A 115343-nucleotide genomic window follows, 5' to 3' on the forward strand; every position below is an offset into this window, starting at 1 on the left:
GACAGCCCTCAGTCATTTAGAAAGCAACTTTATTGCTTCTGCATAAAAAAATTACTGGGATCCCTCTCCCGGTGGGAGAGGGTTAGGGTGAGGGCATCAGGCCGCAGAGCCTGATTGTCGGGTGGCGGCTTCGCCTTACCCGACCTACAAAACCTACTTCCGGTGAATGAATTCGACCGCTTTATCCGGGAAATCCGTAAACAATCCGTCCACATCCGCCTGGTTATACAGCACGTCGTAAAGCTGATTCACGTCCGTCGCATACTCCGGCAGCTGGTCTGCACGCACGGTATACGGATGCACCTGCATCTTGCTCGCATGCGCCTCTTTCACCATCGCCGTCAGCTTCACGTGGCCCGGCGTTGAGCCTTCCGCCACCAGCATGTGGTAATCCGGCCCGATGCCGTCGGCGTACTGCGCAATCTGCTTCATCGCGCCCGGCTTAAACATCCAGTCGTAGCTGTAGTTCACCCACTTCCCGTCCGGCTGTTTTTCCTGAGTTTCATTCCAGTCGGTATAGGCAATCAGCTGCACCAGATTGAGATCCATCCCCATCTTCGGCTCCAGCTCAGTTTTGATGCGCTTCAGTTCCGCGGCATCGAAACATTGCAGGAAAACCTTATCCTGCTTGCTGGTGTAGCCGTACTTTTTCAGTACCTCCAGCGTCTTCGCGGCAATGTCTTTTCCTTCCTGATGGTGGAACCACGGCGCTTTGATTTCCGGGTAGATACCGATATTTTTGCCCGTCGAGTGGTTCAGCCCCTGAACAAACTCGATCTCCTCTTCGAAGGTGTGAATACGGAAGTCAGACTTGCCCATCGGGAAACGCCCCGGATAGACCTGCACCTTCTTACCGTTCTCAATCTCGAAGCCCTCGGTAAACTTCAGCGAGCGGATCTCCGCCAGCGTGAAGTCGATGGCGTAGTAGCGGCCATCTTTACGGGCGCGGTTCGGGAAACGCTCCGCCACGTCCGTCACGCGGTCAAGATAGTGGTCATGCAGAACGACTAGCTGGTCGTCCTTCGTCATCACCAGATCCTGCTCCAGATAATCTGCGCCTTGGGCATAGGCCATCGCTTTTGCCGGCAGCGTATGCTCCGGCAGATAACCGCTGGCGCCACGGTGGGCGATCACGATTTTATCCGCCGCCAGCGCGGAGCCTGTCATCAGGCCCGCCAGCAGCAGGCCTGTCGCTAACTGAGTTAATTTCATCGCAATGCTCCTTACTGACGACGCGCCAGCACCTCGGCATGGTGACGTTTTTCACCAATCATCACGACGATCAACAGCAGAACCGCCAGCACGCTGCCGCCAATCATCACCATAAAGCCACCGTCCCAGCCGAAGAAATCGACGGTGTAACCGACGATGGCACTTGCCGCCACTGAACCGCCGAGGTAGCCAAACAGACCGGTAAAGCCTGCCGCCGTGCCTGCCGCTTTCTTCGGCGCCAGCTCCAGCGCGTGCAGGCCGATCAGCATAACCGGACCATAAATCAGGAAGCCGATTACGATCATACAGGCCATATCCACACCCGGATTACCCGGCGGGTTAAGCCAGTAAACGACCGTCGCGATGGTCACCAGCGTCATAAAGAACACGCCTGTCGCCCCACGGTTGCCCTTAAACACTTTGTCCGACATCCAGCCGCAGATCAGCGTGCCGGGAATGCCCGCGTATTCATACAGGAAATAGGCCCAGGAGGATTTATCCAGCGCGAAGTGCTTCACCTCTTTCAGGTAAGTCGGGGACCAGTCGAGGATGCCGTAGCGCAGCAGGTAGACAAACACGTTCGCCACCGCGATGTACCACAGCAGCTTGTTTGGCAGCACATACTTCATGAAGATCTGTTTCGCGGTCAGCTCTTCTTCGTGCTTCTCGCTGTAATCATCCGGGTAGTCGTTTTTGTACTCTTCAATCGGCGGCAGGCCGCAGGACTGCGGCGTGTCGCGCATCAGGGCGAAGGCGATAATCGCCACCAGAATGGCGCCAAAGGCAGGCATATAGAGCGCCGCGTGCCAGTCGTTGAACCAGGCCATCCCCAGCAGGAACAGCAGCGGCGGAAGCCCGCCCCCGACGTTATGCGCGCAGTTCCAGACCGATACAATCCCACCGCGCTCTTTCTGTGACCACCAGTGCACCATGGTACGTCCGCATGGCGGCCACCCCATCCCCTGGAACCAGCCGCAGAGGAACAGCAGTACGAACATGACGGCAATGCTGGAGGTCGCCCATGGCACAAAGCCCATGAACAGCATCACCGCTGCCGCGAGGATCAGACCGGCGGGCAGGAACACGCGCGGATTCGAGCGATCCGACACCGACCCCATAATGAACTTCGAAAAACCGTACGCGATGGAGATCCCTGACAGCGCAAAGCCCAGATCGCCGCGGGAGAAGCCTTGTTCCACCAGGTACGGCATGGCGAGCGCAAAGTTTTTACGTACCAGATAGTACGCCGCATACCCGAAGAAGATCCCGAGGAAGATTTGCCAACGCAGACGGCGGTAGAGAGGATCAATCTCTGCCTCTGGCAGTCGCGCCCGGTGTGGCGCAGGTTTAAAGATACTGAGCATAACAGCCTCCGTGGCCTTTCAAAAATGACCGGGCATCTCGCGCCCGGCTACAGAGGCGGCGATGTTAAGAAATCACGGTGAATGTTACTGTGAATCAACGCACAGATTGTTACAGAAATATGACAGAATGCGCAAAAAAGCGCATGAAATCACGTTTCACTTTCGAATTTCGCGCGTTTATGTTCGAAATCAAACAAACCACACGATCAATGTGGCTAAATGCTAAAAAACGAACATAGAGGAAAGGCAATGACAATTCACGGTCCACGCTTCAGCGATGTGATTATCATTGGCGGTGGCGCGACGGGTGCCGGCATCGCACGCGACTGCGCCTTGCGGGGATTGAGCGTCACGCTTCTGGAGCGCCACGACATCGCCACCGGCGCAACGGGGCGTAACCACGGTCTGTTGCACAGCGGCGCCCGCTATGCGGTCACTGACGCTGAGTCCGCGCGCGAGTGTATTGCTGAAAACCAGATCCTCAGGCGCATCGCCCGCCACTGCGTTGAACCGACCAACGGCCTTTTTATCACCCTTCCCGAGGATGACCTCGGCTTTCAGCAAACCTTTATTACCGCCTGCACGGCGGCAGGCATTCAGGCCGAGGCGCTCGATCCTGCGCAGGCGCGCCGTCTGGAACCCTCGGTAAACCCGGCGTTACTGGGCGCGGTAAAAGTGCCTGACGGAACCATTGATCCTTTCCGCCTGACCGCCGCCAATATGCTCGACGCGCGGGAACACGGTGCACAGATCCTGACCGGGCATCACGTCACCGGGCTTATTCGTGAAGGTAATACCGTACGCGGGGTGCGCGTGTGTGATACGCAGTACAATGAACACCGCGAGCTGTATGCCACCGTCGTGGTCAACGCGGCGGGGATCTGGGGCCAGCGCATCGCGGAATACGCCGATTTATCCGTCCGCATGTTCCCGGCCAAAGGCTCGCTGCTGATCCTCGACCATCGCATCAATAACCATGTCATCAACCGCTGCCGTAAACCGTCTGACGCCGACATCCTCGTGCCGGGGGACACCATTTCGTTGATCGGCACGACCTCAATGCATGTGGACTACAGCGAAATTGATTACAACCGCGTTACCGCCGAAGAGGTGGATATTCTGCTGCGCGAAGGGGAAAAGCTGGCCCCGGTGATGGCGCAGACGCGTATTCTGCGTGCCTACGCGGGCGTGCGTCCCCTCGTCGCCAGCGACAACGATCCGAGCGGGCGTAACGTCAGCCGCGGCATCGTGCTGCTCGATCACGCCGAACGTGACGGCATGGACGGGTTTATCACCATTACCGGCGGCAAGCTGATGACCTACCGGCTGATGGCGGAGTGGGCCACCGATGCCGTCTGCCGTAAGCTCGGTAACACCGCGCCGTGCGTGACGGCGGAGCGGGCCCTGCCCGGCTCGCAGCAATCGACAGAAAAAACGCTGCACAAAATCATTTCACTTCCTGCCCCGCTTCGCGGTTCGGCGATTTACCGCCACGGCGACCGCACCCCGACCTGGCTTGGTGAAGGGCGACTCAGCCGCAGCCTGGTGTGCGAATGCGAAGCCGTGACCGCAGGCGAGGTGCAATATGCCGTGGAAAACCTGACGGTGAACAACCTGCTTGATTTACGCCGCCGCACGCGAGTCGGGATGGGCACCTGTCAGGGGGAGCTGTGCGCCTGCCGTGCCGCCGGGCTGCTGCAACGTTTTCATGCCACCACCTCAACCCAGTCGCTCGCCCAGCTCAGCGATTTTTTAAATGAGCGCTGGAAAGGCATTCAGCCCGTCGCCTGGGGCGATGCCCTGCGCGAAAGTGAGTTTACCCGCTGGGTCTATCAGGGACTTTGCGGTCTGGAGAAGGAGCACAACCATGAAATTTGATACCGTGATTGTGGGTGGAGGGCTGGCGGGCCTGCTTTGCGGTCTCAAACTGACGCAGCGGGGTCTGCGCTGCGCCATTGTCACTCGCGGTCAAAGTGCCCTGCACTTCTCTTCCGGCTCGCTGGATTTACTGGGCGCGCTATCGTTCGCCGATCTGCCGCCTGAACATCCCTACCGCCTGACGGGCGCAGAGAATATGGCCCGCTTTGCCTGCGAAACCGAACACCTGCTGACCGCCTGCGGCGCACGCATGCAGGGTGACGCCGAGCAAAATCATCAGCGCGTCACGCCGCTCGGCACTCTGCGCGCCGCCTGGCTTAGCCCGGAAGAGGTGCCTGTCGCCCCCATCGCTGCCGGGCGCGTGCGGGTGGTGGGGATCAGCGGTTTCCTTGATTTCCAGCCGCATCTTGCCGCCGCGTCTCTCAGACAGCAAGGGATTCAGGTGGATACGGCGGAGATTGATCTCCCCGAGCTCGACGTGCTGCGCGAAAACCCCAGCGAGTTTCGTGCGGTGAACATTGCCCGCCTGCTGGATAATGAACGCTACTGGCCGCAGCTGTACGCGGCGCTTCAGCCGCTCGGCGAGAGCTGCGACGCCCTGTTTATGCCCGCCTGTTTTGGCTTAACGGACAACCGGCTCTGGCGCTGGCTCTCGGCGCGCCTGCCCTGTACGCTCGGTTTACTGCCGACGCTCCCCCCTTCCGTGCCCGGCATTCGTCTGCATACCCAGCTTCAACGTCAGTTTGTCGCCCAGGGTGGCGTCTGGATGGCAGGCGACGAGGTGAAAAAAATCACCCTGGCAGAGGGCGCGGTAAGCGAAATCTGGACCCGCAACCACGGCGACATCCCGCTTCGTGCACGCTATACGGTGCTGGCAAGCGGCAGCTTCTTCAGTAACGGTCTGCTGAGCAGCCGGGATGGCGTGCGTGAGGCAATTCTCGGGCTGGATGTCCGGCAAAGCGCTTCCCGCGCGGACTGGTATCAAAGCGATTTCTTCACCCCGCAGCCCTGGCAGCAGTTCGGCGTGATCGTCGATACCCAGCTGCGCCCGCAGCTGGGCGGGGAACCGGTTGAAAATCTTTACGCCATCGGCTCGGTTCTGGGCGGGTACGATCCCGTGGCACAGGGCTGCGGTGGCGGCGTCTGCGCCGTCACCGCGCTGCATGTCGCGGAGCAGATTATCCAGCGCAGGGAGGGAGCACAATGAACGACACCCGATTTGAAAGCTGTATCAAATGCACGGTCTGCACCACGGTTTGCCCGGTCAGCGGCGTCGATCCGCGCTATCCCGGCCCGAAACAGGCCGGCCCCGACGGGGAGCGTCTGCGCCTGAAGGACGGCGCGCTCTACGACGAGGCGCTGAAATACTGCATAAACTGCAAACGCTGCGAAGTTGCCTGCCCGTCGGACGTGAAAATAGGCGATATCATCCAGCGCGCCCGCGCCCGCTACAGTACGCAAAAACCGACGCTGCGCGACACGATACTGAGCCACACCGATCTGATGGGCAGCCTCTCGACGCCTTTCGCGCCGGTCGTCAATGCCGCCACCGCCCTGAAGCCGGTGCGCAGGCTTCTGGATGCGACGCTCAAAATCGACCATCACCGCAGTCTGCCGAAATATTCTCACGGCACCTTCCGCCGCTGGTATAAATCCGTGGCGGCAGAACAGGCGCAGTTCGCTGAGCAGGTTGCCTTCTTCCACGGCTGCTACGTGAACTACAACCATCCGCAGCTGGGAAAAGACCTGCTGAAAGTGCTGAACACCATGGGGACGGGCGTTCAGCTGCTGAGCAAAGAGAAGTGCTGCGGCGTTCCGCTGATTGCCAACGGTTTTACCGACAAAGCGCGCAGGCAGGCAAAAAGCAACGTCACCTCTTTACGTGAGGCGATCGTCGACAAAGGGATACCGGTACTGGCGACGTCGTCAACCTGTACCTTCACGCTGCGCGATGAATATCCGCATCTGCTGGATGTGGATAACACCGGCCTGCGCGAGCACATTGAGCTGGCGACCCGTTTTCTCTGGCGCAAACTTGACAGTGGGCAGACGTTACCGCTGGGCAAATTGCCGCTGAAGGTGGTGTATCACACGCCATGTCATATGGAGAAGATGGGCTGGTCGATCTATACGCTGGAGCTGCTGCGGCTGATCCCGGGGCTGGAGCTGACGGTGCTGGACTCACGCTGCTGCGGCATCGCTGGCACCTACGGATTCAAGCGTGAAAACTACCCAACGTCACAGGCCATTGGCGCGCCGCTGTTCCGGCAGATTGAAGAGAGCGGCGCAGATATCGTGGTGACGGATTGTGAAACCTGCAAGTGGCAGATCGAGATGTCCACCAGCAAACGCTGTGAACATCCCATTACCTTGCTGGCAAAAGCGCTGGCGTAACCGTTGCCGGGGACACTGCCCCGGCACATCCTCACTCTACGAACAGCGATTCCACGACGTTGATCCAGCCGTGCTCGCTGGCGACCTCTTTCCCGTTCAGCCAGCGGCGCAGCATGTTCAGCGCCATCATCGCGCACACCTCCTGACGCACGGCCAGGCTGTGGCGGGTAATACTCATCTTCACCCGCAGGGCGTGGGTCCCTTCCGGCGTTGCCAGGGCAAAGTTGAGATGCTCCTCATCCAGCCCGCCCACAAACAGCGCCAGTCCGGCGAAATGCTTCACTCTGCGCTCGGATGCCCAGCGCGCCGTCTGCGCCAGCGTCTCCTGCTGGAACGGCACCACTTCACTGGCCAGCAGCGGCGCACCCGCCCGGGTAAGCTGAAGCGCCAGAAGCCCACCGGTAAACTGCTCGCTTAACGTCACGCTCAGCTGGCGGGACTGCAAATGCGCTGCGATCTGCGCCGGCAGCCCTTCCGTTCCTTCGAAAATCAGGCTTTCCCCGGCGACGCGCTGCACTTCCGGCCACAGCGCCAGCATAGCGGCTTTCTCTGACGCCGGTCCGGTCAGCTTCAGTTCAATAATCGGCATGGAGGAGCGATAGCCCATCGACACGCCGGGAGGCAGTTGCAGGTGATCGAGGCTCTGAGCCAGATCGCTTTCCGAGCGGCCAAAGGTGGTCAGACGCAGGCACAGCGGCGGTTCAGGCAGTGTGAAGCGCGCGCGCAGGCGCGGCAGGATCTGCTGCTCGACCATCACTTTAAATTCCGACGGCACGCCCGGGGTGAAGAACATCAGGCAGCGGTTCAGCTGAACGGCAAACCCGCAGGCGGTGCCGACCGGGTTATCAATCAGTTCCGCGCTGGCGGGAATTTCAGCCTGCTTGCGGTTGCTGGGGGCCATCACGCGGCCACGCTCGGAGAAAAATCGCTCCATCTGTGCCAGCCACGCCTCGTGCAGGACCAGGCCTTCACCTCTGGCCGTGGCGGCGGCCAGCGCGCTGAGATCGTCGCTGGTGGGCCCAAGCCCGCCGTTCACAATCAGCACGTCGCAGCGTTCGCTGCGCTCGCGCAGAACGTTGACCAGCGACTCAAGATTGTCACCCACGGTGTTGCGGCGCGTTAACGGTAATCCTTGCTCAAAGAAGAGATCGGCGAGCCAGGCGGCATTGGTATCAATGATTTGCCCATGCAGCACTTCGTCGCCAGTGGATAACATTTCCACGTTTATCATTGTGTTCTCCCATTTCAATGGTCAAAACACTATAGCGCAATCGAAGACCGGGGGAAGAGAGAAACTGGCGCGACTGAACGCCGCGCCGAAAGGATTAGAAACCTGCGCTCACACCGATGTAGGGACCATCTGCCAGCGCGTTGTCGCGGTGGCCGTCTTTACCCGCCAGGTTCAGATAACGATAACCCGCTTCGATGGTGACAGGACGGATGATGGTCCAGCGTCCACCCACGTTGGCTTCCTCATAGCTATCGATACCGCTGGAGAGGGAATCCGGAGAGTAGTAGTACTCACCGAACAGGCCAAAGCTGTCGCCGATTTTCCATTGCAAACCGCCGCCCACTGCCGCCGCGTAACCTTCGTCACCGTCGTTCGGGTTGGTGTAAATCCCTTTACCGCCGACTGTCGCCAGGAAAGGACCCAAAGGTACGTTGAAGCCCAGCCCCAGGCTTGCCGCATCCCCATCGTCGTCGTTATGCGTCCAGCCGCCGGTCATCGCCAGGCCTGCGCTATCCGTGCCAAGACCAAAGCCCAGGTGGGTATAATCTTCGCCCGCCGAGCCGTTGAAGGAAATAGCGTTGGCTGCTGCCGATACAAACATCAGGCCTAAGCCCATTAATGCCACTTTTTTCATTGTCGTGATCCCGCACAATATATTCAGAGATGTCCAAAAACCGCGAGATTTTAACCTGACTGTCTGTGGGATCAATGCGCTCAGTAGACATCGGGCAATTAGTTTGTAACGATTTGATAATATCGGTATTTATATCATCAATAAAAAACGCATTTTTACGCACAGGCCGCCCAGATTTTCACTGGGCATCAGCTGAAGATGGCTGCGGTGCAGGCGGGCAATATCGTTGGCCAGCGCCAGGCCAATGCCGGACCCGGCGGCATCGCCCACGTTATCCAGCCGATGAAACGGCAGCATGGCCTGGGAGATCTGGTCTTCGGCAATACCCGGTCCGCTGTCCTCCACGCTCAGCTCAACGGCATCGTTATCCATGCGCAGGTACACCGTCACGATGCCCTGCTCCGGCGTGTATTTGATCGCGTTCTCCAGCAGGTTAGCGCAGAGTTCGCCCAGCAAAACGTCATCCCCCTCAATCATTACCGGCTGCTGTACGCCGTCATAACCGAGATCGATACCCTTGCTGCGCGCCTGTGCCAGCCGCGAAAAGCAGCAGTTTTGCACCACCTGTACCAGATCGACAGGGGCAAACTGTCGCTCCCCCTGCTCTTTCCGCTTCACCGCCGAAAGCTGTAAAAGCCTTTCCGTCAGCACGATGGTGTTATCCAGCGTAACGTTCATTGCCCGTAAGCTCTCCTGCCACAGCGCCGGATCGTTACGCGTCAGAGCAACGGATACCTGCGTTTTTAGCACCGCCAGCGGCGTTTTGAGCTGGTGTGAGGCATCGGCATTGAAGCGCTCCTGCCGCGAAAGTACGCCGCGCAACCGGTCGATATAACGGTTAAACGCCACAATCAGCAGCCGCGTTTCCGACCAGGGCAGCAGCTCCGGCAGCGGGGCCAGCAGCCCGGGCTCACGGCGCACCATCAGCGAAGAGAGTTGCCGCATTGGGCGCAGCACGCGGCGCAGCAGCCAGGCGGTCAGGACCAGCGTCAGCAGCACCAGCAGCCCCTGCGACACGAGTGAGGAAAACAGCAGCTGTGTGGCCAGATAGCGCCGCGACTGCAACGTTTCTGCGACATAAATTTCCGCCATCCCGAACACATTATCTTCGTTAACCGGCTGGAGCAGCTTCGCCACGCGGATCGCCTGCCCGCGATACTCGGTATGATAAAACCACGCCAGCGCCGGATAGTGAGTGGTGCGCGACGTGGAGGGAGGCATATTTGGCAGATCGTCATACCCAGAGATCGTCCGCCCGTCAGGGTCAACCACCTTGTAGTAGAGGCGATCGTTCATGTTCAGCTCAAAGCTGTCGAGCACGACCCAGGGCACGTTCACCAGCAGCTTGCCCTTGTGCACCACCAGCCGCTCAGACACGGTGCGCGCCGAGGATAACAGCGTACGGTCATAGGCCTGCGTCGCCGCCTGTAGCGCGCTAACGTAGCTGTTAAAGGCTGACAGCCCCCATAACAGCAGCAGCGGCAAACCCAGAAAGAGCAAAAGTTGCAGGTAAAGCGACTGCGGCTTAACCCACTTCATCGCCGCACTCCAGCACGTAGCCCAGTCCCCGGAGGGTGGTGATCCGCACGCCGCTGCCGGTCAGCTTCTTACGCAGGCGGTGAATATAGAGATCGATACTCTCGGGGCTGACGTCGTCGTTCAGGCTGAACACCTGGTCGAAGAGCTGTTGCCGGGAGACGGGACGGGTCCGGCGGTGCATCAGCACCTTCAGCAAAGAGAGTTCGCGTGGCGTGAGGGAAAGGGGTTCATCGCGCAGCAGAAAAAAACCTTCATCATCGTACTCCAGCTCTCCCAGCCGCTGGCGCTCCTGGGTTCGCCCTTCGCTGCGGCGCAGCAGCGCACGCAGGCGGGCATCAAGCTCCTCCAGCTCGAACGGCTTCGGCAGATAGTCATCCGCCCCGGCATTCAGCCCTTTCACCCTGTCTGCCACGTTGCTGCGGGCGGTGAGAAATAGCACCGGCAGCGTCTGCCCGCGCTTTCTCAGACGATGCACCACTTCCAGCCCGTCGAAGCCGGGCATGCCGATATCAAGGATCGCGACGGCATAGTTTTCCCCCTGCAAAAGGTGATCGGCCGCCCGTCCATCGTTGACGCAATCCACGGCAAATCCGCTTTGTACCAGCGCTTTCTCCAGCCAGTGAGCCAGCTCACGATTATCTTCCGCGAGTAAGAGACGCATATCACATCCTGTAAAGTTGGTGTCGCAGTGAAAGGGAAATGAAAGGTTATTGTTTTAACAATCACGCAACGGAACCGCTACAAGGTGGTTCACATAATCAAAAAAAAGACACCCGTACTCGTACTCCCGGTTCTCCGGCGTGAGGATAAACGATGAAAAAACAATTACTTTCTACCCTTGCTGCAAGCGCATTGCTGTTGAGTGCCTCTGTCGTCCAGGCGCAGGACACCCCGTCCCGCACCGAGTGTATCGCACCGGCCAAACCCGGCGGCGGCTTTGACCTGACCTGTAAGCTGATTCAGGTCAGCCTGCTGGAGACGAAGGCCATTGAGAAACCGATGCGCGTCACCTACATGCCCGGCGGCGTGGGCGCGGTAGCCTATAACGCCATCGTCGCCCAGCGCCCTGCTGAACCCGGCACCGTGGTGGCCTTCTCCGGCGGCTCGCTGCTGAACCTGTCGCAGGGGAAATTTGGTCGTTATGACGTGAATGACGTGCGCTGGCTCGCCACCGTGGGCACCGATTACGGCATGATCGCCGTTCGCGCCGACTCCCCGTGGAAATCCCTGAAAGATCTGCTGACCGCCATGGAAAAAGATCCGAACAGCGTGGTGATTGGCGCAGGCGCCTCTATCGGCAGCCAGGACTGGATGAAAGCCGCGCTGCTGGCGCAGCAGGCCAAAGTGGATCCGCACAAAATGCGTTACGTGGCCTTTGAAGGCGGCGGTGAGCCGGTGACGGCGCTGATGGGCAATCACGTGCAGGCAGTATCGGGCGATCTCAGCGAAATGGTGCCCTACCTGAGCGGGGATAAGATCCGCGTGCTGGCGGTCTTCTCAGAAAATCGTCTGCCGGGCCAGCTGGCAGACGTCCCAACCGCCAAAGAGCAGGGTTATAACCTGGTCTGGCCGATCATCCGTGGCTTCTTCGTCGGGCCAAAAGTGACCGACGCCGAGTACCAGTGGTGGGTGGATACCTTCGCAAAACTTCAGCAAACCGAGGAGTTCAAAAAACAGCGCGATCTGCGCGGGCTGTTTGAGTTCAACCTGAACGGCAAGCAGCTGGACGAGTACGTGAAAAAACAGGTGAATGACTACCGCGAACAGGCGAAAGCCTTTGGTCTGGCGAAATAACCGGAGGCGCTATGAGCGATCGCATTTTTGCCGGGATATGGCTGCTGCTCTGCATTGGCGGCCTGTTCGTCGCCTGGCAGATCCACAGCGAATACAGCTATGAACCCGTGGGGCCACGCCCCTTTCCCGTCGGCATTGTTGGCCTGATGCTGCTCTGTTCGGTGGCCCTGCTGCTGCGCCATCCGGACACCGTGGAGTGGCCGCCACGCCGCACGCTGCAACGTCTGCTGGTAATGGTGATTGTTCTGCTGATGTACGCGTGGGGCTTTGAGTGGCTCGGCTTCCCGATCGCCACCGCCCTGCTGACGATGGTGATTGGCATACTGTTTAACGCCTCGCTGCCTGCGGCGGGGATCTCCGGGGTCGTACTGGGCATTTTACTCTGGTACGCCTTCGACCGCCTGCTGGACGTGACCCTGCCGCTCGGCGCATGGTTTAACTAACGGAGCACGCTATGGATACCTGGATCTATCTCTCTCAGGGGTTCGCGGTAGCGATGACCCCGGAAAACCTGGTGATCGCCCTGATCGGCTGTTTCGTCGGGACGATCGTTGGCCTGCTGCCGGGCCTTGGGCCTATCAACGGCGTGGCGATTTTACTGCCGCTGGCCTTTGCGCTGCACCTGCCTGCGGAATCGGCGTTGATCCTGCTGGCGACGGTTTATATCGGCTGCGAATACGGGGGGCGTATTTCCTCGATACTGCTTAACGTGCCCGGAGATGCCGCTGCCATTATGACCGCGCTGGATGGTTATCCGATGGCGCAGCAGGGACGCGGCGGCGTAGCGCTCTCTATTTCCGCCGTCAGCTCGTTCTTTGGCTCCCTGATCGCCATTGGCGGCATCATCCTCTTCGCCCCGGCGCTGGCCCAGTGGTCGCTGGCGTTTGGTCCGGCCGAGTATTTTGCCCTGATGGTATTTGCCATCGCTTGTCTCGGCAGCATGATGGCGCAGAATCCGCTGAAGTCGTTTTTGTCTGCGTTGATTGGCCTCAGTCTGGCCACCGTCGGCGTGGATGCCAACACCGGGGTTTATCGCTTTACCTTCGACAGCGTTCATCTCTCCGACGGCGTGCAGTTTATCGTCGTGGTGATTGGTCTGTTCTCTGTCTCAGAAATCTTACTGATGCTGGAACATACCAGCAGCGGGCAGACGCTGGTGCGCAAAACCGGCCGCATGCTCTTTAATGCCAAAGAGGGGGCACAGTGTGTGGGTGCTACCCTGCGTTCGTCGGTGATTGGTTTCTTTGTCGGCATCCTGCCCGGCGCGGGGGCGACTATCGCCAGCGCCATCACCTACATGACCGAGAAAAAGCTGAGCGGTAACAGCGACAGCTTCGGCAAAGGCGATATCCGCGGCGTGGCGGCGCCGGAGGCGGCGAATAACGCCTCGGCCTGCGGCTCGTTTATCCCGATGCTGACCCTCGGCGTGCCGGGCTCCGGCACCACGGCGGTGATGATGGGCGCGCTGACGCTCTATAACATCACTCCCGGTCCGGCGATGTTTACCGAGCAGCCCGATATCGTCTGGGGCTTGATTGCGGCGCTGCTGATCGCCAACGTGATGCTGCTGGTGATGAACATCCCGCTGATCGGGCTGTTCACCCGCATGCTGACCATTCCCCTGTGGTTCCTGGTCCCGGCCATCGCCGCCGTCTCTGCGGTTGGGGTGTACGCGGTGCACAGCACCACCTTCGACCTGGTGTTAATGGTGCTGCTCGGCGTGCTGGGCTACATTCTGCGCAAGATGCACTTCCCGATGTCGCCGCTGATTTTAGGGTTTGTATTGGGGGAAATGCTGGAGCAGAACCTGCGCCGCGCCCTCTCCATCAGCAATGGCAACATGGCGATCCTGTGGGAGAGCAGCGTGACGAAGATCCTGCTGGCGATGGCGATCATGGTGATTGTCGTGCCGCCGGTGCTGCGCTGGATGCGTCGACGCCAGCAGAAACCGCAGCCGGATATCGGCTGATTAGCCCCTCAACAGGGCATTGACCCATTGCCTTAACGCCTGGCGGGAGATCTTTATCCCGCCATTTTTCAGTTCTGACGGCAGCGCCAGCCAGTGTACCGGCTGCTCAAAGCGCGCCAGCCTGCCCTGAACCCACTCCGGCAACAGCGTGATATCCGTGCCCGGCTCACATTCCACTACCGCCACCGGGCGTTGCCCGTATTCGGCGTCATCCAGCGGGACGATAAACACCTGGCTAACCTGCGGATGTGTGACGATAACGCGCTCCAGCGCTTCCGGCTGGATCCCTTCTCCGCCGCTGAAAAAGAGATTGTCCATTCGGCCCAGAATGGTCAGGCGTCCGTCATGCCACTCGCCGCGATCGCGGGTGGCGAACCAGCCCTGCTCGTTGACCAGCGGCAGTAAGGCGCCGTCTCGCCAGTAGCCCGCCGCCATGCTTTCCGCCCGGATCCAGACTTCACCGTTCACCACCTGAAGGTCTCTGCCCGGCAGCGCGCTGCCCACGTCCGGCGCGCCGTCGGCCTCTTTGGCGCAGACGGTGGAGGCGAACTCGGTCAGACCGTAGCCGCAGAACGTGCGGATCCCCTGCTTGCGCGCCTGTTCGGTCAGCTCAACGGGGATTTCCGCCCCGCCGAGCAGCACGGCTTTCAGCGCAACGGGATGGTGTGAATTGAGCAGCCGCCACAGCTGCGTCGGCACCAGCGAGGCGTGGGTACAGCCCTGCAGGGCCTGCTCCAGCGGCTGTTTTTCACGCACGGTGAGACGGCCTCCGCCCTGCAACCAGCGCCACAAAATCCCCTGACCGGAGACGTGAAACAGCGGCAAGGACAGCAGCCAGTCGTCATCACCGCCATAAGGCATCAGCGACAACACGCCTTTTGCGCTGGCAAGGTGGGCGGCACAGGTGTGCACCGCCGCTTTTGGCAAGCCGGTGGAGCCGGAGGTGAGCGTCATCGAGGCCAGCCGTTCTGCCTGCCACGTCACGCCGCCCTGCCCCTCACCCTCTCTTAATGCCAGCGCGGGCAGACCGTCATACTCACCGTTAAGCACCAGCGCAAAGCGCAGGGTCATCTGCGGCAGGAGGACGTCCAGCAGCGGACGGGGAAGCTGAGGGTTCACCGGCAAAATGCGGGCGCCGCACTGAAGCAACGCCAGCCAGGCCAGCAGGGTCTGCGGATGGTTGTGGGCGAGCAGCATGACGCCGTCACCGTCCCTGACACCCTGAGACTGAAAACCGGCTGCCAGACGATCGATACGCTCGCCCAGCTGTGACCAGTTGAGCGTTATATCGTCTAAACGCAGCGCGGGTGTATCGGCACTCCTGGAGCGCCAGTGCCGCCACGGCCAGTCGGTAAAAGTCATTGCAGCGGCTCCAGCGTCCCGACATCGAGGCACGGCAAGGTGCTGTCCGGCCACTGGCGAATCAGCTGGGCCTGCATCAGGTTTAGCGTATCAAGACCGGGAACGGTGTCCGGCGTTAACCATGCAGCGATGCGCGCCAGTTGCGTCAGCCCGAGGCTGGATTCGATGGATGAACTGATCACCGCCGTCAGCCCTGCGGCATGGGCCGCCGCAACCTGCTCGCGCACCTTGTCGAGGCTGCCGGTCAGCGTTGGCTTAATGACCACGGCACCGACGCCCGGCTCGGCGGCAAACGTAAAACCGGCTTCGCGCAGGCTCTCATCCCAGGCAATGGCAATGCCGGTTTCCCGGGCGAAGGCGCGAGAGTCGTCGCGCGTTTTGCACGGCTCTTCGAGAAACGCGATGCGGTTGCGGTACGCCGGGTTGACGTACTTCGCAAACTGCTGCGCCCTGAGCGGCGTCCAGGCGCGGTTGGCGTCCAGGCGCAGGTGCAGATCGGGAATGGCTTCCAGTAACAGGTTAACCACCATTCCGTCGCGCACCGCTTCGTACAGGCCGACCTTAATTTTCGCCACCTTCTCGCCAGGCATCCCGGAGAGCAGCGCGAAAAGTTCATCCGGATCGCCGGAACAGAGTGGCGCGGCGCGATAATTCGCCGCATCCGGCAAACGGCCGTCCAGCTCTGCCAGCGCGCAGCTGATGCCGAACGCGACGGAAGGAACGTCCGGCAGCGACGGATCTGCCCCCTCACGCCATTCGTGTGTCCAGGCCATCAGCGCCGCCTGCGCCTCATCCAGCGTTTCCAGGCTAAAGCCCGGAAGCGGGGCGATTTCGCCCCACCCTTCCCGCTCGCCCTGCCGGAGATGCACGAAAAAGCCATCACGGGTTTTTAACCGCCTTTCACGCAGTACCACGCCCGCGTCCATCGGTATCTGCCAGCGGTAAACCTGCGCGCGACGCATCACGGGTTCCGTTTGTATTTGCTGAAGTCTGGCTGGCGTTTTTCGTTGAACGCGTTGCGCCCTTCCTGACCCTCTTCGGTCATATAGAACAGCATGGTGGCGTTACCCGCCAGCTCCTGAAGTCCCGCCTGACCGTCACAGTCGGCATTGAGGGCCGCTTTCAGGCAGCGCAGCGCCATTGGGCTGTTTTGCAGCATTTCGCGACACCAGCGCACGGTCTCTTTTTCCAGATCGGCGATCGGCACCACGGTGTTAACCAGCCCCATGTCCAGCGCTTCCTGGGCGTTGTACTGACGGCACAGGAACCAGATTTCGCGGGCTTTTTTCTGGCCGACGATGCGCGCCATGTAGGATGCCCCCCAGCCGCCGTCGAAGGAGCCAACTTTCGGGCCAGTCTGGCCGAAAATGGCATTTTCCGCCGCGATAGTCAGGTCACACATCATGTGCAGCACATGACCGCCGCCGATGGAATAACCTGCCACCATCGCAACCACCGGTTTTGGACAGGTGCGGATCTGGCGCTGGAAATCCAGCACGTTCAGGTGGTGCGTGCCGGCATCATCCTGGTATCCGCCGTAGTCGCCGCGGACTTTCTGATCGCCGCCCGAGCAAAAGGCTTTCTCCCCTTCCCCGGTGAGGACGATGACGCCGATGTTGTCGTCGTAGCGGGCATCCGCCAGCGCCTGGATCATCTCTTTTACGGTCAGCGGACGAAACGCGTTGCGTACCTGTGGACGATTGATGGTGATTTTGGCGATACCATCGGTGGATTTGTGGTAGCGAATGTCGGTGTAGCCTTCGGAGCAGTCCTGCCATTCAACCGGCGCGTAAAGCATGTTTTCATCAGGATAGATCATAGCGTGTCCTTTGTTCGATAACGCAGTATCTGAGCCAGACTCGCGGCAACCGCTTCCGGGTTGTCCCGGTGGGCGTTGTGTCCGGCATGAGGGATAGCATGACGCATGGCGTTAAGTTCAGCAGCGATGGCTGCAAACTTCCCGTCACGTTCGCCATAGAGATAGTCGAAAGAAAAATCACGCGCGGTGAGCGCGGGACGTAAATCAGGCTGAACGGCAAGCGAGGTGGCTTCCAGCATCTCAGCCAGCCTCGGGCCGTTGTTCCGGCTACGCAGCGCGATCAGCGCGTTGCGCTGTTCATCCGTAAGGGAGGCAAAGACCGGCTGTTGATACCAGTCGGCAAAGACGGCCTCAAGCGGCTCACTGCGAAACCGTGACGCCCAGCGGCGGTCAGCGATCAGCCGCGCCTGTCGCGCATCGGCGTCTTGCAGGCCCGGGTGCCCACCTTCCACAATCACCCCGTCTAACCCCGCAGGATGCTGGCAGGCATGGAACATCGCAATGCGGCCACCGAGAGAGTACCCTACCAGCCAGTAATTTAGTATGTTGTAACTAATTAAGGTATGCGTGAGCAATTCACTTACCTCTGCAAAACCCGTCACGCCCGTATCCGCTGAACCACCGTGCCCGGGCAGGTCAAGGTAGAGTCTGGGGTAGTCATGCAGCGACGCCCCAACGGTCTGCCACTCACGACAGTCACCGGAAAAACCGTGCAAGAAAACCAGCCAGGGGTAGCCTGATTTTCCGGGCTGAGTGACGCCAGCGAGGATCACAGGTGACTCACCTGCGCCAGCAGATGTTGCAGCTTCTGCGCGCCATCAGAATCGTTTACCACCAGCTCAATCAGCGTCGCGCCAGGCTGCCGCCAGGCGGTGTTCAGCGCCGTCTCCAGCGCGTCCCAGTTTTCCGGGCGATGGTACTTCAGGCTGAACATGGCGGCGGCGTGTTCGAACTGCACGTTTTGCGGCATCAGATAGAAGCGCTCACGTTCGCTTTGCGGCGTCGGCAGCAGGGAGAAAATCTGTCCGCCGTTATTGTTAACAACAATCAGCACGAACGGAGCCGACGCCTGACGCAGGAGCGCCAGCGCGTTGAGATCGTAGAGGGCTGAGAGATCCCCCACAATCGCCAGCGTGGATTTTGCGCTGGCCCGCTGTACGCCAGCGGCGGTGGAGATCAGCCCGTCAATGCCGCTCGCGCCCCGGTTGCTGTATACCGGATAACCCGCGGGCAGCTGCGAAAAGGCGTCAATCAGGCGCACCACCAGGCTGTTACCGACAAAAAGTTGCCCCTGCTCGGGAAGATATTTGCGGATACGGTGCGCCAGCCCGGCTTCACTGAACTCCTCGCACTGCGCTTTGGTGAGTTCCCACGCCTGACGCGACAGCGCCGGGATCTCCACCGCCCAGGGTTTGCGTTTTTCCGCCGGATGCAATTCCAGCCAGCTGTCAATATCGCTCACCAGGCGGCGACCGCGATGGTGCGCCGGGTCAAGGCGTCCTTCGAGCGGATCCACCAGCCAGTACTCTTCTGGCGTACAGGTGGCCTGCCACTGGAGCAGTCGCTTGCCCGTCAGGCTCGAGCCCAGCTGGACGACAATTTGCGCCTGCGCCAGCTCGGTGACCGCTTTCGCGTTCCCCAGCCAGAGGTCAGCGCAGGGCAGCGGCTGGCCCGTCTGGGAAAGCACGTCACCAATCAGCGGCCAGCCAAGCGTTTGTGCCCACTCCGCCGCCAGCTTGCCTTCCGCCGCACTCATCCGCCCGGCAATCACCACCCCGCGCTTCTGGCGCCAGAAGAACCAGTCGCGCTGCTTAGCGCTTTCCAGATGCGTCTGCTCACGCAGCCAGGGCTTTTCGCTCTCCCACCATTCTCCCAGCTGCTGTTGCCAGGCTAGGCCGGTCTCGTTCATTTCGCCGTACAGCGGTTCGGCAAACGGGCAGTTAATGTGCAGCCCGCCGCTGCGCAGTGCGTTCATGGCGTGGTCGAGAGTTGAGACCAGCCAGCTGGCGGGAATATCCTGGGTGGGGCGCGGCAACGAGACCGTCTGTGAAGGATGCGAGGCAAAAATGCCAGGCTGACGAATCGCCTGGTTCGCGCCGCAGTCAATAAGTTCCGGAGGACGATCGGCGGTGAGTAAAATCAGCTTTTCGCCGGTTAACCCCGCTTCAATCAGCGCCGGATAGAGGTTTGCCACCGCCGTGCCGGAAGTCACTATCACCGCCACGGGCGCGTTGCTGACTTTCGCCAGCCCGAGCGCCAGGTGGCCGAGACCACGCTCGTCAAAATGGGTGTGATGAATAAAAGCCCTGTTTTCCGCCGCAGCAAGGGTGAGCGGCGTGGAGCGAGAGCCCGGAGCAATACACACATGCCTGACACCATGGCGGGTCAGGGCTTCAAGGATCACCGTCGCCCAGCGTCGGTTAAAAGAACTTACTGACATGAGATTGTCCAGTATCAAGAATGCGACACAGTATAAATAATAGAAAAAGTCAGAATTTTGATATGAATCGGGATTGCACGAATCAGTATTAATCCCTCAGGAGGAGGGAACGCAGCCCGGCGGCCTTATTTTCGATCTCCTGCCACTCCTGCTCTGGATCGGAGCCGCTGACGATGCCCGCCCCCGCATAAAGACGCAGCGCGGCGTCATGAACGCGGGCGGAGCGTAATGCCACGCAGAACTCGCTTTGATCGCGCGATAAATAGCCCGCCGATCCGGCGTACCACTCCCGGTCAAACGGCTCCACTTTCGCAATAAATTCTCGCGCTGCCTGACGCGGCAGCCCGGCCACCGCCGCCGTCGGTTGCAGAATATGCAGACACTGCTCGTCATCAGACTGTTTGAGTTCGGTCCAGATACAGCGGCGTAAATGCTGCACCTTGCGCAGACGCAGCACCTGCGCTGGGAGGATCTCCAGCGTCCGGGTATGGTGCTGAAGACGCTGGCAGATATCTTCCACCACCAGCATATTTTCCCGCTGATTTTTGTCGTCGTTCATCAGCCAGTCGCCCAGACGCTGGGCCTGCTTATCGTCAGAATGGCTGGCGACGGTGCCTGCCAGCGCTTCAGTGCGCAGCAGCATGCCGCGTCGCCGCCACAGTCGCTCGGGCGTCGAGCCGAGGAACGCGTTGCTGGCGTCAAAGACCATACAAAAATGATAGCAGTTGAGGTTTAGCGCGCGGCTGGCGGCCATTAGCGCGATGGCGTTCACGGGCTGCTGGCACTGCACGTCTGTAGCACGTGCGAGCACCACTTTCTCAAAATCGCCGCGAGCAAGGGTATCCGTCGCCTGACGAATCAACGCCAACCATTCCGGTTTTTCCGGATGATGGGTTTCCTGCACAATCTGCACGGACAACGGGCGGATCGGCGCGGCGTCGCGCAGGTTATCAATAAACTTCAGTGCGTCACCGGCATCGTCACACAGCGACGTTTCGCTCCACAGTTGCAGGCGCAGCGTGGCGACCCCGCCAGACCGTCGCCAGAGAAGGCGCGGTAAAAACAGCTTTCCCTGTGCCGGGTTGAAGGCGTTCAGGCCGCAGATACGGGTATCATTGGCTACGTCATGGGTGTGCAAAAACCGGGAGGCCGAGGCCAGAGAGTCAAAATGGGCGAGGCTTCCGAGCGCGGCAAGTTCTTCATCACCGCTCCGCTGTTGCCAGTAAAACTGGGGATAGCATCGCTGCACACCCAGCCAGGCCAGCGGATCGAAGGCGTCGTTTAACGGGAAAGAGACATCGAAATGGCGTAAACCGGGTGTAGCGGGTAACGCTTGCGCAAGCTGAGTGCGCAGGCGTTCCAGCGCGATGGAAATCGAATGCACGCGAACCTCTCCCTGTTAAAACCTTACATTATACGGGGTACTGATGATAAATAGCAGTACCCACGTGTAGGGAGGGGTTTACCGGCTTAACGACGGGCTAACAGCAGGCCCAGCACCAGCCCTACGGCCGCACCGACCCCAATGCCCTGCCACGGCTTTTCGTGCACATAATCGTCGGCACGATAAACCGCCTGTTTGGCGCGGTAGTAGTAATTGTCGGATGCGTTGCTGACGCGGTTTTTCACGTCATGCAGCGCCTGCTCGGCGCGGGCTTTGAGCTCAATGTACTTCTGATCGGCAGGATCGCCTGAAGAGCGCAGTACTTCTTCCAGCGTTTCGCTTAACAGCGTTAGATCGTCGTCTGCTCGGGTATCCCAGGATTGAAATGACATATTTTTCTCCATGTTAGTACACCAGTCCGATAACTATAGACAACGTCTCGCTATTGCGCCTGTTTCGCTTCGCGCGCCATACCAATATGTGGGATGCCATCTTCATCGTAAATGTCCGTGACTGGGGTAAAACCAAAATGGCCATAGAATGATTGCAAATGCGCCTGCGCGCCCAGGTATAACGCCTTGTCTGGCCACCGTTTCTGGCATGCGTCCAGCGTTTTTTCCATCAGCTGATAGCCCAGCTTTTCACCGCGCGCGCTTCCGCTGATAATGACGCGGCCAATGACGACAGGGTCAAAATCCTCTTCGCTTTTCAGAATCCTCGCATACGCCACCAGCTCGTTATCGCGCCAGCCGAGGATGTGCCGGTTCTCGCCGACCAGGTCATCGCCGTCGATATCCTGATACGGGCAGGTTTGTTCAACCACAAAAACTTCGCAGCGCAGTTTGAGCAGGGCGTAGAGTGACTGAATAGTCAGTTCGCTGTGGTGTAGATCTTGCCACTGGATCATGTGTTTCTCCTTCCTGGGGTTCATCACGTTATACTAAACCCCTTCCCATTCGGCAAAGGGCTGATTGCGTTATGGAACTGATTTTTCTGGGTACGTCCGCGGGCGTGCCAACCCGCTCACGAAACGTGACGGCTATTCTGCTGGATCTTAAGCATCCTACCCGCGGCGGGCTGTGGCTGTTTGACTGCGGCGAAGGTACGCAGCATCAGTTGCTGCATACCTCATACCACCCGGGGAAAGTGGATAAAATATTTATCACCCATCTGCACGGCGACCATCTGTTTGGCCTGCCGGGCCTGCTGTGTAGCCGTTCGATGGCCGGTAACGCTAACCCGCTGACCATTTATGGCCCTGCGGGTATTCAGGCATTCGTTGAGACCACGCTGCGCCTGAGCGGCTCGTGGACCGACTATCCGCTGGAGGTGGTTGAGATCGGCGAAGGTCTGGTGTTCGACGACGGAGATTACCAGGTGCGCGCTTACCCGCTTAACCATCCGGTGGAATGCTACGGCTATCGCGTTGAGGAGCATGACAAGCCCGGCGCGCTGAACGCCGCCGCGTTGCAGGCCGATGGGGTGAAACCTGGCCCGCTGTTCCAGCGTCTGAAGCACGGCGAGACCGTCACGCTGGAAGACGGGCGCGTCATCAACGGTCAGGATTACCTTGCGCCGCCGCAGCCGGGCAAAAAACTGGCTATTTTTGGGGATACCGCCCCCTGCCCTTCGGCGCTCCGGCTTGCCGGGGGTGTGGATGTGATGGTGCATGAGGCAACGCTGGAAGCGGCGATGGAAGAAAAAGCCAACAGCCGGGGGCACAGCTCAACGCGTCAGGCTGCGCAGCTGGCGCGCGAGGCTGGCGTCCGGAAACTGATTGTCACTCACGTCAGCTCACGCTATGACGTCCGCGGCTGTGAAAGCCTGCTGGCAGAGTGTCGGGAGGTGTTCCCGGCATGCGAGCTGGCGGAAGATTTTGCTCAGGTCAGCGTTTAGTCCTTCATTTTTCCCTCAGGGTGCCGATAACGATTAAAAGGCCAGCATTTCTCTTGAGGGTAGAATGGATAATTTCCAGAAAGATATTGATGACAGGGCGAACCTGACCCAGTCCAACCGTTTTGAACTGTTGCTGTTCCGTCTTGGCACCTCTCTGAACGAAAATAAATCCGAGCTGTTCGGCATCAACGTGTTCAAACTGCGCGAAATTGTGCCGATGCCGACCTTCACCAAACCAGCGGGAATGAAGTCTCCGCTGATGGGGATGGTAAATATTCGCGACCAGGTGATCCCGGTGATCGATCTGGCCGCCGTCGCCGGCTGCAAGCCAGCCACCGGGCTAAACATTTTGCTGATCACCGAATATGCCCGCAGCGTGCAGGCGTTTGCCGTGGAATCGGTGGAGAACATCATGCGTCTCGACTGGAAGCAGGTGCACGCCGCGGAAACCGCCGTCAGCGGTCGCTACATCACCAGCATTGCCTGTCTGGACGATAAGACCGATACCAACGATCTGGCAATGGTGCTCGACGTGGAGCAGATCCTGTATGACATCACCCCGGCGAACCACGATCTGCACGCCACCCATCTGGAAACCACCAAATTCAACATCAAGCCTGGCTCTGTCGCGATTGTTGCTGAAGACTCGAAAGTAGCGCGCTCAATGCTGGAGAAGGGATTGCAGGCAATGGAGATCCCGGCTCAGCTGCATATCACCGGCAAAGACGCATGGGAGAAAATCACTCAGCTGGCCGCGCAGGCTCAGGCTGAGGGCGTCCCCGTTACCGATAAGATTGCCCTGGTATTAACCGACCTCGAAATGCCGGAGATGGACGGCTTTACGCTGACGCGCAAAATCAAAACTGACCCGGTACTGAAAGATATTCCGGTGGTGATCCACTCGTCTCTTTCCGGCAACGCGAACGAAGATCATATACGCAAAGTGAAGGCTGACGGCTATGTGGCGAAGTTTGAGCTGAATGAGCTGTCGTCGGTGATTGAAGAGGTGCTGGACCGCTCGATGAAGAAGATTGACGGGCCGCTTATAAGCAGGAAGCAGTTAGCTTAGTCGGGTGGCGCTTCGCTTACCCGACCTACAAGACCTGTAGGCCCTGCAAGCGTAGCGCCGCTGGGCAATAAAAAACCCGCCGAGGCGGGTTTTTTGCTTTTACATCAGCGGCATCGCGCGCTGCACAATCTCAATCAGCGGCTGCGGATAGATACCGAAGATTAGCACCAGAAGCGCGGAGATCAGCACCACGATCCCCCCGGCGCTGTACTGCCAGTTGGACGGTGCATCACGGTTGAGCTGCTGAGGCGCGCTCAGGTACAGGCTCACAGCCACACGCAGGTAGTAGTAAAGACCAATCGCGGAGCCGATAACGACACCGGCAGTCAGCCACCACAGACCCGCCTGCACACCGACGGCCAGCACGTAGAACTTACCGATAAAGCCCAGCGTCATCGGGATACCCGCCAGAGAGAGCATCATCACGGTCATTACCGCAGACAGAATCGGACGGTGCCAGAACAGACCACGGTAGGAGAACAGGGAATCTGCATCCGGGCCACGGTACGGGCTGGACATCAGGCTCACCACGCCGAACGCGCCGAGGCTGCTGAACAGGTAACCGGCCAGATACACACCCACGGTTTCCATCGACATCTCACCGCTTTGCAGCGCAATCAGCGCCACCAGCAGGTAGCCCAGATGGGAGATTGAGGAGTAGCCCAGCAGACGCTTAATGTTGGTCTGGCTCAGCGCCATCAGGTTACCGAAGATGATGGAGACGAACGCGATAATGCCCAGCACCACGCGAACCGCTTCGCTGTCACCCACCGGGGCGTACAGGAACAGACGCATGACCACGCCAAAGATAGCGATTTTACTCGCCGTCGCCAGGAAGGTAGAGACCGGCGCTGGCGCACCCTGATAAACGTCTGGCGTCCACAGGTGGAACGGAACCAGAGAGAGTTTAAAGCCAAGGCCTACAATCATCATGCCCAGACCCGCCAGCAGCAGCGGCTCGTGCATCATACCGTCGCCGAGGCTCTTACCGAGCGCCAGGAAGGAGAGGTTACCCGTCTGTGCATACAGCAGCGCGATACCGAACAGCAGGAACGACGACGCAGCAGCGGACAAGATGGTGTACTTGATCGCCGCTTCCAGAGAGCGCTTCTGACGGAAAGCGTAACCAATCAGGCCGAACAGCGGCAGTGAGATCAGCTCAATACCGAGGAACAGCGCGGCCATGTGGTTCGCGTTCGCCAGCAGAATGCCGCCGAGCGCGGCAATCAGTACCAGCAGGTAAAACTCTTCTTTGTTGTCGTTGTACCCTTCGAGCCACGGGTACGCAAAGGTACAGGTTGCCAGGCTCGCCAGCAGCACCAGACCGGTGTAGAGCATGGCGTAGCCGTCAACGCGCATCAGCGGCGTGACGTCCATTGCGCCCGCCTGGCCAACAAACCAGAGGGAGACTAACGCAGCGTTCAGACCCAGAACGGACAGGGTCGCATTCAGGAAGTGATTGCGTCGCCACGCAATGGAGAGCATCACAACCACCACCGTCAATCCGACGATCAGCAGCGGTAGCAGCGCGATCAGTTGTTGTGGAGTTATTGTCATGGCGAATTACGGCCTTGTAGTAGAAGCAGAATTAACAAACCACTGCTGGATGTTACCCATCGCGGAGTGCGAGGTATCCAGAATCGGCTGCGGATAGAAGCCCAGCAGCACCAGCAGTACGACCAGCAGCAGGATGATGGACAGCTCACGCAGCGACATCCCCGGCAGTTCTTTAGCAGCAATTTCGCTCTTCGCTTTACCGAAGTAGGCGCGGTGCAGCATCGCCAGCGAGTACACGGAGGCGAACACCAGACCAAAGGTGGAGATGACGGTAATCATCGGAACCACTTTGAAGCTGCCGAACAGAATCATAAATTCGCCAACGAAGTTACCGGTACCTGGCATACCCAGGGTGGCAACCGCGAAGAACATGGAGAGTGCAGGCAGCCATTTCATTTTGCCCCACAGGCCGCCCATCATACGCATGTCGCGGGTATGCAGACGTTCGTACAGCTGACCGCACAGGATGAAGAGACCGGCAGCGGACAGGCCGTGCGCAATCATCTGGATCACCGCGCCCTGGTACGCCAGCTGGCTGCCAGTGTAGATGGCAATCAGTACGAAGCCCATGTGGGAAACGGAGGTGTAAGCAATCAGACGTTTGATGTCGTACTGCGTGAAGGCCATCCATGCACCGTAGAAGATACCGATCACGCCAAGCCACATGGCAATCGGCGCAAACTCTGCGGAGGCGTTCGGGAACAGCGGCAGGGAGAAACGCAGCAGACCGTAGGCCGCCGTTTTCAACAAGATACCCGCCAGGTCAACGGAACCCGCCGTTGGCGCCTGAGAGTGCGCGTCCGGCAGCCAGCCGTGCAGCGGAACCACCGGCATTTTCACCGCGAAGGCGATGAAGAAGCCGAGCATCAGCAGGTATTCCACGCCGTGGGACATTGGGGTCTTCAGCAGATCTTCATAGTTGAAGGTCCAGACGCCGGTGGCGTTGTAATGCACAAACACCAGCGCCAGGATGGCAATCAACATCACCAGACCGCTCGCCTGGGTGTAGATGAAGAACTTGGTGGCCGCCGTGATACGCGTTTTACCGTCGGATGCCTTGTGGCCCCACAGCGCGATCAGGAAGTACATCGGCACCAGCATCATCTCCCAGAAGAAGAAGAACAGGAACATGTCGATGGCCAGGAACACGCCGATAACGCCGCCCAGGATCCACATCAGGTTCAGGTGGAAGAAGCCCTGGTATTTTTCGATTTCTCGCCAGGAGCAGAGTACCGCCAGAACGCCGAGCAGACCGGTCAGCACGACCATCAGCAGCGACAGACCGTCAATCGCAAGGTGGATCGTGATACCGAAACGTGGGATCCACGGCAGAATGAACTCAGATTGCCACTGCGGAAGGCCCGCAGACTGGGTCAATGAGTAGCCACCCTGCAACCACAGTTGCAGGCCAAGCGCGAGCGTCAATCCCATGGTGATCAGCGCGATCCAGCGCGGCATCTTCACGCCAAAGCGTTCAGTCTGCCAGCACAGGAAGCCGCCGATGAAGGGAATTAATATTAGCCAGGGTAATAACATGGCGATTTTTATTCCTTGTTAAAGTCCCTCAGGGACCGATTTTCAACGAATTCGACAAAATTCACGTGTTAGTGCGGTTTGTGGTGTCGGGTGACGCTCACGCTTACCCGACCTACGGTCTCGTAGGCCCGGTAAGCGCAGCGCCACCGGGCAAAAACCACTATCGCAACACCATCAGCAGCGCCAGCACGACAACCGCACCGATGCTCATGGATGCCACATACCAGCGCAGATAGCCGTTCTCGCTGTACAGCAGGCCTTTACCTGCAAAGCGAGAGAGGATCGCCGGGATATTCATCAGGCTGTTCAGCGGATCGCGCTTCAACAGCCACGCAATGCCCAGGAACGGCTTCACGAAGATCATGTCGTACAGCCAGTCGAAGCCCCATGCGTTGTACCACCAGGTGCCCAGCAGACGGCCCGGCGCGCTGTTGGCAACGGCAGTCACCAGCGTGCGTTTGCCCAGCCACAGCCATGCGGCAATCAGGATGCCCGCGATAGCCACAACGCCCGAGGTGATTTCAAGCGTCAGAACGCGACCGTGCTCAAGCTCGGTTGTTGCCGGCAGTACGCCCTGCAACGGTGGCACAATCATCGCGCCAACGAAGGTGGAGAGTACCAGCAGCACAATCAGCGGCAGGTGGTGGGTAATCCCCTTCCCTGCGTGAGCGTGAATTTGTTCTTTACCGTGGAAGACGATGAAAATCATACGGAAGGTGTACAGGGAGGTCATAAACGCACCGACCAGACCCGCAACCATCAGATTGATATGACCATTCGCCATGGCGCCCGCCAGGATTTCATCCTTACTGAAGAAGCCTGCGGTAATCAGCGGCAGTGCCGCCAGCGCCGCGCCGCCTACCAGGAAGCAGACATAGACGAGCGGGATGGACTTACGCAGTCCGCCCATTTTGAAGATATTCTGCTCGTGGTGGCAGGCCAGGATCACCGAACCGGATGAGAGGAACAGCAGCGCTTTAAAGAACGCGTGCGTCATCAGGTGGAAAATGGCTGCGTCCCACGCCTGAACGCCCAGCGCCAGGAACATGTAACCAATCTGGCTCATGGTGGAGTACGCGAGAACGCGTTTGATGTCGGTCTGCACCAGTGCGGCAAAGCCTGCCAGCACCAGCGTAACCGCACCGACGATACCCACCAGATGCAGAATTTCCGGGGTCATCAGGAACAGGCCATGGGTACGCGCAATCAGGTAGACACCGGCGGTGACCATGGTCGCGGCGTGGATCAGCGCGGAGACAGGGGTTGGACCCGCCATCGCGTCGGCAAGCCATGTCTGCAACGGCAGCTGTGCGGATTTACCCACAGCACCACCCAGCAGCATCAGCGTTGCCCACCACAGCATGTTGTTGCCTGCTTCGAAGTGCGCTGGCGCCAGTTCCACCATTTCGCGGAAGTTCAGCGTGCCCAGTTCGTTGTAGAGAATGAACAGCGCGAAAGCGAGGAAGACGTCACCCACGCGGGTCACGACGAACGCTTTCATGGCCGCTGCGCCATTCTTCGGATCGGTGTAGTAGAAACCGATCAGCAGGTAAGAGCACAGACCCACGCCTTCCCAGCCCAGATACATCAGCAGCAGGTTATCGGCCAGCACCAGTACCACCATGCTGGCGATAAACAGGTTGGTGTAGGCGAAGAAGCGGGAGTATCCCTCTTCACCGCGCATGTACCAGGAGGCGAACATGTGGATCAGGAAGCCGACGCCGGTGACCACGGAGAGCATGGTCAGAGACAGACCATCCAGCACCAGGTTGAAACCGATGTTGAAGTTACCGACCGACATCCAGTTCCACAGCGGCACGCTGTAGGCCTGACGTCCATTGTTAAAGAAATCGATACCCGCATACGCTGTCACCAGCGCAGCCAGACCGATTGAGCCAATGCCCACGGTGGCAGACAGATTCTCAGACCAGCGGCCGCGAGAAAATGCCAGCAGCACGAAGCCAATCAGCGGAAAAATAATGGTTAAGGCAAGCATGTTCATCCACGCAACTCACTTACTGAATCGATGTTCAGGTTCTGGCGGCGACGATGGAGCTGCAGCAACAGCGCCAGGCCAATACTCGCTTCGGCAGCCGCGAGGCTGATGGCGAGAATGTACATCACCTGACCGTCGGCCTGGCCCCAGTAGCTGCCGGCGACCACAAAGGCCAGCGCGGAAGCGTTGATCATGATTTCCAGACCGATCAGCATAAACAGCAGATTGCGGCGGATAACCAGACCGGTTAAGCCCAGAACGAACAAAATCGCAGCGAGGATCAGTCCATGTGTTAAGGGGATCATGCGCGCTCCTCCGTTTTTCTTTTCGCACGGTCATCAGTGCGGTTGCTCAGCACCTCACCAACACGTTCTTCGCGACCGACGTGGAAGGCAACAACCAGGCCCGCCAGCAGCAGCATAGAGGCCAGTTCAACCGCCAGAACGTACGGACCAAACAGCGCAATACCAACAGCCTTGGCGCTGATTGGCGTGCCGTCAATGCCCTGGTCGTTAACGCCCAGAATAGCGTAAACAATCACCACCAGCATGATGGCCGACAAAATTGCCGGACCAATCCACACCTGCGGTTTTAACCATTGACGTTCCTGTTCAATTTCAGAGCCGCCCAGGTTGAGCATCATCACCACGAACACGAACAGCACCATAATGGCACCCGCGTAGACGATAATTTCCAGCGCACCGGCGAAGTGCGCGCCCAGCGCAAAGAACACCCCGGAAATAGCCAGCAGCGAAATGATTAAATACAGCAACGCATGCACCGGATTGGTGTGCGTGATCACTCGCAGCGTAGCCAGGATGGCGATAAGGCCACAGATATAAAAAGCGAATTCCATTGCCCTCTCCTTACGGTAACAGGCTCTTGACGTCGATAGGCTTAGCTTCGTTCTCTGCTTCGCCCTTATCTTTGCCGTCGATTGCCATACCCGCCATCCGGTAGAAGTTATATTCCGGGTATTTGCCCGGACCGGAAATCAGCAGATCCTCTTTCTCGTACACCAGGTCCTGACGCTTGTACTCACCCAGCTCGAAGTCTGGAGTCAGCTGAATCGCCGTGGTTGGGCACGCTTCTTCACACAGACCGCAGAAAATGCAGCGTGAGAAGTTGATGCGGAAGAACTCAGGGTACCAGCGGCCGTCTACCGTCTCGGCTTTCTGCAGAGAGATACAGCCTACCGGACACGCTACCGCACACAGGTTACAGGCTACGCAGCGCTCGGAACCGTCCGGGTCGCGCGTCAGCACGATACGGCCACGGTAGCGCGGCGGCAGATATACCGGCTCTTCCGGATACATCCGGGTTTCGCGTTTGGCAAACGCGTGCAGGCCGATCATCCAGATACTGCGTACCTGGGTGCCAAAGCCTACGAGTAATTCTTTTAAGGTCATGATCTCAAAGCCCCTTATGGCTGCTGCCAGAGAATGACAGCCGCCGTTACCAACAAGTTGACGAGCGTCAGCGGCAGGCACACTTTCCAGCCGAAGGACATTACCTGGTCATAACGCGGACGCGGTAAGGACGCACGAATCAAAATGAACATCATCATGAAGAACGCGGTTTTCAGCGCGAACCAGATGAACGGCGGTAAGAACGGGCCATGCCAGCCACCAAAGAACAGCGTTACCATCAACGCGGAAATGGTGACGATACCGATGTACTCGCCCACGAAGAACAGACCGAATTTCATACCGGAATATTCAATGTGGTAACCGTCGGCCAGTTCCTGTTCGGCTTCTGGCTGGTCAAACGGGTGACGGTGACACACCGCCACGCCCGCGATAGCAAAGGTCACAAAACCAAAGAACTGCGGGATAACGTTCCAGATGTCGGCCTGGTTGTTGACGATGTCGGTCATGTTGAATGAACCGGCCTGCGCCACCACGCCCATCAGGGAGAGCCCCAGGAACACTTCGTAGCTCAGCGTCTGCGCGGAAGCACGCATCGCACCCAGCAGCGAGTATTTGTTGTTACTGGACCAGCCTGCGAACAGCACCGCGTACACCGCGAGGCCTGCCATCATCAGGAAGAACAGAATGCCGATGTTCAGGTCAGCCACCACCCAGGTCGGGCTGACGGGAACGATAGCAAACGCCAGCAGCAGCGAGGTAAAGGCGATCATCGGCGCCAGCGTAAAGATCACGCGGTCCGAGAAGCGCGGAACCCAGTCCTCTTTAAAGAACATCTTGATCATGTCCGCCACCAGCTGGAGTGAACCACCCCAGCCCACGCGGTTCGGTCCGTAACGGTTCTGGAACAGACCGAGCAGACGACGTTCACCAAAGCTCATGAACGCGCCGCAGGTGACGACCACCAGCAGAATGACGACCGCTTTCAGAATGCTCAGCAGGATGTCGATAAGATCCGGCGTTAACCAACTCATGCTTTTGCCTCCTGAAGGTTATCAAGATGCGCACCCGCCAGGACCGGCGCGATGCCAGGCATACCCATCGGCAGACCCACCTGCCCTGCTGACAGGCTTTCCGAAATAATCAGCGGCAGGCTGATTGTCTGGCCGTCGTAGCTAAAGGCAATGTTCGCACCCGCGTTAACGCCAAGCTTCGCGGCATCCGCCGGGTTGAGCTTGATGTACGGCTGCGGCATACGCTGCTGGAATACCGGAGAACGCTGGGACATTTCGTCGCTACCGAACAGATGGTAGTACGGCGCAATACGCCAGTGGCCTTCCTGTGCCTGGAAACGTTCCGGAACGGTAGAGAAGAAGTCCAGACCGGTTTCGGTGGCTTCAATCAGACGCACGCCCGGATCGCCGTGGCGCAGATGACCACCCACTTCAGCCTGGAATTTGTTCCATGCCTGCGGGGAGTTCCAGCCCGGTGCCCATGCAAACGGGATTTGCGAACGCGGCGCAGACGGCTGGTTGTTCCCTTCCATCGAGAAGGCGAACATGGTGTCTTTATCCTGCGGCTGACGCGGTTCGTGCACGCTGATGTTGGCACGCATCGCAGTACGACCGCTGTAGCGGTGCGGCTCACGCGCCAGTTTCTGGCCGCGAATACGGAAGCTTGCGTCAGGCGCGGCGTCTTTAATGCCCGCCAGCTGAGGCAGTTTCTCAACAACCGCGTCGATAACGTGGTCGAGCTGCGTCCAGTCCACTTCACGGCTCTGCACGGTGCTGTGCAGAGAGTGCAGCCAGCGCCAGCTTTCCAGCATCACGGTGTTGCTGTCGTAGTAGGCCGGGTCATAAACCTGGAAGAAGCGCTGTGCGCGGCCTTCGTTGTTGATCACCGTCCCGTCGCTTTCTGCGAAGCTTGCAGCAGAGAGCACCAGGTGTGCTTTGTCCATGATCGCGGTGCGCTGATGGTCGATAACCATCACCAGCGGTGCTTTGGAGAGCGCGGCGTCAACGCGAGCGGCGGAAGCGTGGCGATGCAGGTCATTTTCCAGCACTACCACCGCATCAGCAGAACCGGATTCCAGTTCGCTTAACGCTTCTTCCAGCGAGCCGCCGCCAATCATGCCCAGTCCGATGCTGTTCACCGCACGGGCAATCATGGTCACACCGACGTCAGCGCCACGGCCCTTCAGGGCTTTGGCAACGTTCGCTGCGGCCTGAATGATTTCAGCGCTACCGGCGTTGGTACCGGAAATGATCAGTGGTTTTTTCGCCCCCGCCAGCGCCTGAACAATCACGTCGACCTTGTTCTGCAGGTCGCGATCCAGTTCAACGGCCGGCGAGTTGCTGTCCAGCGCGTGGGCAATGGCAAAGCCGAGGCGCGCCTGATCTTCAACCGGTGCGCAGTAGGTCCACGCGGCGATATCGTCCAGACGGGTGTTGTCGACGTTAGTCACAAACAGAGGATGCTTCGCGCGCTGGCCGATGTTGAGGATCGCCGCAATCTGCCAGTCAGCCACTTTCTGCGCCGCTGCCATTTCACGTGCTTTACCCTTCACCGCCTGACGAACCGCCAGAGCCGCGCGTGCGCCGGTCTGCGTCAGGTCTTCCCCGAGCACCAGAACCGCATCATAGGATTCGATTTCGCGCAGCGCAGGCGTGTGTACACCGCCCTCACGCAGCACTTTCAGCACCAGTTGCAGACGTTCCTGCTCGCCATGGGCGATACCGGTATAGAAGTTTTCCGCCCCAACCAGCTCGCGCAGCGCGAAGTTGCTTTCGATGCTGGCGCGCGGGGAGCCGATGCCGATCACTTTCTTCGACTGGCGCAGAATATCTGCCGCGCCCTGCATCGCCTGTTCAGCGTTGAGGGTAATGATGTCGTCGCCACGGCGCTGAACCGGCTGACGCGGACGGTCTTTCAGGTTCACATAGCCATAGCCAAAACGACCGCGATCGCAGAGGAAGTAGTGATTAACGGTACCGTTGTAACGGTTTTCGATACGACGCAGTTCACCGTAACGTTCACCCGGGCTGGTGTTACAGCCGAGGGAGCACTGCTGGCAGATGCTTGGCGCAAACTGCATGTCCCATTTACGGTTGTAACGCTCGGAGTGGGTTTTATCCGTGAACACGCCGGTCGGGCAGATTTCTACCAGGTTACCGGAGAATTCGCTTTCAAGCGTACCGTCTTCCGGACGACCGAAGTAAACGTTGTCATGCGCGCCATACACGCCCAGATCCTGACCGTCTGCATAATCTTTGTAGTAACGCACGCAGCGGTAGCAGGCGATGCAGCGGTTCATTTCGTGAGAGATGAACGGCCCCAGATCCTGATTTCGGTGGGTACGCTTGGTAAAGCGATAGCGACGGAAGCTGTGACCGGTCATGACGGTCATATCCTGAAGGTGGCAGTTACCACCCTCCTCACACACCGGACAGTCGTGTGGGTGGTTGGTCATCAACCACTCCACTACGCTTTCGCGGAACTGTTTGGCTTCTTCGTCATCAATCGAAATAAAAGTGCCTTCGGTGGCTGGCGTCATACAGGACATCACCAGTCGACCACGCGTGTCTTCCGCGTTTTGATATTGCTTCACCGCACACTGGCGGCAAGCACCGACGCTGCCCAGCGCCGGATGCCAGCAAAAGTACGGAATATCGAGGCCAAGAGACAGACAAGCTTCCAGCAGGTTGTCCGCCCCGTTGACTTCGTATTCTTTGCCGTCTACATGAATCGTAGCCATTAGCATGCTTCCAGTTGGCTCGGCCGAAACCGAGCGTTAATCAAAATTCTGTTTTTACCAGCGTGCTTTCAGCAGGTTCGGCTGAATACCATTGATAGAATGGGTATTGCTGAACGGCTGCTTGATGCCTGCTTCGAATTCGTCGCGGAAATATTTAATCGCGCTCTGCAGCGGCTCGACGGCACCCGGTGCGTGGGCACAGAAGGTTTTACCTGGCCCTAAGAATCGACACAGTTGCTCAAGTGTCTCGATATCGCCAGGCTGGCCTTCGCCACGTTCGATAGCGCGCAGGATCTTCACGCTCCACGGCAGACCGTCACGGCATGGTGTACACCAGCCGCAGGACTCGCGGGCGAAGAACTCTTCCAGGTTACGCACCAGGGATACCATGCCGATCTCGTGGTCGACGGCCATCGCCAGCGCGGTACCCAGACGGCTGCCTGCTTTACCAATGCTTTCGAACTCCATTGGCAGGTCAAGGTGGGCTTCGGTTAAGAAGTCTGTCCCTGCCCCACCCGGCTGCCAGGCTTTGAATTTCAGGCCATCGCGCATGCCGCCGGCGTAGTCTTCAAGAATTTCACGTGCGGTGGTGCCGAACGGCAGCTCCCAGACGCCAGGATTCTTCACGCGACCGGAGAAGCCCATCAGCTTGGTACCGGCATCTTTACTTGATGAGATGCCCTGATACCACTCCACGCCGTTCGCAAGGATAGCCGGAACGTTACACAGGGTTTCGACGTTGTTTACACAGGTCGGTTTACCCCATACGCCGGAGCTTGCCGGGAACGGTGGCTTGGAGCGCGGGTTCGCGCGGCGGCCTTCCAGGGAATTAATCAGCGCGGTTTCTTCACCACAGATATAACGCCCGGCACCGGTGTGCACGAACAGCTCGAAGTCAAACCCGGTGCCCAGGATGTTTTTACCCAGCAGTCCGGCTTCAGTGGCTTCGGCAATCGCGCGACGCAGGTTTTCAGCCGCTTCGATGTATTCACCGCGCAGGAAGATGTAGCCACGGTACGCTTTCAGCGCGAACGCGGAGATCAGCATGCCTTCCACCAGCAGGTGCGGCAGCTGTTCCATCAGCAGGCGGTCTTTATAGGTACCCGGCTCCATTTCATCGGCGTTACACAGCAGGTAACGGATGTTCATGGATTCATCTTTCGGCATCAGGCTCCACTTCAGACCGGTGGAGAAGCCCGCACCGCCGCGCCCTTTCAGGCCAGACTCTTTCACCGCATTAACGATGTCGTCTGGCGCCATGCCGCCGAGGGCTTTACGCGCACCGGCATAGCCGTTTTTGCTCTGATATTCGTCGAGCCAGACCGGCTGTTTGTCATCGCGCAGACGCCAGGTCAGCGGATGCGTCTCAGCAGTACGAATTACAGTTTTCATTTGTACTGCTCCAGCAGGTCAGGAATCGCTTCCGGCGTCAGATGGCTGTGAGTGTCCTCATCAATCATCATGGTCGGTCCCTTGTCGCAGTTACCCAGGCAGCAGGTTGGCAGCAGGGTAAAGCGTCCGTCGAACGTGGTCTGGCCCGGCTTAATATTAAGTTTCTTCTCAATCGCAGCCTGAATGCCCTGATAACCGGTAATGTGGCAGACAACGCTGTCACAGTAGCGGATCACATGGCGGCCGACTGGCTGACGAAAGATCTGGCTGTAGAACGTGGCTACGCCTTCTACGTCACTCGCCGGAATGCCCAGCACTTTTGCGATCTCATAGATCGCCCCATCCGGCACCCAACCACGCTGTTTCTGTACGATTTTCAGCGCTTCAATGGACGCCGCACGCGGGTCTTCGTAGTGGTGCATCTCGTGCTCAATGGCGGCACGCTCTGCTTCACTCAGCTCAAAAGCCTCGGTTTGTGGTTGTTGATTCTCGTGCATAATTAGCGGTCCACATCTGACATAACAAAATCGATACTACCCAGATACACAATCAGGTCGGAGACCAGACTGCCGCGAATGGCGGCCGGGATCTGCTGCAGGTGCGCAAAGCTTGGCGTACGCACGCGGGTACGGTAGCTCATGGTGCTGCCGTCGCTGGTGAGGTAGTAGCTGTTGATACCCTTGGTCGCTTCAATCATCTGGAAGGATTCTTGTGCCGGCATGACCGGGCCCCAGGAAACCTGCAAGAAGTGGGTGATCAGGGTTTCGATATGTTGCAGCGTGCGCTCTTTCGGTGGCGGCGTCGTCAGCGGGTGATCCGCCTTGAACGGGCCTTCCGGCATGTTGTTGAGGCACTGCTCAAGGATGCGCAGGCTCTGGCGCAGCTCTTCCACTTTCAGCATCACGCGGGTGTAGCAGTCGGAAACGCCGCCGCCAACCGGGACTTCAAAGTCGAAGTTCTCGTAGCCAGAGTAAGGACGGGCTTTACGCACGTCGAAATCAATACCGGTTGCGCGCAGGCCAGCACCTGTGGTTCCCCACTCCAGCGCCTCTTTCGCCCCGTAGGCAGCAACGCCCTGGGAGCGGCCTTTCAGGATGGAGTTACGCAGCGCGGCTTTCTCGTAAGACGCCAGACGTTTCGGCATCCAGTCGAGGAATTCACGCAGCAGGCGGTCCCAGCCGCGCGGCAGATCGTGCGCCACGCCGCCGATGCGGAACCAGGCCGGGTGCATACGGAAACCGGTAATCGCTTCCACCAGATCGTAGATTTTCTGACGGTCGGTAAAGGCGAAGAAGACCGGCGTCATCGCACCAACGTCCTGAATGAACGTGGAGATGTACAGCAGGTGGCTGTTAATACGGAACAGTTCAGACAGCATCACGCGAATCACGTTAACGCGATCCGGGACGGTGATGCCTGCCAGTTTCTCAACGGCCAGCACGTATGGCATCTCGTTTACGCAGCCGCCGAGGTATTCGATACGGTCAGTATACGGAATGTAGCTGTGCCAGGACTGACGCTCGCCCATCTTCTCGGCACCACGGTGGTGGTAGCCAATGTCAGGCACGCAGTCGACAATCTCTTCGCCGTCAAGCTGAAGAATAATACGGAATGCACCGTGCGCAGACGGGTGGTTTGGACCGAGGTTAAGGAACATGAAGTCCTCGTTTTCGGTGCCGCGCTTCATGCCCCAGTCTTCCGGCTTGAAGGTCAGCGCTTCCATCTCCAGATCCTGCTTGGCTTTGGTCAGCTCAAACGGGTCGAATTCGGTGGCGCGTGCCGGGTAGTCTTTACGCAGCGGGTGGCCGGTCCAGGTCTGCGGCATCATGATGCGCGTCAGATGCGGGTGGCCGTCGAAGGTCATGCCGAACATTTCCCAGGTTTCACGCTCGTACCAGTTAGCGTTTGGGAAAAGTTTGGTGATCGTCGGCAGATGCATGTCGTTTTCAGACAATGCCACCTTGAGCATGATATCCGTGTTGCGGTCTATTGAGATCAGGTGGTAGAAAACGGAAAAATCCGCAGCAGGGAGACCCTGGCGGTGCGTTCTCAGACGTTCGTCCATGCCGTGTAAGTCAAACAGCATGACGTAAGGTTTTGGCAATTTCTTGAGGAAATCGACAACTTCCAGTAATTGCTCACGCTTCACCCAAACAACGGGTACCCCGGTGCGGGTGGCCTGAACAGTAAAGGCATCCGGCCCAAAACGGTTGCGCAGTTCGCCAATGACGGGGTCATCGAGATGATCCCGGGTCTGCCAGGCGGCTTCTTGCGCGGTTAAGTCGGTCATATTGTTCACCATTGCAAATGGTCCGTGGTGACTGTTAAGCCTGGCTTCGCGCTATTTGAGTAGTGATATGCGAAGGTGTTCTCCAGGCCCACAGGCGCAAATTAAATTTCGTCAGGCGTACGCAGGTTGGTGACGGCAATACGTTCACCACGTTTACGCTCGCGCTCAGACTGCATGTTCGCGCGATAGACACCTTGATCGCCGACAACCCAGGAGAGCGGACGGCGTTCTTTACCGATTGACTCCTGCAGCAGCATCAGCGCCTGCATATAGGCCTCTGGACGCGGCGGGCAGCCCGGGATGTACACATCCACCGGAATGAACTTATCAACGCCCTGCACAACGGAATAAATGTCGTACATACCGCCGGAGTTTGCACATGCGCCCATGGAGATTACCCATTTTGGCTCCAGCATCTGGTCATAAAGACGCTGAATAACCGGTGCCATCTTGGTAAAGCAGGTCCCGGCCACCACCATCAGGTCAGCCTGACGTGGAGAAGCACGCAGTACCTCGGCCCCAAAACGCGCAACGTCATGCACCGCAGTGAATGACGTCACCATTTCAACGTAGCAGCAAGAAAGGCCAAAGTTGTATGGCCAGATGGAGTTCTTACGACCCCAGTTGACCATATCGTGCATGGCATGTTCGAGCTTGCCCATGTACACGCTTTTGTTGACTTCTTGCTCCAGGGGGTCGGTTACGATCTCCTGTTTTTGCAGGGGGTAACGGTCATTCTCACCGTTAGGATCTATGCGGGTGAGCGTATAATCCATCTTATTGCCTCGCTGTTACTGCTGACGATTAGAGATACTGTTTTCCGGGTTGATGTGTTCACGGCGTGAACGCACAGGTGTCCAGTCCAGCGCGCCAATACGCACCAGATAAACCAGACCGGCCAGTAACACTAAAATGAAAATTGCGGCCTCGACAAAGCCCACCCAACCACTTTCGCGAATGGAGGTAGACCACGCGAAGAGGTAAAGCGCTTCCACGTCGAAAATGACGAAGAACATGGCTACCAGGTAGAACTTGGCAGACAGGCGTAAGCGAGCGGTACCTACTGAATCAATACCTGATTCGAAAGGTGTGTTTTTGTGCCTTGCGCGGGCGCGACCGCCCAGGAACCAGCCGCCGACTAACATCAGGCAGCACAGGCCAATGGCTACAATAAGAAAGATTGCGAATGCCCAGTGATGAGCGATGACTTCTGTGGATGTTGACATACTCATTGCTTACTCATCAAAAGTGATACCGACGACACTGCTCTTGCTGGCAGATGGGCATCACATCGATTCATGGGGAGGAACAAAATAACCTTACACTAACTGTCAGAAATGAGACATAGACAGCAAAATGATGGGGTTTTTTACTCCTTTCTATAACCTTTTGTCAACTTTAACAAAGGTTTCTTCACATTAAATTACAACGTGCGATTCTCATTAACATTTGGTGCCCTTTAACCCTGGTGGGTACATGACTTTACGTCAAATGCATCTTGTTGAATCGTGTCCGTTTTGGAAGTAAAAAAAATAACCCTCCTATTTTGACAGGATTTGCCAACGATTCCTCCCCCCAAATGGGAGTATTTTCTTGATCTGAGACACGCTTTTGTTAATTCAATCAAAAAAACAGCAACATATTTCCTGTTTTTTTAACATCGGCGGGGTATTAGGCAAGTTAGAAGAGGTATCGTTTATAACTTAACCAAAAGCATTTTCTGCATTGATAAATAAGCGGTATTTGCTTTAACCCTGCTCCGTTCGCGGTTATGAATAGCAAAAAAAACCACTCGCAGGAAAAAATCATGCGAGTGGCTCTTTTTTGCACTTACATTTTGTTACGAGAATTTTGGGGGAATGATCACTCAAAATCCCTTTCCACAATCAGGGAGTCATCCCCTCCTTCCGGAGTAACAGGCGCGTACTGCCATGGATTGTGATAGTTTTCCATTGCCTCGAATACCACTTTCGCTAGCTCGTTGTTGCTGGCGGCATTATGGCACAGCAGGTACTCCGTATCCGGCAACGACGGGAGTCCCTCAGATTGACCCAGCACACGCAGATCGGGGCTCATCATCTCCACCGGACGGGCTGTTACGCCAAGTCCGGCCTTCACTGCCGCTCGTACCGCAGGCAACGTTGACGCAACGTACGCCAGGCGCCACGGAATACTGGCTTCGTTGAGCGCAGTCAGCACCATATCGCGGAACGGACTAGGATCGTCCAGCAGGACCAGGGGTATTGGCTCACCTTTTTGCAATACGTACTCCGCGGCACAGTACCAGTGCGTAGGAGAAGTACGCAGCGTCAGGCAGTCATACTGGCCAGGTCGATGCGTGGTGACCACCAGGTCAACCTCGTTTTCTTTCAGCATCTCAACCATGAAGGCATTGCGTTTAACGCTAACGTCCAGGGCAAGCTTCGGATAAACCGAGCTAATTCGGTTGAGAAGGAAGGGCAAAATGGTATCTGCTGATTCATCTGACGCCCCTAATGTTAACACTCCCTGAAGGTTGCTAAACATTAATGACATACAGGCTTCATCATTAAAGCGCAGTATCTTTCTGGCATAACCCAGAAGCTGAATACCATGTTCTGTTAAAAGCTTATTACGTCCATGACGCGCAAAAAGCTCTTTACCAACCAGTTGTTCCAGCCGCTGCATTTGCTGACTCACGGCGGACTGGGTACGGCAAACGGCGGCAGCAGCTGCTGCAAAAGTGTTGAGATCGGCGACCGCAACAAACGTTCTCAGCAGATCGAGGTCGAGATTCATTATCGGACGATTTGCATTTATCATATCTTTTCACTTTCAGGTTGCTCGTGCGGAGCTGCCCGGGTTGAAGCTGTGTGTAACAGTTAAGCAATTCCTTCTGAAGAGTTTCCCTCGCGTCCCGGCCCGGCAGACTGCCTGACAGATAGTTATTGTACTTTGGTATATCAACAGTCAGAAATCACGTTTCATGACGTTATTTTTATTCTCTTGCGTTCAGGATATTTCGTTATCTGAAGGTAGATGTAAATTCCATTAAGAGTAAGACATGTTTTCTGCCATCTATATCGCAGCGTTGCCAGCGTAGCAAGATGTGACTTACCCAATCAGCCAGAGATTACTTTAACAATAACAATCGATTAATACAGGAAGACAGAAGCTGATATACGTAACAGGCCTATCGCTACGCTGCATTCCCAAAACACATCTTAACCCAAATCCACTATATTTATAAGTCTTATTGCAATATAACGGATTTAACGCCAATGATAAGCAACTACACTCTTTTTATTAAAATTAACGAAAGTTGCATTTTCGTCGTTAATAATAAATAAAGTTTAATTTAGATTCAGGCCATTCATTAATAACACTTAACATTAATTTCACATGAGTAACTTTTAACCTGGCTTTGCTAATAGAGCAAACTGTATCTCAGCATTCAGGTTTTACGAATGGTCACTCAGGGGGACTAACGCTTCAGCCCGGATCGTCTTTTTATTTAAATCAGAATAATATTAATATTTATGTGAAACTTTCAGCATAAAAAACCCAACATTAAGCGTTTTCACGGTAATTTCAGGCGCAAAATCACTCCATCATTAGATTAAGCAATCACATCAGTGCTGCCTGGTTGGACAAAATCTTCTTCTGTGCGCCCTTCAAAACGAAGCGCGGTGGGAGTACATTGTTCCGTGCTGCTTCCACGGCAGGAAGTTGCAATAATAGCGAAAAGGTTAAAGGTTCATGTCCCCTATCGAAAAATCCAGCAAGCTCGACAACGTCTGTTACGACATCCGTGGCCCGGTACTCAAAGAGGCAAAACGCCTTGAAGAGGAAGGCAATAAGGTTCTGAAACTCAACATCGGCAACCCCGCGCCATTTGGTTTTGAAGCGCCGGATGAGATCCTGGTGGATGTGATCCGTAACCTGCCCACTGCACAAGGCTACTGCGATTCAAAAGGGCTCTACTCCGCCCGTAAAGCCATCATGCAGCACTATCAGGCTCGCGGTATGCGCGACGTCACCGTTGAAGATATTTACATTGGCAACGGTGTCTCGGAGCTGATCGTTCAGGCGATGCAGGCGCTCCTGAACAGCGGCGATGAAATGCTGGTTCCCGCTCCAGACTATCCGCTGTGGACGGCTGCGGTATCGCTCTCCAGCGGTAAAGCGGTGCACTATCTTTGCGATGAATCGTCGGACTGGTTCCCGGATCTGGATGACATTCGCGCCAAAATAACACCGCGCACCCGGGGAATCGTGATCATTAACCCGAATAACCCGACGGGCGCGGTCTATTCAAAAGAGCTGCTGATGGAGATCGTCGAGATCGCCCGCCTGCACAACCTGATCATCTTTGCCGACGAGATTTACGACAAGATCCTGTACGACGCGGCGCAGCACCACTCTATCGCCGCGCTGGCGCCCGATCTGCTGACGGTCACCTTTAACGGACTGTCTAAAACTTACCGCGTTGCCGGTTTCCGTCAGGGCTGGATGGTACTGAACGGTCCGAAAAAACATGCGAAAGGCTACATTGAAGGGCTGGAGATGCTGGCATCCATGCGTCTGTGCGCCAACGTACCGGCGCAACATGCGATCCAGACAGCACTCGGGGGCTATCAAAGCATCAGCGAGTTTATCGTTCCAGGCGGCCGCCTCTATGAACAGCGCAACCGTGCATGGGAATTAATTAATGATATTCCGGGCGTCTCCTGCGTGAAGCCTAACGGCGCGCTGTATATGTTCCCGAAAATCGACGCGAAGCGCTTCAATATTCACGACGACCAGAAAATGGTGCTCGACTTCCTGTTGCAGGAAAAAGTGCTGCTGGTTCAGGGGACGGCGTTTAACTGGCCGTGGCCGGATCACGTGCGTATTGTAACCCTGCCGCGCGAAGACGATCTCGAAATGGCCATCAGCCGCTTCGGGCGATTCCTCTCGGGGTACCATCAGTAACGCTGACTTTCCGCCGGGTGGCGCTGCGCTTACCCGGCCTGTAACATCTGCAAATTTGCATCTTCCCTCCCCTCCCCGCACAATGAAGTCCGTCGCAGTGAAGACATAAGGTAACCTATGAGTCAGAGTCATTTCTTTGCCCACCTCTCCCGCCTGAAACTCATCAACCGCTGGCCGCTGATGCGCAACGTGCGCACTGAAAATGTGTCTGAGCACAGTTTGCAGGTTGCTATGGTCGCTCATGCGCTGGCAGCAATTAAAAACCGCAAATTCAACGGGCAGGTTAATGCCGAACGTATCGCCCTGCTGGCGTTGTACCACGATGCATCGGAAGTGCTGACCGGGGATCTGCCTACGCCGGTGAAATATTTCAACTCGCAGATTGCCCAGGAATATAAGGCCATTGAGAAGATTGCCCAGCAGAAGCTGATCGATATGGTGCCTGATGAGCTGCGTGATATCTTCGGGCCACTGATCGACGAGCATCAGTATACGGAAGAGGAGAAATCCCTGGTTAAGCAGGCCGATGCGCTGTGCGCCTACCTGAAATGTCTGGAAGAGTTATCCGCGGGGAATAACGAGTTCCTGCTGGCGAAAACGCGCCTGGAGAAAACGCTCGACTCCCGCCGTAGCGAAGAGATGGATTACTTTATGCAGGTGTTTGTGCCGAGCTTCCATTTGTCGCTGGATGAGATCAGTCAGGATTCACCGCTGTAGTTTTTCGCCCAGCGCCGCTGCGCTTGCAGGGCCTACGAATCACGTAGGCCGGGTAAGGCGTAGCCGCCACCCGGCGATGTTCTCAGAACGGGAATAACACCGGAATCAGCACCACGCATACCAGCATCACCAGCACGGTGAACGGCACGCCCAGCTTTACAAAATCGCTGAATCGATAGTTTCCCGGCCCCAGCACCAGGGTATTGACCGGGGAAGATACCGGCGTCATAAATGCCGCGGACGCCGCCATCGCTACCACCATCGCAAACGGATAGGGCGAAACGCCCATCGATTTTGCCATCGCCAGCGCAATAGGTGCCATCAGCACCGCCGTTGCGGTATTGGAGATGAACAAACCAATGGTGGCGCACATGACGAACAGGCAAACCATCATCAGGTACGGACCATATCCCCCGCCCGCGTCCATTAAGCCTTTTACGATCAAATCCACCCCGCCGGTTTTCTGTAGCGCCAGGGCAAAGGGCATCATCCCAACGATGAGAATGATGCTTGGCCAGTGAATCGCTTTGTAAGCGCTTTCGGCGTCGATACAGCGGAATTTGCCCATTAACAGACAGGCGATTATCGCCGCCACCGGGTTAGGGATCTCGTCTGTCAGCATCAACGCGACCATCAACACCAGGCAAAAAATCGCATGGGGCGCCTGGCTGTGCGCCGGTGACGCGTCGCTCTCTTCAATCGGCATATTCAGCACCACAAAATCGCGGCCTTTCTGCCCGAGCTGGCTAATCAGTTTCCAGTTGCCGACCACGAGGAAGATATCCCCCAGCAGGATCGGCTCATCCACCACCGCCCCTTCAAGGGCTACGCCATCGCGCTTCAGGCCCACTACGTTGAGGCCATAGCGGGTACGAAAGCCGATTTCGCGCACGGTTTTGCCCAATAACTCCGATTCCGGGATCAGCGACACCTCGGCCATTCCCACATCCAGCGCCCGGTCGGAGAAATACTCGCCGCGCAGCACCATCGGCTCCAGCAGTTGCTCGCTACAAAACTCTCGCAGATCCACGTCCGCGGTGGACATATCAATCAGCAGGACGTCACGCGCGCGAAACTCTGACACCCCATTCACGTTAACGATTACCCGACGAAAACGACGCCAGCGCTCAACCCCGATGACGTTCGCGCCATAGCGTTCGCGTAGCTTAAGGTCGTCCAGCCGCTGGCCTATCATCGGCGAACCGGGGCGGATAGCCAGCCGACGGGCGCGCCCGGTCAGACGGTACTCTTTGATCAAATCGCGAAAAGTTCGCCGCTTCCAGCCCTCTTTGGCTTTGTCCTGCTTCTCCCCTTTCAGCGCGAAACGGGTCAACAGCATATAGATAATGCCCATCACCAGTACAATCAGCCCGATCGGCGTGACGCTGAAAAAGCTAAACCCCTCAAGCCCCTCACGGATCAGTTCGCTGTTTACGACGAGGTTCGGCGGCGTCGCGACCAGCGTCATCATGCCGCTGATGAGCCCGGCAAAGCTCAACGGCATCATCAGCCGCGACGGGGAGATCTGCATCCTCATGCAGACGCTCAGCACAACCGGGATAAAGATGGCCACGACCCCCGTCGAGCTCATAAACGCACCCAGTCCGGCGACCGTCAGCATCAGGTAAATCAGCATTTTGGTTTCGCTGCTGCCCGCCACTTTAACCAGCCACGACCCCATCATCGTCGCCACGCCGGTGCGTACCAGCCCGTCGCCAATAATAAACAGGGCGGCAATCAAAATAACGTTGGGATCGCTAAACCCGGAAAAGGCTTCCGGCAGGGAAAGGGTACCGCTCAGAACGAACGCGACAATCACAAACAGGGCGACGGCATCCATGCGCACCTTGCCCGTGGCAAAAAGAATGATGGCGATTAACAGCAGGCTCAGGACCCAAATCAGTTCACCGTTCACAACATGTCCTTGTCAGTGGAGGAGAAGCAATTCTGCCATAAAAAAGCCCCGGTAATGCGGGGCTATATCATGGGATTACATTTTTAGCGAGACGGTTACAACGCCGTCTGATGCCTTCGAGACGTCGATGGCGGTCAGAGTATTAAGCACAAAATCCGCCTCCTCCAGCCGGGGGGACTCCGCCGGGACGTTAACGGCAATGACGTGGCTTCCGGCGTTCAGTCCGGCCAGCACACCTGCCGCCGCGTCTTCCACCACCACGCACTCCGCTGGCGCAAGGCCGAGCAGTTCAGCGCCGAGCAGAAACGCATCCGGTTCGGGCTTGCCGCGCTTTACGCGCTCAGCGGTAATGAAGACGTCCGGCGTCGGTAAACCGGCCGCCTTATGGCGGGCATGCGCGACAGGAACCGAGCCGGAGGTGACGATAGCCCACGGGATCTGCGCTTCATTCAGATGCTCAAGCAATTCGCGCGCACCGGGCAGCGCGGTGATGCCCTCAGTGTCGGTAGCTTCAATCTGCTCCAGATATTTGAACTCCGCCTGAATCTCTTCCTCAGGACGTCCCGCCAGGAAGTGCCGCAATGAGGTAATGGCCTGTTTGCCATGGATGAAATTCAGTACATCCTGATGGTCAATGCCGTGCCTGTCGGCCCAATGACACCAGGAACGCTCCACTACCGGCAGCGAATCCACCAGCGTACCGTCCAGATCAAACAGAAAACCTTTACACTGCACACGCACCTCCGTCAGGCATTAATGATTTGTTGAATTTCGTTGCTGCTTAAATGGTACTGACGCGGACAGGCGTGCCACGCGCTCAGCATACGTTGATACTTATCCCACATCGGGGTCTGGGCGTTGAAGCCGTGCGTACCCGCATCAAAATGGGTGTAGCGCCCTTCGGTGTTCACCATAAAGCGCACATAGCTCAGATAGCGCGCTTCTGTCGCGGCATCAAAGCCCAGGAACGTTACGCGGCGCTCGTCAATGGACTGCTGGTCTTTCAGATTGGTCCAGGACACATGCAGCGCATGGTACATCTCCATGATGTCGATAACGATACGGCAGGTTTCCTCTTTCAGTTCGCCAAATTCGCGATCCAGTTCGCGCATCTGCAAGCCAAAACCACGTTCAACAATGGTTTGCAGGCGGCTGTAGCGCGCAGCGTTATCGGGATCAAGCATAGTCATCATCTTGTACTGGTTAGACAAAATCAGACGTTGAGCATGGGTCATTTCCATCTTTCGACTCCTGTAGCGCATTGCACTGTAAAAAAAAGACACGGTAACTGATTGTTACTGTGCCTTCTTTTGGTCGTCGTTTCGATGATCAATCACAAGTCATCGAGGAATGTTTTATCAAGCTGTTTAAACGCGCGCTTGAGGGTGTCCGCCAGCGCCTGATAATCCGGCTTGCCTTCAACCGGGGCGAGCGCCTGGCCGGCCTCCTCCAGTTTTCCACGCACTTCATAAAACCAGTGTAAAATAGAAGGCGGAAGTGGCGTGACGGAACGTTTACCTAACCACCACAATCCCTGCATCGGCAGGCTTAACGCAAAGAGCGCCGTCGCGACGGCAGGTCCAAGCTGTCCACCCAGCGCAATTTGCCAGCAAAGAGTAAAGACAGCGATCGGGGGCATAAAGCGAATCGCATAGCGCGTGGCGCGAATAGTGCGATTTTCAATAAACATGGGCGCGAGGCGCTTTTCCATCGGCCATGTCTTTGCGTAATGCTGTCCCCGACGAAACAGACTAAAAAAGTTCACGGACGGGATTTCAGGTGTTGACATGGCTGTACCTCAACTTCACATATAAAAATTAAAATTTTCGTGCAAAACCACAACAGGCTATGACAACGTTCAAAATATTTTGTCATCGCTACCCCGTATCGGGTATCCTGTGCCAGCCTGATAGGCCGTAGACGAGAAGCGTTAACTCGTCAAATTATCGCATATTATGCCATTGTCTGAAAAATGTTCAAAATGGCTTAAAATCATAGGTATTTCTTCCATCCTGCCAGAATGTTCGTTTGGCATGATGTTAATCATAAATGTCTGAGTCAGCATGCGTTACGCTTTAGACTCATTGACGTTTTTTTAGCCACGTATCAATTATAGGTACTTCCATGTCGAGTAAGTTAGTACTGGTTCTGAACTGCGGTAGCTCTTCACTGAAATTCGCCATCATCGATGCGCTCAACGGTGATGAGTACCTCTCTGGTTTGGCCGAATGTTTCCATCTGCCTGAAGCACGTATCAAGTGGAAGATGGACGGCAGCAAACAAGAAGCGGCTTTAGGTGCAGGCGCCGCTCACAGTGAAGCGCTGAACTTTATCGTTAACACTATTCTGGCACAAAAACCAGAACTGTCTGCTCAGCTGACTGCGATTGGTCACCGTATCGTCCACGGCGGCGAAAAATACACCAGCTCCGTGGTAATCGACGACTCTGTGATTCAGGGCATCAAAGACTCTGCGTCTTTCGCACCGCTGCACAACCCGGCTCACCTGATCGGTATCGCTGAAGCACTGAAATCCTTCCCGAATCTGAAAGATAAAAACGTGGCCGTGTTTGACACCGCGTTCCATCAGACCATGCCGGAAGAGTCTTACCTCTATGCCCTGCCATACAGCCTGTACAAAGAGCACGGCGTACGTCGCTACGGCGCACACGGCACCAGCCACTTCTATGTGACTCAGGAAGCCGCAAAAGTACTGAACAAGCCGGTTGAAGAAGTCAACATCATCACCTGCCACCTGGGCAACGGTGGTTCTGTTTCTGCTATCCGCAACGGTAAGTGTGTTGATACCTCTATGGGTCTGACCCCGCTGGAAGGTCTGGTGATGGGTACCCGTTCCGGTGATATCGACCCGGCGATCATCTTCCACCTGCACGACACCCTGGGCATGAGCGTTGACGACATCAACAAAATGCTGACCAAAGAGTCTGGCCTGCTGGGTCTGACCGAAGTCACCAGCGACTGCCGTTACGTTGAAGACAACTACGCAGAAAAAGCTGACGCTAAACGTGCAATGGACGTTTACTGCCACCGTCTGGCGAAGTACATCGGTTCTTACACCGCGCTGATGGACGGTCGTCTGGACGCGGTTATCTTCACCGGCGGCATCGGTGAGAACGCGGCAATGGTACGTGAGCTGTCCCTGGGCAAACTGGGCGTACTGGGCTTCGAAGTCGATCACGAGCGTAACCTGGCTGCCCGCTTCGGCAAGTCTGGCTTCATCAACAAAGAAGGCACCCGCCCGGCTATCGTTATCCCAACTAACGAAGAGCTGGTCATCGCGCAAGACGCGTGCCGCCTGACTGCCTGATTCCACACCGCCAGCAATGCTGGCGGTGCTGTTTTGTAGCCCGCCCAACGCGGCGGTAACGAAAGAGGATAAACCGTGTCCCGTACTATTATGCTGATCCCTACCGGAACCAGCGTCGGCCTGACCAGCGTCAGCCTCGGCGTGATCCGCGCTATGGAACGCAAAGGCGTTCGTCTGAGTGTCTTTAAGCCTATCGCCCAGCCACGTGCCGGTGGCGATGCGCCAGACCAGACCACCTCCATCGTTCGTAAGAACTCCAATCTGCCAGCGGCTGAACCGCTGAAGATGAGCCACGTTGAATCTCTGCTCTCCAGCAACCAGAAAGACGTGCTGATGGAAGAGATCATCGCCAACTACCACGCAAACGCGCAGGACGCTGAAGTGGTGCTGGTTGAAGGCCTGGTCCCGACCCGTAAACACCAGTTTGCCCAGTCTCTGAACTTTGAAATCGCGAAAACCCTGAACGCAGAGATTGTTTTCGTGATGTCTCAGGGCACGGACACCCCAGAGCAGCTGAAAGAGCGTATCGAACTGACGCGCAGCAGCTTCGGCGGTGCGAAAAACACCAGCATCACCGGCGTGATTGTTAACAAGCTGAACGCACCGGTTGATGAGCAGGGCCGTACGCGTCCTGACCTGTCCGAAATCTTCGACGACTCTTCCAAAGCGAAAGTCATCAAAGTTGACCCGGCTAAGCTGCAGGATTCCAGCCCACTGCCGGTGCTGGGTGCGGTGCCATGGAGCTTCGATCTGATTGCCACCCGTGCAATCGATATGGCGCGTCACCTGAATGCCACCATCGTTAACGAAGGCGATATCAACACCCGCCGCGTGAAGTCCGTGACCTTCTGCGCGCGCAGCATTCCGCACATGCTGGAACACTTCCGCGCAGGTTCCCTGCTGGTGACCTCTGCTGACCGTCCAGACGTGCTGGTTGCAGCGTGCCTGGCTGCGATGAACGGCGTGGAAATCGGTGCGATCCTGCTGACCGGTGCCTACGAGATGGACCCGCGCGTCAGCAAGCTGTGCGAACGTGCGTTCGCCACTGGCCTGCCAGTCTTCATGGTGAACACCAACACCTGGCAGACCTCCCTGAGCCTGCAAAGCTTCAACCTCGAAGTGCCGGTTGATGACCACGAGCGTATCGAGAAAGTTCAGGAATACGTTGCGGGCTACATCAACGCAGACTGGATCGAATCCCTGACGGCGACGTCCGAGCGCAGCCGTCGTCTGTCTCCTCCAGCCTTCCGTTACCAGCTGACCGAGCTGGCGCGTAAAGCGGGCAAACGCGTGGTTCTGCCAGAAGGTGACGAACCACGTACCGTTAAAGCGGCGGCCATCTGTGCAGAGCGCGGTATCGCGACCTGTGTGCTGCTGGGTAACCCGGATGAGATCAACCGCGTTGCGGCGTCTCAGGGCGTTGAGCTGGGCGCTGGCATTGAGATCGTTGACCCGGAAGTGGTTCGCGAAAGCTACGTTGCCCGCCTGGTTGAGCTGCGTAAGAACAAGGGCATGACCGAAGCCGTTGCGCGCGAGCAGCTGGAAGACAACGTCGTGCTGGGTACGCTGATGCTGGAGCAGGACGAAGTTGACGGCCTGGTTTCCGGTGCGGTTCACACCACCGCGAACACCATCCGTCCACCATTGCAGCTGATCAAAACCGCACCGGGCAGCTCTCTGGTCTCCTCCGTGTTCTTCATGCTGCTGCCTGAACAGGTTTACGTTTACGGCGACTGCGCGATCAACCCGGACCCAACCGCAGAGCAGCTGGCAGAAATCGCTATCCAGTCTGCGGACTCCGCGACTGCCTTCGGTATCGAACCGCGCGTCGCGATGCTCTCCTACTCCACCGGTACCTCTGGTGCAGGCAGCGACGTAGAGAAAGTCCGTGAAGCGACCCGCATTGCGCAGGAAAAACGTCCGGATCTGATGATCGACGGCCCGCTCCAGTACGATGCCGCGGTAATGGCTGACGTTGCGAAATCTAAAGCGCCTAACTCGCCGGTTGCAGGTCGCGCTACCGTGTTCATCTTCCCGGATCTGAACACCGGTAACACCACCTATAAAGCGGTACAGCGTTCAGCAGACCTGATCTCCATCGGGCCAATGCTGCAAGGTATGCGCAAGCCTGTGAACGACCTGTCTCGTGGTGCGCTGGTTGACGATATCGTCTACACCATCGCGCTGACGGCGATTCAGTCTTCGCAGCAGCAGTAAGCTAAAAAGCCCGGTGGCGCTAGCGCTTACCGGGCCCAGGGTTTTGTAGGCCGGATAAGCGAAGCGCCATCCGGCAAAAAAGGGCGACCATTCAACGGTCGCCTTTTTTATTACAGCAACTCTCGTGCCGCCGACACAATGTCATGTGCCGTCAGGCCATACTCCTTCTGCAGGAAGTCCTGCGTGCCTACCTGACCGTAACGCTCCTTCACCCCAACCCGCCGCATCGGCACCGGACAGGTTTCCACCAGCACTTCCGCCACCGCCGACCCCAGCCCGTTGTGAATGCTGTGGTTTTCGCAGGTCACAATACGCCTGGTTTTCTCGGCATAATTTTTCACCAGCATCCGATCGATGGGCTTCAGGGTAAACATGTCGATGACCGCTGCGCTTACCCCCTCCTGCTCCAGCTGGCGCGCCGCCTCCAGCGCTTCCGCCACCATAATGCCGTTAGCAATCAGGGTAATATCGGTTCCCTCGCGCAGCACGTTGCCCTTGCCGATGGTGAAGGTTGACCCCGGGGCATAGACGCTCGGCGCCTGTTTACGGATGGTCCGCACCCAGTAGAAGCCTTCCAGGTCGATAAGCTGACGCAGCACATCTTCGAACATCACCGCATCGGTCACCTCCAGCACTACTGAATGCGCCAGACCGCGCACGATGCCCATATCCTCAAACGACATATGCGTCCCGCCGTTGTGGCAGGCCGTCACGCCCGCATCCGAGGCAATCACCTTCACGTTATTGCGCTGGTAGTCCAGGGACATAAACAGCTGGTCGAAGCAGCGACGGCTGGCAAAGGCGGTAAAGGTATGGACGAACGGCTTACGTCCGGTGAGCGACAACCCGGCGGCCGTCCCAATCACGTTAGCCTCCATAATGCCGCAGTTGATGACGTGCTGTGGATAATCACGCGCTACGCCGTCCATCGCCATCGAACTCATCAGATCCGCTTCGAGCGCAATAATCTCGCTCCCGGCCTCAATCTGTTTTGCCACAAAACCCGCATAGACCTTACGCATCTCAACGGCATCTTTCTGTCCTGTCGGTGCAACCTTAATCATGTGAAGCCTCCAGTTGGCGAATCGTCTCGTTGAGCGCCGCTTTGCTCTCCTCAGTTAATCGCAGGTGATGCGAGTTGCTGAGCTGTTCCAGGTATGGCACCCCCTGCCCTTTGATGCTGTCGAGGATCACCACCCGCGGACGCGCATCGGTCGCAGGGATCGGCGCGGTCACCTCCAGCAGCGCCGGAATGTCGTCCCCTTTCACCGTCACCACGTCAAAACCAAAGGCGCGGAATTTGCCTTCCAGATCGAAGGCGCTGATGATTTCGTCCAGCTCGCCGTCGAGCTGCTGTTTGTTCCAGTCCACGAACACCGTCAGATTGTTCAGTCGATGGTGAGCAATAAACTGGAAGGCTTCCCAGCACTGCCCTTCGTTCAGCTCCCCGTCGCCAACGATGCAAAACACCCGGTTTGGCCTTCCTGCCAGCTTGTGCGACAGCGCCATGCCGCCTGCAATGGAGATCCCCTGCCCCAGCGATCCGGTGGTGGCATCCACGCCGCGTGTTTTCAGTCGATCCGGGTGGCTTGGCAGACGCGTTCCGTTCTGGTTTAGCGTGCTCAGCTCTTCAATCGGGAAGTAGCCCTTAATCGCCAGCGTGCTGTACAGCGCCGGGCCCGCATGTCCCTTCGACAGCACAAAGTAATCGCGCTCTGGCCAGTCCGGATCGGCCGGGTCAATTTTCATTACCGCGCCGTACAGAACGGCCAGTGTTTCAACGACTGACATGCTGCCGCCGTAGTGACCAAAACCCAGCTGCGTCAGGGATTTCAGCGTCTCAAGGCGGATCTGACGCGCCAGTTCGGTTATTTCATTTTCATTCATGATTTGGCTCCGGGGTTTTCCTGCGCGTTACCGCTGGCAGGTTTGTTTTTAGCGAAGACGTTGTAGGCCACCAGCAGCGCAAACAACACAACAACCAGTCCGGTGATGGCAAGCGGCGACAGGAAGCGCGCCAGGTTGCCGAGCACAATCCCGACGGCGCCAAAGTCGGCGTCCGAGAAGGTCGTATTCGCAAAGCCAATCGCGCCCAGAACAGGCAGCAGCAGGACCGGCAGGAAGGTGATCAGCAGGCCGTTAGCAAAGGCGCCAATCATCGCCCCGCGACGTCCGCCGGTGGCGTTCCCAAACACGCCCGCCGTTGCACCGGTGAAGAAATGCGGCACGACGCCCGGCAGGATCAGCACCCAGCTAAACTGACCGCAGATGAACAAGCCTACAATCCCGCCGAGGAAGCTGAACAGGAAGCCAATCAGCACCGCGTTTGGCGCATACGGGTAGACCACCGGGCAGTCCAGCGCAGGTCGCGCATTGGGCACCAGTTTTTCCGAGAAGCCGGTAAAGGCCGGGACAATTTCCGCCAGAATCAGGCGCACACCCTGCAAGATGATAAACACGCCTGCCGCGAAGGTGATGGCCATAATGATGGCGTACACCAGGTAGTTCTGGCCGCCGCTGAAGGTGGCCTCCACGTACTCACGCCCGGCGCTCACCGCCATAATCAGGTAGATAATCATCATGGTCAGTGAGATGGAGATCGAACTGTCGCGCAGGAAGCTGAGGTTCTTCGGCAGGTTCATCTCTTCGGTGGAGCGCGAGCCTTTACCGACCTTGCTGCCAATCCAGCCGGACAGCACGTAGCCCAGCGTGCCGAAATGACCGAAGGCAATCTCATCGTTGCCGGTAATACGCTTCATATAGCGCTGCGCAATCGCCGGGAAGAAGGCCATAATCAGGCCGAGGATCAACGAACCGGTGAAGACCAGCCCTACCCCTTCGAAGCCTGCGACCGTCAGGATCACGCCAATCATGCACGCCATGTAGAAGGTGTGATGCCCGGTCAGGAAGATGTACTTCAGGCGGGTAAAGCGCGCGACAATAATATTCGCCACCATCCCGAAAGCCATAATGAGCGCGGTGGAGGCACCATATTTTTCCAGGGCAATCGACACAATAGCTTCATTGTTGGGAATAATGCCCTGAATATTAAAGGCGTGCTCAAACATACCGCCGAGCGGATTTAAAGAGCCCACCAGCACGGTTGCGCCGCCGCCCAGTACAATAAAGCCGAGAATGGTTTTAATTGTGCCTTTTACCACATCTGAAAAGGCTTTTTTCTGCGCCACCAGACCAATCAGGGCAATTAACCCGACCAGGACTGAAGGGACTTTTAAAATATCAACAACGAAATTCAGCGTTTCAAGGATAAACATATCCACCTCGCCTTTTCAGGATTATTGTCTTTCGAACCAGGCGCGCAGCTGCGCTTCGAGTTCGTTGATATCGATAATATTGTTGATCACCACCAGCTGGCTTTCCGGCACGCTGGCGCTGGCGGCAATGTCTTTCGCCATTACAAACAGGTCCGCCGCGCCCGGCGTGGCCGAGGAGAGATCGGAGTGTTCAACCTCTGCCTCAATTTCCAGTTTTTTGAGCACCTTTTTAATATTCATTTCGACCATAAAACTGCTGCCCAGGCCGGAGCCGCAAATAGCCATAATTTTCATTGTTATCCCCTTTTTTGAGTAGAGTACGCCCCATCACGCTGACGCGTAATGTTGAGATGAATCGGATTAAATAATTAAATCAGAAGCGATTGATGACGGTTTTTATCTCCTCCAGCGTATTCGCCCGATGTAATTCAGCCATATCTTCGTCGCTGGAAAATAATTCTGCTAAGGCGGAGATCATTTCGATATGGCTATGTTTGTCCGGCGCCGCCAGCATCACAATCACATCGACGGGGTCAAACTCACCAGCACCAAATGAGACGCCCTGTTTCAGTTTTAATAATGACAGGCCAAGTCCTTTCGCCCCTTCTTCCGGTCGCGCGTGTGGCATTGCCAGCCCAGGAGCCAGCACATAGTAGGGACCTAACCTGTGATGCTGCTCAATGATAGCCGTGACATATTTCGGCGCAATGACCTGCAAATCCAGCAGCGGTTTCGCGCACAGTTCCAGCGCCTGGGGCCAGCTTTCAACGCTATCCTGTAGGATGATGGTTGTATCATATATCCACTTTTTGAGCATTTTTCACTCCCGCTAAAGACCAGACATGGGCAAACTCTATTCAACCCATCAATTAATGACTGCGATCGCGATCACAAAGATAGCGCTACCAACGACTAACATGCAGAACTGTGATAGCGCTATCAAATTGCTATCCTGGTGCGAAATCACAGCAAAAAAAGGGATTTAAGGCGTATACTGCCTGTCACGTAAAATGAAGGATGAAACTAAATCGCGTCCTGTCAGCAGGAAGATGTATGTCTTTAACCCGAAAACGGCGCAGTACCGGAAAAGTAACGCTCGCGGATGTCGCGCAGCTTGCCGGCGTAGGCACGATGACTGTTTCCCGTGCCCTCCGCACGCCCGAACAGGTTTCCGATAAACTGCGTGAAAAAATTGAAGCCGCGGTGCAGGAGCTGGGTTACATGCCCAATCTTGCCGCCAGCGCACTGGCATCGGCATCGTCATGGACGATTGCGATGGTAGTACCCAATCTTTCCGAAGCTGGCTGTTCCGAGATGTTCGCCGGGCTACAGCAGGTGCTCCAGCCAGCCGGATATCAGATTATGCTGGCGGAATCTCAGCATCGTCTTGAACAGGAAGAGAAACTGCTTGAAACGCTGCTGGCCTCGAACATCGCCGCGGCGATACTGCTCAGCGTCGAGCACTCCGATACCGTGCGACACTGGCTAAAAAACGCCTCTATCCCGGTGATGGAAATGGGTGCAATGCGTGCCGATCCTATTGATATGAATATCGGGATTGATAACGTCGCCGCCATGTATGAACTTACCGAAATGGTGATTCAGCGCGGCTACCAGAATATCGGCCTGCTGTGCGCTAACCAGGAGCAGTGGATTTTTCAGCAGCATTTGCAGGGCTGGTACAAGGCGATGCTGCGCCACCACCTGGCGCCAAATAGAGTGATTAATGCCGCCATGCCGCCGAACTTCTCCACCGGTGCGGCACAATTGCCGGAGTTTCTGCTGGCGTGGCCGGAGCTGGATGCGCTGGTGTGCGTATCAGATGAACTGGCCTGCGGCGCGCTATATGAGTGCCAGCGTCGGCGCATCAAGGTGCCGGACGATTTAGCGGTCGTGGGCTTTGGCGACAGCGACGTCAGCCGCGTCTGTCAGCCGCCGCTGACGACGATGGCAGTACCGCATCGCAAGATTGGGATTGAAGCCGGGAAAGCGTTACTGGAACGTCTGAATGACGGAGACTGGCGCGACCATAAACCCATCGCGTCCAGCCTGTGTCTGCGGGAAAGCTGTTAAGGCTTACTCAGCCTCTTCCTCTTTTTCCGCCTTATTTTCCGGTTTAGCGGATTCGTTTTTGGCGTTGCGGGTCATCCACAGCGCCAGTGCTTTAAGGGAATCCGGCGTGAATTCGTCGCAACGCGCGGTGATCTCTTCCGGCGTCATCCAGCACACTTCGCTCACTTCCTCTTCCTGCAAGGCGAAAGGTCCGTGGGAAACGCAGCTAAACAGCCCGCCCCAGACGCGACAATGCTCATCTTCGAAATAAAACTGTCCGTGCTCGGCAAACGGCACGCCAGCGATACCTAACTCTTCTTCCGCTTCACGACGCGCGGAATCCAGCAATACTTCATCGGCCTGCACGACGCCACCCGCTGTGGCATCCAGCATACCAGGAAGAAAATCTTTGGTGTCGGTGCGACGCTGGACCAGAATCTTGCCCATGCCGTCATGAACAACGATGTAAGTCGCGCGGTGACGCAGACGCTCCGCACGCATTTGTTCGCGGCTGGCCTGCGCGATCACTTCATTCTCTTCGCTGACAATGTCAACCCACTCAGTACTTGCCAAATGATTCTGCTCCACCATCGGGAAACCTTCTCGTCTAAGCGCTCTTTCGGCGCGTTTGCAGTTGTGGTGTAACTTACGGATTAATCGCTATCTGCGCAATAACTTGCTGATCATTAAGTGCGATAACGCTTAATGTCCCGTCTTCATACATGCCGTAGCTTGCCGGGTTACCGCCTTTAGGAATGCTGACAGACCCGGGGTTAAAGTGGTAAAACGCCCCGCGTTTTTCCGCCACCGGAATATGAGTATGACCATAAACCAGGACATCGCCAGCGGCGAGTGACGGCAGGTTATCCGGGCCGAACAGGTGCCCGTGGGTCAGGAACAAACGGCTGTTTTCCATCAACACTTGTTGCCAGGGAGCGGTGATGGGAAATTGCAGCAGCATCTGGTCAACTTCGCTGTCGCAGTTGCCGCGAACGGCGATAATGCGCGAGGCAAAATGATTAAGTTTTTCCGCCACCTGCGCGGGAGCATACCCTTCCGGCAACGCATTGCGTGGGCCGTGGTTTAACACATCGCCCAGGATCACCAGCCATTGCGCCCCGCTTTGGGCAAACAGAGATAACACGCGTTCGGTCGCGGGCAGCGATCCATGAATATCCGACGCAAACATCAGTTTCATCAGTTACTCCTCGGGAATTCAGACTGCCCCTATCATACCTCAAGCGCCCCGTCTTATCAGCCCGCGCGCTTAGCAGAGAGTGCCAGATAGCGCTGTACCGACGCGCGTTGCCACTGGAAGGTGGCGTAATCCACCAGTAGCTGTGGGACGTCATCGCCGTTGAGGATAAGGCGATTGAGCATCAGCGCCAGATCGGTGTCGGCAATACACCACTCGCCAAACAGGTTTGGGTTACCCTGTGACAGCAGCGATGACGCGGTATCAATCAGCTTCCGGGCGCTGGATAAGCCTTCCTCGCTGAGGGCGGGCTTTTTGACGCCAGCGAACACCACGTCCGTGGAGCGTTCTGTGCGAATCGGCACCAGGTCGCTACGCAGCCACGCCTGGATCTGGCGGGCGCGGGCGCGCTTTTGCAGATCGTGAGGATAGATGCGTTCCCACTCTGGTGGGGCAAAGCGGTCTTCAAGGTACTCGTCAATCGCTGAGGATTCACTCAACTCAAAACCGTCAATCTCCAGCACAGGAACACGGCGGGTGAGCGCGTAGCCCTGCCACTGAGGCTTCAGATGTTCGCCGCTGTCCAGGTCAACGGTTTTCAGACTAAAAGTTAGCCCCTTTTCTGCCAGCGCCACATAAACGCTCATGACATAAGGAGAAAAAAAGTTCGCATCGGACCACAACGTTATTACAGGCTGGCTCATAACATCCTCTTCGGCTGATCGGTTTTCACTCAACATATAATCTCTTTGCCTCGCTGTCACTTGATGAAAACTCACGATTTACAACAAGCACCTATACTGATTTTTCATGGCAACACTATTCGCACTGACAGGAGTTGAGAATGATAGATCTCTATTATGCCCCCACCCCTAATGGCCATAAGATCACCCTCTTTCTTGAAGAAGCCGAACTGGACTACCGGATCATTCGCGTGGATATCAGCAAAGGCGATCAGTTCCGCCCCGTTTTTCTGGCCATCTCGCCCAACAATAAAATTCCGGCCATCATTGATAACTTGCCTTCAGACGGCGGAAAACCGCTAAGCCTGTTTGAATCCGGGGAGATACTGCTTTATCTGGCGGAGAAAACCGGCAAGCTTCTGAGCGGGGAGTTGCGCGAGCGTCATCACACGCTGCAATGGTTATTCTGGCAGTCGAGCGGCCTGGGGCCGATGCTGGGGCAGAATCATCACTTTACCGCCTATGCGCCGCAGACGATCCCTTACGCCATTGAGCGATATCAGGTCGAAACCCAGCGCCTGTACGGGGTACTGAACCGTCGGCTGGAAAAATCACCATGGCTGGGAGGTGAGCATTACAGCATCGCAGATATCGCCTGCTGGCCGTGGATCAACACCCATGAACGCCACCGGATCGACCTGGCCACTTATCCGGCGGTGAACAACTGGTTTGAGCGCATCCGGACCCGCCCGGCAACCGAACGCGCCATGCAAAAAATCCATCAGATTTGAGCCTGTGCCCCGTTGGGTGCAGGTGTTCTCCTCATGTATGATGAGGTAAAAATACTGACACGGAGAAGACCTGCAATGTCCCAGCATGACGCTATTATTCGTATAAAAAACCTACGCTTACGCACATTCATTGGTATCAAAGAAGAGGAGATCGCGAATCGCCAGGATATCGTGGTGAATGTCGTGATCCATTACCCGGCAGACAAGGCGCGCGCCAGCGAAGACATCAATGACGCGCTGAACTATCGCACGATCACCAAAAGCATCATCCAGTACGTTGAGAACAACCGTTTTGCGCTACTGGAAAAATTAACTCAGGATGTGCTCGACATCGCACGCGAACACCACTGGGTCACTTATGCTGAAGTGGAGATCGATAAACTTCACGCCCTGCGCTACGCCGACTCCGTCTCCATGACGTTAAGCTGGCAGCGCCAGGCGTAAACCTGGAGGTTGTATGAAGATCCTGCTCACCGGCGGTACGGGGCTGATTGGTCGCCATCTCATTCCACGTTTGCAGGCGTTGCATCACGACATTACCGTGGTCACGCGCAGCCCGGAGAAAGCACGTCAGGTGCTGGGGGCAGGTGTCGACATCTGGAAAGGTCTGGCTGAGCAGCAGAATCTGGACGGCTTTGACGCCGTCATCAACCTCGCGGGTGAACCCATTGCCGACAGGCGCTGGACCGAAGAGCAGAAGCAGCGGTTGTGCAGCAGCCGCTGGACTATCACCGAGAAGCTGGTCGAGCTGATTCGCAACAGCCATACGCCGCCATCGGTGCTCATTTCAGGCTCTGCGACGGGCTATTACGGCGATCTCGGCGAAGTGGTGGTGACCGAAGAGGAGCCGCCGCATAATGAATTTACCCATAAACTCTGCGCCCAGTGGGAGCGTATCGCCTGCGCGGCGCAGAGCGATCGTACCCGCGTCTGCCTGCTGCGTACCGGCGTGGTACTTGCGCCGAAAGGCGGCATTCTGGGTAAAATGCTTCCTCCCTTCAAGCTGGGGCTCGGCGGGCCAATTGGCAACGGGCGTCAGTATCTGGCGTGGATCCACATCGACGATATGGTGAACGGCATTATCTGGCTGCTGGATAACGATCTGCGCGGGCCGTTTAACATGGTTGCGCCCTATCCGGTGCGTAATGAACAGTTTGCCCACGCGCTGGGGCATGCCCTGCATCGTCCGGCGATTTTACGCGTGCCTGCGACGGCGATCCGGCTGTTGATGGGAGAATCATCGGTGCTGGTGCTGGGCGGGCAGCGCGCGCTGCCAAAACGTCTGGAAGCGGCCGGGTTTGCCTTCCGCTGGTATGATTTAGAAGAGGCGCTGGGGGATGTAGTCTAATAATATCATTTAAGCCTCAATGCTAATAGTAAATTAACTGAGGCTTATTTCGTTTTTAATGTTAATTAATAAACCCCAACTCAAGCCAACACTCTTTATATTTAGCCTTGAAACTATCCTCAGTACAACTTAATATATTTAATGATATATAAAAATTTAAAAGTAAAGATAACTGCTGTTCCAAATCAAACTCACTTGAAGGTGAAGAAATCATTGGCGTGAACATGAACTTATCAACCCAACGATTGAAAGATGAGCCAACATTAATATTTAATGGTATATCTCCCTCACAAATAGATATGTCGCTGTAATATTCGTTATAGCACGGAATTAATCTTCTCGTAGGTGGTTCAGAAACATTCAACTCAATTTCTTTTCTTAATAATGCTGACGGACAGGTAAAAGTTTTTAACCCATCATTTTTAAATTTGAATATAAAACCAATACCATCATCTTCATCATAGCTTTCAGATTCATCAAATGGCAAATCGCCATAATATTCTTCAACAACTAGAGATAATGATTCTTTTTTGAAAATACCAGACAGTATTTGCATGACATTCAAATCAATGTCATTAAATTTAGTATTATATAAAAAACCATATTTGTGTTCATAAACAAACAGATCGTTTTCACCAGATATATACTGCTCTAATTTTATCCCATTTATCTCATATTGTTTCCATTCATAGTTAATAGACTTTCCAGTCACGGAATATAAATAAAAATCAGATAACTTATCATCTTTAGTATTTTCCCTCAAGTTTGATGAATGATTCTCAAGTATATAAGTGATGATTTCTTCAATTTCTTTATGCCTGTCTGTTCGACCTTTTTTTCTATCTATCGTTAACCAATATCCAGCACTGTTTTTGAAAATATCCAGTTCGCCAACCAAGCATTTAACATTAAAACTTGTATCAAATTCAACGCCTTTATATTTGAAGGTTAGATTAGCAAAAATGTAATCTTCCATGTTTATTTTTATGCTAAAATCTGCACCAAGAGAATAGTCTGACATAAAAACATTACCTTCTTTATTTTCAACGTCAACTCTCCTTTCTAATTTAGTTTTATTGATTATTAATGGAATATGGGACTTTTTAAAATCTGAGGTTAACATCTGCATTACATTTTGATAAAAATCGTTTTTTTGTTCTAAAAGCAATGGATCTTCATAGTTTTCAATACGGCGACCTCTGTAATTTATAAAATTCTCATTTTTGCTTTTAAAAATTGATTTGATTTCAGTTCCTTCAAATCGTCTATCATCCAATTCTTTTATTGAGATATCAAAGAATTCATTATCGGCATTATTTATAACCTTTATTTCATAGCAAGGATTTTCCTTTTTCCTAGTTTTAATTACAACCTCATCACATAATTTAAAAACTGTCTGAAGGCCAATACCGAAATATCCAGACGGCTTTGCCCAATCTGGCATTGTTCTATTTAATTTTTTTATTAATTCAACTGACTCCGATCCTACTACTAGAATCTTCCTTATATCATTAATATCCATGCCAAGGGCAAAATCTTTAATAATGAAACTATTAAATTTCACACCTTCTTCACTGTCATATTCTTCAATTAACAATTCTATTTTATATTTCTCTAATTCATTTATAAAAAACTCTCGATCTTTTACATCATCATGAGATAAACTGCTATTAGAAATCAGCTCATCCCAAACTTTATAATATGTTGCATCAATAGAATTTTGTAACAATTCACGAACGAAAGGATATTTCTCACTATATATCTGAGAGCCTGTAATATATTCATAAACTCGTTTAGGATTTAAAGTTATTTTTGGTACTTTGCCATCAATAGCTATATAGTCTTTTATTCTACACTCAAGTATACCGATGGTCGGCAAAGCCCTGAAATCACTATCGGGAACTATTTCATTCCAAACCCTCTTCTGATAATCGAATTCATTTTGTATATAATTAAACCAACCTTGTTGTGCGTGATATGCTCCATATTGTTCGCACTCAGCTTTTATTTCAATTACTTCGCTATTTATAAACAAGTGTTTTATTGATGCATGTTTTTCTTGATGATTTTTAGAGGAAACAGGTACATTCCCAATATTTGCTAATAAAGTAGGGCAAAACCTGCCATCATCAATATCCAATAGATCTCCTATTCTTAATAAAGCTGCTATATATCGAGGGTGAGCATAATCTTCTGCATCCATTCCATCATTATACTTTGCAAGCTCCAAAATGGCATCGGGATTTCTTCCATGGCACTGAACTATTTGCGCCACAAAATTAAACAGCCTTTGTGGAATTAATGAAGTTCTAGGTGAAAATACATTTATCTTTGATGGTTCTTTTACAAAGTGTCCAGATCTATCTGCGTGTAATTTCCTGAAATAATCAGCTAAAACAAATGTCAAAGAATTAGATATAGAAAGTGCTTTTATGATATCATTTTCATTTTTACGTTGTAATATTTCTTTTGCATGTTTTGATAGTTCACTTTCATTTTGGGATAACTCCTCAAGATAAAAATGAAATGACGGATCTCTTAAGAGTTCCTTTTTTTCTTCATTAGTAATTACCATACCGGCATCATGCCAGTAGCAAGACTCTAACAGCAACCAACAATCTGTTGCGGTCAATTTATAAATATTTGGAGAAATAACTTTCTCTATTTGTGTAATTATTGTGGATGAATGTGATGCGTCATGTAAACTGTAATGAGGGAAATCTCTTGATACTGTATTAAGCGCTCTTGATAATAATTTTTTATCAAATTCCCACTGCGCCCATAATAATGAGTAATTAGGGTTACCTTCAGCAAGCTGCTTTAATCTCTGCTCTATTCTCATAACTCGATTCCTAATTAAAATTTATTTAATAAGATAAGTGTAAATATACTCAGCCAAATCATCCTCAACAGTATAAAAATAACAAGCCGGGATATTCAGCACCTCAGCCAATTTACACGCCAGTACGAAATCAGGCGTGTGGATCCCCTTTTCATACTGGTTCATACGTGCGCTAGCAGTCGCTTCATCAATCCCCGCGAGGATCCCAAGTTTTTGCTGTGATAGTCCGGCTTTCAGCCTAGCCGCTTTAAGTCGATGGGGAAGCATGATAACTCTTCAAAATCTGGAAGTAGAGTCATGATTCTGGTATTCCGTTATTGAAATTACACTAAGTATTACTTAGCATTTGTATCTGCAATTTGAACAAAATTATATATAAAGGAAAATATATGAATAGAGATCAGGACATGCACCCAGCGGATATCATCGCCATGCTCCATAAGCGTAAACTTTCACTGGCAGCTCTTTCCCGCCAGGCTGGTTTGAGTTCTTCTACTCTTGCAAACGCGCTCTCCAGGCCGTGGCCCAAGGGGGAAAAGATCATCGCGGAGGCACTAGAAAAAGATGCGGCGTCGATCTGGCCCAGTCGCTACTACGATCAATATGGCAACTATGTTGATCGTTCTCAGTTAATGAGGACCAAACGCTAACCTCCATCACCAAAATCCATTCTGTCCGCCAGTTACATTCCGGTGTTAAGGTAATAAGCCAATTTCATCGGAATGGCGTAACAATGGCAACCATCACCACTCCCCGGCTTCACCTCACCCCTTTCGAACCTTCTGACTGGGCGTTCTTTCGCTCTCTGCGCGAAGACCCCAACATCATGCGCTATATGGCCGCTATCATGCCTGAAAAAGAGACGCGCCGCGTATTTGCCGCGCGCCTGATGGCGGAGCATGTCTTTGTGATCCGTCTGCATAACGACGTTACGCCGCTCGGGGATATCGGCCTGCAAATCAGTGCGGCGAACCATGAAGAGGCGGATATTGGCTACACGGTTGTGCCTGACGCGCAGGGAAAAGGCATTGCCAGCGAGGCGCTGCGGGCGGTGTGTGAGTATGCATTTAACCAGACGGGCGTGAAGGCGATAAACGCGTACGTGCTGGCGGATAACGTTGGGTCGGTGCGGGTTCTTGAGAAAGCAGGTTTTGTGCGCACGCAGGTACTGGAGAAGGCGTACGAGATTAACGGCGTACGGTATGACGACTGGGTGTATCGGCTGGAGTGTGGTGCGGTCTGAATGCCGGGCGACACTGCGTTTGCCCGGCCTACGGTTTTTGTAGGCCCGGAAAGCGAAGCGCCACCGGGCAATTGGGCGGCTCTGCGGCCTGATGCCCTCACCCCGGCTCTCTCCCACAGGGAGAGGGAGAAAGGCCAAACCTACTTCAACGAGCCTTTCAGGAACTGCTGCAAACGCGGGCTTTGCGGGTTCGCCAGCACCTCATCGGGGTGCCCCTGCTCTTCAATTTTCCCCTGATGCAGGAAGATAACGTGGTTAGAAACGTTACGGGCGAAGCCCATCTCGTGCGTCACCACCACCATCGTTTTGCCCTCTTCCGCCAGCTTCTGCATGATGCGCAGCACTTCGCCAACGAGTTCCGGGTCCAGCGCGGAAGTCGGTTCGTCAAACAGCAATACTTCCGGCTCCATCGCCAGCGCGCGGGCGATGGAAACACGCTGCTGCTGTCCCCCTGACAGGTGCACCGGATATTTGATCTGCTGCCGCTCGTCGATACCCACTTTCGCCAGGTATTTGACCGCACGCTCGCGGGCTTCCTGCTTGCTTAAGCCGAGCACCTGAACCGGCGCTTCCATCACGTTCTCCAGCACCGTCATGTGGCTCCAGAGATTGAAGTGCTGGAATACCATTGTCAGACGCGTACGCAGCAGGCGCAGCTGGTTTTTATCCGCCACTTTAAGCTGACCGTCTTTATCACGGACCATGTTGATGTTCTGTCCGCTCACCACAATCGATCCTTCGCTCGGTTTTTCGAGGAAGTTGATGCAGCGCAGGAAGGTACTTTTACCCGAACCTGATGAGCCGATAATACTGATCACGTCGCCCGCGTTAGCCTCCAGCGACACCCCTTTCAGCACTTCATGTTCGCCGTAGCGCTTGTGCAAATCAATTACGTTTAATTTGTTCTCAGCCATCATAAATTCTCAGTGCGTCGACGGTTTTATATGCTGCAACCAGCGTTTTTCAGCCTTACGGAACAGGCTGATCAGGACGTAAGAAATGATCAAATAGAGCACTGCCGCAATACCAAACGCCGTAAACGGCTGGTAGGTGGCAGAGTTAATATCGCGGGCAATCTTTAACAGATCCGGCACCGTGGCGGTAAACGCCAGTGCCGTCGAATGCAGCATTAAAATCACTTCGTTGCTGTACGCCGGCAGCGCAATGCGCAGCGCTGAAGGCAGAATAATACAGCGGTAGAGCTTCACGGAGGAAAAGCCATACGCGCGCGCCGCCTCAATCTCACCGTGCGGCACGGAACGAATGGCCCCGGCGAAGATTTCGGTGGTATAGGCGCAGGTATTAAGGGTCAGCGCCAGCACCGTACAGTTCAGACCGCTGCGGAAGAACGCGTTCAGCATCTCGGTGCCTTTCACGATCTCCAGCGTGTACATTCCGGAATAGAACACCAGCAGCTGCACGTACAGCGGCGTACCGCGAAACACGTAGGTGAACAGCCAGATCGGAAACTGGATAAATTTGTTGTTCGACACGCGGCCAATGGCGAGAAACACCGCCAGAATGCCGCCCATGACCACCGAGGAGATCAGCAGCCACAGCGTGATCGCCACGCCAGTAAAGCGGTAGCCATCCGTCCACAGCAGGGATTTCCAGTACTCCTGAATAATCTCAATCACAGGTCAGCCCTCTTCACACCCACGGAGTAGCGACGTTCGAGCAGAAGCAGCACACCATTGGAGACGGTCGTAAAGACCAGATAGATTACGCCGCAGACCACCGCAAAATAGAACGGTTCCCAGGTACTTTTACCCGCCAGCTGCGTGGCCTTCACCACATCTTCCAGACCCAGCAGGGAGACCAGCGCCGTTGCCTTGAGAATAACCTGCCAGTTGTTACCGATGCCCGGCAGCGCGTAGCGCATCATGGCCGGGAACATGATCCGGCGAAACGTTTGTGAGGAGGTAAAACCGTAGGCGGTCGCCGCTTCAATGTGCCCTTTCGGCACGGCCATGTAAGCGCCGCGAAAGGTCTCAGTGAAATAAGCACCGTAGATAAAACCAAGGGTAATAATACCGGCCACCATCGGGTCGATATCGATCTGATCCATGCCGATGGCATCCGTGACGCCGTTAAGTGCGATTTGCAGGCCATAAAAGATCAGCAGCATCAGCACCAGGTCAGGCACGCCGCGAATCAGCGTGGTATAGCCTTCAAATATCAGCGCCAGCGGTGTGTTGGCGGATAACTTTGCCCCCGCGCCCGCCAGGCCTATCAGCACCGCCAGCACCACGGAGCTGATAGCCAGCTCAAGGGTGACAAGCGCGCCCTGTAAAATAACGCCAGAAAATCCGTACAGCATACCGCGTGCCCTGTCGTCTCGTGAGTGGTGGAACCGTGTCTTTTCCCCTCCCGCAACGGGAGGGGCCGCACGTTATCAGACGGGGCGATTAGCCGCCGTAAACATTAAAATCGAAATACTTTTTCGCCAGCTTGTCGTAAGTGCCGTCCGCGCGCATCTCGGCGAACGCTTTGTTCAGGGCTTCACGCAGTTCGTTGTCTTCTTTCCGCAGGCCCATACCGGTGCCAACGCCAAAGAGTTTTTCGTCCTTAATGGACGGACCGCCGAACTTGTAATCTTTACCCACAGGCTGTTTCAGGAAGCCTTCGCTTGCCGCCACTTCATCCTGGAATGCCGCGTCAATACGGCCTGCCGTCAGGTCTGCGTAGATGTTTTCCTGGCCCTGGTAAGAGACAATTTCAATCCCCTTTGGCGCCCAGTGCTCGTTACCGTAGGTTTCCTGCGTCGTACCCTGCAACACGCCCACGCGTTTGCCCTTCAGAGATTCAAGGGTTGGCTGAATGTCAGAGGATTTCGCCACCACCAGACGTGAGTCAGCCGCGTAGAGTTTGTCCGTGAAGGCAATCTCCTGCTGACGTTTTTCAGTGATGGAAAGGGAGGACATGATCACGTCGATTTTTTTGGCTTTCAGAGACGGGATCAGCGCATCCAGCGGGTTTTCAACGTAGGTACATTGCGCTTTAATGCGTTTGCACAGCTCGTTAGCCAGATCGATGTCAAAACCGACCAGTTCCCCCTTCGCATTCTTCGATTCGAAAGGTGCGTAGGTTGGATCAGTTCCAATACGAATTTTCTGCGGAATGGCTGCGAATGCTGCGGTGGCGCTGGAAAAGGCCAGTACCAGAGAAAGTGACAACACCAGTTTTTTCATATCTGTCCTCAACAAACTGTCTAAATACGAGATTTTACGACCACGGGGTGCCGTTAATGTGCCATTAATCCCCTCACTCAGGCAAAGATTAATGCCTCTGAACGGGAATTTTTGCATTTAAAATGCTTAACTATGCACACAGCGTTCCAATATGGTGCATTGCTTGCACCATACTGGAACACTCCCCCTAAAGATGCACCACATCAGTGCATCTCATTCAGGTATTAATCACCGTAGACGTTGAAATCGAAGTATTTCTTCGCCAGTTTGTCGTAGGTACCGTCTTTACGCAGCTCATTAAACGCTTTGTCGAAGGCGGCTTTCAGCTCGGTATCATCCTTACGCAGGCCAATACCGGTGCCGTCGCCAAAGTATTTTTTGTCTTTCACCGACGGGCCGGCAAAGGCGTACTCTTTACCCGCAGGCTGCTTCAGGAAGCCTTCGCTCGCGGCAACTTCATCCTGGAACGCGGCATCCAGACGGCCCGCCGCCAGGTCAGAGTAGATCAGATCCTGGTTCTGGTAGGCGACCACATCGACGCCCTTCTCGCGCCAGTTGGCGTTCGCGTAGCCTTCCTGGGTTGAGCCCTGAAGCACGCCAACATGCTTACCTTTCAGCGAGTCGATGGTCGGCTGGATTGGGGAACCTTTCGCGGCAATCAGACGTGAATCGGCAGCGTAGAGCTTCTCAGAGAAGGCGATCTCCTGCTGACGTTTTTCCGTGATGGAGAGAGAAGAGATAATGGCATCAATTTTCTTGGCTTTCAGCGACGGGATCAGCGCGTCAAAGTCACTGCCCACCCATGTGCATTTCACTTCCATGCGTTTGCACATCTCATTTCCCAGATCGATATCAAACCCCACGAAATCGCCTTTCGCATCCTTGGAGGAGAATGGCGCGTAGGTTGCGTCTGTACCGATACGAACTGTCTGTGGTAGCGCTGCATAGCTACTTGCTGCTGCACTCAAGCCCACGAGCAAAGACAGAGCCAGAACCGTCTTCTTCATACATTTACCCTCAAGAACCGTGATTTTATTATGGTTTATGTTGTGTGTTGTGTTGCAGGCTGCTCTTGCAGGTCTTATGCCACATTGTCGTCGGGTTAAAACTACGACGTTAAATATGTTAATAAAACGTTGCGATACTGCCTTAATGGTGAAAGATAGCAGGTCTGCCGAACGAACCGGAAAGAGAAAAAGGGAAAAAGCGAATTAAATGTCGAGGATATGATCGCGGTTGCAGTTTTGCCCTGAAACAGGGCAAACAGTCATTTCATGCACCTTGTTTGTGCACAGCCTCACGCCCCCTGCCAGCGGGTAAAGAGATCTTCCGGCAGGTCTATATCGAACTGATCCAGCACGCGGTTAACGGTCTGGTTGATGACATCGTCCAGCGTTTGCGGACGATGATAGAACGCGGGGACCGGCGGCATTATCACAGCTCCCAGTTCGGCTGCCTGCGTCATTAAACGCAGATGTCCCAGGTGCAGCGGCGTTTCCCGCACGCAGAGCACCAGAGGACGACGCTCTTTCAGCACCACGTCCGCCGCACGCGTCACCAGCGTGTCGGTATAGCTGTTTACGATACCGGAGAGGGTTTTAATCGAACAGGGCAAAATAACCATGCCGGCCGTTTTAAACGAGCCCGAAGAGATGCTGGCGGCGATATCGCGGGCATCGTGGACAACATCAGCCAGGGCCTGAACGTCGCGCAGAGAGAGATCGGTTTCAAGAGAGAGGGTCTGACGCGCCGCCTGGCTCATCACCAGATGAGTTTCTACGCCTGCAACGTCACGCAGCACCTGTAACAGCCGGACGCCATAAATCGCGCCGCTGGCACCGCTGATCCCTACAATGAGTCGTTTCATGATTTTTGCCCTTGCTGATTTCAGGGCTGACTGTGCAGGATTTTACGGGGAGTTGCAAGTGAGGGCGAGCCCCCTCACTTGCCGGAGCATCAACCTTCGTTGTGCATCTCTAAGCTTTCGAGATCGTTTTGCAGCTGGACGGCTTTCGCATCGTCGTTACGCAGAGAATCAAGGTAGTCGAGATACTGCTGGTCTACGTCTTTTGTCACGTAGATCCCATTGAATACCGAGCATTCGAACTGCTGAATATCCGGGTTCTCGGCGCGCACCGCATCGATCAGATCGTTCAGATCCTGGAAAATCAGGCCGTCGGCCCCGATGATCTGGCGAATCTCATCCACTTCTCGGCCATGCGCAATCAGCTCATTAGCGGTTGGCATATCAATGCCATACACGTTCGGGAAGCGAATTTCCGGCGCTGCGGAGGCGAGATATACTTTCTTCGCCCCGGCCTCACGCGCCATCTCGATGATCTGCTCAGACGTCGTGCCGCGCACAATGGAGTCGTCCACCAGCAGCACATTCTTGTCGCGGAACTCGGCACGGTTAGCGTTTAGCTTACGACGTACGGACTTACGACGCAGCTGCTGGCCCGGCATGATAAAGGTGCGGCCAACGTAGCGGTTTTTCACGAAGCCCTGACGGTACGGCTTGTCCAGAATACGGGCAATTTCCAGCGCGATATCACAAGAGGTTTCAGGGATTGGGATCACGACGTCGATGTCGAGATCGTCCCACTCGCGGGCAATCTTCTCGCCCAGCTTCGTCCCCATGTTGACGCGCGCGCTGTAAACGGAAATTTTGTCGATGAACGAGTCCGGACGCGCGAAGTAAACGTATTCGAACAGGCACGGGTTGCTCACCGGATTGTCGGCGCACTGGCGGGTAAACAGCTGGCCCTTCTCGGTGATGTAGACCGCTTCGCCTGGCGCGACATCACGCAGGAATTCGAAGCCCAGCGTGTCCAGCGCCACGCTTTCGGAGGCAACCATGTACTCGGAACGGCCATCGCCGAGGTCACGTTTGCCGAGCACCAGCGGGCGAATGCCATTTGGATCGCGGAAGGCCACCATGCCGTGACCGATAATCATCGCCACGCAAGCGTACGCGCCACGGATCTGGCGATTAGTCGCGGCAACGGCGGCAAAAATGTTGTCTGCTTCCAGCGGATAATGGCGGAAGTTATCCAGCTCGCTGGCAAAGATATTGAGCAGAATTTCAGAATCAGAGGTGGTATTAATGTGGCGACGTTTCTCTTCAAACAGCTTTTTACGCAGCTCGTGGGCATTAGTCAGATTGCCATTGTGGGCAAGCGTGATGCCATACGGGGAGTTAACGTAAAAAGGCTGAGCCTCAGAGGCGCTGGAACTGCCAGCAGTAGGATAACGAACGTGACCGATCCCCATATTACCTTGCAGACGCTGCATATGGCGGGCTTCAAACACATCGTTTACCAGGCCGTTCGCCTTGCGTAAACGGAAGCAGTTGTTTGCATCAATGGTGATGATACCCGCAGCATCCTGCCCACGGTGCTGAAGCACCGTTAACGCGTCATAAATCGACTGGTTTACCGGCATGAAACCGGCGATACCGACAATACCGCACATTCGTCTTTTCCTCGTTAAGCCACATCTCAGGGTTTATGCCCTGGGCAAGAAACTCGACGAGCTTTGCAGATAGTCAAAGAACCATCTGATGATGAAGCTGAACTCCGGAATGAGCTGCGATTTTTGCCAGTTTTCACTTTTGGAGAACCCGGTAAAGGTATCCAGGAAGAACAGGATCGCGGCCACAATCAGCACGCCTCGCAACGCGCCGAAACAGATGCCGAGCACCCTGTCCGTTCCTGACAGACCGGTTTTCTCGACCAGCTGACCTATCACGTAATTGACGATAGCGCCGACAATCAGCGTCGCGATAAACAGCACCGCGATGGCGATTCCGTTTCGGACCAGTTCATCTTCAAAGCCCGTGAACCAGACAGACAGGTAAGTGTAGTAATGACTGGCAACAAAGAAAGCACAACCCCAGGTTACCAGCGATAACGCTTCACGAACAAAGCCACGGATCAGGCTAACCAGACAGGAAAAACCAATCACCGCAATGATGGCGTAATCAATCCAGACCATATGTGTCCCACGATTAAACGCCCTGTCATCCAGTTCGGGGCGAATTCTAACAGAAAAAGAAAACGTTTGCGTAGGGATTTCCTTCCCACGCGTAAATAAAAAAGGCGCTGAAAAAATGCTCAACGCCCCTCCGCCTGACGTCTCTGTGGACGTCTGCTTTCTCCCCCTCACCCTAACCCTAACCCTCTCCCCAAAGGGGAGAGGGAATTATTTGCACCCTCTCCCCTTTGGGGAGAGGGCCGGGGTGAGGGGAGCCTTATCAGTTTGCGCTGTAGTTCATCACCACACCGCTCAGCCCGGAGATCTGCTTCAGCTCGCCAAGCGAACCTTTGAGCTTATCTTTAGACGCATCCGGCCCCACGAGGATACGGGTAATTTTACCCTGTACCGGCGTGGTGGGTGAAGTATAAACACGGTATCCCGCGCCGCGCAGTTTACTCACAATCTCATTGACCTTATCTGCATTTTTCAATGCACCGAGCTGAACGACATAGGCTTTGCCGGTAGGGGCCGCGTCCTGTTTCGCCGGCGGTGGCGTTTCTGAAGCGGCTGCCAGTTGCTCGGCCGCTTTATCCCGCTGCGGTTTCGGCTGCGGCTTCTCCACCGGTTTCGGCTTCTCAACAGGCTTAGGCTGTTCTACCGGCACCGGATCAATCTCGATGTTATTGTTCGTCGCCAGACGCGACGGGTCAAGAGACGGCGCGGCTGCATCACCTGCGCGCACCTCTTCCGCTGCGCCTTCAGGCGGCTGGGCTGGCAGCGCCTGCGTTGCCGCTGGCAGCATATCGGGCTCGTCGCGATCGCCCGGTTTGGGTACCAGCGGAATGGCCGCAAATTCATCCTGGTAATGCTTTTTCTGCCCGTCGAGCAATCCCGGGAGAATAATCACCCCGAGCGCGACCAGCACAATGGTTCCTGTTAAACGGTTCTGAAACTTACTCGCCACCGGTTCTCCCCGCGTCCATCACTTCCATGACATGTGCCACCGTGTGGAATGACCCACACACCAGCACGGTATCTTCTGGTTTAGCCTCCGCCATCGCGGCACGCCAGGCCGAAACCACACTGCTGTAGATTTCGCCTTTGCCGAGATGTTCCATCAACTGCTCAGCAGTCGCGCCGCGCGGCCCTTCCAGAGGAGCACAATACCAGCTATCGACCACACTCTCCATGCAGGCCAGCGTGCCGCCGATATCTTTATCATGAAGCATACCGATAACCGCCAGCACGCGCCCGGTTTTTGGTAACGATTTGAGACGTCCTGCGAGGTACGCCGCCGCATGCGGATTATGTGCAACATCCAGAATCAGACGCGGTGACTCACTCACAATCTGAAAACGTCCCGGCAGCAGTGCGTTCTGAATGCCATCGCGGATTGCCTGCTCGCTCACCGCTAACCCGCTGGCGCGCAGGGCTGCCAGCGCAGTCGCCGCGTTAGGCTGTGGCACCTGCGGCAGCGGCAGATTCTCCAGCACGCCCTGCGCATCGCTGAAGCGCCAGCCGTTGTCCTGCACCTCATACTGCCAGTCCACGCCGCGACGCAGCAGACGAGCACCCTTCTCTTTCGCCACTTCAGCGATGGTATGTGGCATGTCCGGTTCGCCAACCACGGCAGGCTTATCGGCCCGGAAAATACCGGCCTTCTCACGGCCAATGCTTTCGCGGTCGGGCCCCAGCCAGTCGGTGTGATCCAGCGCGATGCTGGTGACGACGGCGACATCCGCATCTACCATATTTGTGGCATCCAGACGTCCACCCAGACCCACTTCCAGGATCACCACGTCCAGCTGCGCCTGCTTAAACAGCCACAGCGCCGACAGGGTGCCGTATTCGAAATAGGTTAATGAGGTATCGCCGCGCGCGGCTTCGATAGCGGCAAACGACGCCGTATGGGCCGATTCGGCCAGCTCGGTGTTTTGCACCCGCACCCGCTCGGTGTAGCGCACCAGATGCGGCGAGCTGTAAACGCCTACCTTATAACCGGCTGCCATCAGGACAGATTCCAGCGTGCGGCAGGTGGTGCCTTTACCGTTAGTGCCGGCCACGGTAAACACGAAAGGCGCAGGTTTCAGCACGTCAAGGCGCGCGGCAACCTGGCTTACGCGCTCAAGGCCCATGTCGATAGTTTTACTGTGCAGGTTTTCCAGATAAGAAAGCCACGCGGCCAGGGGCGACGTGGCTTGAGGAATGCTTTTATTTTCCATGATGCCCGGTTGTCATTAACGGTTTAGAAAGCAAAAGGGCAGCGCCATTTGGCCCTGCCCTTTTCAGTTATCAGGCCTCGGGTTCCTGATCCGGTACCACCACGCCTTCGCGCGGCTCGTCCGGGCTCGGCGACGGCAGATTCATCAGCTTCGCCAGGACGCTTGCCAGTTTGAGGCGCATCTCCGGGCGGCGGACGATCATGTCGATAGCACCCTTCTCAATGAGGAACTCACTGCGCTGGAAGCCCGGCGGCAGTTTCTCACGTACGGTCTGCTCGATAACGCGAGGACCGGCAAAGCCGATCAGTGCTTTTGGCTCAGCGATGTTCAGGTCGCCCAGCATCGCGAAGCTTGCAGAAACGCCGCCCATGGTTGGGTCGGTCAGTACCGAGATGTACGGCAGACCGCGCTCCTGCATTTTCGCCAGCGCGGCAGAGGTTTTCGCCATCTGCATCAGGGACATCAGCGCTTCCTGCATTCGTGCGCCACCGGAGGCGGAGAAGCAGATCAGCGGGCAGTTGTCTTCCAGCGCCTGCTCAACGGCACGCACGAAACGCGCACCAACAACAGAGCCCATTGAACCGCCCATAAAGGCGAACTCAAACGCGGCGGCAACCACCGGCATCTCATGCAGGGTGCCTTTCATGACGATCAGCGCGTCTTTCTCGCCGGTCTCTTTCTGTGCAGAGGCCAGACGATCTTTGTATTTTTTGGAGTCGCGGAACTTAAGCACATCTTTTGGCTCCAGTTCGCTGCCCAGTTCTACCAGAGAACCTTCGTCCAGCAGGCTATGCAGGCGGTTGCGCGCCGACATACGCATATGGTGGTCACACTTCGGACACACCTCAAGATTGCGTTCCAGCTCTGCGCGATACAGAACCTGGCCGCAGCTATCACACTTCGTCCATACCCCTTCAGGAATGCTCGCTTTACGCGTTGGGGTAATGTTGCTTTTAATTCGTTCAATCCAGCTCATTGATAACCTTTCTGCCTGAACCTGGTCGTATGCCAGTTTTGCTGTAAGAGGCGAATAATGCCATTTTTGCCTCCAACAGACCATGAATGTTGCACATTAAAACATAACAGCCCGAAACTTTGGATAAAAAAGTGGTCGAACCGCCAGCGTGCATTTACTTCGCTTGTTTTGCCGCCGCGCGTTTGTGACGAATAATTTCGATCACACCCGGCAGAACGGAAAGCACAATAATCGCTACAATCAGTAACTTAAGGTTTTCCTGAACCACCGGCAGATCGCCAAACAGGTAGCCCGCATAGGTAAACAGCAGTACCCACAGCAGCGCGCCCACCACGTTGTACATGGCAAAATGACGATAGGACATGTGACCCATTCCCGCCACAAACGGTGCAAATGTGCGCACAATAGGCACAAAACGGGCAAGGATAATGGTTTTACCGCCATGGCGCTCATAGAACGCATGGGTCTTATCTAAATAACTGCGGCGGAAAATCTTCGAGTCCGGATTACTGAACAACCGCTCGCCAAACACCCGCCCGATAGTGTAGTTGACCGCATCACCAATAATCGCGGCGATGATCATCAGGACGACCATCAGATGGACATTCAGGTCATTCGTTGGCAGTGCGGATAACGCGCCCGCCACGAACAGCAGTGAATCTCCCGGCAGGAACGGCGTAACCACAAGGCCGGTTTCACAGAACAGAATGAGGAACAGAATGGCGTATACCCAGACGCCGTACTGCGCGACCAGCTCCGCCAGGTGAACATCAATGTGCAGGATGAAATCAATCAGAAAACGTATTACGTCCATATTGTCTAAGCCCTAATTGCGCCTTTGTTTAGTCCGCTAAAAACAGCGGGCCCATTGGCGGTTTTGGCAGGTCGAACCGGTCCGGATAATCCACCGAAACCAGATACAGACCTTCCGCTTTCGCCGTTGCTGCCGCAAGCGTTCTGTCCTTCGCTGCCAGCAGTTCTGCAATCCAGCTCTCCGGCTGGTGTCCGGCGCCCACTTCCATCAGGCTGCCTACAATATTCCGCACCATATGATGTACAAAGGCATTGGCTTTGATATCCACCACCACATACGCGCCATAACGACTGACGTTAATGTGCATGACGTTACGCCACGGCGTACGGGACTGACACTGCACCGCACGAAACGACGTAAAATCATTCTCTCCAATCAGACACTGCGCCGCACGCTGCATACGTTCTGCATCCAGCGGTTCATAAAAATGCGTCACGCCCTGGCTTAACACCGCCGGGCGCAGGCGCTGGTTGTAGATGACATAACGGTAGCGCCGCGCCGTCGCGCTGAAACGCGCGTGAAAATCATCCGGCACAGCTTTCACCCAACGCACGGCAATGTCACCAGGCAAATTCGCATTTACACCCAGCGTCCAGGCCGCGTCTTTGCGCACGGCGGTGGTGTCAAAATGCACCACCTGCCCCGTACCGTGAACGCCGGCATCGGTGCGGCCCGCACAGAAGACGCTTATCGGTTCATTCGCCACCTGAGAGAGCGCTTTCTCCAGCTTCTCCTGGACGCTGCGCACCTCATTCTGCCGCTGCCAGCCATAGTATTTACTGCCATCGTATTCAATGCCGAGGGCAATTCTGTGGACCGGCTTTTGTTCCACATCTGACATCAGTACAGATACTCCTGCACCAGTTTTTCCGCGATTTTGACCGCCATCAGCGCGCCGCCAAAACGCACGTTGTCGGCAACGGACCAGAACTGCACCTGCTCAGGCATACCGTAATCGTTACGCACGCAGCCCACAGAGAGATGCGCGCTGCCGGTAGCGTCGCCCACCTGCGTCGGGAATTCACTCTCTTCGGACAGGACAAGGTCCTCTCCGCGGCCAAACGCGTCGCGGGCTTCTTCAGCCGCCAGCGGACGCAGGGCTTCAAACCCGACCATCTGCGCGTGGCCGTAAAAGACCGGAGACTGCACGACGTTCGCGGAGATCATCAGACCGTCATCCTGCAGAATTTTGCGTGCTTCATCGACGATACGACGCTCTTCCCGCACCGAACCTTCACGATCCGGCAGCAGCGGCAGCATGTTGAACGCCAGCTGGCGGCCAAAGAAATCATCTTCGTCGATCGGGATACCGTTCAGCAGCTTCGCGCTCTGCCCTGCCAGTGCGTCTACGGCTTTTTTGCCGTTAGCGGAGGCTGACAGCAGGCTGGTCACGGAAATACGCGACAGGCCACCGTCGTCGATCAGCGGCTTCAGCGCGGTCAGCAGCTGGCTGGTGAGGCTGTTCGGTACTGCAATGATATTGCGGTTGCGGTAGTCAGCCAGCACAAACGGGTTGACGTCCGGCACCACCAGCGGCACATCCGGCTCCAGGGAGAACAGGCCGCTCAGGTCGATCACCAGACAGCCTGAATTGGTCGCTTCTTCAATGTAGGATGCCGTGGCTTCCGCACCTGCGGCAAAAAACGCCAGCTGAGCCTGTGTCCAGTCAAACGCGGCGGCATCCTGCACCATCACGGATTTCCCGCCGAAACGCAGATGTTCTCCTGCGCTGTCGGTACGCGCCAGCGCGTAAATGTCGCCCACCGGGAACTGACGCTCAGCAAGGGTTTCAAGCAGGGCTTCGCCCACGGCGCCAGTGGCACCCAAAATGGCAATGTTCCAGCCTTCAGACATGGTGGTTTACTCCAGAAATAAAAAAGCGTCCCTGCCGGAATATCCGACAGGGAGCATTAAGAAGACATTAACGTGCCGGGTGGTGAACGGCGTTAAATCCCAGCTGATGCAACAGCGCCGCCGCGGGGGCGTCATCGCACATCACATACAGGGAGGACCACTCGCGGCGCTCAAGGTAATTTTTGCGCAGCTTGTCAAACTCACCCGGAATACCCGCCACTTTACGCAGCAGCGCGTCATCGCGGCGCACATCATACACCAAATGCACCAGTCTTTTCAGCGTTGCCTCATCCAGCGGTCCATGAAGGGTAATGCGACCAAATTCCGGGGCGGGCAGCAGCGTATCCAGCGCGACCTGCTGCGGATGGCCGATAAAGGCGCTGTAAGCCTCAAACACCTGGGTTGTGCCACGCGCTTTGCCTTCAAGGGTATAACCCGCGATATGTGCGGTACCCACGTCCACCTTATTCAGCAATGCGACGTTGAGATCCGGCTCTGGCTCCCAGACGTCCAGTACGACGCTAAGATCTTGTCCCTCGTCGAGACATGTCAGCAGCGCCGCGTTATCCACCACCGGTCCCCGGCAGGCATTTATCAGAATAGTGCCAGCCTTCAGACGGCGGATCAGCTTTTCGTCGGCCAGGTGCAGAGTCTTGTACGGCCCTTCTTTAAAGAGCGGCGTATGGAAGGTGATGACGTCGCACTCGTCGACCAGCTCATCCAGCGTGCGGAAATCGCCCTCATCGCCGTTATCCTTACGCGGCGGATCGCACAGCAGAGTGCGGATGCCCCAGGCTTCCAGACGCTTTTGCAGACGTCCGCCCACGTTGCCCACACCCACAATCCCGACGGTGCGGTCTTTCAGCGCAAAACCATCGCGCTCTGCCAGCATCAATAGCGAGGAGAATACATATTCCACGACGGCAATGGCGTTACAGCCTGGTGCCGCGGAAAAACCAATCCCCGCCTGCTTAAGCCACTGGTCATCCACATGATCGGTCCCGGCCGTTGCCGTCCCGACAAATTTAACCCCTTTGCCGGTGAGCAGCGCCTCATTTACTTTGGTCACCGAGCGCACCATCAGGGCGTCTGCATCGTCCAGTTCGCTGACCGGAATCGGGCGACCAGGGACAGCCTTAACCTCACCCAGGCGGCTGAACAGCTCACGGGCGTAAGGCATATTTTCATCAACGAGGATTTTCACGTCTGAGTACCTGTTTGAGAGGAAGTAAACCTGCCAAGTGTGCCATAATCTCGCCGCCGGGCATATATCTCCGCCCGGTTACGCAGAGTTTGACTTTAAGGATTTTTGACGATGCAGCCCATTTCAGGTACGCCTCCGCGCCCTCCGGGTGAAGGCCCCGTAACGCCCAACACGCCAGGCGAACAACCGCTCTCCACGCAGCAACGCACCGTACTGGAGCGTCTTATCACGCGTCTTATTGCGTTGACCTCACAGCAAAACGCAGAGGTATGGGCCGGCGTTAAGCACGATTTGGGCGTCAGAAACGATGCGCCGCTACAGTCGCGCCATTTCCCTGCCGCCGAACAAAACCTGAACCAGCGTCTTACCAGCGCACAGCAGCAACATACTACCCGCCAGATTATCTCGCAGCTGACCGAGCTGTTGGGCCAGGGGAATAATCGTCAGGCAGTGAGTGATTTTATCCGTCAACAGTACGGTCATACCGCCCTGAGCCAGCTTTCGCCGGAACAGCTGAAAACCGTGTTGACCCTGCTGCAAAGCAATCAGCTTTCTATCCCGCAGCCGCAACAGCGCCCGTCTACAGAGCGGCCATTACAGCCTGCGGAGCATAATACGCTCAAGCAGATGGTCACTAAGCTGGCTGCCGCCACCGGCGAACCGACAAAGCTTATCTGGCAATCCATGCTGGAACTTTCCGGTGTGAAAGCGGGCGAGATGATCCCGGCAAAACAGTTTACCCATCTGGTCACCTGGCTCCAGGCGCGTCAGACGCTCAGCACCCAGAGCGCTCCGACCCTGCACAGCGTACAGGCGGCACTGAAACAACCGCTGGAACCGCACGAGTTCGATATGATCCGGGATTACGCCCAGCAGAGCTGGCAGGCGACACCGCAAACGGTGCTGACCACCGCGCAGGTACAGGATTTACTGAATCAGATCTTCATTCGCCGCGCCGAGCGGGAAGGCGGTGTACCGGAGGTAAGAAACATTCAGCCGATCTACAACCCGCTGTTTGCCCCCGTTGTTGACACGTTCAAAACGCTTTCTGCCCGTCCGGGATTGATGTTTATCGCGTTGCTGATTGCGCTGGCGATTTTCTGGCTGGTTGCTTAAAACTGCCGGGTGGCGGCTACGCCTTACCCGGCCTACGGTTCGCGCGGTTGTAGGCCCGGTAAGCGGAGCGCCACCGGGCAAAAACTACGACCTGCGAAACGCCACCAGCGTCACCACAATCCCCACTACCGCTGACACCGCACCGGCGAGAAATACGGAAGGATAGCCAAACGACGTTGCAAGCAGCCCCGCCAGCGGCCCGGTGATGCCGTAAGAGATATCCTGAAACGCCGCATAGCCGCCCAGCGCCGTGCCGCGCACCTGCGGAGCCACGCGCTTCACCACTTCAACGCCCAGCGCCGGGAAGATCAGCGAACAGCCGCAGCCGGTTAACGCTGCACCCAGCAGCGCAACGGATGCGGACGGCGCCTGCCAGAGCAGTACCAGACCCGCGGTCTCAATGACCAGTGACGCCACCGCCACCTTCACGCCGCCAAAGCGATCCGGCATCCAGCCAAACAGCACGCGCATCAATACAAACGCGCCGCCAAAAGCCGTCAGCGTAAAGCCCGCCATCGCCCAGCCGCGGCTCATGAAATAGAGGGAGACGAAGGTACCGATAACCGCAAAGCCCACTCCCTGAAGCGCCAGCCCAAGCCCCGGTTGCCAGATTTGCCCCACCACGCTCCACAGCGAAGGACGCTCGCCTTTATGGGCGGGCACCTTGCGCACCGAACCGTTAAACGCCCACGCCAGCAGCGGTAATACCATGGTGGTGCCTGCCAGCGCCGCAAAACCAAACTGGCTGTGGATCAGCAGCCCCAGTGGTGCGCCTGCCGCCAGCGCGCCGTAAATCGCCATCCCGTTCCAGGACATCACTTTTCCGGAACGCGCAGGTCCCACCAGCCCCATTCCCCATGTCAGGGTGCCGGTCAGCAGCTGGCTTTCGCCAAAGCCGAGGATCAGGCGCCCCGCCACCAGCAGCGCGAATTTATACGCTGCATCTATCGGCAACAGCGCCGCCAGCAGCCAGGCTCCCCCCGCCAGCCCGCAGGCAAACATGCCCTGCAACGCCGAGCGTTTTGCGCCGTGCTGATCCGCCAGGCGACCGGCGTAGCCCCGGGTTAATACGGTCGCTAAAAACTGAATGCCCACCGCAATACCGACCATGGTGTTGCCATAGCCCAGCTCCTGGTGAACGAACAAGGGGATCACCGGCAGCGGCAGACCAACGGTCATGTAGGTCAGAAACACCGCAAAGGCGATGCGGAAAAGGGAAAGGTTCCCGGAAGGAGCGCTCTTCTCAGGGGTAACAGCCTTCATGCATAACTCCGTGTTCAGGCATAAAAAAAGGGAGCCGCGTGGCTCCCTTCTACTATATCTTCAAACGCTTACGCTTTCAGCTTACGCATCACCAGCGTGGCGTTGGTGCCGCCGAAACCGAAGCTGTTGGACATAACGGTCGTCAGCTCACGTTCGGTGGTTTCGGTCACGATGTTCAGGCCTGCCGCCTGCTCGTCCATCTCGTCGATGTTGATGCTTGGCGCGATAAAGCCGTTTTCCAGCATCAGCAGAGAGTAGATCGCTTCCTGCACGCCCGCCGCACCCAGAGAGTGACCGGTCATGGCTTTGGTTGCAGAGATCGCCGGACTGTTGTCGCCGAACACTTCACGGATCGCACCCAGCTCTTTCACGTCGCCTACCGGCGTTGAGGTGCCGTGAGAGTTCAGGTAGTCGATTGGGGTATCAACGCCGTGCATCGCCATCTTCATGCAGCGCACCGCGCCTTCGCCGGATGGAGCAACCATGTCAGCGCCGTCAGACGTTGCGCCGTAGCCCACGATCTCAGCGTAGATGTGCGCGCCACGCGCCAGCGCGTGTTCCAGCTCTTCAACCACAACCATACCGCCGCCGCCAGCGATAACAAAACCGTCGCGGTGTGCATCATAGGTACGGGATGCTTTGTCTGGCGTTTCGTTGTATTTGGTGGACAGTGCGCCCATCGCGTCGAACTCACAGGCCATTTCCCAGCCCAGCTCTTCGCCGCCGCCAGCAAATACGATGTCCTGTTTGCCCAGCTGGATCTGCTCAACCGCATTACCGATACAGTGTGCGGAGGTCGCACATGCAGAGCTGATGGAGTAGTTCACACCGTGGATTTTGAACGGCGTTGCCAGGCACGCGGAAACCGCTGAACCCATCGCTTTGGTCACAACGTATGGACCGACCGCTTTCAGGCCGCGCGGGCTGCGCATGGCGTCAGCACCGAACACCTGAGCTTTAGAGGAACCGCCGGAGCCTGCAATCAGGCCCACGCGTGGGTTGTTCTGGTAAGCGTCTTCGCTCAGACCAGAATCCTTGATCGCTTCCTGCATGGAAAGATAGGCGTAGATAGAGGCATCGTTCATGAAACGAACCACTTTACGGTCAATTAAACCGGTGGTATCCAGTTTAACGTTACCCCATACGTGGCTACGCATTCCAGAATCTTTAAACTCTTCAGAGAAAGTGATCCCGGAGCGTCCTTCACGCAGAGATGCCAGGACTTCCTGCTGGTTATTACCGATGCTGGAAACGATGCCCAGGCCAGTAATCACTGCACGTTTCATTCAATACCTCTGTAAGTCGCACTATAAAAAGTTTCGAGTCGCACAATAGCGTACACTTGTACGCCGAACAAGTCCGATCAGCGATTTTCTGTGGAAATTTGCACCGATGGGCTCACATCGCTAAGATCGTGCCACTGCCTGTCGGACGAGTAACTTACGTGAAACAAAACGCCATACAACCTGCCAACCTCGAATTCAACGCTGAGGGTACACCTGTTTCCCGAGATTTTGATGACGTCTACTTTTCTAATGATAACGGACTGGAAGAGACGCGCTATGTCTTCCTCGAAGGAAATCATCTCAGCACCCGCTTCCCTGAGCATCCGCGCAGCCTGTTTGTCGTCGCGGAGAGCGGTTTCGGCACCGGGCTGAATTTTTTGACCCTCTGGCAGGCCTTCGATCAGTTTCGCGCTGCACACCTCGAAGCTACCTTACAAAGATTACATTTCATCAGTTTTGAAAAATTTCCGCTTACCGCGCACGATCTGCGGCTTGCCCATCAGCGCTGGCCGGAGCTTGCCCACTGGGCGGAACAGCTTCAGGCCCAGTGGCCACCGGCTATCGGCGGCTGTCATCGTCTGATTCTGGACGACGGACGCGTCACGCTCGACCTGTGGCTTGGCGACATTAACGACCTGACCGATAAGCTCGATGACTCAATGCATCAGAAAGTGGACGCCTGGTTCCTGGACGGTTTTGCGCCCGCCAAAAACCCTGACATGTGGAGTCCGCACCTGTTCAGCGCAATGGCACGTCTGGCACGCCCGGGCGCGACGCTTGCCACCTTCACCTCGGCGGGCTTTGTCCGCCGTGGGTTGCAGGAGGCGGGGTTTACCATGCGGAAAACCAAAGGCTTTGGCCGCAAACGCGACATGCTGGTGGGGGTGATGGAACAGGATCTGGCGATCCCGGCACAGGCACCCTGGTTTGCTCGCCGCCCCAGTGCGTCGCGTGAGGTCGCCATTGTGGGCGGAGGTATTGCCAGCGCCCTGCTCTCACTGGCGCTGCTGCACCGTGGCTGGCAGGTGACGCTCTACTGCGCTGACGAGGCACCGGCGATGGGTGCATCAGGCAACCGTCAGGGCGCGCTTTATCCCTTATTAAGTTCACACGATCCAGCACTGTTCCAGTTCTTCCCGGCTGCGTTTACGTTTGCTCGTCGCCTTTACGATAGCCTGCCGGTTGCGTTCGACCACGACTGGTGCGGTGTGACGCAGTTGGGCTGGGATGAGAAGAGCCAACAGAAAATCACCCAAATGCTGTCGCTGGGGCTGCCGGAAACCATCGCCCATGCCGTGACGGCTCAGCAGGTTGCTGAGACCGCTGGCGTCGACACCGGCTGCGGCGGAATTCAGTATCCACTCGGCGGCTGGCTGTGTCCGGCTGAACTGACTTCTGCGGCGATAGCCCTCGGGCAGTCGCGTGGGTTGACAGTGCATTATGCCCACAAGGTTGAATCGCTTATTCGCACAGCCCACTGGGAACTGCGTTTTGCTGACGGCAAAGCGTCGCAGCATGCCAGCGTTGTGCTGGCCAACGGACATCACATCACTCAGTTTACCCAGACAGCGTCATTGCCGGTTTATCCAGTCGGCGGCCAGGTGAGCCATATCCCGACCGCGCCCGAACTGAGCAAACTGCGTCAGGTGCTGTGTTACGACGGCTACGCGACGCCGCAAAATCCGTCCAACGGCCATCACTGCATCGGTGCCAGCTATCATCGCGGTGAAACAGATATGCAATACAGCGAAGCGGATCAGCAGCAAAACCGCCAGCGCCTGCTCGACTGTTTCCCGAATGCGTCGTGGGCGAAAGAGGTTGATGTCAGTGAGGGTCAGGCGCGCTGCGGCGTACGCTGCGCGACCCGCGATCACCTGCCGATGGCGGGAAACGTGCCGGACTATGACGCCACGCTTGAAGTCTATCAGGATCTTGCAGACAACAAAGAAACGGCGGTAAGTGCGCCCGTTTATCCGGAACTGTTTATGTTGGGTGGCTTAGGCTCGCGGGGATTATGCTCCGCGCCATTGCTGGCTGAAGTGCTAGCCGCGCAAATGAGCGATGAGCCGGTTCCGCTGGACAGGGTTACGCTCGCGGGGCTTAATCCGAACCGACTGTGGGTGCGGAAATTGCTGAAGGGGAAAAGGGTTAAGTAGGGTGCGGTCTGGTGTCCTCACCCTGGCCCTCTCCCCAAAAGGGAGAGGGAAGAGAAGGCGGCAACTTAGCGTTTAGCCTGCTGGAACAAATTGTCCCACATGCCCAGCACTAAAGACTGGTCGCGTGGAGACAGTTCCCCGGCCAGAATGGCTTTTTCAAGGCTGCGAGTAACTTCCGCGTGAACGGCGTCGGCAGAGTGATCGTCCCCTGCTTCCAGCGCGGCTACCGCCAGCGTCAGGTGACCACGCAGATAACCGCTGGCGAACAGCTCATCATCGCTGGCGTGTTCCACCATGTCATCAATTAACGCCAGAATGCGTGATTCAAATTCTGCGATCATCTTCTTTCCTCTGTTATAAATCTTCCGGCCACGGGAAGCATTCCGCCGTGATCTCCGGCGTATGGTAATAATTTTGTAAAGCCTCGATCAGGCGTGCCGGACGTTCCGGGATGCCTTTCTCAAGATATTCCATCACCTGCGCATGCACGCGGCGCTGGAAGACGATACGGTCTGGCTCGAAGTCGCCTTCAAGGTTGTCACAGCTGACGTTGAACGGGAAACCCGCCGCCACGCAGAACAGCCACTCCAGCGCCTGCGGTTTCACCTCCACATCTTCGAACTGCCCCTGGGTGGCGGCGTCGCGCCCGTCCGGGCAGTACCAGTAACCAAAGTCCACCAGCTCGCGACGCGCTTTCCCCGCGATGCACCAGTGCGAAATCTCGTGCAAACCGCTGGCGTAAAAGCCGTGGGCAAAGACGATGCGGTTGTATGAAACCTGGTCATCAGCAGGAAGATAGATCGGTTCGTCGTCGCCTTTAATCAGACGGGTATTAAAATCATCAGCAAAACAGCTGTCGAAGATCTCAATCAGCTGTTCGTATTTATGCGTACTGTTCATTAGTTCATCCCCAACCAGGTGAGGATCTCCTGTCCATGGCTGTCATAAAGAAGTTTGGCGCTCATCACCGCCGAGACGACAACAATCATCGGGCGGATCAGCTTTTGCCCTTTGCTTAATACCAGACGCGAGCCTGCGCGCGCGCCCAAAAACTGCCCCGCCATCATCACAAATCCGGTAGCCCAGATAACCTTGCCGCCAATGATAAACAGCAGCAGACCGCCAACGTTGGAGGTTGCGTTGAGGACTTTGGCGTGGGCGGTGGATTTGGCGAGGTTGAACCCGGCCAGCGTCACGAATGCCAGCGCGTAAAACGAGCCTGCTCCCGGACCAAAGAAGCCGTCGTAAAAACCGACGCAGCCACCGGCAATCAGCGCAAACGGCAGGCCGTGCAGTCGACGCGCCCGGTCTTCCTCGCCGAGCTTTGGCATCAGTAAGAAATAGAGGCCAATACAGATAACCAGAATCGGCAGGATCTGGCGCAGAATGTCGGACTGTACGTGCTGGACCAGCAGCGCGCCCGCCGTCGAGCCAATAAACGTCATCAGGATATTGAGCTTCTGATCGGCGAGATTCACCACTTTGCGCCGAACAAAGTAGAGCGATGAGGAGAGCGAACCGCCGCATGCCTGGAGTTTGTTGGTGGCAAGCGCCTGGGCAGGGCTCATGCCTGCCGCCAGCAGCGCCGGAACGGTGAGCAACCCGCCACCGCCCGCCAGGGCATCGATAAATCCGGCTAACATCGCAACAAAAAAGAGCACCGCCAGCAGCAGCGGTGACACCATAAACAGATCGACGAAATTATCCATTAAAGTACATGCTCATCCAGTAGCGCCTGGCAGGAAGGCGGCAACGGAGGCGGTGTCTTCTTCTCAGGCTTAGAGGTTCCAGGCTTGGCCGGTTCAAACCAGCTTTGCAGTTCGTAACCACAACCATCGCCAGGCGGTGGCAGCGGCTGATCTTCACATTCCAGGCTGTTCGCCGGGCAGCGCAGGCGAACATGCATATGCGCCCGGTGCTGGAACCATGGGCGCACTTTACGCAGCCAGTCGCGATCCGTTCCCGCATCCAGGCAAAGCTGCTGCTTTATGGCCGGGTTAACAAAGATCCGTGTGACGTCGTTATCCTCTGCCGCCAGCTTAATCATGCTGGAAATTTCCGGCGACCAGCGCGAGGCCACGACCCGTTTACCGTCGGCCGAGACCAGATCCAGCGCCTGCGGTTTCAGCAGCTGCGCTGAGCTCCAGCGCGTTTTCGGCAGTTGCAGGAAGATGTCCACATCCAGTCCGGTCTGGTGGCTGGCGTGACCGCCGTTGAAGCGACCACCTGCAGGCATCCCCATATCGCCAATCAGCATCGTCCCCAGCCCCAGGTTATGCACCTGGTTGCCAAGACGCTGAATAAACAGCACCAGGTCAGGATGGCCGAAGTAACGGCGCTGGTCGGTGCGCATCACCTGATAGGTGTCCGACTGCAGCGGAAGTTCCTGCGCGCCGACGATACACCCGTTGGAGAAAGCGCCAATGGACTGCGCGCTTCCCGCTACCGGGTGGGTGATTTTCTGCCACGGCGTGGCGGCCAGGCTTGCTCCACTGGCCAGCAGCGCCAGCAGAGCGATTGCGGTTTTTTTCATAGTTACCAGCGTGGAATGGTGGTCGACACATCCGCATTCTGCGCGCGCTGGCGCAGGAAGTGATCCATCAGCACGATCGCCAGCATCGCTTCTGCGATCGGTACCGCGCGGATCCCCACGCATGGATCGTGCCGCCCTTTGGTGATCATCTCTACTTCATCGCCTGAGCGGTTAATCGTGTGGCCCGGCACGGTAATGCTGGACGTTGGCTTCAGCGCGATATTGGCAATAATTTGCTGCCCGCTGCTGATGCCGCCCAGAATGCCGCCCGCATGGTTGCTCTGGAAACCCGCCTTCGTGATTTCGTCGCGGTTCTGGCTGCCGCGAAGCTTAACCACGTCAAAACCGTCGCCGATTTCAACGCCTTTCACCGCGTTGATGCTCATCAGCGCGTGGGCGATGTCAGCGTCGAGGCGGTCAAATACCGGCTCGCCCCAGCCAGCCGGCACACCGTCGGCCACCACGGTGACTTTCGCACCAATGGAGTCGCCCTCTTTTTTCAGGCCACGCATCAGCTCGTCCAGCGCGTCCAGCTTGTCGGCATCGGCGCAGAAGAACGGGTTAAGTTCTACCTGATCCCAGTCTTTGATTGCCAGCGGAATGTCGCCCATCTGGGTCAGACAGCCGCGGATAACGATGCCGAATTTCTGCTGGAGATATTTTTTGGCAATCGCACCTGCCGCCACGCGCATCGCGGTTTCACGCGCGGAAGAACGTCCGCCGCCGCGATAGTCGCGAAAGCCATATTTTTGTTCGTAGGTATAGTCGGCGTGGCCCGGACGGAAGACGTCTTTAATCGCGCCGTAGTCCTGGGAGCGCTGATCGGTGTTTTCAATCAGCAGACCAATGCTGGTCCCGGTGGTACGGCCTTCAAAAACGCCGGAGAGAATTTTGACCTGGTCCGGCTCGCGACGCTGCGTGGTGTAGCGAGAGGTACCCGGACGACGACGGTCAAGGTCATGCTGTAAATCGGCTTCGGTCAGTTCGATGCCTGGCGGGACGCCATCAACGATACAACCCAGTGCCAGACCGTGCGACTCGCCAAAGGTGGTCACACGGAATACCTGTCCAATACTGTTTCCTGCCATCACGGCTCCGATGTTGTTGTTTGTGTTTGAGCGTTGTGAAACGGGCCGAAGCCCGCTGGATTAATCTTTGTAAATGCTGAAGTATTCGCGTGCATCAAGCAGTTGCGTTTTGGTCAGCATAAAGACGCCGTCACCGCCGTTGTCGAACTCAAGCCAGGTGAACGGCACATCCGGGTACTGCTCTATCAGATGTACCATGCTGTTACCCACTTCACAAATCAGAACGCCATCGTCGGTCAGATAATCCGGCGCGCAGGCCAGGATGCGGCGGGTCAGCTTCAGCCCGTCAGAGCCTGACGCCAGGCCCAGCTCCGGCTCGTGACGGTACTCGTTCGGCAGATCGGACATGTCTTCGGCATCCACGTACGGTGGATTGGTGACGATCAGGTCGTATTGCAGCGTCGGCAGGTCGCGGAACAGGTCAGAGCGGATAGGCGTGACGTGATGGATCAAGCCGTGCTCTTCAATGTTGTGTTCGGTGACGGCCAGCGCGTCGGTGGAGATATCGACGGCGTCCACTTCCGCTTCCGGGAAGGCGTACGCGCAGGCAATCGCGATGCAGCCGCTGCCGGTGCACATATCAAGAATATGCTGCGGCTGATGGTTAATCAGGCCGTCAAAGTGGTTGTTGATCAGCTCGCCAATCGGCGAACGTGGCACCAGCACACGCTCATCAACATAGAACTCATGGCCGCAGAACCAGGCTTTGTTGGTCAGGTAAGCCACCGGAATACGCTCGTTCACGCGACGGATCACGCGCTCAACGATGCGGTGTTTTTCACTGGAGGTCAGGCGCGCGGTGCGCATGTCTTCCGGAATATCCAGCGGCAGGTAGAGTGACGGCAGCACCAGCTGGACGGCCTCATCCCACGGGTTATCGGTGCCGTGTCCGTACCAGATATTGGCGGCGCTGAAGCGGCTAACCGACCAGCGCAACATGTCCTGTATGGTATGCAGCTCGTTTACTGCTTCATCGACAAAAATTTTATCCACTCTTTCCTCCAGGGCATGCTCGCATAATTTTCGGCGGCTAGTTTGCCATGAAGACGGCGATAAATCAGCAATGACGCGTGTCGCTTGAGGTTAAAAAATGCGTTTAGTCGGGTACACTATCGGAAATACGAGATGAGAATGACGAATGAAAAAGAAAACATCGCTCAGCGAGGAGGATCAGGCTCTCTTCCGCCAGCTGATGACCGGGACGCGTAAAATCACGCACGACACCATTGTCCATCGCCCGCAGCGTAAAAAAATCAGCGAGGTTCCGGTCAAACGTCTGCTCCAGGAGCAGGCCGATAACAGCCACTATTTTTCAGATGAGTTTCAGCCGCTGCTAAATACGCAGGGCGCGGTGAAATACGTGCGCGAAGACGTCAGCCATTTTGAACTGAAAAAATTACGCCGGGGAGATTACTCGCCGGAGCTGTTCCTCGATCTGCATGGGTTGACCCAGATGCAGGCGAAGCAGGAGCTGGGGGCGTTGATCGCGGCGTGCCGACGCGAGCATGTTTTTTGCGCCTGCGTGATGCACGGTCACGGTAAACATATTCTCAAACAACAGACGCCGCTGTGGCTGGCTCAGCATCCGCACGTAATGGCTTTTCATCAGGCACCAAAAGAGTACGGCGGAGATGCCGCATTGCTGGTATTGATTGAGGTGGAGGAGTGGCAGCCGCCAGAGTTGCCCTGACAGGATGGCGGGAGGCACGCGGCACCCCGCCATATCGCACGTCACGTCAGATGGCTTTAGCCATCTTCAGGTTGCACGGACTCATTTGCCAGTTAAAGACCCCTTTGCCGGTTTCGTCGAGGGTGACGTTGGCAATGGCGGACGTTGTGAACATCGGCGGCGTTTCGCCCGGGCATAGCTCAGATACCAGATAGCCGACCAGCGGCAGGTGGGAAATGACCAGTGCGGAAGCGACACCTTCGTTGCACAGCGCCTGAAGGTAAGCACTGACAAGGCCAACATCGCCACACGGCGTGAGTTCAGGGAGAACATCCACACTGGATGGCAGGTTCATACACTCCCCTACCACATCCAGCGTCTGTTCTGCCCGCAGGAACGGACTCACCAGAACGCGTTCAATGTCCACTTTTTGACCTTTAAGCCATGTCGCCATCTGACGGGATTCGTCGCAGCCACAGACGGTTAAAGGACGTACTGAGTCACTGGCGGCATCGAGTGCCGCGTCGCCGTGACGCATGATAAAAACTTGCATATTGCACCGCTTTTGTTAACCAGAATCACCGGCGTTAACTACCCGCGATTAATGCTCTGAGGTAGAAAACCCGATGGCCGGGCATTGTGCCTGATCCATTCGGTGAATGAAACGCTGTTTTTTACCTCAATGGCGTAAGTATAGTCAATCTCTGTTTACAATTTCGCCAGAACAGGTTCCATCACCTCAGGATTTACCCTTCTTTGACTTCAGTTTACGCAATCAGTTTCCCTTGCGGGCCAGAATGTCTGACCCCGTTCCGCCATCTGCAATAATTCGTCACAAGGTGTAAACCGTGGACCGTATTGAGAGGCCAGACGTTGCAGGATCGCAACCACTTCACCCGCCCCGAGGGTATCCATATACCGGAACGGGCCGCCAAGGAATGGCGGAAAACCGATACCAAACACGGCACCGATGTCGCCGTCGCGCGCGCTTTTGATCACCTGCTCACCAAAGCAGCGCGCCGCTTCATTGAGCATCATCATCACGCAGCGCTCAGCACACTGAACCGCCGACAGTTTTCCCTGACCCGTGACAGGAATAAGCGCATAAACCGAAGGGTCGACCTGTTTCTTGCTTTTACGCCCTTTCGCGGCGTAAAGATAGAAACCGCGTTCATTTTTTCTGCCTTTGCGATCGTCCTTCAAAATTGCGGAAACAAAGTTTGCAGGCGGCGCAAAACGATCGCCATAAGCCGCTTCCAGCACAGGGATAATTTTAGTCCCCGTATCAATTCCTACCTCATCCAAAAGTTGGATTGGGCCGACGGGGAAACCAAACTTCACCAGGGCGTCATCGACGTGCTCAATTTTCTCCCCTTCCATCAGCAACCGCATCGCTTCGTTAATATACGGCGCCAGAATGCGGTTGACGTAGAAGCCGGCTTTGTCCGCGACCACAACAGGAGTTTTGCCCTGTTTTTTCGCTAGCTTCACCACGGTGGCAATAGTTTGCGGGCTGGTTGTGGCATGAGGGATAACCTCCACCAGCGGCATTTTTTCGACAGGACTGAAATAGTGCAGCCCTATCACCTGCTCCGGGCGCATGGCTTTCGCCGCGATGTCGCCGATCGGCAAAGACGAGGTGTTTGACGCGAAAATGGTGTGCGGCGCGCAATGCTGTTCAACGTCCGCTACCATCTGCTGCTTAAGGGCCAGATCTTCGAACACGGCTTCAATCACCAGATCGCGGTGTGCAAACCCACTGTAGTCGGTGGCGCCAGTGATCATCGCGAGGGTTTTATCGCGATCGCTGGCCTTGATATGGCGGCGTTTCACTTTGCGATCAAGGTTCTGCCAGCTGTACTGCAACGCGTGGTTGATGCCCTTAGGATTGATATCTTTGATACGTACGGGCAATTTGCCTTTGCTGGCGGTGACAAACGCGATGCCGCCGCCCATCAGCCCACCACCCAGAACCCCAACGGCGCGCAGCGGAGCCGGTTCAGCTTCACTGCCCGGATCTTTTTTAACCTCCGTGCTGGCAAAGAAAATGCCGCGCAACGCCTGCGACTGCGGCGTCATCGCCAGCTCGCCAAACGCTTTCGCTTCCGCGGCATAACCGCTGCTGCTGCCCTGCGATAAACCGGTTTCAATCACCTTCAGAATGCGCGTCGCTGCCGGATAGTTCCCTCTGGTTTTTTGCTCGGTTTTTTTACCCACCATATTAAACAGCAGCGTGCGCCCCAGCGGCCCGGCGAGGATACGCTCACGCACCGGCAGGGGGCGTTTCGCCTGACGACCTTTCAGCGCCCGCTCAACGGCAGCCTCAAGCAAGATTGCGTGCGGAACGACCTCATCAACCAGACCCGCCTTTAACGCCTGACGGGCGCGCAGCTGTTTACCGGTTAAAATCATCTCCAGCGCAGTACTGACGCCCACCAGCCGCGGCAAGCGCTGCGTGCCACCTGAACCGGGCAGCAATCCAAGCTGTACTTCAGGCAGTCCGAGTACGGTTATCGCATCGTCGGTACAGATGCGACTGTGGCAGGCCAGCGCCAGCTCAAGCCCGCCGCCCAGGCAAGCCCCGTGGATCGCAGCGACAACGGGTATCGACAGCGCATGGATCTCCGCCATCACCTGCTGCCCCTGACGCGCCAGATCTTCTGCTTCCTGAGCGCTTGTCGCCCGGGCAATCATGTTGATATCGGCCCCGGCAATAAAGTTATCCGGCTTTGCCGAGATAAATACCAGGCCACGTATCGCTTTGTTTTCGCGGATCTGTCTGAGCATCGCACGCACCTGAACGCCGAACTCCGCCTTCAGGGTATTCATTTTTTCGTCGGGCACATCAATGGTGATAACGGCCACGTTATCAAGGCGAACAACAAGGTTAAATGCAGATGTCGTTTCCATTATTCAGCCTCCAGAACCATTGCTGCGCCCAGGCCGCCCGCCGCACAGGCGGTGACGAGACCAAAGCCGCCGCCACGGCGACGCAGTTCGTGCAACGTCTGGGTGATCATTCTCGCCCCGGTCGCTGCAAACGGATGACCGTAAGCAATGGAGCCACCCAGCACATTGAATTTACTTTGATCCACTTCGCCTGTGGCATGTGCGCGGCCCAGCACGTCGCGGGCAAAACGTTCGCTCGCCATAAGCTGCACGTTTGCCAGCGTTTGTGCGGCAAAGGCTTCGTGCATATCAATTAGCGTGAGATCGGAGAGCGTTAGCCCCGCGCGCTCCAGCGCCAGCGGCGTGGACCAGGCCGGTCCGAGCAGCATGTCCTGCCAGACATCGATGGCGGTAAAGGCATAGCTGCGCAAATAGCCCAGCGGTGTGATGCCCAGCTCTTTCGCCCGGGATTCCGTCATCAGGATCACGGCGGCGGCACCGTCCGTCAGCGGCGTACTGTTGGCCGCCGTAACGGTGCCATGTTTACGGTCAAAGGCCGGGCGCAGTTTTGCGTAATCTGCCAGGGTTGAGGTGCCGCGAACGTTGTTATCTTCCGCGAGCGGTTCCCGGTAAGGCGGTACATAGGCGGTCATCACTTCGTTGGTCAGTTTGCCCTCCGACCAGGCTTTCGCTGCCAGCTGATGCGAGCGATGCGCCAGCGCATCCTGCTGTTCGCGGGTAATACCATAGGTTTTTGCCATCTGCTCGGCTGTATCGCCCATGCGCAGGCCGGTGGAGTATTCAGCAACGGCAGGTGGCACGGGCATGAGGTCGCGCAGGCGTAAACGCGAGAAGAGTTTAAGCTTTGCACCGGTAGTGCGAGCTTTGTTGGCATCCACGAGGATGCGGGCCAGCTGTTTGCTGACGCCGATGGGCAGCACGGAGGAGGAATCCGCGCCGCCGGCAATTCCCGCGCGAATGGTCCCCGCCATCAGGCTTTCCGCCACGTTCGCCACCGCCTGGAAACTTGTGGCGCAGGCGCGGCTGACGCTGTAGGCGTCGGTATGAACATTCATGCCGGTACCCAGCACGATTTCACGCGCGATATTGGGTGCTTCCGGCATCTGTACCACCTGGCCGAAAACCAGTTGCTCAATAACCTCTGGCGGGATCTCGCTGCGAGCCAGCATCTCCCCCACCACCATTTTTCCCAGATCGACAGCCGGTATACCGTGAAACGCGGTTGCCTGACGTGCAAACGGCGTACGTAACCCGCTGACAATGGCAATGCGGTCACCGTGTCGGGTGATAAGCGGTAATGCCTGACTCATAACACTCCCCTGTAAAAAAATTTTGCGCGCACGTTAAGTGGTCTGACCTGATAATAGTCTTAACTATTTTTTTACATTGAGCCAATCGGGGAAGCGAAAAATTGCGAGCTAAGGCACAGAGAAGAAAAAGAAAATGCCCAGGGTAAAAGCAAAACGGTAACCCGTGGGTTACCGTTTTTAGTGTTTGCGCCCTCTCCCGTGGGAGAGGGTTGGGGTGAGGGCACCAGACCGCAGGAATTAACGCAGGCCCAGCTGGAAGATCAGCGTTTCTGCCTCGCAGGCGAACACAAAGTCGATATCCAGCTGTACGCCGCCTTCCACTTCCGTGAAGGTAGATTTGATTTCACATGGATCGGATTCGACTTCACACGCACGCTTGCTCAGCGCGGCCAGCGTCTCTTCCGCTTCAGCGCGGTTAGGGAATACGCGGCTGTAAGAGGCGGTGCAATCGGTGTTGTCCATAATGGTGCCAACATCCATACAGCAGCAAACCGGGGTTTCATCAGCACTGCATTTACTCATAGCTCAATTTCCTCTGTATTCGCGCAGCGCGCGAGATAAACACGATGCGACTATTTTACGCCCCCGGACGAGCCCCCTCCAGCCGTTAATGGCGCAAAACCGGATAAGTGAGCAATATCACACTAAAAAATGATCTAAAACAAAATTCACCTTTTCGGATGAATCGTACTGGTCACAATTTTGCCAACCAGATCTCGTTTCATGAAACATGTTTGAAAATATTAATAAACAAACTTGCAACATCCCAGCTGGTCAGACCTATACTCTCGCCACTGGTCTGATTTGTATGTCATACCTCAGACCCTACACTTCGCGCTCCTGTTACGGTATGTAACAATTATTGAATAAAAATAACTCAATGAGGTTATGGTCATGAGCCAGAAAACCCTGTTCAAACAAACTGCTTTAGCAGTTGCAGTGGCAATCGTCTCAACGTCCGCCTGGTCAGCGGGCTTCCAGTTAAACGAATTTTCTTCCTCTGGCCTTGGCCGTGCGTATTCCGGGGAAGGTGCGATTGCCGATGACGCAGGCAACGCAAGCCGTAACCCGGCGCTTATCATGATGTTTGATCGCCCTACCTTCTCTGCCGGTGCGGTTTACATCGATCCTGATGTCAACATTTCTGGCAAATCTCAGTATACCGGCGCAGATCTGAAGGCGGATAACATTGCACCAACGGCGTGGGTGCCTAACCTGCACTTTGTTGCGCCAATCAATGAACAGTTTGGTTGGGGTGCCTCTGTCACCTCTAACTATGGCCTGGCAACGGAGTTCAATAACAACTACCCGGCCGGGGAATACGGCGGTAAAACCGACCTGACGACCCTGAACCTTAACCTGAGCGGCGCATATCGTCTGAACGATAACTGGAGCTTTGGTCTGGGCTTTGATGCTGTCTACGCTGATGCAAAAATCGAGCGTTATTCCGGGGAGCAAACTGCTGCGCTGCCGAAAAACAGCAATAAAATTGCCAGCCTGAAAGGTGACGAGTGGGGTTACGGCTGGAACGCCGGTATCCTGTATGAACTGGATAAAAACAACCGCTGGGGTCTGACCTACCGCTCAGAAGTGAAGATTGACTTCGATGGCGATTACAAAAGCGGCATCCTGAGCCCGGTCAACGGTATGGTACCGGGCGCAGGCACCACCATTCCATGGGGTACCTCGAATCAAACCGTACCGGGTTCACTGTCACTGCATCTGCCAGAAATGTGGGAAGTGTCAGGTTATAACCGCGTTGCGCCGCAGTGGGCTATTCACTATAGCCTCGCGTATACCAGCTGGAGTCAGTTCCAGGAGCTGAAAGCCACCGGCAGCAACGGCCAGACGCTGTTCTATAAAGACGAAAGCTTCCACGATGCTTACCGTATCGCACTTGGTACGACCTATTATATGGATGACAACTGGACGTTCCGTACCGGCGTGGCATTTGATGACAGCCCGGTACCGGCAGATAAGCGTTCTATCTCCATTCCGGATCAGGACCGTTTCTGGGTGAGTGCGGGGGCAACCTACGCGTTCAACGAAAATGCCTCTATCGACGCGGGCGTGTCGTACATGCATGGACAGAAAGTGACCTTCCAGGAAGGCCCTTACGAGTTTACCTCTGAAGGTAAAGCCTGGCTGTTTGGTACCAACTTCAACTACGCGTTCTAATCCCAACACGATTAAAAAAGGTGAGCATCGCTCACCTTTTTTATTTATTCCGAATCGATATCTTTTAATTCGTTCTCGATGGCTTTCGCGTTCGGATTATCTTCCGGCTTCAGCTTACCGCCGTTGGCAATAAAGTCATGGTTCTGGAAATAGGCCTCGCGGACCATGATGTACGGATCGGAAGACTGACGCAGCAGACCGTCAGAGTCCAGCAGTTGCGCACGCGTTTCAATCCCTTCCACGGTCCATTTACCAATCGACAGCGGCCAGGTGAGCCATGACAGCACCGGATACAGCGTATCCACCATGTCGCCGCCATCATCACGCACGGTAAAGCTGCCGTAGAATGGCAGGTGCACATACGGCCCATAACCTACGCCATAATGCCCCAGTGTGCTGCCGAAACGATGCGGCTGTTCACGCTGTAATTTCGGGTTCGCCATGCCTGCGACATCTATTAAGCCGCCCATACCCAGCAGAGAGTTCAGGAAGAAACGGGTGAAATGCACCATCCCCTGATACGGGTCGCCCTGGAGGAAGTAGTTCACCATCACCGCTGGCTCTTCCAGGTTACTGGTAAAGTTGCTCAGCCCGTTACGCGCTGGCTGCGGAACGTAGTCACGCCATGCCACGGCAACCGGACGAACCAGATATGGATCCAGCACATTATAGTTAAAGTTGTACATTGAACGGTTAAATCCTTCGAGAGGATCGGAGCGTCCCGTTTGCTCGCCAGAGCTGGCGCAGCCCACAAGCATCGTTACGCCCAGCGCAAGCGCCGACAGCCGAAGCTTCATATATTTCTCCCTGTTCAATATGGCTATCGTTGAATGCCATCTGTGACGGAGCCTGTGAGGCTCCGCCTGAAACGTGCAAGTGATTGTAACAGCACGCTTACCGATGTCTACGAGGACAATGACGACCCGCTCGCGTCATCACGCTAATTTCAGCATAGCCTGTCTTTAAGAATTCGTTTCGCTGGCAATTTTATATTGGCTTTGAAAGAGATGTCTCACCTTTATTGCCATTTTCAGCAATTTAAGAGCTTCCCCACGGGCAAGGCGCCAAAAGCCGCTACGCTTAAATGAGCGATTACCCCGAAGGAGCAGTTATGAAAGATATTAACGAAGAAAAAATTGGCGAGAACAATGAGGAACATGAGATTGAAAGTGAGGAGAAAGACCGGGGAGAAGAGATAGAAGTCGATGAGGATCGCCTGCCGTCGCGTGCCATGGCCATTCATGAGCATATTCGCCAGGATGGCGAAAAGGAGATGGAGCGTGATGCAATGGCCCTGCTGTGGTCGGCCATCGCAGCCGGTCTGTCGATGGGTGCCTCTCTGCTCGCCAAAGGTATATTTCACGTTCAGCTGGAAGGCGTGCCGGGCGGTTTTTTGCTGGAGAATTTAGGCTACACGTTCGGCTTTATTATCGTCATTATGGCGCGACAGCAGCTTTTCACGGAGAACACCGTCACTGCCGTACTGCCCGTCATGCAAAATCCGACCCTTGGTAATTTTGGTTTACTGATGCGCCTGTGGAGCGTCGTGCTGCTGGGGAACCTGATCGGTACGGGCGTTGCAGCCTGGGCCTTCGAGTATATGCCAATTTTTGATGAACCGACCCGCGACGCATTTGTGAAGATTGGCATGGACGTAATGAAAAATACGCCGGTTGAAATGTTCTCTAATGCCATTATCTCCGGCTGGATCATCGCCACTATGGTCTGGATGTTCCCGTCAGCGGGCAGCGCGAAAATCGTGGTGATTATTCTAATGACCTGGCTTATCGCACTCGCCGATACCACGCACATTGTTGTCGGGACCGTTGAAATCCTTTATCTGGTATTTAACGGCACACTCCACTGGAGCGACTTTTTCTGGCCGTTCGCCCTGCCTACTCTCGCAGGCAACATTTGTGGCGGAACCTTTATCTTTGCACTGCTGAGCCATGCGCAAATCCGTAACGACATGTCCAACAAGCGTAAGGCCGAACTTAAGGCTCAGGAAAAAAAGGATAAAACTGCCGAAAAATCGGCGTGAACGGTGACTCTTTGACCAGTCAGGCGGCAATGCGCTTAACGAGAAGTGTAAATAACGCTATACTCTTGCCGCTTCGTCCCCTTAGTTAAATGGATATAACGAGCCCCTCCTAAGGGCTAGTTGCAGGTTCGATTCCTGCAGGGGACACTTTTAATTTCCCCCTATAATGCCTGATTTATCAATCCGCTTTGCAATTGCCGCTTTTTTAAGCAAAAACGAGTAATAGCTCATAATGTATAACGGTGCTACATTAAGCCGCCCACCCAAGTCAGCAATGGCCAGGCAACGTCGTAAAGAACGGTAAAGCCTGCAACCATGACCTCGTCCTACGGTCTCAATGGCACGTGGTATCGCGAAGTCTGCGCTACCTTCACAGGCTTTACAAAGGTTCCACTATTTTGTCTCAATCCAAATTTCAGCGGGCGTTTCTGCACCCGCGCTACTGGTTTACATGGTTCGGCCTTGGCGTACTTTGGCTGCTGGTCCAGCTTCCTTATCCCGTGATTCGCTTCCTGGGTTCGAAGCTCGGCAGCGCATCGCGTCACTTTCTTAAGCGTCGCGAGTCCATTGCCCGAAAAAATCTTGAACTTTGCTTTCCGCATTACAACGCGCAGCAGCGTGAAACGCTGATCGCTGAAAACTTTAAATCTATCGGTATGGCGCTGCTTGAAACCGGTATGGCCTGGTTCTGGCCAGACGAGCGTGTCCGTAAATGGTTTGACGTTGAAGGTCTGGATAACCTCAAACATGCCCAGATGCAAAAACGCGGCGTGATGGTTGTGGGTGTGCATTTTATGTCGCTTGAGCTGGGCGGCCGCGTTATGGGTCTTTGTCAGCCGATGATGGCAACCTATCGCCCGCATAACAGCGCACTGATGGAATGGGTACAAACGCGGGGCCGCATGCGTTCAAATAAGGCGATGATCAGCCGTAACAATCTGCGCGGTATGGTTGGCGCCCTGAAAAAAGGTGAAGCCGTCTGGTTTGCCCCGGACCAGGACTACGGCCCTAAAGGCAGCAGCTTTGCCCCTTTCTTTGCGGTTAAAGATGTCGCTACGACGAACGGTACCTTTGTGATTTCACGTCTCTCTGGCGCCTCGATGTTAACGGTGACCATGGTCAGAAAAGCGGATAAGTCAGGCTATCGTCTGCATATCTCACCGGAGATGGCGAACTATCCTGAGGATGAGAGTGAAGCCGCGACCTTTATCAATAAGGTGATTGAGTTTGAGATTATGCGAGCACCTGAGCAGTATCTGTGGATGCACCGCCGCTTTAAAACCCGCCCTCTGGGCGAAGCCTCACTTTATATCTAACCCCTTTCGAAGGTTAGTTTCGCTAAGAAACTAACCTTTTCAAGCACCTGTAATCGCAGTGCGTAACGGCTTTTTTCGACCGTCGCTCAACAGGCATTTATTGCGTACCGAAATCAAACTGTCGCCGTTCCACGACACTCGTAAGTATCGGAAATTATTTAAAAAAATGCCTCTTGTCACTCCTGAAATTTAGGCGTACATTAGCGCCGTCTGGCGACAGGAAAGCACAGAATTCAGAGCTGAAGTTAGCGACGTAACGGGATAATTCCGATTTCCCCTTTCGCATGATTTCAACTCTCTATACTCAGTTGGACTCTGTTTTTTTAATGCGTACCGAAAGATACGCGGAGCGATGAAACGTGAAATATTTCTTTATGGGCATTTCGGTTATTGTTTTAGTTTGGGCCGGAACGTTTGCTCTGATGATCTAGTTAAGAAAATGCAGTCAAAAAAACAGGCGCCGTTGGCGCCTGTTTTTTTGGTGTCCGTTACGACTCGGGTTGTTCCACGACGCTCTTAACTGCAAGCAGGCCATCCGCGCGGAACATGCTTTTAATCCCCCGCACAGCCTGACGGATACGGTCGCTGTTTTCGATCAGCGCGAAACGCACATGCGTGTCACCGTAGTCACCAAAGCCAATGCCTGGAGAAACGCAAACCTTCGCGTCCTGAAGCAGTTTTTTGGCAAATTCCAGAGATCCCATCGCCGCATACGGCTCGGGGATTTTCGCCCAGACGTACATGGAAGCTTTAGGCATTTCAACCATCCAGCCCGCTTCGTGAAGCCCTTTTACCAGCACATCACGGCGGCGCTTGTACTGGGCGGCAATATCAAGCACGCACTGCTGATCCCCTTCCAGCGCCGCGATGGCCGCGACCTGCAATGGCGTAAACGTACCATAGTCATGGTAACTTTTAATACGCGCCAGGGCGCTCACCAGCGTTTTGTTTCCCACCATAAATCCAATTCGCCAGCCCGCCATGTTGTAGCTTTTCGACAGGGTGAAAAACTCAACCGCCACATCACGGGCACCCGGTACCTGCATAATTGACGGCGCTTTCCAGCCATCATAAACGATATCAGCATAGGCGAGATCGTGTACCACCAGCACGTCGTAACGCTTAGCCAGCGCGACCACTTTCTCAAAGAATTCGAGTTCGACGCATTGTGCCGTTGGGTTGGACGGGAAACCGAGGATCATCATTTTCGGCTTCGGATAGCTTTCACGAATCGCCCGTTCCAGCTCGTTGAAGAAGTCGACGCCTTCCACCAGTGGAACAGAACGCACCTGCGCGCCAGCAATCACCGCCCCATAAATATGAATTGGGTAGCTCGGATTCGGCACCAGGACGGTATCGCCGTGATCGAGCGTCGCCAGCATCAGGTGGGCCAGCCCCTCTTTGGAGCCAATGGTCACAATCGCTTCGCTTTCAGGGTCGATATCCACCTGATAACGATCCTGATACCAGCGGGAGATCGCCCGACGCAAGCGTGGAATGCCGCGTGAGGTTGAATACCCATGGGTATCGGGACGCTGGGCAACTGTGCAGAGTTTCTCAACGATATGCGGCGGCGTTGGGCCGTCAGGGTTACCCATACTGAAATCGATAATGTCTTCACCGCGCCGACGCGCAGCCATTTTCAGTTCAGCAGTGATATTGAAAACATAAGGGGGGAGACGATCGATACGCGTAAAACGGCGTTCAGGACTGAATTCAGCCATAGATTCCTCAGAGTCACGTTAGCGCCCGGACCGTCCGAGCGACGCTGCCACCCGTGTGGCATGCTTAGAAAATAACCTGAAGAAAAAGACGCTGTCGAGGGGATAACGGCAAAACAATATATTGCGCTAAAACGGGAATGCGATTGCAGTGAAAAGCGGAACTCTTATCGTGAACAGGCAGTTTTAAGCGCTGCGATTTAACACGATATTTTCAGTATCGTTACCTGACGCTTCTCCCCAAACGAAAAAGCAGCGACTTTCAGTCAAAAGCCAGCAATCCCCTTTGAGAATTATGGTTTTTCCCCATTTGATAAATCTGATGGATAGCTGGTCATCTGGCCCTATGTTTTCTATCATAGATTTTTCCCGTTTTCCCAGGCCTGACCGTGCACGAAATCTTCAATATGCTCCTGGCGGTGTTCGACCGCGCGGCATTAATGCTGATCTGTCTCTTTTTCCTTATCCGCATCCGCTTGTTTCGCGAACTGTTGCATAAATCTGCCCACTCGCCAAAAGAGCTGCTGGCCGTTACGTTTATCTTTTCGATGTTTGCCCTGTTCAGCACCTGGTCCGGCGTGCCGGTAGAAGGCTCGCTGGTGAACGTGCGCATCATCGCCGTCATGTCAGGCGGGATCCTCTTTGGTCCCTGGGTCGGGATTATCACAGGCATTATCGCCGGCACCCATCGATACCTGATTGATATTGGCGGCGTGACGGCAGTCCCCTGCTTTATCACCAGCATTATTGCCGGGGTACTCTCCGGCTGGATTAACCGCAAAATCCCGAAAAAACAGCACTGGCGTGCGGGGATTATCGCGGGGATGGTCTGCGAAACGCTGACCATGATCCTGGTCGTCGTCTGGGCACCGACCACTGCGCTGGGGCTGGATATCGTCTCGAAGATCGGTATTCCGATGATCCTCGGGAGCGTCTGTATAGGCTTTATCGTGCTGCTGGTGCAAAGCGTGGAAGGCGAAAAAGAGGCCAGCGCCGCGCGTCAGGCGAAGCTGGCACTGGATATTGCCAACAAAACACTGCCGCTTTTCCGACACGTTAACACCGAATCTTTACGTCAGGTTTGCGATATCATCCGCCGGGATATTCACGCCGATGCGGTTGCCATCACCAATATTGACCACGTGCTGGCCTATGTTGGCGTCGGTGAGCACAATTATCGCGACAGCGACGATACCATCAGCCCGACCACCAGACAGGCGATTAACTACGGAAAAATCATCATTAAAAACAATGATGAAGCCCACCGGACGCCAGAGATCCACTCAATGCTGGTGATCCCGCTGTGGGAAAAAGGCGTGGTCACGGGGACGCTGAAAATTTACTACTGCCATGCGCACCAAATCACCTCCTCGCTCCAGGAGATGGCGATTGGCCTGTCGCAGATTATCTCCACCCAACTCGAAGTTTCGCGTGCGGAGCAGTTGCGCGAGATGGCAAATAAGGCAGAGCTGCGTGCCCTGCAAAGCAAGATCAATCCCCATTTCCTGTTTAACGCGCTGAACGCTATCTCCTCTTCCATTCGTCTTAATCCGGATACCGCGCGGCAGCTGATTTTTAATCTGTCGCGCTATCTGCGCTACAACATTGAGTTAAAAGATGACGAGCAGATCGACATCAAAAAAGAGCTGTATCAAATCAAGGATTACATCGCGATTGAGCAGGCACGCTTTGGCGATAAGCTGACGGTCATTTACGATATTGATGAAGAGGTCAACTGCGTGATCCCAAGCCTGCTGATCCAGCCGCTGGTGGAAAACGCTATTGTTCACGGCATTCAGCCGTGTAAAGGAAAAGGCGTGGTCACGATTAGCGTGACGGAAAGCGGTAACCGCGTGCGAATCGCCGTGCGCGATACCGGACACGGCATCGATCCGAAAGTTATCGAGCGCGTCGAATCAAACGAAATGCCGGGAAATAAAATCGGGCTGCTGAACGTACACCACCGGGTCAAGCTGCTGTACGGTGACGGGCTGCACATTCACCGCCTCGAGCCGGGCACCGAAATTGCTTTTTATGTCCCGAACGAACGAACGCCCGTTAATGCCCCCATATCCTTGTTGCCGTAGGCCGGAGTAACAGATGAAAGTCATCATCGTAGAAGATGAAATTCTGGCTCAGCAGGAGTTGAGCTGGCTTATCAAAACCCACAGCCAGATGGAGATTGTTGGCTGTTTTGAGGATGGTCTGGACGTGCTGAAATTTTTGCAGCATAACCGGGTCGACGCGATTTTTCTCGATATTAATATTCCGTCTCTGGACGGCGTTCTGCTGGCGCAAAATATCAATCAGTTCGCCCATAAGCCGTTTATTGTGTTTGTCACCGCGTGGAAAGAGCATGCCGTGGAAGCCTTCGAGCTGGAGGCGTTTGACTATATTCTCAAGCCGTATCAGGAGTCACGTATTATCAGCATGCTGCATAAGCTGGAAGCCGCATGGCAGCAGCAGTCGCTGCCCGCCAGTGCCAGTCCGGTAGCGCGGGAAAACGACACCATTAATCTGGTCAAGGACGAACGGATCATCGTCACGCCTGTCGACGATATTTACTATGCTGAAGCGCACGAAAAAATGACGTTTGTCTATACGCGGCGTGAGGCCTACGTAATGGCGATGAACATCACCGAATTTTGCAACAAACTCCCGGCAGCGCACTTCTTCCGCTGCCACCGCTCGTTCTGCGTCAACCTGAACAAGATCCGCGAGATCGAACCCTGGTTTAATAACACCTATATTTTGCGTCTGAAGGATCTGGATTTTCAGGTGCCGGTAAGCCGCAGCAGAGTGAAAGCGTTCCGCCAGCTCATGCACCTGTAGCGCGTTCCCTCTCCCGCAGGAGAGGGAGACGGATGTCAGAGGATCTGGCCAAGTACCTGACGCAGATGCGCCCCGGAGCCAAGCAAGCCCGGATTGTCGTGGACAATCAGGTAAACCGGAATGTCCTGCACGTAACTTTTGAAGCGGCCTTTGTCTTCAAAGCCACCACGGAAACCGGAGGCGGTAAAGAAATCGAGGAAGCGCGGCACGATCCCGCCCGCAATATAGACCCCGCCAAAGGTGCCGAGATTCAGGGCCAGGTTGCCGCCGAAACGCCCCATAATGACGCAGAACAACGACAAAGCACGACGGCAGTCAATACAGCTGTCGGCCAGCGCGCGTTCGGTCACATCTTTAGGCTGCAGATTTTCCGGCAGACGTCCGTCTGATTTTACAATCGCCCGATACAGGTTCACCAGACCCGGGCCAGAAAGCACGCGCTCGGCCGACACGTGACCAATTTCGGCGCGTAGCTCCTCAAGAATAATGCCCTCTTCTTCGCTGTTCGGCGCAAAATCCACGTGACCGCCCTCACCCGGCAGGCTCACCCAGCGTTTGTCGACGTGGACCAGGTGCGCCACCCCCAGACCGGTTCCGGCGCCGTAAACAGCAATGGGTTTGCCTTCAACCGGGGCCGTACCGCCGAACTGAATCAGATGCTCAGGTTTAAGCATTGGGATAGCCATGGAAACCGCAGTGAAATCGTTGATAATTTCAAGGTGCGAGAAGCCGAGGTTTTTCCGCATTTCGGCAATTGAAAAGGCCCACGTGTGGTTGGTCATCGCCACCCAGTCGCCGGTGATCGGACAGGCGATGGCGATACAACCGTCTTCAACGCTCACTTTATGCTCTTCAAGATAGACGCGAACTACCGCTTCCAGGCTTGGGTAATCCAGCCCTGAATAGGTTTTCGCCTGAGAAATTTCACCGCTGTTTACATCGCACAGGGCAAGGCGCGCGTTGGTGCCGCCTACATCACCTACCAAAGCATACTTTGTCATTCTTCTACTGCTCCGCTAAAGTCAGAATAAATCTTTGGGACACTGTAAATTCAAGGCGTGATAACAACAACGACCAGAAGGTGACTGCCCATGGATTATCGATCTTCGTCACATAATAACTTTACCGTTTCAGCACCTTTTGCACTATTGCCACAATGCTGATTGTGCAAAGTAACGTTAAGCCGTTTTGTACAAGGAAATCATCATGCTCCATCCGCGAGCCAGAACCATGCTGTTATTGGCTGTCCCGGCGCTAATTATTGGCGTAGCGTCGAGCCTGGTGCTCATCGTCGTCATGAAAGTAGCGGCAGTGCTGCAAACGATTTTATGGACCGCGCTGCCGGTTAAACTTGGCATCAGCACTGACTCGCCAGGGTGGATCATGATGATGCTGACCCTGACCGGAATTGCCGTAGGTCTGGTGATCCGCTATAGCCCGGGCCATGCCGGGCCGGACCCGGCACTGGAACCCTTGATTGGTGCGCCAGTATCTCCCTCTGCTCTGCCGGGGCTTGTTATCGCGCTGATTATCGGTCTTGCGGGCGGCGTAAGTCTCGGGCCTGAACATCCCATTATGGCGGTTAATATCGCGCTGGCGGTCTTTCTGGGAGCGCGTCTTTTCCCGCGCGTTGGCGCGCTGGACTGGACGATTCTGGCTTCCGCCGGTACCATCGGGGCACTGTTTGGTACCCCAATAGCGGCTGCGCTCATCTTTTCGCAAACGCTCAGCAGCGACAATGATGTGCCGCTGTGGGATAAACTCTTTGCGCCATTGATGGCCGCCGCAGCAGGGGCCCTCACGACCAGCCTGTTTTTCCATCCCCATTTTTCACTCCCCATCCCCCACTATGGCCAGATGCAACTCACCGATATTGTCAGCGGTGCCGTCGTCGTCGCGATAGCCATTGCGCTGGGAATGATCGCAGTGTGGTGTCTTCCGCGCCTGCATCGTCTGATGCACAGGCTGAAGCATCCGGTGCTGATTCTGGGTATGGGCGGTTTTATTCTGGGCGTTTTAGGCGCTATCGGCGGGACGGTTACGCTGTTTAAGGGTCTGGACGAGATGCAACAGCTGGCCTTCAGCCAGGTCTTTAGCGTCTCCGATTATCTGCTGTTCGCGCTGGTAAAACTGGCGGCGCTGGTGATCGCTGCAGCCTGTGGTTTCCGGGGAGGACGGATCTTCCCGGCGGTATTTGTTGGCGTCGCGCTGGGGCTGATGCTGCATGAGCACGTCGACGCTGTCCCTGCGGCGATTACCGTCTCCTGCTCCATTCTGGGGCTGGTACTGGTGGTAACGCGCGATGCATGGCTGAGTCTGTTTATGGCGGCCGTTGTTGTGCCGGATACCACGCTTCTGCCGCTCCTTTGTATCGTGATGTTGCCCGCCTGGCTCCTGCTGGCGGGCAAACCGATGTTGATGGCATGGCGAAACGACAGGTAATCAGGCGTTATTGCGCGCCTCCAGCGCTTTGGTCAGCGCGCTCAGCAGCGGCGGAATATCGGCTTTCGGCAGCATCACCTCGATCAGCGATAGTCGCTCGTGGTGTGCTACTTTATCCAGCACCTCCGCCAGTGTTTCCGCTTCGCTGACGCGCCAGCATTCTGCCTCTGGCGCCAGGCTCAGCGCCTGCGGGATCTGCGTCCAGTTCCAGAGGGCAATATCGTTATAGCGCTGCTCCGGCCCGTGGATGGCTCTCTCAACCGTGTATCCCTCGTTGTTAAGCACCAGAATAATCGGGCGCTGCTTGTCGCGCAGCATCGATCCCAGCTCCTGAATGGTCAACTGCGCGGCACCGTCACCCGTCAGGACAATCACGCGTCGGTTCGGACACGCTGTTTGCGCGCCAAACGCCGCCGCGAGCGTGTAGCCGATCGATCCCCAAAGCGGCTGGACGATAAAGTTCACGTCTGCCGGTAAACGCAAATCGATAGCGCCGAAAGCAGACGTCCCCTGGTCAGCCAGAATAATGTCTCCGGGGCGAATAAACGTTTGCAGGGTTCGCCAGAAGCTCTCCTGAGTCAGCGCCCCTTCGATAGTGGGGAAAGAAGAGCTGCTGAGATCCGATGGCGCTCGCGTATCACGTACATGCGTTTTGCACAGCGCTGTCAGCGTTTCAATGGCCTCCCTCATCGGGATACCCGTAAACCAGACGTCGCCGACGCGGGACGCGTGGGGCTGAACCTCTATCGTCTGATCTGGCGTCAGCTGGTGGGTAAACCCGGCTGTGAGCGTATCGGTAAAGCGCGTGCCAATGCACAGCACCGTATCAGCCCCCTCGATTGCCTCTTTGACCGCCGCGGCGCTCGCCGATCCGCTGTAGGTGCCATAAAAACCGCTCTGTCGTTCGTCAAAAATGCCCTTGCCCATTAGCATGGTGGCGTGTGCCATCGGCACCTCTTTCACCCACGTCTGAAGGGCCGCGCGCAAACCGTGGCGCAGCACCAGGAAGTCCGCTAACAGCGCGGTGCGTTTGCTCGTTGACAAACGCTTTTCGGCAGCCTCACGGAACGCTTGCATGCAGGCTGAATCGGCCGGTGCGGAGTTAAGAGTGAGAGCGCTTACAGGGGGCGTAGCGGCTTTTTTCGCCACATCGGCGGGCAGCATCAGGTAGCCCGGACGGCGCTCCCGCAGCATGGTGGTCAGGACTCTGTCAATTTCATAGCAGGCGTTTTGTTCGGTAAGCACCGCCTGTGCAACGGTGATGGGTTCGCTCATGTGGTAGAAATGGCGGAACTCGCCGTCGCCTAAGGTGTGGTGCAGTAACTCTCCTCGCTGCTGCGCCGCCATACCCGGAGCCCCCACAATATGGAGCACGGGGACATGTTCGGCAAAGCTGCCCGCCACACCGTTCATGGCGCTTAACTCCCCAACGCCGAAAGTCGTCAGGAGTGCGGCAAATCCCTTACAGCGGGCATAGCCGTCTGCGGCGTAAGACGCGTTCAGCTCGTTGGCACAGCCCACCCAGCAGATGTCCGGGCTGTCTATCACATGGTCGAGAAACTGCAGGTTATAGTCGCCCGGCACGCCAAACAGATGATCGGCACCGCAATCTGTTAGTCGGTCCAGCAGGTAATCGGCGACGCAATAGGGGGTACGCATATTATAGGTGTCCTTCTGACGTTGACCTCACTCTGAGTATTAAATAAGCGTGAAGGGTGTCCAGAATTGGCGACAATCAGGGGCTGGAAAGAATGCTTTACGAAAAAAGCTGAGCTATGCTCATTTTCTTCAGGTTAATGTAAACGCATACACTGATTTTTCTTTCCAGCGCCAGAGGTCTCGCTCATGGGTTATCAACCTGACAAAAATCGTTACCAGACAATGCAATATCGCCGCTGTGGACAAAGCGGCCTCAAGCTTCCCGCCATCTCGCTGGGGCTTTGGCATAATTTTGGCGACGCGACGCTGCTCGAAAACAGCCGTCAACTTTTACAGCGCGCCTTCGATTTGGGTATTACACATTTTGACCTTGCTAATAATTACGGCCCACCTCCTGGTTCAGCCGAACGCAACTTCGGGCGCATCCTGCAGGAGGATTTCCTGCCCTGGCGCGATGAGCTAATCATCTCCACCAAAGCGGGCTACACCATGTGGGACGGGCCTTACGGCGACTGGGGCTCGCGTAAATATCTGATTTCCAGCCTGGACCAGAGCCTCAGGCGTATGGGGCTGGAGTACGTTGATATCTTCTATCACCACCGCCCCGATCCACAAACGCCGCTACGTGAAACGATGAAAGCGCTTGACCATGTGGTGCGCCAGGGCAAAGCGCTGTACATCGGCCTGTCCAACTACCCGGCAGAACTGGCGCGGCAGGCGATTGAAATACTGGAGGATCTGGGCACGCCCTGTCTAATCCACCAGCCGAAGTACTCCATGTTTGAACGTGCGCCTGAAGAGGGGTTGCTGGACGTGTTGCAGCAAAATGGGGTGGGATGTATCCCCTTCTCTCCCCTGGCGGGCGGACAGTTGACCGATCGCTATCTGAACGGCATCCCGGCGGATTCTCGCGCAGCAAGCGGCAGTAAGTTCCTTAATCCGGACCAGATCACCGACAAAAAGCTGGAAAAGGTACGCAAGCTGAATGCGCTGGCGGAAAAACGGGGGCAAAAGCTTTCGCAAATGGCACTGGCCTGGATCCTGCGCCACGATGCGGTGACATCCGTGCTCATCGGCGCAAGCAAAACCGGACAAATTGATGATGCTGCAGGCATGCTTGAAAATCGTCATTTCTCCGCAGAAGAGCTGAAGACGATAGAAGCGATCCTGTCCAGTTCAGATTAAAAACACTTTTAGCAAAAAGTGCTCTCGTTCATGATTTAGGAGTTGAGGCGATGAAACGAATGTTTACCAACTCGTAAAATTGCGTTAACAGGTCGCACAGCGGCCCCGATCGTGAAGGAGAAGAGTATGTTCAGGTCACTGATTCTTGCAGCGGTACTACTGGCTTCGGCCCCGCTGGTCGCCAATGCGGGCGAAATCACCCTGTTGCCATCGATTAAATTACAAATTGGCGATCGTGATGACTACGGCAGATACTGGGACGGTGGCTACTGGCGCGACCGTGACTACTGGCACCGACATTATGAGTGGCGTAAAAACCGCTGGTGGAAACACGATAACGGCTATCACCGTGGCTGGGATAAGCGTAAGGCCTACGAGCGCGGCTACCGCGAAGGCTGGAACGATCGTGACGACCGCCGTGGCGGCAGGGGGCACGGAAAAGGCAGAGGCCATGGTCACGGCCATCACCATTAACAGCAAAAAGGAGCCTCACGGCTCCTTTTTCTTTTACAGGCCTGCTGCTGTGCCTATCAGCAACCACATGTTTAACGCCACCACCACGACCACAATGGCCCACCCGGCGCGTTTCACCCACGTCGAATTCACCAGATCGCCCATCAGCGATTTGTTGCTGGTGAATATCAGTAGCGGCACCAGCGCCAGCGCAATACCGAAACTCAGCAGCACCTGACTCATCACCAGAATGCGGGTCGGATCCAGCCCCATCAGAATTACAATAAAGGAAGGCAGCATCGTTACCGAACGGCGAACCCACAGTGGAATATGGAAACGTACGAACCCCTGCATCACCACCTGCCCGGCCAGTGTCCCCACAACCGTAGAGGAAAGTCCCGCAGCAACCAGGCTTAAACCAAAAATAGTGGCAGCGGCATGGCTCAGCAACGGCTCCAGCGTCAGGTACGCCTGGTCGAGATCGGCAACCCCGGTATGCCCGTTAAAGTGAAACGCGGCGGCGGCAGTCGCCATCATCGCCAGATTCACAAATCCGGCAATGGTCATCGCAATTGCCACATCCCATTTCGAGGCGGAGTAGCGCTCTTTACTCGTCCCGCCGTGCAGATTTTGGGTTAAAGAAGAGTGCAGATAAATTACGTGCGGCATAATGGTCGCCCCCAGCACCCCGGCGGCCAGAAATACGGCTTCAGAGGTGGGTAACGACGGGATCACCATCCCTTTCGTCAACTGCACCAGATTTGGCTGGGAGAAAATCAGCTCAACAATATAGGCGGCAGCGACGAACAGCAGCAGGCCGCCGATGACTTTCTCCAGCGGTTTTTGTCCCCGCCTCTGGAGCATCAAAATAAGGAACGTGGCGATACCGGTCAGCACGGCGCCCTGTAGCAGGGAGACGCCCAGAATAAGCTTAAAGCCGATCGCCGCCCCGATAAACTCGGCGAGATCGGTGGCCATGGCGATAATTTCCGCCTGGACCCAGTAAAACCATACCGCCGGACGCGGATAGTGATCGCGGATTTGCTCCGCCAGGTTTTTCCCGGTGGCAATACCCAGCTTCGCGGAAAGCATCTGAATCAGCATCGCCATCAGGTTGGCCCACACCACAACCCACAGCAGCTTATAGCCGAAACTGGCCCCGGCCTGAATATTGGTCGCAAAATTACCCGGATCGATGTAGCCAATCGCGGCAATGAATGCAGGTCCCATTAATGCGAACCGCAGCTTGCGTGCCGCCCTGCCGCTGCTACTCTCTACGCGACTATTCGTCATTTCTGCCTCTGGAAATATAGCCTGTGCTATGTTTTATGCTATCAAAATGAGAATGATTATCAAGTTCATTTGTAATGGTTAACATGATTACTCTGATAGCCAGGGACAATGGACAGGCAGGTGGAGCAAGGTCACAGAATGTGAAAATGCGCAGACATTTGTGAAGCGTAGCACACAAACTTAACTTTTCACTCATTTACCTAACATAACAAAAATGTATTGTTGATCACTATTTTTGAGACTCGTCACAGGATGTAACTATAGTGTGGGCTTGATCTCGTTTTCTTTGTGCTTGTTACATAGAATGTGCACGGAAATTAAACCTGCCTCATATTTGGAGCAAATATGGACCGCGTCCTTCATTTTGTCCTGGCACTCGTTGTCGTTACTGCACTCGCATTGCTGGTCAGCACTGACCGCAAAAATATTCGTATTCGCTATGTTGTCCAGCTGCTGGTCATTGAAGTTTTACTTGCGTGGTTCTTCCTGAACTCCAACGTAGGCCTCGGCTTCGTGAAAGGCTTCTCCGAAATGTTCGAAAAACTGCTCGGATTTGCCAACGACGGGACTAACTTTGTCTTTGGCAACATGAACGATCAGGGTTTGGCCTTCTTCTTCCTGAAAGTGCTCTGCCCTATCGTCTTCATCTCTGCCCTGATCGGGATCCTCCAGCACATTCGTGTTCTGCCGGTGGTTATCCGTGCAATCGGCTTCCTGTTATCGAAAGTTAATGGCATGGGCAAGCTGGAATCCTTTAACGCAGTCAGCTCGCTGATCCTGGGTCAGTCTGAGAACTTCATTGCGTATAAAGATATCCTCGGCAAGATGTCCCGTAACCGCATGTACACCATGGCGGCGACAGCAATGTCTACCGTTTCCATGTCTATCGTGGGCGCGTATATGACTATGCTGGAACCTAAATACGTGGTTGCAGCGCTGGTTCTGAATATGTTCAGCACCTTTATTGTTCTTTCGCTGATTAACCCGTACCGCGTGGATGCCAGCGAAGAGAACATTCAGATGTCAAACCTGCACGAGGGACAGAGCTTCTTCGAAATGCTGGGTGAATACATTCTGGCGGGTTTCAAGGTTGCGATTATCGTTGCCGCGATGCTGATTGGCTTTATCGCACTGATCGCTGCGCTGAACGCCCTGTTTGCGGCCGTACTTGGTATTTCGTTCCAGGGTATTCTGGGCTATATCTTCTACCCGGTCGCCTGGGTAATGGGTGTGCCCGCTCACGAAGCGTTGCAGGTGGGCAGTATCATGGCAACGAAACTGGTATCCAATGAATTCGTGGCGATGATGGATCTTCAGAAGATTGCCAGCACGCTCTCCCCGCGTGCGGAAGGGATCCTGTCCGTCTTCCTGGTCTCCTTCGCGAACTTCTCTTCCATCGGTATTATCGCTGGTGCGATTAAAGGCCTGAACGAAGAGCAAGGTAACGTCGTTTCTCGCTTTGGCCTGAAGCTGGTTTACGGTTCAACGCTGGTGAGCGTCCTGTCTGCCTCTATCGCAGCATTGGTGCTGTAATCCATACCGCTCAATGAAAACCGGGAGCCATCGCTCCCGGTTTTTTTATGTCTCCAGCGCCGTCAGGGGCAGTGGTTTACCAATCAAATAGCCCTGCAAATAATCAACGCCGTATCGCAGCAACATCTCGCGTTGTTCAGCCGATTCCACATATTCAGCCACCACACAAAGCGATTTCGTTTTTGCCATGTTGCAAATGGACTGCACGATCATCGCATCCATGCTGTCGGTGCAGATATCTTTCACGAAGCAGCCATCGATCTTAATGATATCGGCCTCCAGTCGCTTCAGGCGCTCAAAGTTGGCATAGCCGGTACCAAAGTCATCGATAGCAATGCGGAAGCCATAATCCCGCAGCTGCTGGATATTGTTGATGCTGCTTCCCGAGTCAGAGAAAGCCTGTTCCTCGGTGATCTCAATGACGATATCTTGCGGTGCAACGGCGTAGCGTTCAAAAAGCGCGATGATCTCAGCTGCAATCTCGTTCTGCATCAGCGTCAGCGGCATCAGATTAACGGAGAACCGCGTTCCGGCCCGTCCGGATGGATGACTGCGCATCCACATCAGCAATTTTTCCACCACGTTCAGGTCGAATCGGTGGCTCAGGTTGAACTGAGCAATCAGCGGAATAAAGCGGTCAGGGGTGATGATCTCACCATCACTTTCAAGACGCGAAAGGATTTCAAAGTACCCTTCTCCGCGCGCGTTGTGAATTGGCTGCGCGTAAAGATGGAGACCACCGATATCAAGGGCGCGTTTTATACGGGCCAGCATTAGCACCCTGTCCGTCGTATGACCAGAAACATCATCCAGACTGTTGGTTAACGCAAGGACGTTATGCCCGGAACAGGACTGCTCCGACAGCCAGCTCAACTGACCCAGCGTGTGATGCACGCTTTCTCCATTTGGCACTTCCCCCCAGGAGGCACCAAACTCAATGTCGAGCTCAGTCTTGTTCCAGATAATTTTACGGCTGTTCAGATGGTCAACCATAAATTGCAGACGTTCAGCCGTGCCCGGTCCCAGCAAGACCAACATCAGTTCACTGCCTGGTAACTGGAAGAGCTTCTCGTCTTTTTGCAATAACGGCTGCAGCGACGCGGTGATCATCTTTTTACAGTGCACGCGCATGAGGATGCCGTAGTGACGGCTCAGGAATTCCAGATTATCCAGACGCAAGCAGCAGACTTTGGCCTCAGGATGATGCTGTAGAAAAACTTCTAGCGCACGAATGTTAGGCAGACCGGTGAGCGGATCGGTAAGCGCCCTCTCCTGCCACCCCTGTTTCAGCCATTCACTTTTCTGATAGATCTGCGACATGTAAAGCAGGCAGATAGCGAAAGAGATGAGTACCGACAGAATAAAGGAGAGCGAGTGGCCCGATTCAACGCCATTGAGAAAATTATAATTATAGGTCAACAACATGAGCGCTGAGGCTGCCCAGAATAAAGAGATGAGCGCATAGCTCAAACGACCAATACCCAGGGTAAAAAGAATGAAAACGGTCGGCATCAAATAACCCGCAATAAACTGCGACTCAAAAGGCGCGCATAAAATAGCGATCATTGAGACCAACAGCATCAGCCACATAACGATAAATAACGCTTTTTTGTTGCAAAAGAGGGGCTTCACGCTTCGCCGCCAGAATGTTCGGGCATAGCGAGGATTAATAATCATTCTTAATGGATAATAGAACATCATGGTGAAAATCAGGGCGGCGCAAATCAGACTCTGAATATCGATAACGTTATAAATTGCAGAGCCTTCGCCGAAATAGGAGGAGATTGTTACCGGGAAATCAAATAAATACCCCGCCAGATACATCGATAATTTGATGCCCACAGGCACCATAAATCCGAGCCATAAAATACGTATACCAATGTACTTATTCGGCATGCTGTGGCGCCAGCGCTTGCCCAGCATCAAACGGATAACGCCACAGGCGGCGAAGACGGAAAACGTCTGACAACATAATAAAACGATAGATTGTAGCGGGGCTAAATCAAAGTAATAAGCATTAGTAACACTAAAACTTAGCAACAAAGGAATGATTGCCCGTCGTCCAAATAACAACACGATGGCGAGCATGGCGCTTAAGGGCAGCCACGCTAAATAAACATCATTTTCGTTAACGATAGCGCGCGGAGAGATATAACGGGAAAAGGGGATCGCAATCAGGCTTAGCGCCAGGGCAATCATAAATATTTTTACATTATTGTAAATTTTTCTATTCATTAATCCGGGTAATCTATTTAACCATCGTCTTATTGACCGGATCGATAATAGGTTTATTAATTGGACGAATCAAGTTTAGGTCTATTTATGGACTTATTTATTGATTTGGATTGAGGTGAGGTATAGAAAATGACGTTAATTGCAACAAAAACAGTCTAAATATTTTACAAGATATAAAAAACCCCCGTCTGACGACGAGGGTTTAAATTTTGGTGGAGCTAAGCGGGATCGAACCGCTGACCTCTTGCATGCCATGCAAGCGCTCTCCCAGCTGAGCTATAGCCCCACATGTTACTTTACCTACCGTACTCTGTTGGGTTCAGAGTTTGGTGGAGCTAAGCGGGATCGAACCGCTGACCTCCTGCATGCCATGCAGGCGCTCTCCCAGCTGAGCTATAGCCCCATCGTAAAGCTGTCATGTTGACGGGCGGCATAATATGAATTCCGCCG

At 55.5% G+C, this 115343-nt stretch carries 106 protein-coding genes and 3 tRNA genes; 32 read left to right on the forward strand and 77 right to left on the reverse strand.

Features of this window, described 5'->3' with window-relative positions; all coding sequences use genetic code 11:
* Nucleotides 1-153: 153 nt before the first annotated feature.
* Together glpQ and glpT are read right to left on the reverse strand one after the other, a co-directional pair.
* On the reverse strand, nt 154-1212 hold the full coding sequence (glpQ, locus tag ACOT0L_RS12335; protein WP_063199013.1) for a glycerophosphodiester phosphodiesterase: 1059 nt from the start codon (nt 1210-1212) through the stop codon (nt 154-156).
* A gap of 11 nt (nt 1213-1223) precedes the next feature.
* Nucleotides 1224-2576 carry a glycerol-3-phosphate transporter gene (glpT, locus tag ACOT0L_RS12340; RefSeq protein WP_022648804.1) on the reverse strand — a complete coding sequence of 451 codons (1353 nt, stop codon included), beginning with the start codon at nt 2574-2576 and terminating at the stop codon, nt 1224-1226.
* A 249-nt stretch (nt 2577-2825) separates the two neighbouring features.
* On the opposite strand from glpT, the gene glpA reads away from it, so the two are divergent.
* From glpA to glpC, 3 genes are read left to right on the forward strand one after another with little or no spacing between them, the layout of a single operon-like run.
* On the forward strand, nt 2826-4454 hold the full coding sequence (gene glpA / locus ACOT0L_RS12345) for an anaerobic glycerol-3-phosphate dehydrogenase subunit A (protein WP_126503366.1): 1629 nt from the start codon (nt 2826-2828) through the stop codon (nt 4452-4454).
* Entirely contained in the window at nt 4444-5661 is a 1218-nt protein-coding gene (gene glpB / locus ACOT0L_RS12350; protein WP_058646994.1) for a glycerol-3-phosphate dehydrogenase subunit GlpB, read from the forward strand. Before glpA ends, glpB begins: the two co-directional genes overlap by 11 nt.
* Complete coding sequence (glpC, locus tag ACOT0L_RS12355) at nt 5658-6848, forward strand: anaerobic glycerol-3-phosphate dehydrogenase subunit GlpC (protein WP_126503364.1); 1191 nt, start codon at nt 5658-5660, stop codon at nt 6846-6848. The genes glpB and glpC overlap by 4 nt, the downstream gene beginning before the upstream one ends.
* Before the next feature lie 31 nt (nt 6849-6879).
* On the opposite strand, the gene ACOT0L_RS12360 is transcribed toward glpC, so the two are convergent.
* The 4 genes from ACOT0L_RS12360 to tctD form a co-directional block, all read right to left on the reverse strand.
* Complete coding sequence (locus ACOT0L_RS12360; protein ID WP_023300615.1) at nt 6880-8079, reverse strand: nicotinamide mononucleotide deamidase-related protein YfaY; 1200 nt, start codon at nt 8077-8079, stop codon at nt 6880-6882.
* 94 nt (nt 8080-8173) lie between these two features.
* Nucleotides 8174-8713, reverse strand: coding sequence for a YfaZ family outer membrane protein (locus ACOT0L_RS12365; RefSeq protein WP_022648809.1), 540 nt, complete (start codon nt 8711-8713; stop codon nt 8174-8176).
* 129 nt (nt 8714-8842) lie between these two features.
* Complete coding sequence (locus tag ACOT0L_RS12370) at nt 8843-10252, reverse strand: sensor histidine kinase (RefSeq protein WP_023306632.1); 1410 nt, start codon at nt 10250-10252, stop codon at nt 8843-8845.
* Nucleotides 10239-10913, reverse strand: coding sequence for a transcriptional regulator TctD (gene tctD / locus ACOT0L_RS12375; protein WP_046619087.1), 675 nt, complete (start codon nt 10911-10913; stop codon nt 10239-10241). Before tctD ends, ACOT0L_RS12370 begins: the two co-directional genes overlap by 14 nt.
* 152 nt (nt 10914-11065) lie before the next feature.
* On the opposite strand from tctD, the gene ACOT0L_RS12380 reads away from it, so the two are divergent.
* The 3 genes from ACOT0L_RS12380 to ACOT0L_RS12390 are packed head-to-tail and all read left to right on the forward strand — an operon-like array spanning nt 11066 to nt 14015.
* A complete protein-coding gene (locus ACOT0L_RS12380) occupies nt 11066-12046 on the forward strand; it encodes a Bug family tripartite tricarboxylate transporter substrate binding protein (RefSeq protein WP_022648812.1) in 981 nt (326 codons plus the stop codon).
* A gap of 11 nt (nt 12047-12057) precedes the next feature.
* Complete coding sequence (locus tag ACOT0L_RS12385; protein WP_022648813.1) at nt 12058-12489, forward strand: tripartite tricarboxylate transporter TctB family protein; 432 nt, start codon at nt 12058-12060, stop codon at nt 12487-12489.
* Between the two features lie 11 nt (nt 12490-12500).
* Complete coding sequence (locus tag ACOT0L_RS12390) at nt 12501-14015, forward strand: tripartite tricarboxylate transporter permease (protein ID WP_023300617.1); 1515 nt, start codon at nt 12501-12503, stop codon at nt 14013-14015.
* Here ACOT0L_RS12390 and menE read toward each other — a convergent pair whose 3' ends face one another.
* From menE to ACOT0L_RS12430, 8 genes are all read right to left on the reverse strand, one after another.
* Nucleotides 14016-15377, reverse strand: coding sequence for an o-succinylbenzoate--CoA ligase (gene menE, locus ACOT0L_RS12395; protein ID WP_046619085.1), 1362 nt, complete (start codon nt 15375-15377; stop codon nt 14016-14018).
* Nucleotides 15374-16339, reverse strand: a complete 966-nt coding sequence (menC, locus tag ACOT0L_RS12400; protein ID WP_023300619.1) for an o-succinylbenzoate synthase — start codon at nt 16337-16339, stop codon at nt 15374-15376. The genes menE and menC overlap by 4 nt, the downstream gene beginning before the upstream one ends.
* Nucleotides 16339-17196 carry a 1,4-dihydroxy-2-naphthoyl-CoA synthase gene (menB, locus tag ACOT0L_RS12405; protein ID WP_014832749.1) on the reverse strand — a complete coding sequence of 286 codons (858 nt, stop codon included), beginning with the start codon at nt 17194-17196 and terminating at the stop codon, nt 16339-16341. The genes menC and menB overlap by 1 nt, the downstream gene beginning before the upstream one ends.
* The gene (menH, locus tag ACOT0L_RS12410) at nt 17193-17969 is read right to left on the reverse strand and encodes a 2-succinyl-6-hydroxy-2,4-cyclohexadiene-1-carboxylate synthase (RefSeq protein WP_126503363.1); all 777 of its coding nucleotides are present in this window, start codon (nt 17967-17969) and stop codon (nt 17193-17195) included. Before menH ends, menB begins: the two co-directional genes overlap by 4 nt.
* The gene (gene menD / locus ACOT0L_RS12415) at nt 17966-19636 is read right to left on the reverse strand and encodes a 2-succinyl-5-enolpyruvyl-6-hydroxy-3-cyclohexene-1-carboxylic-acid synthase (RefSeq protein ID WP_022648819.1); all 1671 of its coding nucleotides are present in this window, start codon (nt 19634-19636) and stop codon (nt 17966-17968) included. The genes menH and menD overlap by 4 nt, the downstream gene beginning before the upstream one ends.
* Nucleotides 19637-19724: 88 nt before the next feature.
* Nucleotides 19725-21020, reverse strand: a complete 1296-nt coding sequence (gene menF / locus ACOT0L_RS12420) for an isochorismate synthase MenF (RefSeq protein WP_023306637.1) — start codon at nt 21018-21020, stop codon at nt 19725-19727.
* 86 nt (nt 21021-21106) lie between these two features.
* On the reverse strand, nt 21107-21412 hold the full coding sequence (gene elaB, locus ACOT0L_RS12425; RefSeq protein ID WP_022648821.1) for a stress response protein ElaB: 306 nt from the start codon (nt 21410-21412) through the stop codon (nt 21107-21109).
* Between the two features lie 50 nt (nt 21413-21462).
* Nucleotides 21463-21927 (reverse strand): GNAT family N-acetyltransferase, encoded by a 465-nt coding sequence (locus tag ACOT0L_RS12430; RefSeq protein WP_038416448.1) that lies wholly within the window; start codon nt 21925-21927, stop codon nt 21463-21465.
* A gap of 71 nt (nt 21928-21998) precedes the next feature.
* Between ACOT0L_RS12430 and rbn the strand changes: the two genes are divergently transcribed.
* Together rbn and ACOT0L_RS12440 are read left to right on the forward strand one after the other, a co-directional pair.
* Nucleotides 21999-22916, forward strand: a complete 918-nt coding sequence (rbn, locus tag ACOT0L_RS12435) for a ribonuclease BN (RefSeq protein ID WP_022648823.1) — start codon at nt 21999-22001, stop codon at nt 22914-22916.
* Between the two features lie 64 nt (nt 22917-22980).
* Entirely contained in the window at nt 22981-23985 is a 1005-nt protein-coding gene (locus ACOT0L_RS12440; protein ID WP_023306639.1) for a chemotaxis protein, read from the forward strand.
* Between the two features lie 99 nt (nt 23986-24084).
* Here ACOT0L_RS12440 and nuoN read toward each other — a convergent pair whose 3' ends face one another.
* From nuoN to lrhA, 14 genes are all read right to left on the reverse strand, one after another.
* Nucleotides 24085-25542, reverse strand: coding sequence for an NADH-quinone oxidoreductase subunit NuoN (gene nuoN / locus ACOT0L_RS12445; protein WP_022648825.1), 1458 nt, complete (start codon nt 25540-25542; stop codon nt 24085-24087).
* A gap of 6 nt (nt 25543-25548) precedes the next feature.
* Complete coding sequence (gene nuoM, locus ACOT0L_RS12450; protein ID WP_023300624.1) at nt 25549-27078, reverse strand: NADH-quinone oxidoreductase subunit M; 1530 nt, start codon at nt 27076-27078, stop codon at nt 25549-25551.
* A gap of 160 nt (nt 27079-27238) precedes the next feature.
* Complete coding sequence (gene nuoL, locus ACOT0L_RS12455) at nt 27239-29080, reverse strand: NADH-quinone oxidoreductase subunit L (RefSeq protein ID WP_022648827.1); 1842 nt, start codon at nt 29078-29080, stop codon at nt 27239-27241.
* Nucleotides 29077-29379: an NADH-quinone oxidoreductase subunit NuoK gene (nuoK, locus tag ACOT0L_RS12460; protein WP_006176506.1), complete on the reverse strand. Its 303-nt coding sequence runs from the start codon at nt 29377-29379 to the stop codon at nt 29077-29079. Before nuoK ends, nuoL begins: the two co-directional genes overlap by 4 nt.
* Entirely contained in the window at nt 29376-29930 is a 555-nt protein-coding gene (nuoJ, locus tag ACOT0L_RS12465; RefSeq protein WP_006176507.1) for an NADH-quinone oxidoreductase subunit J, read from the reverse strand. Before nuoJ ends, nuoK begins: the two co-directional genes overlap by 4 nt.
* A gap of 10 nt (nt 29931-29940) precedes the next feature.
* Complete coding sequence (nuoI, locus tag ACOT0L_RS12470; protein ID WP_003861491.1) at nt 29941-30483, reverse strand: NADH-quinone oxidoreductase subunit NuoI; 543 nt, start codon at nt 30481-30483, stop codon at nt 29941-29943.
* A 14-nt stretch (nt 30484-30497) separates the two neighbouring features.
* Nucleotides 30498-31475 (reverse strand): NADH-quinone oxidoreductase subunit NuoH, encoded by a 978-nt coding sequence (gene nuoH / locus ACOT0L_RS12475; protein WP_022648828.1) that lies wholly within the window; start codon nt 31473-31475, stop codon nt 30498-30500.
* Nucleotides 31472-34195, reverse strand: a complete 2724-nt coding sequence (gene nuoG, locus ACOT0L_RS12480; protein ID WP_126503360.1) for an NADH-quinone oxidoreductase subunit NuoG — start codon at nt 34193-34195, stop codon at nt 31472-31474. The genes nuoH and nuoG overlap by 4 nt, the downstream gene beginning before the upstream one ends.
* Before the next feature lie 54 nt (nt 34196-34249).
* Nucleotides 34250-35587: an NADH-quinone oxidoreductase subunit NuoF gene (nuoF, locus tag ACOT0L_RS12485; protein ID WP_003861487.1), complete on the reverse strand. Its 1338-nt coding sequence runs from the start codon at nt 35585-35587 to the stop codon at nt 34250-34252.
* Nucleotides 35584-36084, reverse strand: coding sequence for an NADH-quinone oxidoreductase subunit NuoE (nuoE, locus tag ACOT0L_RS12490; RefSeq protein WP_006176513.1), 501 nt, complete (start codon nt 36082-36084; stop codon nt 35584-35586). The genes nuoF and nuoE overlap by 4 nt, the downstream gene beginning before the upstream one ends.
* A gap of 2 nt (nt 36085-36086) precedes the next feature.
* A complete protein-coding gene (gene nuoC / locus ACOT0L_RS12495; RefSeq protein ID WP_003861484.1) occupies nt 36087-37889 on the reverse strand; it encodes an NADH-quinone oxidoreductase subunit C/D in 1803 nt (600 codons plus the stop codon).
* 89 nt (nt 37890-37978) lie between these two features.
* Complete coding sequence (gene nuoB / locus ACOT0L_RS12500) at nt 37979-38653, reverse strand: NADH-quinone oxidoreductase subunit NuoB (protein ID WP_003861482.1); 675 nt, start codon at nt 38651-38653, stop codon at nt 37979-37981.
* A gap of 15 nt (nt 38654-38668) precedes the next feature.
* Nucleotides 38669-39109, reverse strand: a complete 441-nt coding sequence (gene nuoA / locus ACOT0L_RS12505; protein WP_003861475.1) for an NADH-quinone oxidoreductase subunit NuoA — start codon at nt 39107-39109, stop codon at nt 38669-38671.
* Nucleotides 39110-39740: 631 nt separating this feature from the next.
* Nucleotides 39741-40679 carry a transcriptional regulator LrhA gene (gene lrhA, locus ACOT0L_RS12510; RefSeq protein ID WP_032622483.1) on the reverse strand — a complete coding sequence of 313 codons (939 nt, stop codon included), beginning with the start codon at nt 40677-40679 and terminating at the stop codon, nt 39741-39743.
* 936 nt (nt 40680-41615) lie between these two features.
* Between lrhA and alaA the strand changes: the two genes are divergently transcribed.
* Entirely contained in the window at nt 41616-42830 is a 1215-nt protein-coding gene (gene alaA / locus ACOT0L_RS12515) for an alanine transaminase AlaA (protein ID WP_022648831.1), read from the forward strand.
* A 117-nt stretch (nt 42831-42947) separates the two neighbouring features.
* On the forward strand, nt 42948-43547 hold the full coding sequence (gene yfbR, locus ACOT0L_RS12520; RefSeq protein WP_022648832.1) for a 5'-deoxynucleotidase: 600 nt from the start codon (nt 42948-42950) through the stop codon (nt 43545-43547).
* Between the two features lie 82 nt (nt 43548-43629).
* Here the strand turns inward: yfbR and ACOT0L_RS12525 are convergent, their stop codons facing one another.
* The 4 genes from ACOT0L_RS12525 to yfbV form a co-directional block, all read right to left on the reverse strand.
* On the reverse strand, nt 43630-45462 hold the full coding sequence (locus tag ACOT0L_RS12525; protein WP_126503358.1) for an SLC13 family permease: 1833 nt from the start codon (nt 45460-45462) through the stop codon (nt 43630-43632).
* 75 nt (nt 45463-45537) lie between these two features.
* Nucleotides 45538-46197 carry a sugar phosphatase gene (locus ACOT0L_RS12530; protein WP_063146679.1) on the reverse strand — a complete coding sequence of 220 codons (660 nt, stop codon included), beginning with the start codon at nt 46195-46197 and terminating at the stop codon, nt 45538-45540.
* An 11-nt stretch (nt 46198-46208) separates the two neighbouring features.
* Complete coding sequence (locus ACOT0L_RS12535) at nt 46209-46703, reverse strand: YfbU family protein (RefSeq protein WP_008502874.1); 495 nt, start codon at nt 46701-46703, stop codon at nt 46209-46211.
* 92 nt (nt 46704-46795) lie between these two features.
* On the reverse strand, nt 46796-47251 hold the full coding sequence (gene yfbV / locus ACOT0L_RS12540; RefSeq protein WP_003861459.1) for a terminus macrodomain insulation protein YfbV: 456 nt from the start codon (nt 47249-47251) through the stop codon (nt 46796-46798).
* Between the two features lie 335 nt (nt 47252-47586).
* On the opposite strand from yfbV, the gene ackA reads away from it, so the two are divergent.
* Entirely contained in the window at nt 47587-48789 is a 1203-nt protein-coding gene (ackA, locus tag ACOT0L_RS12545; RefSeq protein ID WP_022648835.1) for an acetate kinase, read from the forward strand.
* Between the two features lie 75 nt (nt 48790-48864).
* Nucleotides 48865-51006, forward strand: a complete 2142-nt coding sequence (gene pta / locus ACOT0L_RS12550) for a phosphate acetyltransferase (protein WP_022648836.1) — start codon at nt 48865-48867, stop codon at nt 51004-51006.
* A 110-nt stretch (nt 51007-51116) separates the two neighbouring features.
* On the opposite strand, the gene ACOT0L_RS12555 is transcribed toward pta, so the two are convergent.
* The 5 genes from ACOT0L_RS12555 to ACOT0L_RS12575 all read right to left on the reverse strand — a co-directional run bounded on the left by ACOT0L_RS12555 (nt 51117) and on the right by ACOT0L_RS12575 (nt 55098).
* A complete protein-coding gene (locus tag ACOT0L_RS12555; RefSeq protein WP_038416451.1) occupies nt 51117-52070 on the reverse strand; it encodes a transketolase family protein in 954 nt (317 codons plus the stop codon).
* A complete protein-coding gene (locus ACOT0L_RS12560; protein WP_038416452.1) occupies nt 52063-52893 on the reverse strand; it encodes a transketolase in 831 nt (276 codons plus the stop codon). The genes ACOT0L_RS12555 and ACOT0L_RS12560 overlap by 8 nt, the downstream gene beginning before the upstream one ends.
* Nucleotides 52890-54281, reverse strand: coding sequence for a PTS ascorbate transporter subunit IIC (locus ACOT0L_RS12565; protein WP_017383437.1), 1392 nt, complete (start codon nt 54279-54281; stop codon nt 52890-52892). The genes ACOT0L_RS12560 and ACOT0L_RS12565 overlap by 4 nt, the downstream gene beginning before the upstream one ends.
* 21 nt (nt 54282-54302) lie before the next feature.
* Nucleotides 54303-54575, reverse strand: a complete 273-nt coding sequence (locus ACOT0L_RS12570) for a PTS sugar transporter subunit IIB (RefSeq protein ID WP_003861447.1) — start codon at nt 54573-54575, stop codon at nt 54303-54305.
* A 79-nt stretch (nt 54576-54654) separates the two neighbouring features.
* Nucleotides 54655-55098, reverse strand: coding sequence for a PTS sugar transporter subunit IIA (locus ACOT0L_RS12575; RefSeq protein WP_063147687.1), 444 nt, complete (start codon nt 55096-55098; stop codon nt 54655-54657).
* 236 nt (nt 55099-55334) lie between these two features.
* Between ACOT0L_RS12575 and ACOT0L_RS12580 the strand changes: the two genes are divergently transcribed.
* Complete coding sequence (locus ACOT0L_RS12580) at nt 55335-56354, forward strand: LacI family DNA-binding transcriptional regulator (RefSeq protein ID WP_003861441.1); 1020 nt, start codon at nt 55335-55337, stop codon at nt 56352-56354.
* Between the two features lie 3 nt (nt 56355-56357).
* On the opposite strand, the gene yfcD is transcribed toward ACOT0L_RS12580, so the two are convergent.
* Genes yfcD through yfcF form a run of 3 tightly spaced genes read right to left on the reverse strand, consistent with a single transcriptional unit; the run spans nt 56358 to nt 58232 of the window.
* Nucleotides 56358-56924, reverse strand: a complete 567-nt coding sequence (gene yfcD, locus ACOT0L_RS12585) for an NUDIX hydrolase YfcD (protein ID WP_006811396.1) — start codon at nt 56922-56924, stop codon at nt 56358-56360.
* 55 nt (nt 56925-56979) lie between these two features.
* Complete coding sequence (gene yfcE / locus ACOT0L_RS12590) at nt 56980-57531, reverse strand: phosphodiesterase (RefSeq protein WP_023300633.1); 552 nt, start codon at nt 57529-57531, stop codon at nt 56980-56982.
* Nucleotides 57532-57587: 56 nt separating this feature from the next.
* Nucleotides 57588-58232: a glutathione transferase gene (yfcF, locus tag ACOT0L_RS12595; RefSeq protein WP_023300634.1), complete on the reverse strand. Its 645-nt coding sequence runs from the start codon at nt 58230-58232 to the stop codon at nt 57588-57590.
* A 140-nt stretch (nt 58233-58372) separates the two neighbouring features.
* On the opposite strand from yfcF, the gene yfcG reads away from it, so the two are divergent.
* The 3 genes from yfcG to ACOT0L_RS12610 all read left to right on the forward strand — a co-directional run bounded on the left by yfcG (nt 58373) and on the right by ACOT0L_RS12610 (nt 60350).
* Complete coding sequence (yfcG, locus tag ACOT0L_RS12600; RefSeq protein WP_022648841.1) at nt 58373-59002, forward strand: GSH-dependent disulfide bond oxidoreductase; 630 nt, start codon at nt 58373-58375, stop codon at nt 59000-59002.
* Nucleotides 59003-59077: 75 nt separating this feature from the next.
* Nucleotides 59078-59446, forward strand: a complete 369-nt coding sequence (gene folX, locus ACOT0L_RS12605) for a dihydroneopterin triphosphate 2'-epimerase (RefSeq protein WP_003861432.1) — start codon at nt 59078-59080, stop codon at nt 59444-59446.
* 13 nt (nt 59447-59459) lie between these two features.
* Nucleotides 59460-60350, forward strand: a complete 891-nt coding sequence (locus ACOT0L_RS12610) for a TIGR01777 family oxidoreductase (RefSeq protein ID WP_063149105.1) — start codon at nt 59460-59462, stop codon at nt 60348-60350.
* A 61-nt stretch (nt 60351-60411) separates the two neighbouring features.
* Here the strand turns inward: ACOT0L_RS12610 and ACOT0L_RS12615 are convergent, their stop codons facing one another.
* Both ACOT0L_RS12615 and ACOT0L_RS12620 read right to left on the reverse strand, forming a co-directional pair.
* Nucleotides 60412-63192, reverse strand: coding sequence for an HD domain-containing protein (locus ACOT0L_RS12615; protein WP_122008158.1), 2781 nt, complete (start codon nt 63190-63192; stop codon nt 60412-60414).
* Between the two features lie 21 nt (nt 63193-63213).
* Nucleotides 63214-63459 carry a helix-turn-helix transcriptional regulator gene (locus tag ACOT0L_RS12620; RefSeq protein ID WP_022648845.1) on the reverse strand — a complete coding sequence of 82 codons (246 nt, stop codon included), beginning with the start codon at nt 63457-63459 and terminating at the stop codon, nt 63214-63216.
* Between the two features lie 122 nt (nt 63460-63581).
* Here ACOT0L_RS12620 and ACOT0L_RS12625 point away from each other — a divergent pair, with 122 nt between their 5' ends.
* Complete coding sequence (locus ACOT0L_RS12625) at nt 63582-63842, forward strand: helix-turn-helix domain-containing protein (RefSeq protein WP_022648846.1); 261 nt, start codon at nt 63582-63584, stop codon at nt 63840-63842.
* 83 nt (nt 63843-63925) lie between these two features.
* Nucleotides 63926-64435 carry a GNAT family N-acetyltransferase gene (locus ACOT0L_RS12630; protein ID WP_126503356.1) on the forward strand — a complete coding sequence of 170 codons (510 nt, stop codon included), beginning with the start codon at nt 63926-63928 and terminating at the stop codon, nt 64433-64435.
* Between the two features lie 140 nt (nt 64436-64575).
* On the opposite strand, the gene hisP is transcribed toward ACOT0L_RS12630, so the two are convergent.
* The 15 genes from hisP to pdxB form a co-directional block, all read right to left on the reverse strand.
* Nucleotides 64576-65349 (reverse strand): histidine ABC transporter ATP-binding protein HisP, encoded by a 774-nt coding sequence (gene hisP / locus ACOT0L_RS12635; protein WP_003861426.1) that lies wholly within the window; start codon nt 65347-65349, stop codon nt 64576-64578.
* Nucleotides 65350-65358: 9 nt separating this feature from the next.
* Nucleotides 65359-66072, reverse strand: a complete 714-nt coding sequence (locus ACOT0L_RS12640; protein ID WP_003861424.1) for an ABC transporter permease — start codon at nt 66070-66072, stop codon at nt 65359-65361.
* Nucleotides 66069-66755, reverse strand: a complete 687-nt coding sequence (locus ACOT0L_RS12645) for a histidine ABC transporter permease HisQ (protein ID WP_126503354.1) — start codon at nt 66753-66755, stop codon at nt 66069-66071. The genes ACOT0L_RS12640 and ACOT0L_RS12645 overlap by 4 nt, the downstream gene beginning before the upstream one ends.
* A gap of 88 nt (nt 66756-66843) precedes the next feature.
* Nucleotides 66844-67626: a histidine ABC transporter substrate-binding protein HisJ gene (gene hisJ / locus ACOT0L_RS12650; protein ID WP_003861421.1), complete on the reverse strand. Its 783-nt coding sequence runs from the start codon at nt 67624-67626 to the stop codon at nt 66844-66846.
* A gap of 224 nt (nt 67627-67850) precedes the next feature.
* A complete protein-coding gene (gene argT / locus ACOT0L_RS12655) occupies nt 67851-68633 on the reverse strand; it encodes a lysine/arginine/ornithine ABC transporter substrate-binding protein ArgT (protein WP_015572255.1) in 783 nt (260 codons plus the stop codon).
* 290 nt (nt 68634-68923) lie between these two features.
* Nucleotides 68924-69493, reverse strand: coding sequence for a UbiX family flavin prenyltransferase (locus ACOT0L_RS12660; protein ID WP_015572254.1), 570 nt, complete (start codon nt 69491-69493; stop codon nt 68924-68926).
* Between the two features lie 89 nt (nt 69494-69582).
* Entirely contained in the window at nt 69583-71100 is a 1518-nt protein-coding gene (purF, locus tag ACOT0L_RS12665) for an amidophosphoribosyltransferase (protein ID WP_008502595.1), read from the reverse strand.
* Between the two features lie 33 nt (nt 71101-71133).
* Nucleotides 71134-71622 carry a colicin V production protein gene (gene cvpA / locus ACOT0L_RS12670; RefSeq protein WP_126503352.1) on the reverse strand — a complete coding sequence of 163 codons (489 nt, stop codon included), beginning with the start codon at nt 71620-71622 and terminating at the stop codon, nt 71134-71136.
* Between the two features lie 259 nt (nt 71623-71881).
* Nucleotides 71882-72568: a cell division protein DedD gene (gene dedD, locus ACOT0L_RS12675; protein ID WP_023300639.1), complete on the reverse strand. Its 687-nt coding sequence runs from the start codon at nt 72566-72568 to the stop codon at nt 71882-71884.
* On the reverse strand, nt 72558-73826 hold the full coding sequence (gene folC / locus ACOT0L_RS12680; RefSeq protein WP_063138125.1) for a bifunctional tetrahydrofolate synthase/dihydrofolate synthase: 1269 nt from the start codon (nt 73824-73826) through the stop codon (nt 72558-72560). The genes dedD and folC overlap by 11 nt, the downstream gene beginning before the upstream one ends.
* A 70-nt stretch (nt 73827-73896) precedes the next feature.
* Complete coding sequence (accD, locus tag ACOT0L_RS12685) at nt 73897-74802, reverse strand: acetyl-CoA carboxylase, carboxyltransferase subunit beta (RefSeq protein ID WP_022648854.1); 906 nt, start codon at nt 74800-74802, stop codon at nt 73897-73899.
* Nucleotides 74803-74956: 154 nt separating this feature from the next.
* On the reverse strand, nt 74957-75616 hold the full coding sequence (locus ACOT0L_RS12690; RefSeq protein ID WP_006811410.1) for a DedA family protein: 660 nt from the start codon (nt 75614-75616) through the stop codon (nt 74957-74959).
* Between the two features lie 28 nt (nt 75617-75644).
* Nucleotides 75645-76457, reverse strand: a complete 813-nt coding sequence (gene truA / locus ACOT0L_RS12695) for a tRNA pseudouridine(38-40) synthase TruA (protein ID WP_001286071.1) — start codon at nt 76455-76457, stop codon at nt 75645-75647.
* On the reverse strand, nt 76457-77470 hold the full coding sequence (locus ACOT0L_RS12700) for an aspartate-semialdehyde dehydrogenase (RefSeq protein ID WP_023306649.1): 1014 nt from the start codon (nt 77468-77470) through the stop codon (nt 76457-76459). The genes truA and ACOT0L_RS12700 overlap by 1 nt, the downstream gene beginning before the upstream one ends.
* 67 nt (nt 77471-77537) lie before the next feature.
* Nucleotides 77538-78674: a 4-phosphoerythronate dehydrogenase PdxB gene (pdxB, locus tag ACOT0L_RS12705; protein ID WP_023306650.1), complete on the reverse strand. Its 1137-nt coding sequence runs from the start codon at nt 78672-78674 to the stop codon at nt 77538-77540.
* 111 nt (nt 78675-78785) lie between these two features.
* On the opposite strand from pdxB, the gene flk reads away from it, so the two are divergent.
* Nucleotides 78786-79790 carry a flagella biosynthesis regulator Flk gene (gene flk, locus ACOT0L_RS12710; protein ID WP_048965796.1) on the forward strand — a complete coding sequence of 335 codons (1005 nt, stop codon included), beginning with the start codon at nt 78786-78788 and terminating at the stop codon, nt 79788-79790.
* 84 nt (nt 79791-79874) lie between these two features.
* Here flk and ACOT0L_RS12715 read toward each other — a convergent pair whose 3' ends face one another.
* Both ACOT0L_RS12715 and fabB read right to left on the reverse strand, forming a co-directional pair.
* Nucleotides 79875-81053 carry an MFS transporter gene (locus tag ACOT0L_RS12715; RefSeq protein WP_126503350.1) on the reverse strand — a complete coding sequence of 393 codons (1179 nt, stop codon included), beginning with the start codon at nt 81051-81053 and terminating at the stop codon, nt 79875-79877.
* 68 nt (nt 81054-81121) lie between these two features.
* A complete protein-coding gene (gene fabB / locus ACOT0L_RS12720; RefSeq protein ID WP_022648859.1) occupies nt 81122-82339 on the reverse strand; it encodes a beta-ketoacyl-ACP synthase I in 1218 nt (405 codons plus the stop codon).
* Between the two features lie 158 nt (nt 82340-82497).
* Between fabB and mnmC the strand changes: the two genes are divergently transcribed.
* The gene (gene mnmC / locus ACOT0L_RS12725) at nt 82498-84495 is read left to right on the forward strand and encodes a bifunctional tRNA (5-methylaminomethyl-2-thiouridine)(34)-methyltransferase MnmD/FAD-dependent 5-carboxymethylaminomethyl-2-thiouridine(34) oxidoreductase MnmC (RefSeq protein WP_126503348.1); all 1998 of its coding nucleotides are present in this window, start codon (nt 82498-82500) and stop codon (nt 84493-84495) included.
* A 65-nt stretch (nt 84496-84560) separates the two neighbouring features.
* On the opposite strand, the gene ACOT0L_RS12730 is transcribed toward mnmC, so the two are convergent.
* The 6 genes from ACOT0L_RS12730 to prmB are packed head-to-tail and all read right to left on the reverse strand — an operon-like array spanning nt 84561 to nt 89109.
* Nucleotides 84561-84836: a YfcL family protein gene (locus ACOT0L_RS12730; RefSeq protein WP_022648861.1), complete on the reverse strand. Its 276-nt coding sequence runs from the start codon at nt 84834-84836 to the stop codon at nt 84561-84563.
* 13 nt (nt 84837-84849) lie between these two features.
* Complete coding sequence (locus tag ACOT0L_RS12735) at nt 84850-85395, reverse strand: elongation factor P hydroxylase (RefSeq protein WP_023300646.1); 546 nt, start codon at nt 85393-85395, stop codon at nt 84850-84852.
* The gene (locus ACOT0L_RS12740) at nt 85395-86204 is read right to left on the reverse strand and encodes a sulfite exporter TauE/SafE family protein (protein WP_022648863.1); all 810 of its coding nucleotides are present in this window, start codon (nt 86202-86204) and stop codon (nt 85395-85397) included. The genes ACOT0L_RS12735 and ACOT0L_RS12740 overlap by 1 nt, the downstream gene beginning before the upstream one ends.
* Entirely contained in the window at nt 86204-87028 is an 825-nt protein-coding gene (mepA, locus tag ACOT0L_RS12745) for a penicillin-insensitive murein endopeptidase (RefSeq protein WP_003861385.1), read from the reverse strand. The genes ACOT0L_RS12740 and mepA overlap by 1 nt, the downstream gene beginning before the upstream one ends.
* Nucleotides 87029-87030: 2 nt before the next feature.
* Nucleotides 87031-88116 carry a chorismate synthase gene (aroC, locus tag ACOT0L_RS12750; protein WP_022648864.1) on the reverse strand — a complete coding sequence of 362 codons (1086 nt, stop codon included), beginning with the start codon at nt 88114-88116 and terminating at the stop codon, nt 87031-87033.
* Between the two features lie 60 nt (nt 88117-88176).
* Nucleotides 88177-89109, reverse strand: coding sequence for a 50S ribosomal protein L3 N(5)-glutamine methyltransferase (prmB, locus tag ACOT0L_RS12755; protein ID WP_022648865.1), 933 nt, complete (start codon nt 89107-89109; stop codon nt 88177-88179).
* 145 nt (nt 89110-89254) lie between these two features.
* On the opposite strand from prmB, the gene smrB reads away from it, so the two are divergent.
* Entirely contained in the window at nt 89255-89806 is a 552-nt protein-coding gene (smrB, locus tag ACOT0L_RS12760) for an endonuclease SmrB (RefSeq protein ID WP_022648866.1), read from the forward strand.
* A 46-nt stretch (nt 89807-89852) separates the two neighbouring features.
* On the opposite strand, the gene sixA is transcribed toward smrB, so the two are convergent.
* The 4 genes from sixA to ACOT0L_RS12780 form a co-directional block, all read right to left on the reverse strand.
* Nucleotides 89853-90338 (reverse strand): phosphohistidine phosphatase SixA, encoded by a 486-nt coding sequence (gene sixA / locus ACOT0L_RS12765; RefSeq protein ID WP_003861375.1) that lies wholly within the window; start codon nt 90336-90338, stop codon nt 89853-89855.
* A 209-nt stretch (nt 90339-90547) separates the two neighbouring features.
* Nucleotides 90548-92695, reverse strand: a complete 2148-nt coding sequence (gene fadJ, locus ACOT0L_RS12770) for a fatty acid oxidation complex subunit alpha FadJ (protein WP_126503346.1) — start codon at nt 92693-92695, stop codon at nt 90548-90550.
* Nucleotides 92695-94005 (reverse strand): acetyl-CoA C-acyltransferase FadI, encoded by a 1311-nt coding sequence (fadI, locus tag ACOT0L_RS12775; protein ID WP_022648868.1) that lies wholly within the window; start codon nt 94003-94005, stop codon nt 92695-92697. Before fadI ends, fadJ begins: the two co-directional genes overlap by 1 nt.
* A gap of 237 nt (nt 94006-94242) precedes the next feature.
* Nucleotides 94243-94527, reverse strand: a complete 285-nt coding sequence (locus tag ACOT0L_RS12780; RefSeq protein WP_063150322.1) for a YfcZ/YiiS family protein — start codon at nt 94525-94527, stop codon at nt 94243-94245.
* 372 nt (nt 94528-94899) lie between these two features.
* Between ACOT0L_RS12780 and fadL the strand changes: the two genes are divergently transcribed.
* Nucleotides 94900-96183, forward strand: a complete 1284-nt coding sequence (gene fadL / locus ACOT0L_RS12785; protein ID WP_022648870.1) for a long-chain fatty acid transporter FadL — start codon at nt 94900-94902, stop codon at nt 96181-96183.
* Between the two features lie 44 nt (nt 96184-96227).
* Here fadL and mlaA read toward each other — a convergent pair whose 3' ends face one another.
* Nucleotides 96228-96980, reverse strand: a complete 753-nt coding sequence (gene mlaA / locus ACOT0L_RS12790; RefSeq protein WP_022648871.1) for a phospholipid-binding lipoprotein MlaA — start codon at nt 96978-96980, stop codon at nt 96228-96230.
* Between the two features lie 314 nt (nt 96981-97294).
* Here mlaA and ACOT0L_RS12795 point away from each other — a divergent pair, with 314 nt between their 5' ends.
* From ACOT0L_RS12795 to ypdK, 4 genes are all read left to right on the forward strand, one after another.
* Entirely contained in the window at nt 97295-98224 is a 930-nt protein-coding gene (locus ACOT0L_RS12795) for a formate/nitrite transporter family protein (RefSeq protein WP_022648872.1), read from the forward strand.
* 75 nt (nt 98225-98299) lie between these two features.
* A tRNA-Arg gene (locus tag ACOT0L_RS12800) sits at nt 98300-98371 on the forward strand.
* Between the two features lie 248 nt (nt 98372-98619).
* Nucleotides 98620-99540 (forward strand): kdo(2)-lipid IV(A) palmitoleoyltransferase, encoded by a 921-nt coding sequence (gene lpxP, locus ACOT0L_RS12805; protein ID WP_168713920.1) that lies wholly within the window; start codon nt 98620-98622, stop codon nt 99538-99540.
* Nucleotides 99541-99899: 359 nt separating this feature from the next.
* Entirely contained in the window at nt 99900-99971 is a 72-nt protein-coding gene (gene ypdK / locus ACOT0L_RS12810) for a membrane protein YpdK (protein ID WP_099458937.1), read from the forward strand.
* A gap of 57 nt (nt 99972-100028) precedes the next feature.
* Here ypdK and alaC read toward each other — a convergent pair whose 3' ends face one another.
* Nucleotides 100029-101264: an alanine transaminase gene (alaC, locus tag ACOT0L_RS12815; protein ID WP_023300650.1), complete on the reverse strand. Its 1236-nt coding sequence runs from the start codon at nt 101262-101264 to the stop codon at nt 100029-100031.
* A gap of 386 nt (nt 101265-101650) precedes the next feature.
* Here alaC and ACOT0L_RS12820 point away from each other — a divergent pair, with 386 nt between their 5' ends.
* Together ACOT0L_RS12820 and ACOT0L_RS12825 are read left to right on the forward strand one after the other, a co-directional pair.
* Complete coding sequence (locus tag ACOT0L_RS12820) at nt 101651-103348, forward strand: sensor histidine kinase (protein WP_022648926.1); 1698 nt, start codon at nt 101651-101653, stop codon at nt 103346-103348.
* A 13-nt stretch (nt 103349-103361) separates the two neighbouring features.
* The gene (locus ACOT0L_RS12825; protein ID WP_032622329.1) at nt 103362-104093 is read left to right on the forward strand and encodes a LytR/AlgR family response regulator transcription factor; all 732 of its coding nucleotides are present in this window, start codon (nt 103362-103364) and stop codon (nt 104091-104093) included.
* Nucleotides 104094-104128: 35 nt separating this feature from the next.
* Here the strand turns inward: ACOT0L_RS12825 and glk are convergent, their stop codons facing one another.
* Nucleotides 104129-105094, reverse strand: coding sequence for a glucokinase (glk, locus tag ACOT0L_RS12830; RefSeq protein ID WP_022648928.1), 966 nt, complete (start codon nt 105092-105094; stop codon nt 104129-104131).
* Nucleotides 105095-105299: 205 nt separating this feature from the next.
* Here glk and ACOT0L_RS12835 point away from each other — a divergent pair, with 205 nt between their 5' ends.
* Nucleotides 105300-106535: an ion channel protein gene (locus ACOT0L_RS12835; RefSeq protein ID WP_038416469.1), complete on the forward strand. Its 1236-nt coding sequence runs from the start codon at nt 105300-105302 to the stop codon at nt 106533-106535.
* On the opposite strand, the gene ipdC is transcribed toward ACOT0L_RS12835, so the two are convergent.
* Entirely contained in the window at nt 106536-108194 is a 1659-nt protein-coding gene (gene ipdC, locus ACOT0L_RS12840; RefSeq protein WP_126503344.1) for an indolepyruvate decarboxylase, read from the reverse strand.
* Between the two features lie 186 nt (nt 108195-108380).
* Between ipdC and mgrA the strand changes: the two genes are divergently transcribed.
* Both mgrA and ypeC read left to right on the forward strand, forming a co-directional pair.
* Nucleotides 108381-109379, forward strand: coding sequence for an L-glyceraldehyde 3-phosphate reductase (gene mgrA / locus ACOT0L_RS12845; protein WP_046619041.1), 999 nt, complete (start codon nt 108381-108383; stop codon nt 109377-109379).
* A 126-nt stretch (nt 109380-109505) separates the two neighbouring features.
* Nucleotides 109506-109853: a DUF2502 domain-containing protein YpeC gene (gene ypeC / locus ACOT0L_RS12850; protein ID WP_022648932.1), complete on the forward strand. Its 348-nt coding sequence runs from the start codon at nt 109506-109508 to the stop codon at nt 109851-109853.
* A gap of 33 nt (nt 109854-109886) precedes the next feature.
* Here ypeC and ACOT0L_RS12855 read toward each other — a convergent pair whose 3' ends face one another.
* On the reverse strand, nt 109887-111125 hold the full coding sequence (locus ACOT0L_RS12855; RefSeq protein ID WP_023300656.1) for an Nramp family divalent metal transporter: 1239 nt from the start codon (nt 111123-111125) through the stop codon (nt 109887-109889).
* Nucleotides 111126-111470: 345 nt separating this feature from the next.
* On the opposite strand from ACOT0L_RS12855, the gene nupC reads away from it, so the two are divergent.
* Nucleotides 111471-112658 (forward strand): nucleoside permease NupC, encoded by a 1188-nt coding sequence (nupC, locus tag ACOT0L_RS12860; protein ID WP_022648934.1) that lies wholly within the window; start codon nt 111471-111473, stop codon nt 112656-112658.
* Nucleotides 112659-112703: 45 nt separating this feature from the next.
* Here nupC and ACOT0L_RS12865 read toward each other — a convergent pair whose 3' ends face one another.
* The 3 genes from ACOT0L_RS12865 to ACOT0L_RS12875 all read right to left on the reverse strand — a co-directional run bounded on the left by ACOT0L_RS12865 (nt 112704) and on the right by ACOT0L_RS12875 (nt 115296).
* Nucleotides 112704-114893 carry an EAL domain-containing protein gene (locus ACOT0L_RS12865; protein ID WP_126503342.1) on the reverse strand — a complete coding sequence of 730 codons (2190 nt, stop codon included), beginning with the start codon at nt 114891-114893 and terminating at the stop codon, nt 112704-112706.
* 210 nt (nt 114894-115103) lie between these two features.
* Nucleotides 115104-115179 (reverse strand) — tRNA-Ala (locus ACOT0L_RS12870).
* A gap of 41 nt (nt 115180-115220) precedes the next feature.
* Nucleotides 115221-115296, reverse strand: a tRNA-Ala gene (locus tag ACOT0L_RS12875).
* Nucleotides 115297-115343 lie beyond the last annotated feature (47 nt).

The sequence above is a fragment of the Enterobacter cloacae complex sp. XAL002 genome, assembly GCF_049236805.1.
Lineage (GTDB): Bacteria > Pseudomonadota > Gammaproteobacteria > Enterobacterales > Enterobacteriaceae > Enterobacter > Enterobacter intestinihominis.

What these genes read in the sequence shown, in the direction of transcription:
- yfcE (WP_023300633.1), bottom strand. Translation starts at nt 57,531, where the DNA reads ATGAAACTGATGTTTGCGTCGGATATTCATGGATCGCTGCCCGCGACC.
- hisP (WP_003861426.1), bottom strand. Translation starts at nt 65,349, where the DNA reads ATGGCTGAGAACAAATTAAACGTAATTGATTTGCACAAGCGCTACGGC.
- fadL (WP_022648870.1), top strand. Translation starts at nt 94,900, where the DNA reads ATGAGCCAGAAAACCCTGTTCAAACAAACTGCTTTAGCAGTTGCAGTG.
- smrB (WP_022648866.1), top strand. Translation starts at nt 89,255, where the DNA reads ATGAAAAAGAAAACATCGCTCAGCGAGGAGGATCAGGCTCTCTTCCGC.
- ACOT0L_RS12645 (WP_126503354.1), bottom strand. Translation starts at nt 66,755, where the DNA reads ATGCTGTACGGATTTTCTGGCGTTATTTTACAGGGCGCGCTTGTCACC.
- elaB (WP_022648821.1), bottom strand. Translation starts at nt 21,412, where the DNA reads ATGTCATTTCAATCCTGGGATACCCGAGCAGACGACGATCTAACGCTG.
- nuoH (WP_022648828.1), bottom strand. Translation starts at nt 31,475, where the DNA reads ATGAGTTGGTTAACGCCGGATCTTATCGACATCCTGCTGAGCATTCTG.
- ACOT0L_RS12575 (WP_063147687.1), bottom strand. Translation starts at nt 55,098, where the DNA reads ATGCTCAAAAAGTGGATATATGATACAACCATCATCCTACAGGATAGC.
- nuoE (WP_006176513.1), bottom strand. Translation starts at nt 36,084, where the DNA reads ATGCACGAGAATCAACAACCACAAACCGAGGCTTTTGAGCTGAGTGAA.
- hisJ (WP_003861421.1), bottom strand. Translation starts at nt 67,626, where the DNA reads ATGAAAAAACTGGTGTTGTCACTTTCTCTGGTACTGGCCTTTTCCAGC.
- argT (WP_015572255.1), bottom strand. Translation starts at nt 68,633, where the DNA reads ATGAAGAAGACGGTTCTGGCTCTGTCTTTGCTCGTGGGCTTGAGTGCA.
- nuoI (WP_003861491.1), bottom strand. Translation starts at nt 30,483, where the DNA reads ATGACCTTAAAAGAATTACTCGTAGGCTTTGGCACCCAGGTACGCAGT.
- ACOT0L_RS12535 (WP_008502874.1), bottom strand. Translation starts at nt 46,703, where the DNA reads ATGGAAATGACCCATGCTCAACGTCTGATTTTGTCTAACCAGTACAAG.
- ACOT0L_RS12440 (WP_023306639.1), top strand. Translation starts at nt 22,981, where the DNA reads ATGGATAATTTCCAGAAAGATATTGATGACAGGGCGAACCTGACCCAG.
- sixA (WP_003861375.1), bottom strand. Translation starts at nt 90,338, where the DNA reads ATGCAAGTTTTTATCATGCGTCACGGCGACGCGGCACTCGATGCCGCC.
- menE (WP_046619085.1), bottom strand. Translation starts at nt 15,377, where the DNA reads ATGACTTTTACCGACTGGCCGTGGCGGCACTGGCGCTCCAGGAGTGCC.
- fabB (WP_022648859.1), bottom strand. Translation starts at nt 82,339, where the DNA reads ATGAAACGTGCAGTGATTACTGGCCTGGGCATCGTTTCCAGCATCGGT.
- nuoG (WP_126503360.1), bottom strand. Translation starts at nt 34,195, where the DNA reads ATGGCTACGATTCATGTAGACGGCAAAGAATACGAAGTCAACGGGGCG.
- ACOT0L_RS12360 (WP_023300615.1), bottom strand. Translation starts at nt 8,079, where the DNA reads ATGATAAACGTGGAAATGTTATCCACTGGCGACGAAGTGCTGCATGGG.
- ipdC (WP_126503344.1), bottom strand. Translation starts at nt 108,194, where the DNA reads ATGCGTACCCCCTATTGCGTCGCCGATTACCTGCTGGACCGACTAACA.
- ACOT0L_RS12630 (WP_126503356.1), top strand. Translation starts at nt 63,926, where the DNA reads ATGGCAACCATCACCACTCCCCGGCTTCACCTCACCCCTTTCGAACCT.
- folX (WP_003861432.1), top strand. Translation starts at nt 59,078, where the DNA reads ATGTCCCAGCATGACGCTATTATTCGTATAAAAAACCTACGCTTACGC.
- truA (WP_001286071.1), bottom strand. Translation starts at nt 76,457, where the DNA reads ATGTCAGATGTGGAACAAAAGCCGGTCCACAGAATTGCCCTCGGCATT.
- nuoJ (WP_006176507.1), bottom strand. Translation starts at nt 29,930, where the DNA reads ATGGAATTCGCTTTTTATATCTGTGGCCTTATCGCCATCCTGGCTACG.
- nuoM (WP_023300624.1), bottom strand. Translation starts at nt 27,078, where the DNA reads ATGTTATTACCCTGGCTAATATTAATTCCCTTCATCGGCGGCTTCCTG.
- ACOT0L_RS12560 (WP_038416452.1), bottom strand. Translation starts at nt 52,893, where the DNA reads ATGAATGAAAATGAAATAACCGAACTGGCGCGTCAGATCCGCCTTGAG.
- ackA (WP_022648835.1), top strand. Translation starts at nt 47,587, where the DNA reads ATGTCGAGTAAGTTAGTACTGGTTCTGAACTGCGGTAGCTCTTCACTG.
- ACOT0L_RS12835 (WP_038416469.1), top strand. Translation starts at nt 105,300, where the DNA reads ATGCTCCATCCGCGAGCCAGAACCATGCTGTTATTGGCTGTCCCGGCG.
- mlaA (WP_022648871.1), bottom strand. Translation starts at nt 96,980, where the DNA reads ATGAAGCTTCGGCTGTCGGCGCTTGCGCTGGGCGTAACGATGCTTGTG.
- ACOT0L_RS12555 (WP_038416451.1), bottom strand. Translation starts at nt 52,070, where the DNA reads ATGATTAAGGTTGCACCGACAGGACAGAAAGATGCCGTTGAGATGCGT.
- glpQ (WP_063199013.1), bottom strand. Translation starts at nt 1,212, where the DNA reads ATGAAATTAACTCAGTTAGCGACAGGCCTGCTGCTGGCGGGCCTGATG.
- mgrA (WP_046619041.1), top strand. Translation starts at nt 108,381, where the DNA reads ATGGGTTATCAACCTGACAAAAATCGTTACCAGACAATGCAATATCGC.
- glpC (WP_126503364.1), top strand. Translation starts at nt 5,658, where the DNA reads ATGAACGACACCCGATTTGAAAGCTGTATCAAATGCACGGTCTGCACC.
- nuoL (WP_022648827.1), bottom strand. Translation starts at nt 29,080, where the DNA reads ATGAACATGCTTGCCTTAACCATTATTTTTCCGCTGATTGGCTTCGTG.
- cvpA (WP_126503352.1), bottom strand. Translation starts at nt 71,622, where the DNA reads ATGGTCTGGATTGATTACGCCATCATTGCGGTGATTGGTTTTTCCTGT.
- lrhA (WP_032622483.1), bottom strand. Translation starts at nt 40,679, where the DNA reads ATGATAAATGCAAATCGTCCGATAATGAATCTCGACCTCGATCTGCTG.
- ACOT0L_RS12365 (WP_022648809.1), bottom strand. Translation starts at nt 8,713, where the DNA reads ATGAAAAAAGTGGCATTAATGGGCTTAGGCCTGATGTTTGTATCGGCA.
- flk (WP_048965796.1), top strand. Translation starts at nt 78,786, where the DNA reads ATGCAGCCCATTTCAGGTACGCCTCCGCGCCCTCCGGGTGAAGGCCCC.
- ACOT0L_RS12825 (WP_032622329.1), top strand. Translation starts at nt 103,362, where the DNA reads ATGAAAGTCATCATCGTAGAAGATGAAATTCTGGCTCAGCAGGAGTTG.
- aroC (WP_022648864.1), bottom strand. Translation starts at nt 88,116, where the DNA reads ATGGCAGGAAACAGTATTGGACAGGTATTCCGTGTGACCACCTTTGGC.
- glk (WP_022648928.1), bottom strand. Translation starts at nt 105,094, where the DNA reads ATGACAAAGTATGCTTTGGTAGGTGATGTAGGCGGCACCAACGCGCGC.
- folC (WP_063138125.1), bottom strand. Translation starts at nt 73,826, where the DNA reads ATGGAAAATAAAAGCATTCCTCAAGCCACGTCGCCCCTGGCCGCGTGG.
- ACOT0L_RS12735 (WP_023300646.1), bottom strand. Translation starts at nt 85,395, where the DNA reads ATGAACAGTACGCATAAATACGAACAGCTGATTGAGATCTTCGACAGC.
- alaA (WP_022648831.1), top strand. Translation starts at nt 41,616, where the DNA reads ATGTCCCCTATCGAAAAATCCAGCAAGCTCGACAACGTCTGTTACGAC.
- ACOT0L_RS12430 (WP_038416448.1), bottom strand. Translation starts at nt 21,927, where the DNA reads ATGATCCAGTGGCAAGATCTACACCACAGCGAACTGACTATTCAGTCA.
- fadJ (WP_126503346.1), bottom strand. Translation starts at nt 92,695, where the DNA reads ATGGAAACGACATCTGCATTTAACCTTGTTGTTCGCCTTGATAACGTG.
- yfcG (WP_022648841.1), top strand. Translation starts at nt 58,373, where the DNA reads ATGATAGATCTCTATTATGCCCCCACCCCTAATGGCCATAAGATCACC.
- ACOT0L_RS12700 (WP_023306649.1), bottom strand. Translation starts at nt 77,470, where the DNA reads ATGTCTGAAGGCTGGAACATTGCCATTTTGGGTGCCACTGGCGCCGTG.
- ACOT0L_RS12740 (WP_022648863.1), bottom strand. Translation starts at nt 86,204, where the DNA reads ATGGATAATTTCGTCGATCTGTTTATGGTGTCACCGCTGCTGCTGGCG.
- ACOT0L_RS12620 (WP_022648845.1), bottom strand. Translation starts at nt 63,459, where the DNA reads ATGCTTCCCCATCGACTTAAAGCGGCTAGGCTGAAAGCCGGACTATCA.
- ACOT0L_RS12660 (WP_015572254.1), bottom strand. Translation starts at nt 69,493, where the DNA reads ATGAAACGACTCATTGTAGGGATCAGCGGTGCCAGCGGCGCGATTTAT.
- purF (WP_008502595.1), bottom strand. Translation starts at nt 71,100, where the DNA reads ATGTGCGGTATTGTCGGTATCGCCGGTTTCATGCCGGTAAACCAGTCG.
- ACOT0L_RS12390 (WP_023300617.1), top strand. Translation starts at nt 12,501, where the DNA reads ATGGATACCTGGATCTATCTCTCTCAGGGGTTCGCGGTAGCGATGACC.
- glpT (WP_022648804.1), bottom strand. Translation starts at nt 2,576, where the DNA reads ATGCTCAGTATCTTTAAACCTGCGCCACACCGGGCGCGACTGCCAGAG.
- glpA (WP_126503366.1), top strand. Translation starts at nt 2,826, where the DNA reads ATGACAATTCACGGTCCACGCTTCAGCGATGTGATTATCATTGGCGGT.
- yfbV (WP_003861459.1), bottom strand. Translation starts at nt 47,251, where the DNA reads ATGTCAACACCTGAAATCCCGTCCGTGAACTTTTTTAGTCTGTTTCGT.
- yfcD (WP_006811396.1), bottom strand. Translation starts at nt 56,924, where the DNA reads ATGGTGGAGCAGAATCATTTGGCAAGTACTGAGTGGGTTGACATTGTC.
- yfbR (WP_022648832.1), top strand. Translation starts at nt 42,948, where the DNA reads ATGAGTCAGAGTCATTTCTTTGCCCACCTCTCCCGCCTGAAACTCATC.
- nuoF (WP_003861487.1), bottom strand. Translation starts at nt 35,587, where the DNA reads ATGAAAACTGTAATTCGTACTGCTGAGACGCATCCGCTGACCTGGCGT.
- ACOT0L_RS12730 (WP_022648861.1), bottom strand. Translation starts at nt 84,836, where the DNA reads ATGATCGCAGAATTTGAATCACGCATTCTGGCGTTAATTGATGACATG.
- ACOT0L_RS12610 (WP_063149105.1), top strand. Translation starts at nt 59,460, where the DNA reads ATGAAGATCCTGCTCACCGGCGGTACGGGGCTGATTGGTCGCCATCTC.
- mepA (WP_003861385.1), bottom strand. Translation starts at nt 87,028, where the DNA reads ATGAAAAAAACCGCAATCGCTCTGCTGGCGCTGCTGGCCAGTGGAGCA.
- ACOT0L_RS12385 (WP_022648813.1), top strand. Translation starts at nt 12,058, where the DNA reads ATGAGCGATCGCATTTTTGCCGGGATATGGCTGCTGCTCTGCATTGGC.
- rbn (WP_022648823.1), top strand. Translation starts at nt 21,999, where the DNA reads ATGGAACTGATTTTTCTGGGTACGTCCGCGGGCGTGCCAACCCGCTCA.
- ACOT0L_RS12865 (WP_126503342.1), bottom strand. Translation starts at nt 114,893, where the DNA reads ATGAATAGAAAAATTTACAATAATGTAAAAATATTTATGATTGCCCTG.
- ACOT0L_RS12615 (WP_122008158.1), bottom strand. Translation starts at nt 63,192, where the DNA reads ATGAGAATAGAGCAGAGATTAAAGCAGCTTGCTGAAGGTAACCCTAAT.
- glpB (WP_058646994.1), top strand. Translation starts at nt 4,444, where the DNA reads ATGAAATTTGATACCGTGATTGTGGGTGGAGGGCTGGCGGGCCTGCTT.
- nupC (WP_022648934.1), top strand. Translation starts at nt 111,471, where the DNA reads ATGGACCGCGTCCTTCATTTTGTCCTGGCACTCGTTGTCGTTACTGCA.
- ACOT0L_RS12690 (WP_006811410.1), bottom strand. Translation starts at nt 75,616, where the DNA reads ATGGACGTAATACGTTTTCTGATTGATTTCATCCTGCACATTGATGTT.
- nuoK (WP_006176506.1), bottom strand. Translation starts at nt 29,379, where the DNA reads ATGATCCCCTTAACACATGGACTGATCCTCGCTGCGATTTTGTTCGTT.
- ACOT0L_RS12580 (WP_003861441.1), top strand. Translation starts at nt 55,335, where the DNA reads ATGTCTTTAACCCGAAAACGGCGCAGTACCGGAAAAGTAACGCTCGCG.
- ACOT0L_RS12370 (WP_023306632.1), bottom strand. Translation starts at nt 10,252, where the DNA reads ATGAAGTGGGTTAAGCCGCAGTCGCTTTACCTGCAACTTTTGCTCTTT.
- ACOT0L_RS12795 (WP_022648872.1), top strand. Translation starts at nt 97,295, where the DNA reads ATGAAAGATATTAACGAAGAAAAAATTGGCGAGAACAATGAGGAACAT.
- menC (WP_023300619.1), bottom strand. Translation starts at nt 16,339, where the DNA reads ATGCGTCGCGCGCAGGTTTACCGCTGGCAGATACCGATGGACGCGGGC.
- tctD (WP_046619087.1), bottom strand. Translation starts at nt 10,913, where the DNA reads ATGCGTCTCTTACTCGCGGAAGATAATCGTGAGCTGGCTCACTGGCTG.
- nuoA (WP_003861475.1), bottom strand. Translation starts at nt 39,109, where the DNA reads ATGAGTATGTCAACATCCACAGAAGTCATCGCTCATCACTGGGCATTC.
- fadI (WP_022648868.1), bottom strand. Translation starts at nt 94,005, where the DNA reads ATGAGTCAGGCATTACCGCTTATCACCCGACACGGTGACCGCATTGCC.
- ypeC (WP_022648932.1), top strand. Translation starts at nt 109,506, where the DNA reads ATGTTCAGGTCACTGATTCTTGCAGCGGTACTACTGGCTTCGGCCCCG.
- ACOT0L_RS12565 (WP_017383437.1), bottom strand. Translation starts at nt 54,281, where the DNA reads ATGTTTATCCTTGAAACGCTGAATTTCGTTGTTGATATTTTAAAAGTC.
- menD (WP_022648819.1), bottom strand. Translation starts at nt 19,636, where the DNA reads ATGTCAGTAAGTTCTTTTAACCGACGCTGGGCGACGGTGATCCTTGAA.
- ACOT0L_RS12715 (WP_126503350.1), bottom strand. Translation starts at nt 81,053, where the DNA reads ATGAAGGCTGTTACCCCTGAGAAGAGCGCTCCTTCCGGGAACCTTTCC.
- nuoB (WP_003861482.1), bottom strand. Translation starts at nt 38,653, where the DNA reads ATGGATTATACGCTCACCCGCATAGATCCTAACGGTGAGAATGACCGT.
- ACOT0L_RS12570 (WP_003861447.1), bottom strand. Translation starts at nt 54,575, where the DNA reads ATGAAAATTATGGCTATTTGCGGCTCCGGCCTGGGCAGCAGTTTTATG.
- ACOT0L_RS12625 (WP_022648846.1), top strand. Translation starts at nt 63,582, where the DNA reads ATGAATAGAGATCAGGACATGCACCCAGCGGATATCATCGCCATGCTC.
- ACOT0L_RS12855 (WP_023300656.1), bottom strand. Translation starts at nt 111,125, where the DNA reads ATGACGAATAGTCGCGTAGAGAGTAGCAGCGGCAGGGCGGCACGCAAG.
- yfcF (WP_023300634.1), bottom strand. Translation starts at nt 58,232, where the DNA reads ATGAGCCAGCCTGTAATAACGTTGTGGTCCGATGCGAACTTTTTTTCT.
- accD (WP_022648854.1), bottom strand. Translation starts at nt 74,802, where the DNA reads ATGAGCTGGATTGAACGAATTAAAAGCAACATTACCCCAACGCGTAAA.
- alaC (WP_023300650.1), bottom strand. Translation starts at nt 101,264, where the DNA reads ATGGCTGAATTCAGTCCTGAACGCCGTTTTACGCGTATCGATCGTCTC.
- menB (WP_014832749.1), bottom strand. Translation starts at nt 17,196, where the DNA reads ATGATCTATCCTGATGAAAACATGCTTTACGCGCCGGTTGAATGGCAG.
- nuoN (WP_022648825.1), bottom strand. Translation starts at nt 25,542, where the DNA reads ATGACAATAACTCCACAACAACTGATCGCGCTGCTACCGCTGCTGATC.
- ACOT0L_RS12780 (WP_063150322.1), bottom strand. Translation starts at nt 94,527, where the DNA reads ATGAGTAAATGCAGTGCTGATGAAACCCCGGTTTGCTGCTGTATGGAT.
- ACOT0L_RS12380 (WP_022648812.1), top strand. Translation starts at nt 11,066, where the DNA reads ATGAAAAAACAATTACTTTCTACCCTTGCTGCAAGCGCATTGCTGTTG.
- nuoC (WP_003861484.1), bottom strand. Translation starts at nt 37,889, where the DNA reads ATGGTGAACAATATGACCGACTTAACCGCGCAAGAAGCCGCCTGGCAG.